The sequence below is a fragment of the Thermosipho sp. (in: thermotogales) genome, from assembly GCF_020054775.1.
Taxonomy (GTDB): domain Bacteria; phylum Thermotogota; class Thermotogae; order Thermotogales; family Fervidobacteriaceae; genus Thermosipho; species Thermosipho africanus.
Map to the genome: position 1 here is coordinate 1 of NZ_JAIHAP010000001.1, position 106,558 is coordinate 106,558.

At 27.9% G+C, this 106,558-nt stretch carries 140 protein-coding genes; 28 read left to right on the forward strand and 112 right to left on the reverse strand.

Annotation, left to right across the window (positions count from 1 at the left end):
- Together JG780_RS00005 and JG780_RS00010 are read right to left on the reverse strand one after the other, a co-directional pair.
- Positions 1–334, reverse strand: a 334-nt coding sequence (locus tag JG780_RS00005) for a hypothetical protein (RefSeq protein WP_287568780.1), incomplete at its 3' end; no start/stop codon positions are given.
- A 91-nt stretch (positions 335–425) separates the two neighbouring features.
- Positions 426–1,175, reverse strand: a complete 750-nt coding sequence (locus JG780_RS00010; RefSeq protein ID WP_287568781.1) for a hypothetical protein — start codon at positions 1,173–1,175, stop codon at positions 426–428.
- 271 nt (positions 1,176–1,446) lie between these two features.
- On the opposite strand from JG780_RS00010, the gene JG780_RS00015 reads away from it, so the two are divergent.
- Genes JG780_RS00015 through JG780_RS00030 form a run of 4 tightly spaced genes read left to right on the forward strand, consistent with a single transcriptional unit; the run spans position 1,447 to position 6,000 of the window.
- A complete protein-coding gene (locus JG780_RS00015; protein ID WP_287568782.1) occupies positions 1,447–1,668 on the forward strand; it encodes a hypothetical protein in 222 nt (73 codons plus the stop codon).
- Between the two features lie 15 nt (positions 1,669–1,683).
- Complete coding sequence (locus JG780_RS00020) at positions 1,684–2,754, forward strand: hypothetical protein (protein ID WP_287568783.1); 1,071 nt, start codon at positions 1,684–1,686, stop codon at positions 2,752–2,754.
- A gap of 14 nt (positions 2,755–2,768) precedes the next feature.
- Positions 2,769–5,195, forward strand: a complete 2,427-nt coding sequence (locus JG780_RS00025; RefSeq protein ID WP_287568784.1) for a type IV secretory system conjugative DNA transfer family protein — start codon at positions 2,769–2,771, stop codon at positions 5,193–5,195.
- On the forward strand, positions 5,188–6,000 hold the full coding sequence (locus JG780_RS00030; protein WP_287568785.1) for a replication-relaxation family protein: 813 nt from the start codon (positions 5,188–5,190) through the stop codon (positions 5,998–6,000). The genes JG780_RS00025 and JG780_RS00030 overlap by 8 nt, the downstream gene beginning before the upstream one ends.
- An 88-nt stretch (positions 6,001–6,088) precedes the next feature.
- On the opposite strand, the gene JG780_RS00035 is transcribed toward JG780_RS00030, so the two are convergent.
- The 52 genes from JG780_RS00035 to JG780_RS00290 form a co-directional block, all read right to left on the reverse strand.
- Positions 6,089–6,376, reverse strand: coding sequence for a hypothetical protein (locus JG780_RS00035; RefSeq protein ID WP_287568786.1), 288 nt, complete (start codon positions 6,374–6,376; stop codon positions 6,089–6,091).
- 67 nt (positions 6,377–6,443) lie between these two features.
- Positions 6,444–7,583 carry an FtsZ/tubulin family protein gene (locus JG780_RS00040; protein WP_287568787.1) on the reverse strand — a complete coding sequence of 380 codons (1,140 nt, stop codon included), beginning with the start codon at positions 7,581–7,583 and terminating at the stop codon, positions 6,444–6,446.
- Entirely contained in the window at positions 7,583–7,873 is a 291-nt protein-coding gene (locus JG780_RS00045) for a hypothetical protein (RefSeq protein ID WP_287568788.1), read from the reverse strand. Before JG780_RS00045 ends, JG780_RS00040 begins: the two co-directional genes overlap by 1 nt.
- 59 nt (positions 7,874–7,932) lie before the next feature.
- Positions 7,933–8,340 (reverse strand): hypothetical protein, encoded by a 408-nt coding sequence (locus JG780_RS00050; protein ID WP_287568789.1) that lies wholly within the window; start codon positions 8,338–8,340, stop codon positions 7,933–7,935.
- A gap of 5 nt (positions 8,341–8,345) precedes the next feature.
- Complete coding sequence (locus tag JG780_RS00055) at positions 8,346–9,419, reverse strand: CHC2 zinc finger domain-containing protein (protein WP_287568790.1); 1,074 nt, start codon at positions 9,417–9,419, stop codon at positions 8,346–8,348.
- On the reverse strand, positions 9,419–10,747 hold the full coding sequence (locus JG780_RS00060) for a DnaB-like helicase C-terminal domain-containing protein (protein ID WP_287568791.1): 1,329 nt from the start codon (positions 10,745–10,747) through the stop codon (positions 9,419–9,421). The genes JG780_RS00055 and JG780_RS00060 overlap by 1 nt, the downstream gene beginning before the upstream one ends.
- 15 nt (positions 10,748–10,762) lie before the next feature.
- Entirely contained in the window at positions 10,763–11,458 is a 696-nt protein-coding gene (thyX, locus tag JG780_RS00065; RefSeq protein ID WP_287568919.1) for an FAD-dependent thymidylate synthase, read from the reverse strand.
- Positions 11,459–11,478: 20 nt separating this feature from the next.
- Positions 11,479–11,790 carry a hypothetical protein gene (locus JG780_RS00070; protein ID WP_287568792.1) on the reverse strand — a complete coding sequence of 104 codons (312 nt, stop codon included), beginning with the start codon at positions 11,788–11,790 and terminating at the stop codon, positions 11,479–11,481.
- A gap of 95 nt (positions 11,791–11,885) precedes the next feature.
- Entirely contained in the window at positions 11,886–12,530 is a 645-nt protein-coding gene (locus JG780_RS00075; protein WP_287568793.1) for a P-loop NTPase family protein, read from the reverse strand.
- Complete coding sequence (locus JG780_RS00080) at positions 12,520–13,098, reverse strand: hypothetical protein (protein WP_287568794.1); 579 nt, start codon at positions 13,096–13,098, stop codon at positions 12,520–12,522. The genes JG780_RS00075 and JG780_RS00080 overlap by 11 nt, the downstream gene beginning before the upstream one ends.
- Before the next feature lie 423 nt (positions 13,099–13,521).
- Positions 13,522–14,940, reverse strand: a complete 1,419-nt coding sequence (locus JG780_RS00085) for a DEAD/DEAH box helicase (protein ID WP_287568795.1) — start codon at positions 14,938–14,940, stop codon at positions 13,522–13,524.
- Positions 14,941–15,168: 228 nt separating this feature from the next.
- Positions 15,169–15,600, reverse strand: coding sequence for a hypothetical protein (locus tag JG780_RS00090; RefSeq protein ID WP_287568796.1), 432 nt, complete (start codon positions 15,598–15,600; stop codon positions 15,169–15,171).
- A 34-nt stretch (positions 15,601–15,634) separates the two neighbouring features.
- Positions 15,635–16,063, reverse strand: a complete 429-nt coding sequence (locus tag JG780_RS00095) for a coiled-coil domain-containing protein (protein WP_287568797.1) — start codon at positions 16,061–16,063, stop codon at positions 15,635–15,637.
- 25 nt (positions 16,064–16,088) lie between these two features.
- Positions 16,089–16,805 (reverse strand): N-acetylmuramoyl-L-alanine amidase family protein, encoded by a 717-nt coding sequence (locus JG780_RS00100; protein ID WP_287568798.1) that lies wholly within the window; start codon positions 16,803–16,805, stop codon positions 16,089–16,091.
- 10 nt (positions 16,806–16,815) lie between these two features.
- Positions 16,816–17,799: a C1 family peptidase gene (locus JG780_RS00105; protein ID WP_287568799.1), complete on the reverse strand. Its 984-nt coding sequence runs from the start codon at positions 17,797–17,799 to the stop codon at positions 16,816–16,818.
- Between the two features lie 33 nt (positions 17,800–17,832).
- The gene (locus JG780_RS00110; RefSeq protein ID WP_287568800.1) at positions 17,833–17,973 is read right to left on the reverse strand and encodes a hypothetical protein; all 141 of its coding nucleotides are present in this window, start codon (positions 17,971–17,973) and stop codon (positions 17,833–17,835) included.
- Complete coding sequence (locus tag JG780_RS00115; protein WP_287568801.1) at positions 17,970–18,119, reverse strand: hypothetical protein; 150 nt, start codon at positions 18,117–18,119, stop codon at positions 17,970–17,972. The genes JG780_RS00110 and JG780_RS00115 overlap by 4 nt, the downstream gene beginning before the upstream one ends.
- A 12-nt stretch (positions 18,120–18,131) precedes the next feature.
- A complete protein-coding gene (locus JG780_RS00120) occupies positions 18,132–19,565 on the reverse strand; it encodes a hypothetical protein (RefSeq protein ID WP_287568802.1) in 1,434 nt (477 codons plus the stop codon).
- 16 nt (positions 19,566–19,581) lie between these two features.
- Entirely contained in the window at positions 19,582–19,788 is a 207-nt protein-coding gene (locus JG780_RS00125; protein ID WP_287568803.1) for a hypothetical protein, read from the reverse strand.
- Between the two features lie 11 nt (positions 19,789–19,799).
- Positions 19,800–21,686: a DUF6519 domain-containing protein gene (locus tag JG780_RS00130; protein WP_287568804.1), complete on the reverse strand. Its 1,887-nt coding sequence runs from the start codon at positions 21,684–21,686 to the stop codon at positions 19,800–19,802.
- 13 nt (positions 21,687–21,699) lie between these two features.
- Complete coding sequence (locus JG780_RS00135; RefSeq protein WP_287568805.1) at positions 21,700–22,686, reverse strand: hypothetical protein; 987 nt, start codon at positions 22,684–22,686, stop codon at positions 21,700–21,702.
- Positions 22,679–24,382, reverse strand: a complete 1,704-nt coding sequence (locus JG780_RS00140) for a baseplate J/gp47 family protein (protein WP_287568806.1) — start codon at positions 24,380–24,382, stop codon at positions 22,679–22,681. Before JG780_RS00140 ends, JG780_RS00135 begins: the two co-directional genes overlap by 8 nt.
- 13 nt (positions 24,383–24,395) lie before the next feature.
- Positions 24,396–24,773: a hypothetical protein gene (locus tag JG780_RS00145; protein ID WP_287568807.1), complete on the reverse strand. Its 378-nt coding sequence runs from the start codon at positions 24,771–24,773 to the stop codon at positions 24,396–24,398.
- Positions 24,774–24,919: 146 nt separating this feature from the next.
- Positions 24,920–27,949, reverse strand: a complete 3,030-nt coding sequence (locus tag JG780_RS00150; protein WP_287568808.1) for a hypothetical protein — start codon at positions 27,947–27,949, stop codon at positions 24,920–24,922.
- 11 nt (positions 27,950–27,960) lie between these two features.
- The gene (locus JG780_RS00155) at positions 27,961–30,522 is read right to left on the reverse strand and encodes a phage baseplate assembly protein V (RefSeq protein ID WP_287568809.1); all 2,562 of its coding nucleotides are present in this window, start codon (positions 30,520–30,522) and stop codon (positions 27,961–27,963) included.
- A complete protein-coding gene (locus JG780_RS00160) occupies positions 30,519–31,730 on the reverse strand; it encodes a hypothetical protein (RefSeq protein ID WP_287568810.1) in 1,212 nt (403 codons plus the stop codon). Before JG780_RS00160 ends, JG780_RS00155 begins: the two co-directional genes overlap by 4 nt.
- Positions 31,727–32,017, reverse strand: a complete 291-nt coding sequence (locus JG780_RS00165; protein WP_287568811.1) for a hypothetical protein — start codon at positions 32,015–32,017, stop codon at positions 31,727–31,729. The genes JG780_RS00160 and JG780_RS00165 overlap by 4 nt, the downstream gene beginning before the upstream one ends.
- Positions 32,018–32,023: 6 nt before the next feature.
- Positions 32,024–32,494, reverse strand: coding sequence for a hypothetical protein (locus JG780_RS00170; protein WP_287568812.1), 471 nt, complete (start codon positions 32,492–32,494; stop codon positions 32,024–32,026).
- 18 nt (positions 32,495–32,512) lie between these two features.
- Entirely contained in the window at positions 32,513–35,920 is a 3,408-nt protein-coding gene (locus tag JG780_RS00175) for a phage tail tape measure protein (protein WP_287568813.1), read from the reverse strand.
- A 21-nt stretch (positions 35,921–35,941) separates the two neighbouring features.
- Positions 35,942–36,109: a hypothetical protein gene (locus JG780_RS00180; protein ID WP_287568814.1), complete on the reverse strand. Its 168-nt coding sequence runs from the start codon at positions 36,107–36,109 to the stop codon at positions 35,942–35,944.
- Positions 36,109–36,807: a T4 family baseplate hub assembly chaperone gene (locus JG780_RS00185; RefSeq protein ID WP_287568815.1), complete on the reverse strand. Its 699-nt coding sequence runs from the start codon at positions 36,805–36,807 to the stop codon at positions 36,109–36,111. The genes JG780_RS00180 and JG780_RS00185 overlap by 1 nt, the downstream gene beginning before the upstream one ends.
- Positions 36,808–36,901: 94 nt before the next feature.
- The gene (locus tag JG780_RS00190; RefSeq protein ID WP_287568816.1) at positions 36,902–37,369 is read right to left on the reverse strand and encodes a phage tail protein; all 468 of its coding nucleotides are present in this window, start codon (positions 37,367–37,369) and stop codon (positions 36,902–36,904) included.
- Positions 37,370–37,452: 83 nt separating this feature from the next.
- Positions 37,453–38,985, reverse strand: a complete 1,533-nt coding sequence (locus JG780_RS00195) for a phage tail sheath N-terminal beta-sandwich domain-containing protein (protein WP_287568817.1) — start codon at positions 38,983–38,985, stop codon at positions 37,453–37,455.
- A 15-nt stretch (positions 38,986–39,000) separates the two neighbouring features.
- Complete coding sequence (locus tag JG780_RS00200; protein WP_287568818.1) at positions 39,001–39,282, reverse strand: hypothetical protein; 282 nt, start codon at positions 39,280–39,282, stop codon at positions 39,001–39,003.
- Positions 39,283–39,307: 25 nt separating this feature from the next.
- Positions 39,308–39,871: a hypothetical protein gene (locus JG780_RS00205; RefSeq protein WP_287568819.1), complete on the reverse strand. Its 564-nt coding sequence runs from the start codon at positions 39,869–39,871 to the stop codon at positions 39,308–39,310.
- Positions 39,872–39,890: 19 nt separating this feature from the next.
- Positions 39,891–41,327: a hypothetical protein gene (locus tag JG780_RS00210; RefSeq protein ID WP_287568820.1), complete on the reverse strand. Its 1,437-nt coding sequence runs from the start codon at positions 41,325–41,327 to the stop codon at positions 39,891–39,893.
- Entirely contained in the window at positions 41,328–41,744 is a 417-nt protein-coding gene (locus JG780_RS00215; RefSeq protein ID WP_287568821.1) for a hypothetical protein, read from the reverse strand.
- A gap of 15 nt (positions 41,745–41,759) precedes the next feature.
- Positions 41,760–42,599, reverse strand: coding sequence for a hypothetical protein (locus JG780_RS00220; RefSeq protein WP_287568822.1), 840 nt, complete (start codon positions 42,597–42,599; stop codon positions 41,760–41,762).
- Positions 42,600–42,669: 70 nt separating this feature from the next.
- Positions 42,670–43,269: a C2H2-type zinc finger protein gene (locus tag JG780_RS00225; protein ID WP_287568823.1), complete on the reverse strand. Its 600-nt coding sequence runs from the start codon at positions 43,267–43,269 to the stop codon at positions 42,670–42,672.
- A gap of 23 nt (positions 43,270–43,292) precedes the next feature.
- Positions 43,293–43,520 carry a hypothetical protein gene (locus JG780_RS00230; protein WP_287568824.1) on the reverse strand — a complete coding sequence of 76 codons (228 nt, stop codon included), beginning with the start codon at positions 43,518–43,520 and terminating at the stop codon, positions 43,293–43,295.
- Positions 43,521–43,534: 14 nt separating this feature from the next.
- On the reverse strand, positions 43,535–44,836 hold the full coding sequence (locus JG780_RS00235; RefSeq protein ID WP_287568825.1) for a phage major capsid family protein: 1,302 nt from the start codon (positions 44,834–44,836) through the stop codon (positions 43,535–43,537).
- A 33-nt stretch (positions 44,837–44,869) separates the two neighbouring features.
- On the reverse strand, positions 44,870–46,471 hold the full coding sequence (locus tag JG780_RS00240; protein WP_287568826.1) for a hypothetical protein: 1,602 nt from the start codon (positions 46,469–46,471) through the stop codon (positions 44,870–44,872).
- A 63-nt stretch (positions 46,472–46,534) separates the two neighbouring features.
- Positions 46,535–46,798 (reverse strand): hypothetical protein, encoded by a 264-nt coding sequence (locus tag JG780_RS00245; protein WP_287568827.1) that lies wholly within the window; start codon positions 46,796–46,798, stop codon positions 46,535–46,537.
- A 20-nt stretch (positions 46,799–46,818) separates the two neighbouring features.
- Positions 46,819–48,495 carry a phage portal protein gene (locus JG780_RS00250; RefSeq protein ID WP_287568828.1) on the reverse strand — a complete coding sequence of 559 codons (1,677 nt, stop codon included), beginning with the start codon at positions 48,493–48,495 and terminating at the stop codon, positions 46,819–46,821.
- Between the two features lie 53 nt (positions 48,496–48,548).
- On the reverse strand, positions 48,549–50,453 hold the full coding sequence (locus tag JG780_RS00255) for a hypothetical protein (RefSeq protein WP_287568829.1): 1,905 nt from the start codon (positions 50,451–50,453) through the stop codon (positions 48,549–48,551).
- Between the two features lie 6 nt (positions 50,454–50,459).
- Positions 50,460–51,086 (reverse strand): dTMP kinase, encoded by a 627-nt coding sequence (tmk, locus tag JG780_RS00260; protein ID WP_287568830.1) that lies wholly within the window; start codon positions 51,084–51,086, stop codon positions 50,460–50,462.
- Positions 51,087–51,110: 24 nt separating this feature from the next.
- Positions 51,111–52,022, reverse strand: a complete 912-nt coding sequence (locus JG780_RS00265; RefSeq protein ID WP_287568831.1) for a hypothetical protein — start codon at positions 52,020–52,022, stop codon at positions 51,111–51,113.
- 22 nt (positions 52,023–52,044) lie between these two features.
- Positions 52,045–52,398 (reverse strand): hypothetical protein, encoded by a 354-nt coding sequence (locus tag JG780_RS00270; protein WP_287568832.1) that lies wholly within the window; start codon positions 52,396–52,398, stop codon positions 52,045–52,047.
- 161 nt (positions 52,399–52,559) lie between these two features.
- Positions 52,560–52,808 (reverse strand): hypothetical protein, encoded by a 249-nt coding sequence (locus tag JG780_RS00275; protein ID WP_287568833.1) that lies wholly within the window; start codon positions 52,806–52,808, stop codon positions 52,560–52,562.
- 79 nt (positions 52,809–52,887) lie between these two features.
- Positions 52,888–53,583 (reverse strand): metallophosphoesterase, encoded by a 696-nt coding sequence (locus tag JG780_RS00280; protein WP_287568834.1) that lies wholly within the window; start codon positions 53,581–53,583, stop codon positions 52,888–52,890.
- Positions 53,580–53,912, reverse strand: coding sequence for a hypothetical protein (locus JG780_RS00285; RefSeq protein ID WP_287568835.1), 333 nt, complete (start codon positions 53,910–53,912; stop codon positions 53,580–53,582). Before JG780_RS00285 ends, JG780_RS00280 begins: the two co-directional genes overlap by 4 nt.
- A complete protein-coding gene (locus JG780_RS00290; protein WP_287568836.1) occupies positions 53,899–54,186 on the reverse strand; it encodes a sporulation transcriptional regulator SpoIIID in 288 nt (95 codons plus the stop codon). The genes JG780_RS00285 and JG780_RS00290 overlap by 14 nt, the downstream gene beginning before the upstream one ends.
- A 470-nt stretch (positions 54,187–54,656) precedes the next feature.
- Here JG780_RS00290 and JG780_RS00295 point away from each other — a divergent pair, with 470 nt between their 5' ends.
- From JG780_RS00295 to JG780_RS00405, 23 genes are all read left to right on the forward strand, one after another.
- Complete coding sequence (locus JG780_RS00295; protein WP_287568837.1) at positions 54,657–55,022, forward strand: hypothetical protein; 366 nt, start codon at positions 54,657–54,659, stop codon at positions 55,020–55,022.
- 54 nt (positions 55,023–55,076) lie between these two features.
- Complete coding sequence (locus JG780_RS00300; RefSeq protein ID WP_287568838.1) at positions 55,077–55,226, forward strand: hypothetical protein; 150 nt, start codon at positions 55,077–55,079, stop codon at positions 55,224–55,226.
- A 473-nt stretch (positions 55,227–55,699) separates the two neighbouring features.
- Positions 55,700–56,095, forward strand: a complete 396-nt coding sequence (locus JG780_RS00305; protein WP_287568839.1) for a hypothetical protein — start codon at positions 55,700–55,702, stop codon at positions 56,093–56,095.
- A gap of 345 nt (positions 56,096–56,440) precedes the next feature.
- Entirely contained in the window at positions 56,441–56,662 is a 222-nt protein-coding gene (locus JG780_RS00310; protein WP_287568840.1) for a hypothetical protein, read from the forward strand.
- A gap of 257 nt (positions 56,663–56,919) precedes the next feature.
- Entirely contained in the window at positions 56,920–57,132 is a 213-nt protein-coding gene (locus tag JG780_RS00315; RefSeq protein ID WP_287568841.1) for a hypothetical protein, read from the forward strand.
- A 419-nt stretch (positions 57,133–57,551) separates the two neighbouring features.
- A complete protein-coding gene (locus JG780_RS00320) occupies positions 57,552–58,025 on the forward strand; it encodes a hypothetical protein (protein WP_287568842.1) in 474 nt (157 codons plus the stop codon).
- A 109-nt stretch (positions 58,026–58,134) separates the two neighbouring features.
- The gene (locus tag JG780_RS00325) at positions 58,135–58,347 is read left to right on the forward strand and encodes a hypothetical protein (protein ID WP_287568843.1); all 213 of its coding nucleotides are present in this window, start codon (positions 58,135–58,137) and stop codon (positions 58,345–58,347) included.
- A 111-nt stretch (positions 58,348–58,458) separates the two neighbouring features.
- Positions 58,459–58,587, forward strand: coding sequence for a hypothetical protein (locus JG780_RS00330; protein ID WP_287568844.1), 129 nt, complete (start codon positions 58,459–58,461; stop codon positions 58,585–58,587).
- 326 nt (positions 58,588–58,913) lie between these two features.
- Positions 58,914–59,273 carry a hypothetical protein gene (locus tag JG780_RS00335; RefSeq protein WP_287568845.1) on the forward strand — a complete coding sequence of 120 codons (360 nt, stop codon included), beginning with the start codon at positions 58,914–58,916 and terminating at the stop codon, positions 59,271–59,273.
- A 282-nt stretch (positions 59,274–59,555) separates the two neighbouring features.
- Positions 59,556–60,161, forward strand: a complete 606-nt coding sequence (locus JG780_RS00340) for a hypothetical protein (protein ID WP_287568846.1) — start codon at positions 59,556–59,558, stop codon at positions 60,159–60,161.
- 143 nt (positions 60,162–60,304) lie between these two features.
- Positions 60,305–60,646 (forward strand): hypothetical protein, encoded by a 342-nt coding sequence (locus JG780_RS00345; protein WP_287568847.1) that lies wholly within the window; start codon positions 60,305–60,307, stop codon positions 60,644–60,646.
- Between the two features lie 50 nt (positions 60,647–60,696).
- A complete protein-coding gene (locus tag JG780_RS00350) occupies positions 60,697–60,993 on the forward strand; it encodes a hypothetical protein (protein WP_287568848.1) in 297 nt (98 codons plus the stop codon).
- Positions 60,994–61,108: 115 nt separating this feature from the next.
- On the forward strand, positions 61,109–61,255 hold the full coding sequence (locus JG780_RS00355) for a hypothetical protein (RefSeq protein ID WP_287568849.1): 147 nt from the start codon (positions 61,109–61,111) through the stop codon (positions 61,253–61,255).
- Entirely contained in the window at positions 61,252–61,554 is a 303-nt protein-coding gene (locus tag JG780_RS00360; RefSeq protein WP_287568850.1) for a hypothetical protein, read from the forward strand. The genes JG780_RS00355 and JG780_RS00360 overlap by 4 nt, the downstream gene beginning before the upstream one ends.
- A gap of 12 nt (positions 61,555–61,566) precedes the next feature.
- A complete protein-coding gene (locus JG780_RS00365) occupies positions 61,567–61,818 on the forward strand; it encodes a hypothetical protein (protein ID WP_287568851.1) in 252 nt (83 codons plus the stop codon).
- A 256-nt stretch (positions 61,819–62,074) separates the two neighbouring features.
- Complete coding sequence (locus tag JG780_RS00370; RefSeq protein WP_287568852.1) at positions 62,075–62,284, forward strand: hypothetical protein; 210 nt, start codon at positions 62,075–62,077, stop codon at positions 62,282–62,284.
- A 1,331-nt stretch (positions 62,285–63,615) separates the two neighbouring features.
- Positions 63,616–63,852: a hypothetical protein gene (locus JG780_RS00375; protein WP_287568853.1), complete on the forward strand. Its 237-nt coding sequence runs from the start codon at positions 63,616–63,618 to the stop codon at positions 63,850–63,852.
- A gap of 3 nt (positions 63,853–63,855) precedes the next feature.
- The gene (locus JG780_RS00380) at positions 63,856–63,996 is read left to right on the forward strand and encodes a hypothetical protein (protein WP_287568854.1); all 141 of its coding nucleotides are present in this window, start codon (positions 63,856–63,858) and stop codon (positions 63,994–63,996) included.
- 162 nt (positions 63,997–64,158) lie between these two features.
- Positions 64,159–64,797 carry a hypothetical protein gene (locus JG780_RS00385; protein ID WP_287568855.1) on the forward strand — a complete coding sequence of 213 codons (639 nt, stop codon included), beginning with the start codon at positions 64,159–64,161 and terminating at the stop codon, positions 64,795–64,797.
- A 61-nt stretch (positions 64,798–64,858) separates the two neighbouring features.
- Positions 64,859–65,254 carry a hypothetical protein gene (locus tag JG780_RS00390; protein WP_287568856.1) on the forward strand — a complete coding sequence of 132 codons (396 nt, stop codon included), beginning with the start codon at positions 64,859–64,861 and terminating at the stop codon, positions 65,252–65,254.
- A gap of 161 nt (positions 65,255–65,415) precedes the next feature.
- Positions 65,416–65,823 (forward strand): hypothetical protein, encoded by a 408-nt coding sequence (locus JG780_RS00395; RefSeq protein WP_287568857.1) that lies wholly within the window; start codon positions 65,416–65,418, stop codon positions 65,821–65,823.
- A gap of 66 nt (positions 65,824–65,889) precedes the next feature.
- Positions 65,890–66,405: a hypothetical protein gene (locus tag JG780_RS00400; protein WP_287568858.1), complete on the forward strand. Its 516-nt coding sequence runs from the start codon at positions 65,890–65,892 to the stop codon at positions 66,403–66,405.
- Positions 66,406–66,445: 40 nt separating this feature from the next.
- The gene (locus tag JG780_RS00405; protein WP_287568859.1) at positions 66,446–66,868 is read left to right on the forward strand and encodes a hypothetical protein; all 423 of its coding nucleotides are present in this window, start codon (positions 66,446–66,448) and stop codon (positions 66,866–66,868) included.
- A gap of 250 nt (positions 66,869–67,118) precedes the next feature.
- On the opposite strand, the gene JG780_RS00410 is transcribed toward JG780_RS00405, so the two are convergent.
- The 18 genes from JG780_RS00410 to JG780_RS00495 form a co-directional block, all read right to left on the reverse strand.
- The gene (locus tag JG780_RS00410; RefSeq protein ID WP_287568860.1) at positions 67,119–67,745 is read right to left on the reverse strand and encodes a hypothetical protein; all 627 of its coding nucleotides are present in this window, start codon (positions 67,743–67,745) and stop codon (positions 67,119–67,121) included.
- A gap of 416 nt (positions 67,746–68,161) precedes the next feature.
- The gene (locus tag JG780_RS00415) at positions 68,162–68,467 is read right to left on the reverse strand and encodes a hypothetical protein (protein ID WP_287568861.1); all 306 of its coding nucleotides are present in this window, start codon (positions 68,465–68,467) and stop codon (positions 68,162–68,164) included.
- Between the two features lie 15 nt (positions 68,468–68,482).
- On the reverse strand, positions 68,483–68,935 hold the full coding sequence (locus JG780_RS00420) for a hypothetical protein (protein WP_287568862.1): 453 nt from the start codon (positions 68,933–68,935) through the stop codon (positions 68,483–68,485).
- 39 nt (positions 68,936–68,974) lie between these two features.
- On the reverse strand, positions 68,975–69,670 hold the full coding sequence (locus tag JG780_RS00425; protein WP_287568863.1) for a DMP19 family protein: 696 nt from the start codon (positions 69,668–69,670) through the stop codon (positions 68,975–68,977).
- A 111-nt stretch (positions 69,671–69,781) separates the two neighbouring features.
- Positions 69,782–70,108, reverse strand: a complete 327-nt coding sequence (locus JG780_RS00430) for a hypothetical protein (protein ID WP_287568864.1) — start codon at positions 70,106–70,108, stop codon at positions 69,782–69,784.
- A 13-nt stretch (positions 70,109–70,121) separates the two neighbouring features.
- A complete protein-coding gene (locus tag JG780_RS00435; protein WP_287568865.1) occupies positions 70,122–70,292 on the reverse strand; it encodes a hypothetical protein in 171 nt (56 codons plus the stop codon).
- A 122-nt stretch (positions 70,293–70,414) separates the two neighbouring features.
- Positions 70,415–70,744 carry a hypothetical protein gene (locus JG780_RS00440; protein WP_287568866.1) on the reverse strand — a complete coding sequence of 110 codons (330 nt, stop codon included), beginning with the start codon at positions 70,742–70,744 and terminating at the stop codon, positions 70,415–70,417.
- A gap of 74 nt (positions 70,745–70,818) precedes the next feature.
- A complete protein-coding gene (locus JG780_RS00445) occupies positions 70,819–71,163 on the reverse strand; it encodes a hypothetical protein (protein ID WP_287568867.1) in 345 nt (114 codons plus the stop codon).
- Between the two features lie 16 nt (positions 71,164–71,179).
- A complete protein-coding gene (locus tag JG780_RS00450) occupies positions 71,180–71,416 on the reverse strand; it encodes a hypothetical protein (protein WP_287568868.1) in 237 nt (78 codons plus the stop codon).
- 292 nt (positions 71,417–71,708) lie between these two features.
- Entirely contained in the window at positions 71,709–72,113 is a 405-nt protein-coding gene (locus JG780_RS00455; protein ID WP_287568869.1) for a hypothetical protein, read from the reverse strand.
- A 2-nt stretch (positions 72,114–72,115) separates the two neighbouring features.
- Positions 72,116–72,274, reverse strand: a complete 159-nt coding sequence (locus JG780_RS00460; RefSeq protein ID WP_287568870.1) for a hypothetical protein — start codon at positions 72,272–72,274, stop codon at positions 72,116–72,118.
- Positions 72,275–72,371: 97 nt separating this feature from the next.
- Positions 72,372–72,815, reverse strand: coding sequence for a hypothetical protein (locus JG780_RS00465; protein WP_287568871.1), 444 nt, complete (start codon positions 72,813–72,815; stop codon positions 72,372–72,374).
- Positions 72,816–73,410: 595 nt separating this feature from the next.
- A complete protein-coding gene (locus JG780_RS00470) occupies positions 73,411–73,962 on the reverse strand; it encodes a hypothetical protein (protein ID WP_287568872.1) in 552 nt (183 codons plus the stop codon).
- On the reverse strand, positions 73,949–74,281 hold the full coding sequence (locus JG780_RS00475; RefSeq protein ID WP_287568873.1) for a hypothetical protein: 333 nt from the start codon (positions 74,279–74,281) through the stop codon (positions 73,949–73,951). Before JG780_RS00475 ends, JG780_RS00470 begins: the two co-directional genes overlap by 14 nt.
- An 11-nt stretch (positions 74,282–74,292) precedes the next feature.
- Positions 74,293–74,637, reverse strand: a complete 345-nt coding sequence (locus JG780_RS00480) for a hypothetical protein (protein ID WP_287568874.1) — start codon at positions 74,635–74,637, stop codon at positions 74,293–74,295.
- Complete coding sequence (locus JG780_RS00485; protein ID WP_287568875.1) at positions 74,634–74,900, reverse strand: hypothetical protein; 267 nt, start codon at positions 74,898–74,900, stop codon at positions 74,634–74,636. Before JG780_RS00485 ends, JG780_RS00480 begins: the two co-directional genes overlap by 4 nt.
- A 1-nt stretch (position 74,901) precedes the next feature.
- Entirely contained in the window at positions 74,902–75,051 is a 150-nt protein-coding gene (locus JG780_RS00490; RefSeq protein WP_287568876.1) for a hypothetical protein, read from the reverse strand.
- A gap of 15 nt (positions 75,052–75,066) precedes the next feature.
- Positions 75,067–75,255, reverse strand: coding sequence for a hypothetical protein (locus JG780_RS00495; RefSeq protein WP_287568877.1), 189 nt, complete (start codon positions 75,253–75,255; stop codon positions 75,067–75,069).
- 213 nt (positions 75,256–75,468) lie between these two features.
- Here JG780_RS00495 and JG780_RS00500 point away from each other — a divergent pair, with 213 nt between their 5' ends.
- Entirely contained in the window at positions 75,469–75,672 is a 204-nt protein-coding gene (locus tag JG780_RS00500) for an alpha/beta-type small acid-soluble spore protein (protein ID WP_287568878.1), read from the forward strand.
- Between the two features lie 31 nt (positions 75,673–75,703).
- Here the strand turns inward: JG780_RS00500 and JG780_RS00505 are convergent, their stop codons facing one another.
- The 40 genes from JG780_RS00505 to JG780_RS00700 all read right to left on the reverse strand — a co-directional run.
- The gene (locus JG780_RS00505; protein WP_287568879.1) at positions 75,704–75,844 is read right to left on the reverse strand and encodes a hypothetical protein; all 141 of its coding nucleotides are present in this window, start codon (positions 75,842–75,844) and stop codon (positions 75,704–75,706) included.
- Positions 75,845–75,889: 45 nt separating this feature from the next.
- Complete coding sequence (locus JG780_RS00510; protein WP_287568880.1) at positions 75,890–78,106, reverse strand: adenosylcobalamin-dependent ribonucleoside-diphosphate reductase; 2,217 nt, start codon at positions 78,104–78,106, stop codon at positions 75,890–75,892.
- A 3-nt stretch (positions 78,107–78,109) separates the two neighbouring features.
- Positions 78,110–78,460 carry a hypothetical protein gene (locus JG780_RS00515; protein WP_287568881.1) on the reverse strand — a complete coding sequence of 117 codons (351 nt, stop codon included), beginning with the start codon at positions 78,458–78,460 and terminating at the stop codon, positions 78,110–78,112.
- A gap of 15 nt (positions 78,461–78,475) precedes the next feature.
- The gene (gene dcd / locus JG780_RS00520; RefSeq protein WP_287568882.1) at positions 78,476–79,093 is read right to left on the reverse strand and encodes a dCTP deaminase; all 618 of its coding nucleotides are present in this window, start codon (positions 79,091–79,093) and stop codon (positions 78,476–78,478) included.
- A gap of 21 nt (positions 79,094–79,114) precedes the next feature.
- Positions 79,115–79,339, reverse strand: a complete 225-nt coding sequence (locus JG780_RS00525) for a DUF6440 family protein (RefSeq protein ID WP_287568883.1) — start codon at positions 79,337–79,339, stop codon at positions 79,115–79,117.
- Positions 79,340–79,365: 26 nt separating this feature from the next.
- Entirely contained in the window at positions 79,366–79,680 is a 315-nt protein-coding gene (locus tag JG780_RS00530; RefSeq protein ID WP_287568884.1) for a hypothetical protein, read from the reverse strand.
- Positions 79,681–79,696: 16 nt separating this feature from the next.
- Positions 79,697–79,879 carry a hypothetical protein gene (locus JG780_RS00535; protein WP_287568885.1) on the reverse strand — a complete coding sequence of 61 codons (183 nt, stop codon included), beginning with the start codon at positions 79,877–79,879 and terminating at the stop codon, positions 79,697–79,699.
- Between the two features lie 13 nt (positions 79,880–79,892).
- Entirely contained in the window at positions 79,893–80,474 is a 582-nt protein-coding gene (locus JG780_RS00540) for a lytic transglycosylase domain-containing protein (protein WP_287568886.1), read from the reverse strand.
- Positions 80,475–80,543: 69 nt separating this feature from the next.
- Positions 80,544–81,161 carry a hypothetical protein gene (locus JG780_RS00545; RefSeq protein WP_287568887.1) on the reverse strand — a complete coding sequence of 206 codons (618 nt, stop codon included), beginning with the start codon at positions 81,159–81,161 and terminating at the stop codon, positions 80,544–80,546.
- Between the two features lie 17 nt (positions 81,162–81,178).
- The gene (locus tag JG780_RS00550; RefSeq protein ID WP_287568888.1) at positions 81,179–81,409 is read right to left on the reverse strand and encodes a hypothetical protein; all 231 of its coding nucleotides are present in this window, start codon (positions 81,407–81,409) and stop codon (positions 81,179–81,181) included.
- Positions 81,406–81,837: a riboflavin biosynthesis intermediates N-glycosidase gene (gene ybiA, locus JG780_RS00555; protein WP_287568889.1), complete on the reverse strand. Its 432-nt coding sequence runs from the start codon at positions 81,835–81,837 to the stop codon at positions 81,406–81,408. The genes JG780_RS00550 and ybiA overlap by 4 nt, the downstream gene beginning before the upstream one ends.
- Positions 81,838–81,848: 11 nt before the next feature.
- Positions 81,849–82,760, reverse strand: a complete 912-nt coding sequence (locus JG780_RS00560) for a 5'-3' exonuclease (RefSeq protein ID WP_287568890.1) — start codon at positions 82,758–82,760, stop codon at positions 81,849–81,851.
- Between the two features lie 93 nt (positions 82,761–82,853).
- Positions 82,854–83,165, reverse strand: coding sequence for an HU family DNA-binding protein (locus tag JG780_RS00565; RefSeq protein WP_287568891.1), 312 nt, complete (start codon positions 83,163–83,165; stop codon positions 82,854–82,856).
- Between the two features lie 138 nt (positions 83,166–83,303).
- Complete coding sequence (gene nusG / locus JG780_RS00570; protein ID WP_287568892.1) at positions 83,304–83,873, reverse strand: transcription termination/antitermination protein NusG; 570 nt, start codon at positions 83,871–83,873, stop codon at positions 83,304–83,306.
- On the reverse strand, positions 83,860–84,522 hold the full coding sequence (locus JG780_RS00575; RefSeq protein WP_287568893.1) for a crossover junction endodeoxyribonuclease RuvC: 663 nt from the start codon (positions 84,520–84,522) through the stop codon (positions 83,860–83,862). Before JG780_RS00575 ends, nusG begins: the two co-directional genes overlap by 14 nt.
- Before the next feature lie 10 nt (positions 84,523–84,532).
- Entirely contained in the window at positions 84,533–86,572 is a 2,040-nt protein-coding gene (locus JG780_RS00580) for an AAA family ATPase (protein WP_287568894.1), read from the reverse strand.
- 3 nt (positions 86,573–86,575) lie between these two features.
- Complete coding sequence (locus JG780_RS00585; RefSeq protein WP_287568895.1) at positions 86,576–86,710, reverse strand: hypothetical protein; 135 nt, start codon at positions 86,708–86,710, stop codon at positions 86,576–86,578.
- A 14-nt stretch (positions 86,711–86,724) separates the two neighbouring features.
- A complete protein-coding gene (locus JG780_RS00590) occupies positions 86,725–87,126 on the reverse strand; it encodes a hypothetical protein (protein ID WP_287568896.1) in 402 nt (133 codons plus the stop codon).
- Positions 87,116–87,898 carry a metallophosphoesterase family protein gene (locus JG780_RS00595; protein WP_287568897.1) on the reverse strand — a complete coding sequence of 261 codons (783 nt, stop codon included), beginning with the start codon at positions 87,896–87,898 and terminating at the stop codon, positions 87,116–87,118. Before JG780_RS00595 ends, JG780_RS00590 begins: the two co-directional genes overlap by 11 nt.
- 63 nt (positions 87,899–87,961) lie before the next feature.
- Positions 87,962–89,134 carry a P-loop NTPase family protein gene (locus JG780_RS00600; protein ID WP_287568898.1) on the reverse strand — a complete coding sequence of 391 codons (1,173 nt, stop codon included), beginning with the start codon at positions 89,132–89,134 and terminating at the stop codon, positions 87,962–87,964.
- A 63-nt stretch (positions 89,135–89,197) separates the two neighbouring features.
- Positions 89,198–90,574 (reverse strand): zinc ribbon domain-containing protein, encoded by a 1,377-nt coding sequence (locus JG780_RS00605; RefSeq protein ID WP_287568899.1) that lies wholly within the window; start codon positions 90,572–90,574, stop codon positions 89,198–89,200.
- An 11-nt stretch (positions 90,575–90,585) separates the two neighbouring features.
- A complete protein-coding gene (locus JG780_RS00610; RefSeq protein WP_287568900.1) occupies positions 90,586–90,825 on the reverse strand; it encodes a hypothetical protein in 240 nt (79 codons plus the stop codon).
- A 12-nt stretch (positions 90,826–90,837) separates the two neighbouring features.
- Positions 90,838–91,125 (reverse strand): hypothetical protein, encoded by a 288-nt coding sequence (locus JG780_RS00615; RefSeq protein ID WP_287568901.1) that lies wholly within the window; start codon positions 91,123–91,125, stop codon positions 90,838–90,840.
- Positions 91,126–91,440, reverse strand: a complete 315-nt coding sequence (locus tag JG780_RS00620; RefSeq protein WP_287568902.1) for a hypothetical protein — start codon at positions 91,438–91,440, stop codon at positions 91,126–91,128.
- An 11-nt stretch (positions 91,441–91,451) separates the two neighbouring features.
- On the reverse strand, positions 91,452–92,006 hold the full coding sequence (locus JG780_RS00625; protein ID WP_287568903.1) for a hypothetical protein: 555 nt from the start codon (positions 92,004–92,006) through the stop codon (positions 91,452–91,454).
- Positions 92,007–92,070: 64 nt separating this feature from the next.
- Positions 92,071–92,532, reverse strand: a complete 462-nt coding sequence (locus JG780_RS00630) for a SprT-like domain-containing protein (RefSeq protein WP_287568904.1) — start codon at positions 92,530–92,532, stop codon at positions 92,071–92,073.
- A 41-nt stretch (positions 92,533–92,573) separates the two neighbouring features.
- Positions 92,574–96,017, reverse strand: coding sequence for a DNA polymerase III subunit alpha (locus JG780_RS00635; RefSeq protein ID WP_287568905.1), 3,444 nt, complete (start codon positions 96,015–96,017; stop codon positions 92,574–92,576).
- Between the two features lie 10 nt (positions 96,018–96,027).
- Entirely contained in the window at positions 96,028–96,564 is a 537-nt protein-coding gene (locus JG780_RS00640) for a hypothetical protein (protein ID WP_287568906.1), read from the reverse strand.
- A gap of 16 nt (positions 96,565–96,580) precedes the next feature.
- Entirely contained in the window at positions 96,581–97,891 is a 1,311-nt protein-coding gene (locus JG780_RS00645; protein ID WP_287568907.1) for a sigma-70 family RNA polymerase sigma factor, read from the reverse strand.
- 74 nt (positions 97,892–97,965) lie between these two features.
- Positions 97,966–98,931 carry an FAD-dependent thymidylate synthase gene (locus JG780_RS00650; protein ID WP_287568908.1) on the reverse strand — a complete coding sequence of 322 codons (966 nt, stop codon included), beginning with the start codon at positions 98,929–98,931 and terminating at the stop codon, positions 97,966–97,968.
- A gap of 12 nt (positions 98,932–98,943) precedes the next feature.
- Positions 98,944–99,969: a radical SAM protein gene (locus JG780_RS00655; protein ID WP_287568909.1), complete on the reverse strand. Its 1,026-nt coding sequence runs from the start codon at positions 99,967–99,969 to the stop codon at positions 98,944–98,946.
- Between the two features lie 16 nt (positions 99,970–99,985).
- Positions 99,986–100,294 (reverse strand): hypothetical protein, encoded by a 309-nt coding sequence (locus tag JG780_RS00660; RefSeq protein WP_287568910.1) that lies wholly within the window; start codon positions 100,292–100,294, stop codon positions 99,986–99,988.
- A gap of 9 nt (positions 100,295–100,303) precedes the next feature.
- Positions 100,304–100,486 carry a hypothetical protein gene (locus tag JG780_RS00665; RefSeq protein WP_287568911.1) on the reverse strand — a complete coding sequence of 61 codons (183 nt, stop codon included), beginning with the start codon at positions 100,484–100,486 and terminating at the stop codon, positions 100,304–100,306.
- Between the two features lies 1 nt (position 100,487).
- The gene (locus JG780_RS00670; RefSeq protein WP_287568912.1) at positions 100,488–101,537 is read right to left on the reverse strand and encodes an aldo/keto reductase; all 1,050 of its coding nucleotides are present in this window, start codon (positions 101,535–101,537) and stop codon (positions 100,488–100,490) included.
- Entirely contained in the window at positions 101,506–101,952 is a 447-nt protein-coding gene (locus JG780_RS00675) for a hypothetical protein (RefSeq protein WP_287568913.1), read from the reverse strand. Before JG780_RS00675 ends, JG780_RS00670 begins: the two co-directional genes overlap by 32 nt.
- Positions 101,953–103,206, reverse strand: coding sequence for an ATP-dependent DNA ligase (locus JG780_RS00680; RefSeq protein ID WP_287568914.1), 1,254 nt, complete (start codon positions 103,204–103,206; stop codon positions 101,953–101,955).
- Between the two features lie 61 nt (positions 103,207–103,267).
- The gene (locus JG780_RS00685; protein WP_287568915.1) at positions 103,268–103,855 is read right to left on the reverse strand and encodes a uracil-DNA glycosylase family protein; all 588 of its coding nucleotides are present in this window, start codon (positions 103,853–103,855) and stop codon (positions 103,268–103,270) included.
- A gap of 54 nt (positions 103,856–103,909) precedes the next feature.
- Positions 103,910–104,866 carry a hypothetical protein gene (locus JG780_RS00690; protein ID WP_287568916.1) on the reverse strand — a complete coding sequence of 319 codons (957 nt, stop codon included), beginning with the start codon at positions 104,864–104,866 and terminating at the stop codon, positions 103,910–103,912.
- Positions 104,841–105,788, reverse strand: coding sequence for a hypothetical protein (locus JG780_RS00695; protein ID WP_287568917.1), 948 nt, complete (start codon positions 105,786–105,788; stop codon positions 104,841–104,843). The genes JG780_RS00690 and JG780_RS00695 overlap by 26 nt, the downstream gene beginning before the upstream one ends.
- Before the next feature lie 126 nt (positions 105,789–105,914).
- The coding region (locus tag JG780_RS00700) for a hypothetical protein (protein ID WP_287568918.1) at positions 105,915–106,558 on the reverse strand (644 nt) is incomplete at its 5' end.

Consider the following 106,558-nt stretch of genomic DNA (forward strand, 5'->3'; position numbering starts at 1 on the left):
CTTCTTCCTCTTCAGTTTCTTCTTCCTCTTCAGTTTCTTCTTCCTCTTCAGTTTCTTCTTCCTCTTCAGCTTCAGTATCTTCTACATCTTCAACAGTTTCTTCATCTTCTTCGTCTTCACCTTCGAGATTTGAACCACAATACGGACAAGTCTCTAAATCAGGTATTGATTTACCACAAAGACCACATTCATACTCTAAATCTTGTTCACCTTCTTTCAAAAACTTGTCAATAGCTTCTTCCATTTGTTGTGCTGTTTTGAACTTTCCCTTAATACCCAACGCTTCAATTCCTTTAGCAAGGGTCTCTTTTGTGATTGGATTATTTTTTGGCATTAAATTTCCTCCTTTTTAATTTGCATTTTATTTATCAAAATATATTATATCATCATTTTTTTTAATTTAAACATCAAAATGCAAAATTTTTCTATTTATTGATTTTATTTGAAAATTTACTGATTATATCTCGTATTTTCCTTGAAACTATAACAGCTGCTGATTGCTTCGTTAAATATATACCTTTTTTATATAAATCTTCAGCTATATCACTTTTTCTATAACCTTTTATATAAGCATTAAAAATATCTTTTGTAATTTCATCCTCGTCTTTAAGCACATCATCAACAAGTACCTTAAACATTATTTCATCTTGAAAATCACTATCCTGTTGTATCAAATATTCTGAATATTCAATTTCACGCTTTGATTTAATATCATCTTCTTCTTCAGGTGAAAATAAATTGATTTGATTAAAACTATGATTACTCATACGTTTTATATTATATTCGTCACGAATTCTGTTTTGTAAATAAACTCCAACATTATATAATACATATTTACTTATAGTTGGATCTGGTTCCAAATATTTCTTATGTTTTTTCTTCATATGTTTTTTGTAGGCTTTTTCTGTTAAAGCCCTTATATGACATATTGGACAAATGAATTTATAATTAATAATAGAACGCCACATTTCTATGTACGCAACAGATAGTAAATCATCACAATCATATAAAGTTGTAGGACAGTTATTAATATTTTTACGAGACATACTCATAAATAATTTTCTAATTTCTCTGTCATTATATAATTCCTCAAATATTTCTTGATTCATTGTTCTTTTAAACTTAAGCATCAGTTTCGTCTTTGAATTCAATTTTCCAATTAAATCATTATTCAAGTTTCTCCTCTCCCTTAAATTTTATTAAATTATAATTTTATTACCACAATTTTTATTTTATTACAACATTACATCTAAATAAATAATTTTATGTCTTTTTTTAAAAATTTTCCCTTATGGTTAATTTTTCCACATCAATAATTATATTTAATAATATCAATTTTTTAACAAAAATTAATAAAAAATATCATGAATTATTAATTTTTATGACACAATAATTATAATATTATATTACCAAAAAAACCAAAAAGCAAAAGAAAGGAGGGATATTATGTCTGAAATAAATAGTATTATTTATAATACAAGATCAATTATTATTCAAATTACAGCAAGTTTTGTGATTTTAGTTCTAACATTTTGCGGTCTATTATTCATTGCAGGACGTGAACATATAGCTTGGAAACAAATCAGTAACACATTAAAAGGAGTAATATTAATTGGTATTGCACCAGCGTTAGCTTCATTATTTTTGATGATAGCAAAAATTAAATAAGAAGGAGGAATAAATATGAAAAAACTTATTATATTCCTCCTAATCATATTTATTTTTAATATTATAATAGTAAATACAACTTTTGCTAATGATAAACCAACAATAATTGATAGAATAAAATGGTTTCTATTTGAAGCTGGTAATAATGACAGTTATTTCGATAACCTAAACAAAAATAATGTAGAAGATGAAATTAAATCAGAAGATAAAAATAATCCAAATTTCATTGAATTTATTAAATGGTTTTTATTTGATGCAGGATCTAAAGAATCTCCAAATGAAAGTATTATAAAATCAATACTTATAGATCAATTATTAGATACACTAGTTAATAAAATAATATATACAGATACTTCATTCCTTACAAACAAAACAATAAGAACTATATACAACACAGGATTAAAAATCATATGTTCATTATTTGTAATACTTTTAACATACCTAGGATTAATAGCACTACTAGGACATCATATAGATTACATTGAATTAATATATAAATTCATAGCAATTAACGTATTATTTTTAATAATACCTAAAATAATAAATATATTAATATCATTTAACAATGTATTAACTAAATTCATAATTTCAAGTACTGTTGGAAAAATTGACGTTTTTAAAAGTATCGGTACTGGAAAAGAAAATTTATTATTCATAGTATTTATCATAATAACTACTGTATTAATAATAAGACTATTAATTTACTACTATATAAGATGGTTTGAAATAATTTTCATATATCTATTCTCACCATATGCTATGTATTTATGGTTAGGAGGAAACCAAAATATTCTTAAGATTTGTCTAAAAGAATTAATAACATTAATATTTACCCCAACAATCCATTCAATACAATTAGCAATTTATATTGCAATATCTCTAGCACCACCTAAAACATTTTCTGGACCATTCGATCAATTATTATTAATGATAGCATCAATGCTAGTAATGTTAAAGACTCCAATTTGGTTAAATAATATAGTTCATCAAATTCCAGACAGTTCAGGATTTATAAGACAACTGATCAATCTTTTGACATTCAGTAGAGAAAGAACATTATTAAGATATATCAGAAACAAATTGTAATAGGAGGTAATTAAATGGATGATAAAATGATTTTACAAATTGTACCATCTTTAGATATTGATAACAGTAATATCGAAAATTTTTGGGGAATATTTACCAAATTAAATGAACCATATATACAAAGAATTTGGGAAAATAGAAAGTTAAGACTTAAAGCTTTATTAACACCACAAAATTCAGTATCTGCAGAAATATTTGGAGATGAAAATAAAATAACATTTAATATTTGTATACCCAAAAAATATAAAGAATTTATCAAAAGTCAGATTTGGGCTATGTGGCCCAATTCTCTTATTAGAGAAGTAAACGACTATATTAATTTTGACACTGAAAAATCAGTATTTACAGAATTATATCTAAAACATCATTTTATTTATCCAATCAAAACAGATATAAAAAATCCATATACTAAACAAATATTATTTCCATTTACAAACTTAAATGAAAATGAAAAAGCAATATTACAAGTTATTATAATACCTATTGATGATAAATGGAAAATAAAAGGAAGAAAAGCATTAGATGATATAAAAAATGGAATAATACCAATTAATGCAAACAATTTCACTTTAGGTGTCATTTCAATATTTGAATTTATTCTCAATTTTGTTACAGTAATTTTAGATAAAATATTTTCAACTATCTTCAATGAAAATAAAATAAATGAAGAAACTGTCAATTATGACATAAAACCAATAAAAAGTAAATTTGATAAATTATCAAAAAAAGGATATGAAACATATATAAGAATAGGTGTTCAAAGTAATAATAAATATCAAGCAAGTGTAAAATTAGATGAATTTGTAGAAACATTAAACAACCTATCAGATGATAATGAATTTTATTCTATAAATTGCACTAATAAGATTTATAATCATATCAAAAATAGAACTGTACCTATTATAAGAATAAATGGAAATATATTAACTAATACTGAATTATCCTTTATAAGACTTCCTGAAGAAAATGATGTAAGTCTTGATAAGTTTGAAAGACTATGCATTAAAAATACGACAGTACCTAAAAAATTATATTCAGGTAAATTACCAATAGGATATCATGTGATACCGAATAAAGAAGATAGATTAGTTTATTGGGATACTGAAAATATTGATACATTAGTAAGACCGATAATTATTATGTCAGACCCTGGCGGTGGTAAAAGTGTTATGGCAGAAAATTTCTGTTTAGATGTAGCAAAATTAGATTATGGATTTTGTTTTATAGATGTGTCAGATGGAAAAGCAGCAGATAGAATAATATCTAAAATACCTAAAGAAAGAGAAAAAGATATTGTAATACTCGATTTTAATGATTTATCAAAACCTATAGGAATCGATTTTTCTGAATGTAACTCATATGACAGATTCCAATCACAATTTGTAACAAAAATGTGGACAGATTTCTTTATAAGTTTCTTCAACATTGAAAGTCATTTTATGAGTAGAAATTTACTAAGAAAAGCAAGTGCAGTCGTGTTTGACGAACCGGGAAATACACTACTTGAAGTAAAATTAATGATTGAAAATGATGAATATAGAACATATCAATTAAACAGAATAAAAAATAAAATATATATGAAACGATATATAGACTTTTGGGAAAGATTTAATGCAATGCCATTCAAAGTTAAACAAGAAACAATAAAACCAATTTTAAACAAAATTGATGCTTTAATTGATGATTCAAGAATAAGAAACATTATATGTCAGAAAAATTCAAAACTTCCAAAATTTAGACAATTAATGGATGAAAGAAAATTAGTAATAATAAAAATCGGAGAAGGAATATTTGGTTATGAATGTTCTTGTATATTAGCATCGTTACTACTAACTAAATGGTGGACTGCTGCACTTAGTAGAGAAAATATAAAGAATGAAGATGAAAGAATACCATTCTTTTTAATAATGGACGAACCACAGAATTATTTAGGGACAACTGATACTTCAAAAGAAATGTTAGCCAAAGCAAGAAAATATAGACTATGTCCAATCATGTTATTTCAAACTCCAAAACAAATAAATTCAAATGATAAAAATTTGCTAAAAACTTTAATAGACTTAAAACCTCATATAATATTCGGAAAACAATCAGAACATACATTTAAAGAATTTTCTGAAGAAATTAAACCACTTACACCTTCTGATGGTTCTCATCTTCCTCCATATCATTTTATAGCAAAAATATATTATAATAAAACTCCACTTGAACCTTTTATATTCAGGTCATTATGGAGACCAGAATTAGAAACATATGACAGAAAATTATTAGTTTATTTATTCAAAAATAGATTCGGCAAACCAGTTGATTTAGTCGAAGAAGATATTAATAACAGAGAAAGTATGAATATGTATAGTAATATTATAAAAGTTGATTTTGAAAATAAACCTATTCAAAAACTAGGAAAAGCAGCACAGTTAGGAGATGACAATGATGACTAACTTAGATACAATATTGAAAGAAAAATGGTTAACAAAAAGAGATAGACAAATAGTTACTGATTTATACTACTGTAAAATCTTGAATTCAGATCAAATAGAAAAAATATATTTCAAATATGATGATTTTGGAAGAATAAACAAATATAGTCGATTGATTGCACTTAGGAGATTAAATAAATTATGTAAAAATGATTTATTAAATAAATTCTGGTTTAGTTATAATAACAGAAGTTCGACACAACATTTTTATCTTGGACCAAATGGAATTGAATTAGTTTCAAGAGAATTGGAAATACCTAAAGCAGAACTAAAATGGATTCCAAAAGGACCACAATCATTTACATTCATTGAAAATACTATAGAAACATTGAATATAAGAGTATTTTTCCATAAACAAAATGTAAGTGTCAAAAAATTTGTAGTTGAACAAATTGGAAGAATATATTATAATAATAAATATCTTGAACCAGATGCAACTATTTATTGTGTTTTAAATAACAAAGAAAGAATATTTTTCATTGAAAGAGATAGAGGAACGATGAATTCAACCTATGTCAAAAATAAAATAAAAAATTATGAATCATGTTATTTTTCCCAGCAATGGTTAGAAAAATTTCAAGAATTTCCAATAACATTATTTGTTACGACAAATGAAAAAAGAACTAAAGAATTATTAAAAATATTTAAAGAAAATTTGAATAGCGATTTAACTTTTCTATTTACAGATTATGAAAAAGCCAAACTAAATATTACTGGAAAGATTTGGCAAAGTCCATTAAATAATAATTTATATAATTTAAAATAATAAAAATAATAATTTAGAGGGCCCTTAGACGGGCTTTTTTATTGCCTTAATATAAAATTAAATATAATAAAAATTAGCTGACATAAAGTCAGCTAAGATTTTCGTAAAATTTTTTGAGTAATACCCTAAAATATTCAATATGGTCATCAATTTTATTACAAAATTCATCTGATAATTCTTCAACTTTAATTCCTTGTTTATCAGCCTCACTTTTCATATAAAGTAAAACCATAATATCATACTTAGTCCATGAACTGTCTGTTACTTCATCTACATATCTCTTGTTTTCGGGATTATTATTTAAATCTTTATACAATTTTACTGCAGTCATTGCTGCATCAGTTAATTCTTCTAGAGTAGTTTTACTAGTAATCATTATTTAACACCCCTATTATATTTATTATGGCAAATATAATTATAACAAATTGTCTCAAATTATTAATTTATTTATATTTAGCCAACTTTTCCTTTAAACTTAAACTGGGTTTTGTAATGTTTTGCTGTGAATCTATAGATTTTTTATTATCATGAACTATATTTATAAATTCAAATGACTTACTCTTAAACTGTTGAGTTTTTACTATCTCAATTGTATTTTTAATTTTATCACGATCATTTTGGAGACTATCATCAATTTCTTTTAAAGTATTAAATGGAAATGTCATTCCAGACAAAATAACCGTTATTGAATTTTTACCAGACAAGTAATATCCTTCAAACAGATCAACAGGGTTTCCTATATTCTTTAAAATTGTTTTGTTGTCAATTAAATTAAATATTTGTTCTTCTACTTCATAAATAATTCCTGCTTTAGTTATAACTTTGTCAAATTGTATATCTGTAAAAATATTAATTTCTAATCCACTTTCAATCATTTGTTGTATAGAAACTTTATTTGGATCGTAATTTTCTGGTAAATTAACTTTTGATATTATTACATTTCCTCTTTCAGACAAAATACTTATAAGATCTTTCATATCAAAATTTCCAAATTTACTAGTATTTTTAGTAACTTCAATAACATATTTAATATTTTCAATTATATTATTATTTGTAAATTCAATTACATTTTTTCTGCTCAATCTCGTAAAATTAGATGTTTTAGCATTATCAATAAAAAATACAGAAGCTAAATTTCTTATTTCTGTCAATTCCTCCATACATTTCAACGTATTTAAATATACTGAAAGTCCCTCATTTTCAAATGGTAAAACAACAATTGAACCCCATCTTTTATGAGGCATTATATCAGACATTAAATCAATTATCATTGGACCAATACCAGAACCTGTACCGCCACCAGAAGAAAATACTACATATATTATTTCAACATCATTATCATTATAATTATTACATATCCATCCAGCAATATTATCAAAATCTTCTTTCACTTTTTCAATTGCTACTGATCTATCTTTGCCAGCACCATATCCGTTTAGATATAATTTTGATTTTACATACTTTAAACATTGTAAATCTTCTTTGCATAAATTAATTGCTCCAGTTAAAAATCCATGTCTTTCAGCTACATCACATATATTTCCTCCACATTGTCCAATCCCAAGAAATGCAACTTTTCCCATTATAACACCTCCTCATTAAGTATTTTTAGTATTTCGATTCCGTTTTCAGTTATATGATATCTGTGAACCTTACCCCATAAAGATCTCTCAACAAAACAACAAGATTCAAGTCTCATTAAACTATTGACAGTTCTAGCTAAAGTTAATTCTGCTAATTGTTGAATTGTTTCTCGACTTAAACTACACTGATTATTAAATGCATTTTTTTCATTCAAAGCAATTAAAACTAAAATATCGTCTCGTCGTAAATTTGTTTTAATTTCTTTTAAACAATTTTTACAAAACACCAATACACCCCCTTGCACATACATTAACCTTTTTATAAATATAATATTAAAACATTGAACATTTAATAACCTCGATTTTTATCTAATACATCCTTAAAAACTTGATTAATAATATTAGTAGTAGTACCATAAGGATCTACTATATATCCTGATAATCTATTAGATATTTGATCAATTAACTTATTTTTAGTCTCATTCACAATTTCATCACGTATAATATAAGCCATATTTTTTAACTTCTTTTTAAATTCTTCATCCTGAAAAGCATTTGTTATTTCTTGTTCTAATTTACTAAGAAATATTCTCTTAGCTATTTCTTCAACTTGTGTATTTCTATTCCAATAATCAATACTTTCATTCGAAATGCGATATAAAACACTTTCAGCGCGTTTCTTTAATTCTTCTTCTGATACTTTAGAAACAACTATTTTAGCAATCTCAGCACAAATAGCCATATCAATATTTTCCATATAAATTACCTCCTTATTCTATAATCTACAATAATTTTAGGTTTTAAAGTCTCATTAATTTTCCTACAATTAATAAAAGCCTTTCTTATATCAACAGGACTTGCACTTGCAGGATCTTCCCCTTCAGGTAAATCTACAACATAAATTTCTTTTTTATATTTCAAATTTTTAAAATATTGCTCTAATACTTCACCACCTGAATCAGCATCAGGTACTACAAAAATCCTTTTGAAATTAGAAACTATATCATATTTATACTTAGTAACTTGATTTCCTAAATTTGCAAGCGTATTTTTATAACCTAATGATTCTAATCTAAGTTTATCAAAAGGACCTTCGCAAACTATACAATAATCAAGATTATAATCTAAATCATCATAACCAAACATTATTCTAGATATAGGAGAACCTGAAGGATATACAACTTTTTGTTTACCTTTGTAACTTCTAAAAATTATCCTTCCACAAAATGAAACAATTATATTATCCATTGTTATCGGAAATATAACTCTATTTACAAACATCCGATACTTCTTATTTTTTGGAATTTTACTACAATACATAACTTTATGTTTTAAAGCTACTTCAAAAGATATTTTTCGATATTTTAAATAATCCCAATATGGTTTTGATTTTAAATCATCTAAAGTCATTATTTCAAATTCATCAGGTATTTCAATTTGTTTAAAACCTTCAAAATCATCTTCATTATCATAAGTCTCTAGCCTTTCATCAATTGTAAATTGGTATAATAAATCTTCATTCACAGAACTTATTTTAAATAATGCTTTTGCAAATTCTATGGCTTCATCAGTATCAATTTCTTTTACAAACTTTATTAAATTTATCCAATCACCTGCTGTCCCACAACCAAAACATTTATATTTACCGAACTTTGTAGAATTTTTATCATTATTTATTGACCACGAAGGAGTTTTCTCATCGTGAAATGGACAACAAGCCCATAATTCATCTCCCTTTTCTTTATAATCGATTCCAAGTTTTTTTAAAAGTAACCTAAAATCTATCCTTCTTTTTATTATATCGTATTTTATTTCTCGAATTAACTGATTTTCCATTAAAATACATCTCCTAGCGGAACATAATCAGTTAGTTCTTTACTTATTGTAGCTATATTTGGATAAAATTCATAAAAATAAGATTTGTTTCTTACACCAAGTCTTTGTTTAGCTATTATTACTTCTAATACATCTTGCCCTAATTCAGGTTTATAATAAAATTCTCGATGTAATAATAAAATCAAGTCAGCAACTTCCTCATATGAACCTGAGTTTTTTAACATTTCTAATGTAGGTCTTTTTTCTTTTGACTTGGGATCAAATCTTCTGATTTGTGCTAAAAGACAAATATGTGTATTTGATTCTTTAGCAATAGACTGTATCTGTTTCAACTGATTTGATAAGATTTTAGGTTCAAAACTAATATCTGAAATTTTTTCAAATAGATCAATTATACATACAGCATAATTTGAATTATTTAAAATCGTCCTTAAATCATTAAGTTTTATTGAAGTATCATCTATAAAATGTAAATATTCATCATCCAGCAATTCAGTTACTTCTTTTTGAATAAGTATCTTCTGATCTCGTGTTAAATCTTTTGTATTTTTAATTATATCATTTAACGGAATTTTTGTTCTTTTTGAAACAACTAAATCTATAAAACTTTCCTTACCCATTTCTAATGGTAAAACTAATGTTGGTACTTTAAACTTTCTTAAGTTATCACAAATATTTGCTGCAAATGTTGATTTTCCCATTGAAGGCCTTGCAGCTATTACTGATACCTTTTTTCTTGCAAAACCTTCAGTTAAATCATCATCAATTGAAAAACCTATTCCTACAAACCTTGATTCTTCTTGTCTTTCAGCTAATACTTTAAAATATTCTTTCTTAAGTTCTTTCCCTTTCGAAATATTCGAAGTTATAAAAACATCTTTTAATTCTTTCTGAATACCATCAACAATATTAAATAATTTATTTGCATCAATACTTGGATCTTCTAAAGCGTCATTTAATTGTTTAACTTTATCTTTTTTTAAGTTTATTTTCTTCGAATCAAGTTTAAGTCTTTGTATATGAAAATCAATATTTTGATTATCAGCAAATACTTCTTCAAGATCATTTAGATATTTGAACCCACCAAAATCTTCTTCATTTGATAATATCTTAAACGTATCATGATTATAATCTAGTCCTCTCGAAACCATTTCTGAGAGGACTCGAAAAATAATTTTATGACGTTTACCAATAAATAGATTTTCGTTTAATTCTCTGCAACAACGTTTACGTATAGCAACATTTTTTATCATTTGAGAAAGTATTATCTGTTCGTTTTCAACATCAAATATTACTGTCTCTTTTTTCTTCGTCCCTTCTTTAGTCACAATATCACGCCCTAATCATATTTCATAAACATTTTCAATATATTCATATGCCTCCTTTATCCACTTAAAATCTTCTTTAGTTAAAAATTGTCTCCATTTACCACAACTTTTTGATTCTGGACAATGTTTCAACCAATAACATTTAGGTTGCATACTTTTAGCAATTATCGGTGAAACTTTAGAAACTTCGTCGCGAATCTTAGATAATAATTCTCTTATTTCCCATTGAGCTTTACTACATAATCTTTCAGAAGCAAAATCAATCAAACATCTGCCATTCATATTAGCTCTTATAACAGTTGTTGCTGCATTTTCAATTACATATCTTGCATCTTCAGCCGGAATACCTATCTCTAACAACTTTTTGTAACTTTCCTCAGACTTTTTATGTGAATCATTAAATATTTTTAATGCCTCTTCATTTGAAGATATTGTATGAGGTATTACAACATCATATCCTTCTTCAAATTTAACATGTCTTTGAGATTGCTGTGCATAACTAATACCAACTCTTTTTCTTACGAATTGATGACTACATGATCTTGAAATACCAGTAATTAAGAAGTCGAAATCAGCAAACTCAAGTACTGAAAAATGTCTAGATTTTAAACAATGTTCTATAATTTTATCATTTGGTTTTGAGTTATAACATACTGCAGCTGCAGAATTTACAGTTTCCTCAGGATTAAACGTATAATTAATTAACTTCACGTACAAAAATATCAACTCCATTACTTTTCTTTCTTAATTTTGACATCCCCAATATAATTTGTGATTATTGTTATGTCGTCAAAAGTTAAACCTAACTCTTCCATTTTAGAATATACTCTAGCATAATATTTTGCTTGTTCAGTGTCATCAGCAACTATTTTCGTATCAATAATAATCTTTCCGTTTTTGTCAACTGCAATAACATTATAAAGATGACTAAAACCACATTTAGTTTTATTATTTGTATCTGCTACAGTATATAAATTTGCACTTAAACTAGAACAACTTGAATTTTGTGATACATCTACAGATGGAACATGTAAAAGATTCATAATAAACCCTCCCAAAAAATATCATCAGCTTTAATTATATCAACTTACGAACATTTTTAAACTGTAAGAAAATTGCAACCTATACATATACTATATCACCTCATCGACTTACCACGAAATTCAATTACTTCACAATTACCTCTTATTATATCATAAATCGGAATTGACAAAACTTTTGATATCAACTTAAATGGAACTTGAATTGTATAAAACGTTGGAAGAACATTCAAATCACGATAGCGAATAATATCATCAAGATAAATTAATTCATTTCCTTTGCCTGTCTCCCCAAATTTTGTTAAATCGTCTATCCATAAACCAGATAAATCTTTGATTGAATTTCTGATATTTAAATCATCTTCATTTAATCCTTGTCTATTTGCTAAATCATATAAACGACTAGCTTGTATGAAATAAAATTTATTTGCTGCATTATTAAGTTCAAAATTATGTCTGTCGAAAATTTTTATTATTTCTTTAGCTAAAATTGTCATAAGCATTGTTTTTCCAACTCCAACTGGACCACAAATTGCTAATCCTCTTCCACATTCTAAATTAACATCTAAATTGTTCATATAATTTTTAAATCTTTTAAAACAAATAGTATTATGTTGCCTAATTTCTGTAGTGTCACCAATAATTTTAAAATCATCTAACGTAGATTTAATAAATTTCTTTGGCAAATTATAAACTGAGTATTTTTTAATTTCACTATCACTTAATGTTTTTTTAGTCCTCATCAATTTCACCACCATAATATTCTTCCCAAGCTTCATCAGTAGAAAAATCATTATCCATTTCAGATCTTTTAAAAACTTTTTTACCTTTCAAATAATCTTTATAAACTTTAAACAAAAATAACTTTTTATTAAACAAATACCAAAAACCAAATGATGTATAAAACGAATTAGGTTGTGTTGCAAATTTAAAACCAAATTGTATATATTTTTTAAACTGTTTTTTATCTCCGTTAAAATATGTCTTTAAAAAATATGCAATTCTATAAATCTCAACTTTTACACTACTTGCTGAAGTTATATTTGAATATACTACATCTTCCTCATTAAAATATTTTTTGTAGTTGTATAAATACCAACCAAAAAAGTCAGTAGCTGTCCACTTTTCGATATCTTTATTTTTCCACTTTTCAAAAGTACTTGTTTTTCGTTTAGAATTTTTTTTAGCTTCTAAAGTTTCTTTTCTAAGTCTTTTAGTATCCATTTCACCATCCTCTACATTTTTTATTATATCTAAAGCACTTAGTTTTTTTGATTTTCTTATCTTCTTTACTTTTCTAACTCCGTTCATATATTAACCTCCAATATTAGCGATTATAATTTTATCAAAAAATTTAAACTTGTTAACAACAATATACTTACGATACTTTAAAAAAAAATTTTAACGCGAATTTATATAATCATTAGAAAAAAATTTGAATAAAATATTTTTGTCGTCAACTACCTAAATTTGCCTCTGAAGCGTTAAAAAAGTGACTTTTGTTGATATAATTAAATTTGAGAGTTTTGGAGGGCTGTGTTATATATATTTAATATATTATAGAGTATAAAGAAGCTTAATATCTCTATATTATATAATATTTACTTCCGCAGAAGCATAGAAAGTTTTGTAGATTATTGAAGATACTTGAAGAATTTCAGAGGCTTTAGAAAGGTAAAAGCTTCATTTAAGAAGCTTTTTATTTTTTATAAATTGATGTGTATATTTATACAATCAATTTATAAATTCGACATTTTCTTTTCCAAAATACTTAATAATCAGTTTATCATGTTTTGGATACATTTTGTAATCCCAAAAATAATATACAATAGCATCTTTTTTGTCTGGATGTTTTCTTTTAAATCTTCCAATTTGTTGTATAATTTTTACTTTGTTACTTGCTGACGGAGTAATTATAAATCCTCTATCCAACCTTGGAATATTTATTCCTTCTGCAGAGGCTTGATTTATTCCGATAATACAATGCAATTTTCCTTCATTGATTTCTTTTTTAGCTAATTCACCTTCTTTTTCATATTCTTTCCCTCCTATCAAAAGCTTTGTATCTATTCCTTTATTAGTCAACCATCTTTTAAAATTATGAGCGTGAATTAGTCTGTCTGTAAGAAGCATACAGAAATGACCTTGATCTATTTCTGGTTTTAAATACTTATAAATAAGTGAATTTCTTTCTATATTCATTGCTAATTTTTTAGACAATACAATTGGATTTACTTGTAATTCTTCTCTTTCATCATTAAAAACTCTATATTCAAATTCTGTTTTAACAACTTTGATTTTTACTTGATGTATCCTATTAACTTCTTTCAAATTTTCATCAGTAATTCTATAAACAACATCTCCAAATACATCCCACATTAAAAACTCTTTTTTGTCTTTTCTATAATCAGTACCAGTACATCCGAACCGATATTTAGCAGGCATATTGTCTATTGAATTAAGAAATGTAGTAGAAGGAGCATGATGACATTCATCTAACATTATACAACCAAATTCATTTTTGATTTTATCAATTTTTTTGTGAATACTTTGAACTAAACCAACTGTAATTGGTTTAATTATAAATTTTCCTCCGCCTATTATTCCGATTTCACTTTTAGGTATGTTAAATGCTTCACTTAAAAAGTTTATCCATTGATTAAGTAATTTAGTAGTATGAAGTATAATCAGAGTCTTTTGCTGAATTTTCTCAATTATTAAAGACATAATAACAGTTTTACCACCTGCAGTTGGAGTCACTAAAACACCTTGTTGTTTAATAACTGCATTTAAAATCTGTTTTTTTTGGAATTTATCAGGTTCTAATAATTTTCCTTCAATTTTCATTTGAAATTTAAGAGGCTTTTCAAGTGGTTTTTCAATTCTTTTATCATCAATAGAATATTCTATGTTATTTTCTTTTAAAATATTTACTAATTTTCTTATCCCACCTCTTGGTAATGTTACTTCATTTTTTTTGACATATATTGTAGATATAACTTCTGGAATTCCTCTTACATTAAATCCCATATTTCTTTTAATAAAATATTCTGGATTTTTATGAAGGAATTGTTCACGTATAAATTTAAAAACTTCATGATCGATTTCATCTTTTTTAAATCTTAGTCTATTATCGATAGAAATTTTTATCATAAATACCACCTCTTTCGTTTATAATTATATCACAAATTCGATAAAAATAAAAACCGAGAAACATTCTCGATCTGAGATGTTTCTCGGTTTTTGTATATAGTTGAGGTGGTGTGCATGTTATATAACCCTGTCTAGAGCTTCTAGTTAGGCTCTATTTTAATTTTTTATCCATTTTAATAATAAAAATATATACCTTAAATTTGAAGGTCTATAGAGTAAATTTAGATTTTAAATTTTATTTGTGTTTTTTCTAGGATATTCAGTTTTAACTTCTTTTACTGTTGTTTCAAGTAAATCTTCAAAATATTTATCTAAATTATCATATACTAATTGCAATGAATTTTTTACATGAGGTTTAATTCTAGATTTTAAAGTAACTAAAGCATTATTTTTTAACATTATCTTATCTTCTTCTGTTAACTTACCATCTGAAGATGCCTTCAATAAATCACTAACAACAGTCTGTTCAAGTCCCATAACTACATCATAAGCTGCATTTTCTGTAATTTGAATTGCTTCTTGTATTTTTTCATTTTGATATTTTTGTTTCATATAAGATGCAAAATATCCAAGAAGCACAGTTAACAAGGTACTTATTAAAGTTCCAACAATAGGCATTACTGACTGAATTAATAACTGTTGAATAGGAGTTAATTCCACTTTCAAACACCTCTTTTATTTTGATTTTATTTAATTAAAATTTTGTAGAAATAAACCAAGTAATTAAAGATGACAATACAATCAATAATATATTAATTGGAAGTGAATCTTTCCAACTATATTGTGCATGTTCTTTTAAAGAATCTTCATTTTTACTAACATCTTTTTGTATATTTTCTGTTTCAACATCTTTTTTAACTTGATTTAATTTAATTTCAATAACTTCATTTTTAAGGGCTTCAAATTTATTAGTAATATCGTTTTTCATATCTTCTATCTTATCATAGATATTTTCTATGTTTTTAGCAATTTTGTCTAAACTGCCATTAGTTCTTCGTCTTTCTTCAATTAACATTTCTCTTGCTTCTTTAAAACCATCTTCAACTGTTTTTTCTAATCTTGAATAATTATTTTTTAAGACTTCAACATCAGTTATTAATGATTGTTCTCTTTCTGGATCCATGAGGCATTACCTCACTTTCAGTAAATTATTTATTTAGCATTTTGTATCTATATAACATAGTTACAATTTCTTCTCTTGTAGGTATTCTTTTAGGTCCTATTCCATCAATAATTCCGTCTTCAATTCCCCATTTCCAAGCTTCTAAAGCCCAAGAACTGACGTCTTGAAAAGTATTTTCATCTATATACTTGATTTTAAGATATTCACATATTCCTTTAGTTATAGAACATGCTAATTTGTCTCTAAATTCGTCTGAACTTAATAATTTTTCTTCAATGGGATTAGTTATAAATGCTGTCTCTACAAGAATTGCAGGCATTAAAGTATATTTAATTACGTAAAAATTAGCAGTTTTTACTCCTCTATTTTTTAACCCAGTAGCTTTTACTAAATTTTCTTGAACTGATTTTGCTAATTTTTCAGCTTCACCACCAAGTTTCCAACAATAAGTTTCTATTCCATTTGCATTACTTTCGACATTTCCATTACAATGTATACTTACGAAAAAGTCTGCTTTTGCCGTATTTGCGATACTTACTCTTTTTGCTAAATTTTCTCTTTCATCTGTAGGAAAATGAGGGTCGTCTTCAACTCTTGTATAATCAATTTTGACTCCACAAACAGATAATTTGCGTCCTAACTTTAATGCTATTGATAAATTTACATCTTTTTCTTTTAGACCCTGGGGGCCAATAGCCCCAGGATCTACACCACCATGTCCTGCATCTATTATAATAAACATTTTATACACCTCATTCAAGATATTCAACTATGATGTCTTTCTCGCCCTCAATTACATGAATTCTACGTCTTTTAGTCGCAGGAAGTATTGCTTCAGCTTCTATCTTTCTTTTTTCATTATACCACCAATTTATTTGCTCAGCATTTTCTGCCTCAAACAAACCTCTAAACGGTATTACAAAATGACCAGGAGGAATTATTAGTGGAGCTATGTTTGCTTCAATCACTCTTCTTTGCATATCTGTTATAGCCCACACCTCTTGAATTCCACGGTAATCATATGGCATATAGCATAATCCATTTTTACCCCATTCTTTGCCCCAAGAGTTTAAGATTATTAAATACACTTTGTTATTTTTAGTAAAAAATCCAACACAGGTAAGAGAGTGATACCCTCTAATACTACCCTTAGTACTTGAAGTAAGAAATCCGTCTTTACCTACTTCATCAAAGTCTTTATATACTGCTATACAAACATTAATTGCACCACATTTCATTATAGCTGTTCTTATTTCATCAGCGTCTTTCCAATTAACTGCTACATAAGAAAGTTTTTTGTAATTTTGTGCTTTCTTCAAAAGCCTGTCTTTATTTTTATAAACAGCTTCATAACATTCAGTAAAAGAACCAATGACAGGTAAATCTTCATATTCGGGAACACCATCTTTACAAAGTTGCGCCCATGCCTCTCGAGGCTCCATACCTTCTCCTAGATACATACCTGAAGTTCTATTGCCGTAAATCCAACCAGGAGATACCCTTCTAAATTTAGATGTCTCTAAGTATTCTTGTTGTTCAGTAATTGATGCACCTGTAAATGCAACACACATAGAAGTATACCCTTGATCATATACAGGTATATCTTCCTCATTTTGATATGGAGGGACTAAATAATAATCTGGAAATGTTTTTTCAATATCAGTAAATTGATTAAGTCTATAATCACGATAATCAGGTCGTGACGGAATAACTCCAAGTGGACGTTGAATATTCAATTTCATAACCTCCTTAAATTTAAAATTAATTTTCTATTGCTTTTTTATTTCATCCTTTTCGTCTTGTGTCAATGTAGGATATTCAGCTAGGATTTCCTCAACAGTCCGACCTTCTTCTGCCACACGATATTGAATTACTCTTACGAAAATATTTTTCTCCCATGCAGGCATCATTGAACTGCACCCCCAAGAATAGCAGCAATAGCCATTTCTAAATCCATTATACGCTGTTGAAGTTCCTCTTTGTGTATACGCTCTTGTTTTTCTTGTTCAGTTTTCTCAAAATAATAAATATCACCGTCTTTTCGTATTTCAGGCATAAAATTACCTCCTTATAACCAATATAAACAGTATCTTTTGATAATTGGTGAGCTTTGCCCAGAAGCATTTAATAATATTTTTAAAATAATTCTATTATCAGTAGTATCAAAAGTAACATTGTATTTACTTTCTGTATAAAAACTGTCGAATGTATCTTGCTGACTTGATTCAAGAGTAGCCGTTTTAAATGTAGTTCCACCATTATTTGAAACTTGAGGAGTAATACTACTTCCGCTTGGTGTATAATAAGTTATATAAAGAACTGCTTTGCTCACAGTAGTATCTAGCGTTTTTTGTACCGTTTGTAAAACAGAACTACTTGGTGTAGCAGTTAAAACTCTAAACTCAGCTAAATACCCAGAGCTTCCTTTATTAATAAAAAATTTGAATTTAACATATCTACTTGTTACTGCATAATCCCAAGTCGTCGATTTCCAACTATAAGTACTATCAAATCTAAAACCATGAATACAACTACCAACAAGCCATAAAGAATTGTTCGGTGATAATGATATATCAGTAATACCTGATGATGTATATGTCCCATATGTTTTTATTCCTTGTAAACACTTTAAACTACCTAAATCTGCTGTTATTATCGCATAACCACTATATCCTGAACTATATGAATTACCAATAGTTGTGCTTGTATTATTATCAATAATATTAGAAACATTTCTAGCAACTATAGCATCATTATAGTTTGTTATAAGAGTCACACTTGAAGGAATTAATTCAGTTGAACCACTTGAAGGGCATACTACAAGTTTATCTGTTGTATTTATTACTGCAGTTGTGCTTGAAGAATTTATATTATTTGTATTTATAAATCCATCAAACAACATTCCTTTAAAATTACTAACATTTATACTTGAAATATATCCAGAATAATACAATTCTAACCTTGTCCTATAAGAATCATAGATTTCACGAGATAAGTTATTTTCAAGTATAGTTATCTTTTCAATTACATCTTCCCCTCTAACATAGTCTGCATCCAACCCACTATTTACACCATCTACAGTTTTAATTTTAGCTAAAATATCAGATGCTGTATATGTTGAAGTTGATACTGCCCCTATTTCAGTTGCTGTTGGAAATACACTTTGTAATATAAAATTAGTACCATTATACCTCAGTGTATATATATTACTAGCTTTCAAATCTCCTACACTTACATCATTACCATTTGGTTTCTTAATCGGTTTTGCCCCCAAACCATTAACATTTAACGTACTTGCCCCAGTGTTGTCAACATTTATTTTTACTGCAACGCAAAGACCTTCAACTAATGAAGTTGGTGCTGGATTTAAAGTTACAGTATAAGCATTTGCTGAACCTGTTGCTGCAGCATATGTGATTGAACCTATGTTAGCAGATGTAAGATTCCCTGTATGAAATGCTACATTACCACCTATAGTCGTGCCAGATTTCAGTTGAGCCATTTACTTAATCACCTCTCTATGCTAATGTTTGGTTTTCTCTTAATAAAGTAGATGTTAATCTGTAATTAGAATCATAATTTAAAGCACTCCCCTCAATAAATTCTTTAACTTGGATATTACCATTTGACATCAATTTTATAATATTTTCTTCTAATTCAATTAATTCTCCTGCAATATCTAATGAGTTGTCACTATTAATTCTAATAATTTTTGTTTCAGCCATATTTATCACCCTTAAGCTATATATGAAATATCAATACTGTTTGATGTTGAGTTGTAAGTAAATTTGAAATGAGAAGTTATTAAAAAATCTCCGTTAATTTGTAAATTTCCATTAATAGTATCTCCAGATTTATTAACAGCATTTAATTGAGTTAAAGTTACATTATGAGGATTATTTGTATTATTTATATGGTTATTAACTGTAACTAAATTTACATCTGGATTAAATTGCCAACTTGTTTTACCAGTAATTGTTTTTATTCTATTAGCTAACCACGATAGTAATGTTGTAAGATTTGAAGTATCAGCTGTAGGATATAAAGTATCATTTATAGTTCTATTACCAATTTTACTATCTATAACAGAATTGTCTGGATGGTCTAATGTAGATGCATTCTTATGATTATTTACTAAAATATCTGCACCAGTCTGAGCTGCAGTAACATTATGTGGGTTGTTAGTATTATTGATATGATTATTAAGATCTGTAGTAGTTGCATGTCCAGTATGTGGTGAAGAAGCATCAATATGTTGTTTCACTGTAGCTAAATTTACATCTGGAACTGTTCTCCAATTTGTTTTACCAGTAATTGACTTTATCATATATGCTAACCAAGAAAATAACGATGTTATTGTTCCTGAATCAGCAGTTGGTGAACTTGTATCAGTTATTAAACGTGCTCCAATTTTTGAATCTGTTACAGAATTGTCTGGATGATCTAAAGTTGTTGCATTTTTATGATTATTTACTAAAATATCGGCACCTACTTGAGCTGCAGTAACATTATGAGGATTGTTTGTATTGTTTATATGGTTATAAACATTAACTAAATTTGTATCTGGACTTGTTTTCCAATCAGTTTTACCTGTTATAGTTTTAATTCTATTTGCTAAATTTGAAAGTAAAATTAATAATTTATTTGTATTACTACTAGGTACTAAAGTATCATCAACTGTTCTATTACCAATTTTGTTGTCAGTTACAGATCCATCTAAATGATCTAAAATGGCTGCATTTTTATGAGTATTAATTAAGTTCTCAGCTCCAGTTTGAGTTGCTGTTACACCATGAGGATTATTTGTATTATTAATATGATTATATACTGCAGCTAAATTTACATCTGGATTAGTTCTCCAATTAGATTTACCTGTAGTAGTTTTTATCATATAAGCTAAATTTGATAAAAGAGTTTGAAGTTGTGCTGTATCAGAAGTTGGTTGTATTGTATCTGTAATTGTTCTACTACCTATTTTAGAATCAGTCACTGATCCGTCAGGATGATCTATTGGATTTGAATATTTATGACTAGAATATGAAGTAAAAACTTCACGTAAATCAATAATATCAGTACTATTTATAGTACTAACATTAGCTTTTCTATTTATTTGTGCTAATGTTACATAAATATGATCTTGTGGAGCAGTTGGTACTGTTCCTCCTTCAATTATTTTTATATCTTTTCTAAGTTTAAGTCTTTGACTTGTTTCAATAGGTAGATTAGGATGTTTAATACTCGTATCTTGCGTACTATCTATAAATTCTTGCCATATATCAAGATAAACATAATCAGTTCTGTCAGCTGTAGGAGTAGTTAATGTTATGCCTAATTCACTTGCCAATTTATCAGATCTATTAAAACAAAACAATCCGTTAATTAATGCTTTACCTGATTTAACTGTAAAGTCGTTAGAAAGTCCAGTTCCAACAACTTTAAATCCATCTGCATCAAATACGTTAATACCAACAATAAATTGAACGGACATTTTTAATAAATATCGTAATATGTCTTGCAGCTCATTATAATCGTAATCTACAAAAGGTCTACCTTGTTCTTGAATAACTTTTATATAATCTTTAGTCTCATCAAAAGAGTCTCTAGAAATATCAGGTATTCCCATTTTAAATCACTCCTTAATATACGATGATATCAAAATTTACACCTAATGGAGAATTTTCTTCTAGTACATCATTTAAAATCGAAATAATATTATCAACTTGACTTTGACTTAAACCTTGGGGTTTTCTGAAATAAATTGTAAATGACTGTGTTAAATTAAACCTACTTGTATCTTTAAAATCATAACAGTAAAAGAGTGGATCTTCTGGAGTTCCAATCAACAAAAAATTATCTGTTTCAAAATCAGGACATCTTGAATTACTAAATGATACTTGTCCATCAATAAATCTAGGTGAAAATAATAATTTACTAGATCCTTCAATAACACCTGTATTATCTGGATATCCAGAGTAAAATTTCACAAGTCTGTCTAGACCTTCTCTAGAACCACTCCATTTATAAAAATATGTTATGTTAGAAACTATATTTCTTTGAATATCTAATGGAAGTCTTGAATCTAATTTCCATCCCATTTGATTTGCAATATTATTTAGTATTTCTAACGGCATTTTATTAATATCAAATAGTAATTCAAGACTTTTAGTCTGCCCATGTATATATTCTAAGATTTTAGCTAAAACTTTTATAAATTTTTTCATGTCACCGTTATCATTATTTTTGATTACATCAGGTTGAATATTCCATAGTATATTTTCATAATCAATTAATTCTGTTACTGGAACATATTGCTGAGTTAGTGAACTTGTATAAAAGACATTATTATATTTTGTTAATACTGAATAATAATAAATAATATTACTTGATATGTCTAAATCATCAATTATCTCTACTTCATTACTATAACCGTAATCATTAAAATTCAATTGTTTGATTAATAATGATTCAGTATCAATTAAATTATTATTGGCATTTTCGTATTTATCTGTTCTTCTATAAATATATATACTATCATAATATTCATTTGGAGTTGTAAACTTTATCTTAACTTTTAATTCTCCTGGTAATTGATCTATAAATAAATTATCAACTAGTTTAGCCACTTATACCACCACTCAGTACTATATTATATATTCCAGGTTTCAATAATTCTTGTTCTAAAACTTTTGTAATATTACCAAGATATTTATTTGTATAGAATAACCAATAATCTCCATCAGAACTTATACCACCATTTGAAGTAATTGTAAATCTTATTTCATTTCCCAAACTTGTAAATTGTGTTCCTATAGAACCAGTTCCTTTATTAATATAACTTGATGTTGTTTCATCATAAAATTCAACTTTAAAATCAGTTGAATTCAACATTGTAACTTTCCATTCTCCAACTAAATTATTATCTTTTAATACTTCTACAGAATCAAAAGTGTGAAGAGGATTAGCACTTTGAGTTTTAGGATAAACAATTGGAGAAGTTGTAAATTTTGTTATTTCAAGACTATCAATTTCATCTAAATCTAAAATTGATTTATATACAACTCCTAATTTTTCTCCTTCTCCAAAATCTTTTGTTTCCATAGATAAGAGTTTATTTAACACTGTTGTTATTGCTGATTGTGCTATACTTTGTAAATATTGAGAATTTACTTCAGCATATATATCTACATTAACTGGTAAAAAGTAAGGATCGTATACATTTATAATAAATGTTATGATTTTTCTATCATTTAAATAATATTTAACTGCATTTTTTAATTCTTCAGTAGGAATTCCATTATTATCTTTAGAAGCAATTCTAACATCAATTATTCCAGCACTTCCAGCAGTTGCTTGTGCCCGTTTAACACCATTGACATTGAGACATAATGATTTAAAATCAGATTTAGTTACAGCTTTTTCTGTATTTTTAAAAAATATAGGAGCATTTATTTTAGCTTCTTCTATAGTTTCTCTTTCAGTACCTCCAATTGCAGGAGTTAAATTCATTATCGATATTATATTGGGTAAATTCCCTCTGTTTTCAGTAACAGTACCAATTCCTACATTTGTATTTTCACCACCGCCTATTCTATAAGTACAATAAATTTCACTTCCAATTGGAGGTATTCTTCCAATTTTTCCATTTCCAAAAATTATATAAGATCTATCAATTTCATCGACTTCAGTAATAAATATATTTTCGTTACCTCTTCCTGCAAATGTATCAACTTCAGTCCAAGTCTTTAATATATTATTTTCATTAACATAAACTGTATATGAACCATCTATAACTTTTCTATTTTCTAATACAAATCTTTGGTTTGCTTTACCATTACTAATACCAATGTTTTCTAGTGATATTGTAATACCTTGAGTAGCTGAAACAATTCCTTCTGTTTGACCTGTAGGTATTATTAAATCACTATCTGTTTCAAATTGAATAAATTCACCGTCACTATTAATTGCTTTTGTACTAACAGGATAACCAGCTGGAATTATATAATCTTGTATTTGTGGTTCGATTGTAAACTTTATTTGTTCTATTGTTGACGGTTTTGCAGAATGCATTCTATATCCTAAAGTTTTACAAAGTAATATTGCATATTTACGTAAAGTAACTGTCGGAAGACATAATTGTTGAATCATTTTGTCTTTATAAAATGATTCAATATCTCCAAGCATAGATAAAAATTTTCCAAATACATTTCCTAAATTATTTTTATTATATTTTGACCAGTTAGGAAATTCTGAAGAAATTAATTCATTAAACATTTCATAAAAAGAATCAAAATCTTGTGAAAGATAATTAATTTGTGGCATCTTCAACCCTCCTTTAATACAATATTTCTAAACTATAATTTAATACTTTTTCTTCGTTTGTTGATTTAATTTCATAAATAATTTCAATATTATATATTTTGTTGTTGTTATCAAAACTTCCTATACAACTTTTAAATCTTACAAAATCTGATGCAAATTCATTTATAGCTTCTTCAATGTATAAACTACTCATAGTATCTAAAATATTTTTATCAGTTTCAAATAAAAGTAAATGAAGTTTACTACATAAATTTGGATCTCCTAAAATTTCATTTTCTCTTATTGAGAATATAAAAGTTAATAATGAATTTATTGCTTCTTCAATATTACTTGTTGTATTTAAAACTCCGATATTGTTTATTGTAAATGGCCATAAAATTGTATCAGACAAATTTAGCACCCCCTAAGACTGTGTTTGACACTCTGAAATAAACACAATATATAAAATATATTTGGGTTAAAATAACTCACTATAATTTAATTTAAGAAATAAAAATACCCTTCATATATTAATTCTATTATTGTATCTATATTTATTTAAATTATTGTTGATATAGTTGATCTATGTCTATCTACAGAATCAGTTTTACTACCATCTTCATAAAGAATTTTTGAACCCTTACCAAAACAACAATAAGTATGTCTATAATTAGTAGTTACAATTTCTGACCAAAGTTTACTACCTAACTGAACCATAGCATTAGTTAAATTAGTATTTGTCCCTATAGCATCATAAGAAGTTAAAGACCAGTATTTATCTGTTATCGATAATGTTAATAAATCATTTGCTAAATTAGTTCTAGCTAAATCGTCTCCATAAACGTCATAAGTAGTTCCTGAAATATAACTCATGTTACTATCAAAAGTATCTAATCTTAAACCTCTTCCTGTAGTATTTACTATATCTACCCCATCAACTCTAACTACTCTATTTCCACCTACATCTAAACCTGAAGTATCTGGAAACGCTGTTCCGAGTAGAAAGATTTTATGCAATATTTTGTCTTCATAAACTTCATTACAATAAAATCTGTCAGATTTTATACCTATTTCTTCATTATTACTATCATTTTCTTCAGAATCTAATGAAACAGGAAGAATTTCTATGTCGTTTACAAACACTCGGGTTCCTATACTATCAGTACTTTGATACCCAAATCCTATTTTCATTTGACGCATACAGTCATAAGTATTACTATCAGTGCCTGTTTGAGTAATATCTGCAGCTGTTATAGTATATATAAATTCAAATTGTTGCCACTCATCAGTATCAAAAGCTGAAATAGATGTTCCTGCTGGAGAATATAAACCAACTCCCATAGAAGTCCATCCAACAGAATAAGCGAAATAAACCTCCATATTATTAGGAGTACTATGACCTCTATACTTAAATCTAAGTTTCCACGTCCCAGGCTTTTTAACACTGTTTGGTAAATTGACTACTATTCCTCCCCAAGTAGTATTACCACAATCAGGATATATAAGATTAGCAGGTCGGTAAATAAAGTATGAATAAGAATGTCCCGGAACATTACTACATTTAGAAGTATAAACCTTTATGTTAGTTTGTTCATATTTTGACCAGTAGCTGTCAATAACTCCTGTAAAATCAATGTATGTTGGTAAATCTCTTTTTAAATAATCTTGCTTTTCTTTTAAGAGACAGGTGTGTAAATCTCCATTACTCCTTAAACTAAAAGATTTAGCACTAGCAAGTTTTAAAATCTCTTCCTCAGATAAAGCTCTGTCATATATACTTAAATCTTTTACTTTCCAACAGAAATCATAATATAATTCTAATTTACTAGGAGAGAAATTAACAACTTCAGGTTTTGTATGCTCTATACTACTTTTAACATAACCATAATCAGTAAAGAAATACTTAGTCCAAGTACTACCACTTTTAGTAAGTGCAAACCAAAATTCTTTTCCACCAGTCATTATGGTATTAACACTATGCCAATGCCATGGATAACCTTCCGTACTCGTATTGAATTCATCAAATCCAATCCAAGGATTACTATAAGTATAAGTCCCTGTTGCATGATAATCGGATTGCCAAATCTTTTTACCTGTATTTTTATCATATAAATACCACATATATTTATTATATGCTGAAGTGTAGTAAGTTGCCCATAAAAAATCTGGAATAAATCTATAAAATATAGTAAAATCTGAACCTAAATTTAAAGGTAGATCTAATAGCCCATTTCCACTTCTAATTCCTTTGCAATAAGAAGTGTTAAATATATTTTTCTCAAAATGTGGAAAAGCTATTTCAACAGTAATACCATTGAAATTACCCATTGATAATCCAAAACCGCCAGTACCATTTACTGCTTCAGTAACAGCTCCTGATGTAAAGGTTAAATATTGCCACTCTCCTGCCATAAAATTTACTGTCTTTACACAAGTAGGGGCTACATTATGCTGACCTCCACTACTTGAATTAACGTAAAAAGTAATTGTTTTCGTTACAGTCTGATCAACTCTCATGTAACAACTAAAAGATAAAACATCTCCTACAGCATAAGAATATGGATAATAATCAAAAATATAAGTACTAATTGAACCTGGTATACCTTTAAAAACTTTACCCCATACAGGATCATCATATTGTGTGCATAAGTTAGGCCAATAAGAAGCACTATTCCAATGACTCCATTTAGACCAATCTTGAGAAGCTCCTCCGCCAACAGTTTCTAATAAATTTTCAGTTGCTATTTCTATTGCTACCCCTTCGGCTGTCTTAGTTGTATAACTATCTAACACTGGATGTATTACATCTTCAATACCCATTAATAACTCTTGTATTGTAGCTATATTTCCATCATCTATTTCAAATCTTGGTCTACACCAGAAATGTTTTTCAGTTGTTGTAGTAGAATAGTATAAATAAGTTCTATGACCACCAACTGTAGCATCTGGAGCCCATTTAAAATCAGTTAAACTATAAGATGTAATTTTAGTTCCATCAAGTCTATAAATTCCAGTTCTAGGATCTGTGCTCCCAGTATAATCATAAGGGTGGATATATGCCACAAATAACAACCAATTATTTGCCAATTCAGGACATTGACTAATAGCAGGATAACCAAAATACGGATTTGAATTTTTAGCACCATCACTTAAATTGCAAACTGTATTACCCTGACATCCGAAATAAGTTCTGCCATTTCCTACATCTTCTCTCCTAATCCATACACTTAATCTATATCTTTTAGTTTTGTCTATTGGAATATTAGTAACATTCCAACCACCATCAGCATTACTAGTAGCATCATTTTGTAATGATGCCCAAATTACATCGGGAACTCCCCAAGGATTTTCTTTAATTATTATCTGATTTTCAGAAGCTGCGCCATTACAAATAAAATTACCTTGAGAACCACTAGTACCTACTTTCCATACAGAAGTATCTAGTAAATTAGACTTTCGTGATATTCCAACAACAGTATTATCAAAAGGATAATGGTAAACTAACCCATTAAGAATTACTGGAAGTCTTTCGTTAATTTCTTTATTTAATAGAAAATCTTTATTTTTGATTCTAGCTTTTACAGCCATACAGTCTCACCCTATACATAAACAAAATCAAGACTATCTTCTGAAGAATTATAAGTTAATTTATATTTACTTTTAACAAGTATATCTCCATTAACGTCAAGTGTAGATGAAGGTGCTGAAGCTTTTCCCAATGCTAATCCAGTAGAATTCATAAAATGATATATAGTAGAACCTACACCTAATCTAATATCGTTTGCTCCATAAATTGCATCTAAGTTATAAATATTACCTTTTATAACACTTCCACCTGCTTCTCCTAAATATAAATTTTCACAACGAACATTGTTAGGAGTTATCACATTACCACTTACATTTAAATCGCCAGTCATAGTATCTCCAGATTTAAGAACAAAGTCAGTTGAAGGATGACCATTAAGTTTTTCAGAATTATCTACAACACCATCATTGTTAGTATCGTATACTGATTTAAGCATATCACCTGTTCCAATACTAACAACAATATCATCAACATATTTTTTAGTAGCAGGATGGTATAAATCAGTAGGTGTATATGCTATAGTATTATTTTTAGTTAAAACATTTGAAACATCTGCTTTAGTATCTAATGAGGTTTGTAAATTCGTCACATCACTTATTAAATGAGTGTGAGCAAAATCAGTAATATTTGATTTCGTATGGTTGTGACTATTGTCAACTACAGTAGTATTTATTGTTATATTTGATGAACCATCAAAAGAAGCTGAACCAGTCACACCACCGGTTAAAGATACAATCCTTGATGTTTGTAATTTAGTTGCTGTAGAAGCGTTTCCATTTAAGGTAGCGGTAATTGTACCTGCACTAAAATTACCAGATGTATCTCTTTTAACTATTGTGTTTGCTGTATTTGAAGAAGTAGCATCTGAGATTTCTGAACTTGTATGAGTGTGTGTAGAAGGCGTGTAAGAAGATGGTTTGTTTATGACATTATTCCAATCAACATTAGCATCAATTTCTCCTTTTGTTCCGCTAAATACTTCTGAAGTATTAGTAGCGTCTGGTATAAATATAAACTTACCAGTAGAATCATCAAATCCAAAAAACCCTTTTTTAGCTACTGAACCATTATGCCATCTAAATTCTATACCTCTATCTTTATTATCGTCGATTACTGGATCTGTATCTCCACCCAAAGTTAAAATAGGATCATCTACTGTAACTGTATTACTATTTACTGTAAATGTAGTTCCATTTACAATAAGATCTCCAGTTACAGAAAGGTTTCCTCCGACTTGAAAATTCCCTGTAGTTGAAGAATGATTATGACTATCATCTGCTACAGTAGTATTTATAGTTATATTTGAACTACCATCAAATGAAGCTGACCCAGAAACATCTCCACTCAAAGTTACAGTTCTAGCTGTTTGCAATTTAGATGCTGTAGCAGCATTACCAGTAAAATTACCTGAATTATCAATTGATGTTTTAGTTGTATTATTAACTTTAAAATCTACAATATTCCCAATTCCGGTAGTATTTACTGTATTTACTGTCGAACTTGTTAGAGTATTATCAGTATTTTGTAAATGTTTCTTAGATACAGCATCAGCTAAATTAGCTTCTGTCTGTGTATAAGTATCTAATAATGATTTATTTGAATGAGTATGTCTTGCAGAAGTATTAGCAACTACATCAACATTACCACTTACTGCAGAATCAAAATTAATTATATCTGTAGTTTGATGGCTGTGACTAAAATCAGTAATATCTGATTTTGTATGTGAATGTGAAAAATCAGTAATATTTGATTTTGTATGATTATGACTATTGTCATTAATAGAAACTACACCATTTGAATCAACTGATATATCTCCACCTGATTTTATTCCACCAATTATTGTAGGTGATGCAATTGGTATAGAACTTAACTTTGAATTCCAATTATCCTTCTCAGATTGTGATACAAACATATTGTTTGTATCAGTAGTTATCATATTAGCTGGATGACTTTCTGGATGAGTATAAACGTTAATTTCAACTCCATCAACTTTAATATTTCCATTAATTAGTGAATCTTCTACTATTGAACCAGCTTTTATTGTATTCCAAGTTTCTTTTTCAGTGTCAGTTACAAACCTGTGTTCTGGATCTTGTACAATTCCATTAGGGTCTAATCCGTCACTTTTAATTATAACTGATTTCCCAGTATTTATATTTCTAACTTCAACATTTCCTGTATCGTCGTCTATTGTTAAAACAACTTTTTTTGTTTTTAAAACTTTGATATACGGTTTACCTTGTGTTTCAGAAGGAAGTTCTGACACTCCATTAGGTTTTGCAAACCAAAATCCTGTCCATATTGGATTAGATATTAATCCATATTGAAATTCTATCCAAACTCCGCTTCCAACTTCTGGTGTAAAAAATTGACCTATATTATTAGACCCTCCATAAGGAACACAAGGTAACGCCCAAGGTGATAATTCGTTACCGTAAAAAAAAGGCTGTCTAACCCTAATTCTACCTCTCTTTTCAGGGTCATTAATATCAGCAACAATTGCTTGATATTTCCCCCAATATCTTGCATCTTGATTAGGCGTTAATATACTTTCAAAATCTGGCACATTAATCACCTGCCTTCATAATGCATTTTTTGTTCTATTTCTTTTCCAGTAAAACCATCTACAATAATTGAAAACTTATCTTTAATAGTATTAAATAATGAGCTATAATTGTTATTTTTATTATCTACATTTTGTATATTACTACTACCACTACCGAGTGAAGTTTTAGTTGGTCTTAAAAGACTAGCATTAACTCTATAACCATTACTATCGATTCTATGACTTATTGATTTTATAAACCACTTACCACTAAATTTTTTACCTACATTTAAAATGTTAATATTTACTCCATTTGTCAATCCAGGGAGACCTAATGTCGATAAAGATGCTTCAATTAATATCTCATTTCCTTGAATTCCTGTACCAGTACTACTAGTTCCAGTTCCAATATTTAACAGCTTTGAAGTATTAGGAAGAACTTTCTGCATTAATTTTTCTCCTTGCTCTGTTATGAATTTTTCTACACCTGTAATACCATCAATTACCCATGTTCCAGCTTTATTTATTTGACTTTGTATATTATCACTCAATCCTAATTTTTGTCCAATATCGCTTACAAATGCTCTGAAAATATCTTTAGAATCTGGATCAATTCCTTCTATTACTGAACCTTCAGCTAAACTTTGAGTCTTATAAGAAGGATCAAAACTAATAATAAGACCATTATCTTGATTTTTATAAATTAGAGTTAATACTGGAGCTTTATTCCAAAGTTCACTAGGAACATAGTTTGCTGGAGGTGTTGAACTACTTCCAGTAGAACTTGTAGCTCCTAAAACAGAGCCAGGATAAGCAGATGATCTATTTGTTCTAATTCTTCCAGTACCACCATAAGGATTATAAACAGAAGAAGAAGTTTTAGTTGAACTTGTTTTTATACCTCGTATTGTATTCTTTGGTTTTTTACCTGAACCTTTATAACCATAAATTGTAAATGTTTCTAAACCTTCATAATCTTTTATAGTAAAATCACCATCATAATCATATAAATTAGCATATCCATAAACTATTGATAAAGTTTTACCATCTTTAATTAGTGGATTGTCGCTGACAAATTGGTCTGAATTTTCAAATGAAATTGTTATCATATCTTGTTTTTCTTCAGCATATTCAATTTCTATTGAAATTATTCTTTGATTAAGTTCATTTGAAATTTGAGCTCCATTTAAAGTCAAATATACATAGGGTGTTAAAACTTGTTCATAACTTGTAATCATAATATTTCTGTCACCACCCTATATAAACTCGGTATATAAATTATTCTTCCAATTTCAATTTCTTCAAAGAAAAACATAATATTATTATATTCAGCAATAATCCACCATAATTTATCATCATTTAAATATTTTTTAGCAAGTAAATCGAGTCTATCACCTTGACTCCAAATATGTTCTATATCATCGTCACTTTTCCTTATTTTTAAAGGATCAGTTCCTCCAATATAATATATATCATTTTCTTTAATAACAACACACCAGCTGTATCTTGACTTGTTTAAAGCCATTACATATCACCTCACCATATCGAAAGACCAAGATTTTTTAATAGCTTCTTTTATTGTAACTTCTAATGACATTAATTTTATTCTACCGTCTGGAAAATGGTCTTCTATTTTTCTGTTTGCATCTGTTATAACTCCTAAAAGTGAAATAGCATTTGGCCATATAAATACAACTTTGTGAGGTGCATTTTGAATAGAAATATTAGATCTCACTGGATAAGTTCTTGCTCTTATCCAGTGAGCGATATACATAGCATTTTTATTATACATAGCATTTAATTGTATTGTAAAATTTACTGATCTTTCTCCACTTGCAACATATTGATAAACTGGATGAGAAATTCCTGGTATAACAATTTCAGTATAATTAACTGATCTTCGATCTTCCCATTCTGGAGGATTATACTGGAATATAATTTTTTCAGATGTATTCCAATCAACTAAATATGCTTTTATAATTTTTGTGTTTCCAGTATACATTAAAATTCACCTCCTATTTTATTTGGGAATGTTATCATATACTCTTCTTCTATTTTGATTATCGACGCGATTTGCAATCGCTTGTGCAACTGTTTTACCATCAAGTTGTACATAAACAACATTTTCACTTCTCATTTGATTTGCTACATTTATATAACGTTGCATATCCTGCAATTGCTGCAATAGATTATCATTTTGTCCAGCTGCATATGGTGCGATAAAATTAATAGGTTCTTCAGTTGGTAATTTAACTCTTTGTCTATTTGTTGTTGGAATTGGAGATGCTCCAGTACCATTTGGTCCACCATAAAATTCACTTCTAGTGTCTAATCCTAAGAATTTTGCAACTGCTTCTAATGCTTTTATAATAGGATCAACTATATGATCTTTAATATATTTTCCAATTTCTATAATTTTTTGTATAAGTGGACTTTTAATTATTCCTTCTTTAAATTCGTTAAATTTTTGCACTACTTTATCCCAGTTTTTCCACAATAAATATACTGCCAAACCTAATGCTATAACAGCTAATGTTATTAACAATACAGGACCAAGAGAAAGTGCCATCGCAATAAATCCAGCAACAGCTTGTCCTAAAGCTATACCTAAATTTACTAATGAAGTTACGGCAGCCATAATTGTTCTTCCAGCAAAAATCGCAAGTTTTACAATTGCAATTCCTATCCATTTTACTAACTGTATAAAATCTTTAATTATAGTTTTTCCTATTTCAAAAGAAAATTTAGCTAAACTTACTATACTTCTCCATATCCACATTCCAAATTGTTTGAATACTGGAATCATAGCTTTTAAAAATACTTTTGCAAAGTTGAATACTGCTTTTATTAAATCTACAAATGCTTTATATAAGTCAATTACAAACCTTTCGATAGCTCTAATTATTCTTTCACTTGCATCAAAAAATCTTACAGTAAATTTCCACAAATTTGAAAACGGAGTAATTAACCATTTTAAAACTTGTTTAGAAAAGTTTTTTAATTTTTGCACGTTAGCAGACTGTATAATATTTTTAATTAAAGTACTTATACCTTTCTGTATTCCAAATTGTTGTATGAATTTTGCAGAGTCTTGAATTCTTTTTGTTGTATTTTGCATAAGTTTTACAATATTAGAAGGTATTGTGAAGATATACCCTATAAAGTTTTGCCAAAAACTTTTTCTTATAGTTTGAGCTGGAACTTTTGTTTTTGTACTCATTTTCTTCATTTGTTCTGCAATTTCAGGGAAGAAATCTTGCAAGTCATATTTTTTAACATGATGATATATTAATGCTTTCATAGAACGTCTTGTAGCTTGTGACATAGTTCTATTTTGCATTTCATCTAACGCCCATAAAACTTCTTTATAAGCTTTTTTAGCTTCTCCTGTTAATTTTTTAATCTTTATTGGAGTTAATACATTAGTTAATATTTTTTGCCAATTTAATCTTTGTGCAGCAAAGAAATTTTGAACTGTTTTAATTGAATTAAAAATCCAACCTATACTTTTAAATGCTACTAAAGGTCCTAATATACTACCAAGTACTTTTCCAAAAAGTCTAAATTTTTCTACATCAGATTCAGTTACTGATTCTCCTAAAAATCCAAATGCGCGACCAGCTAACATAATTAAACTGATTATAGGTTTAAATATTGTATAAATAATATCTATCATTGGAGTAACTATTGCTTTTATTATTTCGAATGTATTTTCTATACTAGTAACAAAATTTGTTAAAAATATTTTAATTCTTACATAACCCATAAATAAATGTTTTACAAAATCCCATAATCCTAAAGATTCTAACATAGATTTGAGTTCAGCACTTATATAGCCATATCTTAAATTATTTAATGAAGTTACTAACTGCCATAAACCTCTTATAACCATAACTGTATTATATGCAAATTGTTTCATTCTATTACCTATTGAATCTAGTATATCTCTAATTCCAGCAAAATTTGATTTATATGCTAAATATAATGCAGAAATTGCTAATATTATAGGTGTAAATGTAGTGAATAACAATTTCATTCCTTGTATCATTTGAAAAGTTCTTTGTATTGCCAAATACATAGTACTACTCATCAATTTTTGAATTCCAATTACAGTCCATATAACACCAGCTAAAAATAGTAAAGCACCTGTTAATGTAACTATAGAAAACGTTAATTTAACTATTGTAGGATTAGTTTTTATGAAATTTTGTGCTAATATCATAAAGCTACTTGCAAAATCTATGACAGCTTTTGCTGGACCCTGTATAGCTTCTGTAATCAATTCAAAGAAATTATGAACTCTTTGTTGAAGAATTTGTAATCTTTCTCCTATACCTTGGTCAATAATATATGCCATTCTTTCAGCAACTGTCATTCCTTGCATCATGCCATTTCTTACTATTTCTTGCATTTCTCTTAATTGATCTGTTCTATTCCATAATAACTGTAATACTGAAAAAGCTTCTCTTGAACCAAATGCTTTTCGTAGAGCATATATATTTTTGACTTGTGCACCACTTGATATTTCTATTGCTTTCATAGCATCTTCAATAGTTTCATATTTAGTAATATCAAAACCTTCTGGTATTTTAACAAAATCTTTTTTAATTCTATCGACTAAATCTGCAATATTTAATAAATGACCTTCAGCATCAGTAATAGGATAATTAAATTCTTGAGCAGCTTCAATAGCACCTTGTACAAATGCTCTTAATCTCGTTCCAGCCCTACTACCAGGCATTGTCTGTTGTAAAAGTCCTAATGCTGCTAATTGTTCTTCCATATTGTATAATACTGCAGAAGCGTCAGCATTTAAATCATTGAATGCTAAAACCATTTGATGACCTTCAGTTTTAAATGCTCTAACAGCTTCAGTTAAACCACCAGCAAACATATTCATGAATTGTTCATCAGACATATCTCTATACAGATCTTTGAATATACCATGAGCAGTAGCAAAAAGATTTGCCATTTCTTCAGTATCAGCTCTTGTAGCTTTAGCAACTATTGTTGCATTTGCAGCAAACTTTGCAACTTCTTCATCACTTAACCAATACATTCCTGATCTAATCCAATATGCTGCTTCCATAAAATTAGCTCTCGTAATACCAGCATATTTGTTTGATATTTCTAACGATTTATCTAAAAGTAAATTTATATCAGTTAAACCTTGAGCTACAACTTGATATAATTTACTTTGCGTTTCAAATGACGAAGCTAAAATTCCGAAAGGCGCTAATAATGCTACAGTACCAGTAGCCATCATATCCATACCTTCTCTAGCTTGGTACATGGCTACAATAAATCTGTAAGAAAATTGTCTTGCTGTTTCATCTAAACCAAGCAATGCCCGCTGTATTCTTCCAGCGGGCATTGAAGCATAATCTCTCATTGTTAATATTAGTCCTAATCCTAATGCGTTTAACATTTTATATTTAATTCACCTCCTCTATCTTCTACTATGTCTAGCTGCAGATTCAATTGCATTTTTTTCTCGTTTCTTTTCTTCTGCTAATCTATTTAAAAACCAATCAATATCATCTACTGACATATTCATAAAATCATTTAGTGTTATCGTTATTAATCCACCGTAACTTGCAAAAAATATTTCTTCCATTATCTCTTCTTTAGACTTTTGGGAAAGAAAAAATTTGAGTCAATAGGTAGTTCACTTTCAAATTCAGCTTCACATTCAGGACATTCAAGGTTAATTGTAGTTTCTATTCCACAATCACATTCATCTACATATTCACGAAATGCATAAATATCATCTGCATCAAGATTTTCAAAAAAATCTTCGTCTACCATTGGCTCTCCTTCAATACTATCTGTTCTTAACATTAATAATGAAGTAATAAGTTTATCAGATTTTTTCTTTAGTATTTCTTGCATCATTTTTTCGTGTTTACCTTTAAGTAAGTGAAAAGTTACTTCTTTTCCACAATTGGGTAATCTAAATTTAAGATTTTCAGTTGGTCTTCCATTTAAATATTTTACATCTAAGTCTTTTAAATTAAACCAGTATTGACTTGTAGTATCGCAATAAGGACATTTTACTCTAAAATCAAATTTACTTCCAAATGTAACAATTCTTATTGCAACCATTGCAAAATATTTATCACCTATTAACCATTCATTTAAATCAGATTCTTGGGCATAAGGTATACATTCTTTTATAACTTCATCAAAAACTGTTCCTTCTTTTACTAATTTTCGATTAGCAAGAGCATTTTGTGCTTTACCAGTCATTTTTTTTACTTCAGATTCAAAACCAGAAGGAAATTTAACAAGTTTACCGATTTGAATATCTAACATACTTTAACCTCCATTTTATTTTATGTTTGAAATTTATTAATAAGGGCCTTCCAACGTGGGTTAAATAGAAGGCCCTTCTAATATGTGTATAATGTTATGGAAGAACAGGTTCAAATCCATCATTAACTATTTCTAGTGTTTCAATATTTTTTTCATTTCCATCTCCAGACCAGTCAGAGTGTTTGTAAGCTCTTGGCCAAGCTCCATAAACTCTCCATTTCTTTAATACTTTTCCAGATCTGTCTTGTTGTTCTATAATAATATTCTTTTTTAATTTACTCATGTCGGCTTCACCTTGTCCTGTTTGAACATCATAACATTTTTTGTACCAGTTATACATATCTAAATTGTCTGTTTCTCCACGCTCTAATGTTATATTATTGTTGCTTACTTTACCAGGAGATTTATGTGCAATTAAATTAGCACCCTCCCAATGTTCAATTACTTCAACTTCAGATTCAAGACCAGATGCACTTGAAAAACCAGCTTTTACAAAACCATCAATCCTTACAAGGAATGCATAATTGTCATAATAATTAGCAGCATATGCTTCTCGAGCCATATTTATTTTACCCTCCTTTTTAAATGTAGACGATGCTAGACTGTGTCTAAGCATCGTCTACTATTTTTTTAATATAAAAATATTTAACTCGAAGTACCACTGTATAGAGACAGTCTTACTTTAATTATCTCCGCAGCTCCCGGAGGTCTTACACCAAAATCAATAATAATATTTCTATTAGCTATTGTTTCTGGAGTGTTATTACCATAATCACATTGGAAGTAATATGCTTCATTAGGATCTCCAGTTCCTCCGTCATCAAACCATCCTTGTGCATATTTATCAGAAAGAACTTTTAATGCATCAATTGTTATCTTGTCAAAAGTGCTACTTATAATCGGTTCAAATGTATATTTAAGAAGATTGTCATAACACCATTGAGTAAACCATTGTACAGTAGTAGTAATTTGAATTTGATCATAATTCGAGTCAGTTGATGTTGTTCTTGCACCCCATAACACAGTTCCAAAATTATCGAAATTAACTATGGGACAAATTCCATTAGAATTCAAATAATCAGCATCTACTGCAGAAGCTACTCCTAAAATACTTAAATTAGAAATATAACCATCTTCTAATCCTGCAGGAGCTTTTGCAACACCTCTTCTATATTGTGTTTTAGAATGATTAGCAGCTATAGCACCTTCTACTGATACAGGACCAAAAACATTTTGAGTCAATATTTTTCCATAACCCCATGGATGATAAATTGAAAGTTCATTATACCACAAACCACCAATGTTATCCGATGAATAAGATCCAGTTCCATTCTTAAAATCTACTGCGACTTTGTCACTTACTCCATAAGGAGCTTGAGCAATACAATATCCAACTTGTCTATTGTAACAATAATCAGCCATTGCTTTTATAACTTTTCTTGATGTTTGACCAGGAGCTATCATTATAAATCTTCTATTCTTTACAAAGTCGAATTTATAAATTCCTGTTTTTGCTGTAGAATTTCCTATCCAGTCATCATCAGTTAAACCTGTAATACCATTATCTCCATTTGTTAAAACATAAGTTCCAATTGCAGGATTTCTACTTGGTATCTGTGTAGTAGAATCTAGATCTGTAACGTTGATATAACTTGAAAATCCATTTATTTTTTTCTCTACATAATCGTCACTTGTAATATCCATCGATAATTCATCAAATGTTTCAACAATACTATTTTTAAGTTTTACTGTTACTTTAAACTTGTTTGCTGAATCTACAGTTGCATTATTAATTATTACACTAATTTGATTACCTAATTCACCTGCATACAATGCTTCAACTTTGAGAGTATCTACAGGTACTGCAGCTCTGTCTTGTATTGTTATAGAAGCTTTTACAGCAGTTATAGTTGAAGGAGTTGTTACATCAGTATAGTGAGCAATTCGATTAAACCAAACTTCTCCTACTCCTCTTTCATCAAAGAACTGCTTAATACCTTGATAAGCCCAACTGGCAGCTATAGGACTTCCGAATTTATTTTCGAAATCATTTACACTTGTAACTATTGTTGGATCGAAAGGGCCCCATTCAGCAGGACCAGAAACAAATATTGCTAAATCATTTGTATTTGATCTTGGAGATCGTTTACTTATTCTCTCAACTATTACACCGGGCATTATAAATCCCTCCTTTTATTTCTTTATCTTTTTATTCTTTTTGTCAGATGAATCTTCAATTATGCTTCCATAAACAATTGCATTTTCTTCAGAATTATCTTCTTTAGAACTATTATATTCAATTTTTGGTATTTCTTTTATAACAATTATATTATTTGCTTTTAATGCTTCGATTTCTTCAGATACAAAATCATTTAACTCAACTTTATTTACTCCTGTTTTTAATAAATACATTCCTCCTTTTTTCTTATTTATTGCTAGACTACAGCCAAGTTTGTTCAGAATTTTAACTTCCAATTGTAATTCACCTCCCTTTATAAACTTACTTTTTAACACTTGGTCTTATAATAATATCAGTTGCAATATAACCAGTAGTACTAGTAGTACTAGTCTCAAGTTCAAGTCCTTCGATTAAAATAGTACAACCTGCTTGTATAAGCTGTGATTCATTGACCATATTATTTATATCAGGATAATCTGGAAGATAAACTCTATGTTGGATATTATTCACTGTAATAGTAACTTCTTTATCGAAAATTGCTATTATATTCAAAACAGCATTCATTACTTCTTGATCATTTTCCCCCAATATAATTAAATTATAAATTACATCTATTATCCGAGGGGATTTTTTTTCAATAAAAGTTTGATTTTGTATATCTTTAATAATTTCAGTAGAATAAAGACCTTGACCTTGGACAAATCTATTGTGAATTAATCTAGGTCCAATAAAAATTAAAGCTGGAAATTTTTCATCTCTTTCTAAAGATATTTCATAGTAATCAGGGTCATTAGTTACTGAAATATTATTAAATCCAACATTTTCAAATATTTTACATAATTCAATAGTAGCATCCTTTAATACAGTAAATTGATTAAGTTCCATAAAAATCAGCTCCGTATAATTATTCTTGTTTTTTATACGGCTTTAATTTATCAAATCTAAACCATAAAGTACTTTCGCTTGTCCAGTCAAAAAGACCCATATCTTTACTGAAGTCAGTAACTGCTTTTAATCCACTTCTAGATATGTGAACTGCATCATAGTCTTTTGACATTCTTTCAAAGTCTATTGTAAATTCATCATTTTTACCAATTCCATATTTTGAAACCATATTCATAAAATCTTCATAATTATTAACCCTAAATATTTTTGCATTAGGGTCAGGTTCTAATAAATATGCTTTAGAACCAGCTTTAAATCTTAAAGCTTCACGTTTCATATATCTTACATAGTCAGACATTGTTTCTTTACCAGTAAATGTTGACGTCCAAAATCCACCTTTAGGCAATGTTCTCCCGGGTCTTGGATTTTTTACTGGAGTAAATTGTGTAGGGTCAGGCTTTGTACCTACAAAAAGCTGAGTTTTAAGTGGTTCTTTATGTTCTTGAGTTTTAATTACATTTTTTACTTTATCAGTTACACTAGTGCGAGTTTTCGTTGTAGTAGTTCTTTTAGCTGCTGCAACAGTTCCTCTAGATTCTTGTTCAGCAGATTCTTTATATTTCATTCCTCTACGTCTTAAGAAATATTTAATTTGTTTTTGTGAAAATCCTTTGACTGTAAATAAAAATTTATTAATTTCATCACGATATATTTTGTAAATTTTTGCTCTATTTGATTTTAAGACTGGTTGTAAAAATGGTCTTGCTGGAATAAAAATATGTGTAGTTGTATCTTTTAATGGAACTCCTTGAGATGCAAACCAAGCAGCTATTTTTGAAGTAACTCTTAAAACCATTCCTCTTTCCATAACATAACCAATCATTGTTAATGGTTGTCCTTCTCTATTTTTAATTCCATTTGGAATTCCAACAAAGAATGATCCTTTTTCTAAAACTTGTCCAGAAATAGATCTATATAAATCACCAGTTCTTAACAAGGGTTTTCTTCCTTTTATATATCCTACTGCTGTAGCACCAACCCAAGTTTTTGCTTTTTCTCCTCTTTCGCCTGCTTTAGTTTTACGAAGTTGAATTGTAGCTGAACTTAAAGGTTTAAATTTTTTATCCCCATATCCTCCGTCTTTTAATCCTTTTTTAATTTCACTAACTAATAATTTTACAGATTTTTTAGCAGCTTCGTTCAGAGCAGCTTCAATTCTATCTTCAAATTGTAACACATCATATGTTTTTATCATACCTTTATAATCATAATAACCTATTCCAAGCCAATCTCTGAATTCTTCCCAATCACCAAAAAGCTGAACTCCAAAATCTTTTGGCTGTGCAAAATCACCATAATTTAAATTTTTACCCAATTTAGTCGGAATTTTACTTGCTTTAGCATTTGCTCCAGTTCTATAACTAACCTGTGATGATCTCCAATTAACCCTAGGCATTTATAATACACCACCGACTTTTGGTTTGTTGTTAACAAAAGCTATTAATACGAATAATGGTGTAGCAAAATCATAAAGACTTAACATTTTTGAATCTTCATTAACTGATACAATTCTATAATCTACATCTGTATTTCCGATTTTTGTAATTATGTCTCCAGGTTTTAATTGTACATTTAAATCATCTAGTTCATCTTTCAATGCAACTAAATATCCTGCAATACCTTGGTCGTCACCAATTCCTAAATATAATCTTCTGTTTATAGCTGCTGTATTAACTTGTGCTTCAATTTGTATTGTATTTTTATATACTTTTGTTCCTGCTTGAACGGGTTCTTTAAAATATTTAGAAGTTACAGTATTTTCATTATCATATTGTTTTATTTCGACTGGAACTGAATTCATATTAAGAGGCATAATATTCACCTCCTATTATACAAATCCAACATATAAAGGTGGTTGATAATTAGATAATATCATGTCTACATTACTAATTCCAGATATTGAAAGTGTTGTTTTTACAGCATATCTATCAGTCTTTTCATATAAAATTCTTCCGCCATAATTATTTTCAAGTTTTGCAGAAGCTTTACAAAGCTGTATAGCACAGTATTCGATATCAGGTATAATACTACCATAGGATACAGCTTTTGTACCACTAGGGACAGTTTTAGAAACTATTACAGGGTCGAAAGTCACAACCTTGTTTATATAATCTACTGTATCGACCAAAAAAGTATATTTATCTATTGTTAGAAAATCTTTAGGACTTATATCGTCTACTGATTCTAATTTTAATGAAGATTTACTACTATCAAAATCTTCTATAATTATAGTTTCAAACGGAATATCTTTTTTGTTAATCCAACCAAATATTCCATCTAAAGTAAATCTAAATCTTGGATAGCTGCTGCCTAAAGCTATTAAAATTTCAGTTTCTATATCATGTATTTGAAATAAATGTTCTAATTCGATATATCTTTCATATTGAATATATTCATTAGGAGACAATATATATTGTATATCACTATTATCGATCTTATATATTATATTATTAATTTTTACAATTGGAATTTTATCAGGAGCTACAATAATTCTACTCCATTCATCTAAAACAATATTACTTATAATTTTTTGTTTTGGATAAAAATATTGACCAGTAATTGAATTTATAAAATTTGAATAATTCTGAATTATTTCAATTATTTTTTTGCTATCAGTAGTTCGTTTAAATCCATTAGCTAAAAGTGTTTGAACAGTAGTGTATCGCATCAAATCACCACCCTATCTATACTCAAAAGGTGGGGACTGAGACTGTCCCCACCCCCATAACGAGTGTTATTCAATCGTCTTCTAAATCATGAATTTCCATATGATCATTAAGTTCTTCTTCTTTTGCAAATTTTTTACCACATTTTTCACATTTAAATTTTCCATTTTTAGTTGATACAGGTATTTTACTCTTTTTAATTGGTTTAGTTTTTACTTCATTTTTCTTTTTAATTCCATCTTCTTCATCATCAACTTCAATTCCCATAGCTAATTTTTGAGCTTCTGTTAATTCACCATTTTTTATCTGCTCAAGTCTTTTCTTAACATCTGGATCATTATCATAATCATATAATTTCGGATTTAGTGCATCTTTTATTGTTTCTTCAGGTTTATCATCATTAAATAGTTTAGGAATTGAATTTGGAACAAAATTATCTCTAGGATTTATTTTTACAAATGATATAGGTTTGTTAGATGCTGCAGTCGTCTGTATAGGATTTCCAAATATATCACATTCAAACAATTCACTTTTACTCCGAAATAACTCAATGTCTTCTTCGCGAACAACAGCAACTGGTTTACCTTTTGAAAAATAATATAAAATACCAGAGCGTCCTCTCGTTGAAAGACTTATAGCATTTCGGAGGCTAAAAAAAGTGCCCACGTTCACTTATAATAACCTCCCTATTAATATTAAGATTTTCTTATTTTAGTTGTAACAGTTGTTGGTGATATAGTATTTGTTGAATCAAGATGAGTTGCTGCTAAATGAGCATTAAATTTAGTTATTAAATTATCAACAGCAACTTTCAAAGAATTAATATCGTCTGCAATGGCTTCAAGTAGTTCTTTATTTTTAGAAGTTAAAACATGTGATCCGCCTTCACCGAAATTTTTAGGAATATATACTTCGTTTGCCAATTATGCCACCTCCATTATATCTCTCTGCGGCGAATATTAACAGCTTTGACGATGGCATCAAGATTTTCTACCTGAACATCCATTTCATTATAAACAACAGTTTCAAGGCGATCATAATCTTTATTAAATTCAGAATAAACTCTAGTACCATTCAAGAAAACATAAATGAAATTCTTCGGATTAGCAAGCCAAATAAAAGTTCCTTCATTTACAGTACCAGTTCCAGAATCTTTACCAGTAATTGTTCCTTCACTAAGACCCAATTCAGCATAAGCATTATTTGCAATAGCTCCAATTGTAATTGATGCAGTCGATCCAGTTGTAGAAGTTTTAAGAATAAGTCTTCCAAAACCATCATCAGAAGCAAGTCCAGTAAGAGAAGCATCAGCAGTATTAATGAAGTTAGCAACTTGAGAAGCAAACCAAGTACCTTGTGGTAATGTTATAGTTACTGCAGAACCACCATTTACAGCAATAGATAATTTATCATTTACACCAGTCAATATCCTGAATCCATCAGCACGAGTTCCAACTACAATTGCAGGAGTTGCGGTTGGAACATTAAGTTCTTTGTCAGACGGAATTAAAGGTATAGGTTCCATAGGAATACCATAAGGAGCCGGAGCATTTCCTTCTAATGCTCTATCACCTTGTGCAGTTCCACGATCAGCAATAAGATCTAACCAATCAACATAAGTTGTTCTAGAAACAATCCAACGCAATCCAGGATCAGCAAGATACTGTTGAGGCATTCTTCTAATCATTTCTGCAAATATACTTCTCTGGATTGTAGCGCCACCACAATCAACGATATGGGCACCTTCAGTCAAAACATCCCATCCATCATCTCTTCTCAAAAGTAAACCTAATGGAGTATTATCAGCAGCATATTTTACAGTATTTCCTTGAATAGCTAATAACTCTAAGTCAGTACCGATTCTCTGAGTCATACCTTCCATTATAGTCTGTTCGAAGTTACCTTTTTCAATGTTTTCAGTTAAAGTTTCTGTAGTAATATTCCAGCTAGATTTCAGTTTCTTTGTGTAAATTTCAATCTGGCTTGTTTTTGCAGTAGCTAGATGAGCTTCATTAGAGTTTTCTTCCACTGCATGAGTTATGGGTTCACCAATGTGTAATCTGTCAATGTGATGTTTCTTTTGATCGACAGTTTCGAATCTTGCGATACTGAACATACCAGGTAAAGTTCTAATAAGTCTGAAGAATTCTCTCTGTTGAGTTGGATTAAGTTGACCACCAGTTAATAAAGATGACGACTCAATTGTTTTTATTATCATTTCTTGAGTATTAGTAGGCATATTTAATTCCTCCTTATTAATTATTAATTATATTTATTCTTGTTTACTTTGCATTTCAGCTTTTTTTGCTAAAACAATATCAACAATACTCTTATTAAATATAGATCCTGCCCAAATATTTGAAGATTCATTAGTAGATTTTACTAATTCATCTTGTCCTTCAATTGATTTACTTCCAGCTATATTATTTTCGATTGATTTAACTTTTTCAGCTAAAGGAGTAATTTGAGTTTTTAAAGTTTCTTCAATAATAGATTTTATAGTATTATTAACTACATTTTGTATTGATTTTTCAATTAAAGATTGAATATCAAGTTCTTGTTTTGCAACAACATCTTCTTTTTTATCTGTTGATTTTGAAACTTCTTCAGTTTTATCTGTTTTTATTTCTTCTTTCGATTTAGATACTTCTTCATTTGGTTTTGTTGTTTCATCTGCTTTAGATTTTTCTTTAGATGTATCTTTTACTTCATCATCAACAGCAACTGTGCTAACTTCTTGTGTAGCTTTTTCTACAGAAGCAGAATCAGTTTTAGTTTCTTCTGTATTTGTCTTTTTTACCTCCTCATTAGGCATTATATTACCCTCCTTATCTTGAGACTTTGAAATAAGTGCTGACCTTAATGCATCTACAAGATCTTTTTTAAGTAACTCAACAGTTGTAGTACTAAATTCAGTTATAGTACCAAATTCAATTTTATTTTTTTCACCTCCATTTTTACTTTTTTCGATGGGTTTTTCAACAAACATTTTAGCTTTAGTTTTATATTTATTGAAATTTTTAATACTATCAAAATTAGTTCTTATAACTTCAAATTTATTGTTTAAATCACATTGTAATGATTTAGAAATAGCAGATAAAAATCCAGTCCTTTCATTAGCAGCATGACCAGCCCTTGTTATAGCAATATGGTCAAGAATAAGATCGTCTAAAACAAAAATCCAATAAGTTTCAGTTGTTTGACTTCCATTAGGAAGTGTAATAGTTGCTTCGACTTTTTCCCAATATGCAGCATCCTCGTTATCTGGATTTAACCAACCTCCAACACTTAATTGTTTTGTAGGACTTCCTTTTTCAACTTCATCATATAATGACATAGCTTCTGGATATTTATCATCTAATTCAATAGTAACTTTTAAAGCAATTAACTTATCAGTTCCTGTATCAGCTGCAGCATCTTTACTATTTTCTATAAACGGATTTCCTTCAATTGCTTCTCCATCAACAGTTTTTCCAATTTCAAATGTATCCCAATGTGTTGGTAAAATAATAACTCCTTTTTTTACTTGTTCAACCATCTTTTTTATTGCATTTTCAGACATACGCTCCATGTAATAATCTATTCCAGTATCTGATGCAATGGCTTCAACATAATATTTTGTAGTTCCATCTTTTTCTTTTTTGTAAGCTTTCATAACTTGTAATGGAAATTCAAATCTTTTTATTATCTCAGTAGTTGCTTGTGGCATCTCTTTAACCTCCTTATTAGTTGTCCGCAATTTGCATTTTTCATTACATTTATCTTCAGTCTCATTTTTTAACCATCCACAATATGCTTCAGGATCATCTTTGTCACTGTTAGCTCTTACACATTCTTCAAAATCTGAATATTCACAGTTAAATCCGAAAGGCATAAAAACACCTTCTTGTATTCTAAATTACTTCTCAATTTATTAGGAAAGTTTTGCATTTGATTATCATAAACTATGTTTAATAATTTGTATTTTTGTAGTACCAGTTGCAGCTATAGCTTGTAAAGTTCCAATTGAAAGCAGCAAAGGAAAATCTGTCTTTGATTTTAGATAAATTCCATTCGTACTTGTAACAGGTTGCGGATTGTCAACTAAAAAATAAAGGTCTGAATCACCAATATTTCTTACATAACAATTGTGATAATCAACTTCAATAGATGTTGCAGTAGTAGAAATATCTTGTGTAATCGGAATTAAATTAGGTAACATTTAATATCCCTCCTTTTTAATTATGATATATTCTCCTTTTCTAAAACTGTGTTAAAAGCATCTATATTTGTCGTTGAATATATTTTATTTATAAAATTTTGTACATTTATTTGCTTCATAACTTCTTTAGTAATCATTTTAATTAATTTACTTTTTTCATCTTTTGTACTATTATCATCTATTTCTGGTAATTTTGATCCCTCATTTGTAGTATCTTCATTTCTAGCTTGATTTTGCGGGTCTTCACCAGCACTTTCAGTGTTTTGACCAACTCCATAAAGACCCATTTGATATTCAATTAAAGCAATTTGTATCGGTTTATCAGCCCATTTTTCTTTAAATTCTGGAAGTCCAAGTTTGTGTCTTATATCGTTCGGTGTTATTCCTCCACCTTGTAAGTATCTTACAAATATTTCCGCATCCTGAACGTCATCTGTAGATTTTGGTCTTATAAATTCAAATTTGATTTTAATATCTTCAGGTTTAATACCTTCATCAGCTAATATTGCTTCAACAATATAAGAATTTATCATATATTCTTTTTCTTCAATATCTGGTAGAAATTCTTGTTCATTAGTAATATTTCTAGCTATTTGTGCAGTAGCTCTATTAGCAGTCAATCCGCTGCCCAAGAATATACTATCAATACCAAAAGATTCTCTTAACTCTTCATCATTAGCTTGTCTATATTTAAGAAAAGAACCATCATCAGTTATTCCTACAGTTAAAGGAGTAACTTCAATTTTTGTATTAGCTTGAGCATCAGGTCCAAGCATCTTTGATTTTGCTTGAATTACCATAACTCGATGTGCATTTTCTGCACCTTTTCCTAAACTTTCTACAAAACTCTTTATTTCTGCTACAGAATCAGGAGTTAATTGACCATTTGATACTGAAATAACTAATCTTGGAGTTGCATCATTTTTAAAGAATGCTAAATTCCTTCTTCCAGCTAATTGATTTCCAGCAATTGCTATCGCAGTACCAGTATATCTTGGAACTCCATAATATGAACTTCTTGGTGAATAAATTAAAAATTGAATCATTTCGTTAGCACGTCTTTTATAAGGAAGTGAATTTAAAGGATATTTGTCTCCAGTTTCAATATCAATATCAAAATCTGCTCCTATAGGTTTAAAATAAACTTTTTTACCGTTTCTAATTTGTACAAATCCTAAACCACCTTTTCTAACTCTAACTGTATGACTTGGTACATGATATAAACCTTTGATTTTATTTGCTTCATTTCTTGCGACTTCTAAATAACCATTTCCTGTAGCCTCTTCATCAATCTTGCATAATTTCATTATTGTACTAAATGGCATTCTTTTATTAGGTTTTTTAAATACTGAATTTACAATTTCAATTTGTCTATTTATTTCTCTCTTTTCTTCCTCAGTAGTATCTTTAGTAAATGGTACAATTGGACTAATTTTATAACCTCTTCCAACTGTATTTTGAGCATAAGTTCTTATTAATTTACTTAATCTTGTATTTTTCTCCATCAATGATGCCCAAAGAATAGGATTATAAGGCGGTTCTACTACACCATTTTCAAGTTCATACATTCCTACAAAATCATCTTCAATTTGTTTTGTATCTGCTATTTCTCTATCAATAGAAAATATTAAAGTATCTAATAAACTTTCATCAGATGGATTTGTAACCTTTTTAATTTTTTTTACTTTTTGAGCCAAATTTTTCACCTCCAATCATTTTAATTTATATTATATAATATGTCATTGTAGTATTATGCAGTAATAACTTGATTTTCTTCAAAATCATCATCAGGAGCCTCCCATTGTGATATTCTTACTAAATCAAAAACAACTCCAGCAACAGCATCAGCACAGTCTTTAGATCCATTTTTAGGATGGTCTATTTTATTTCTCACTCTTTCAACTTTCTTTAATTCATCGATTAATACATCATGATAATAATAATCCACTCTGTCTTCATAAATAGCAGTTTTTAATTCATTATAAGCTCTTGTATCTTTATCAACTGAAAGATATTCAGCTATATAACCTTTCTTAGCAAGTAACTGCATTGTGTCTGCACTTTGAAATCCATCCATAGTAACTAGACCTATCATAAATCCCATCTTAGTCCATTCATAAATCAATTGTCTTACATATTCTATCTGAACTGGCTCTTCTGGAGAACCTTGCAATCTTACAATACAATCTATAAAATGAATTGGACTTCCATTTTCATTAAAGCCTTCATTGTGTCCTAATGCAATTCCACAAGCATTTCCAGTTAATGCTAAGTCGATATGAACAGCATGCCAAGTATGTGAAATCGGTCCAAACCAAGATTTAAATTCTCTTGTAATTTCATCGTAAGGACTAACTCTTGAATAGTTACATCTTTCTTCAATAATTTCAGGATTTTCAAAGAAAGGTGTAATACTATCACTTGGCCAGCCTCCGAGATCGCGCTTCGAACCTTCTGGATTCTTCTTAAAATCATCATAATAAGGCATAGGTATTTCAACAATATTCTTATCAAAAAGATCACTTACAGCTTTAACATTAGTTTCTCCTTTTTTAATAGCTTTATCAATAATTTTTTTCTTATATATATTAAGTTTTTCTACAGTTTCAAAAACTTTAGAATCGCCAATATGGAACCAAAATACAGGTCCCTTCCAATCTGGCATTTTAGCACTCCACTGACTTCTACGTCTGATTAATATTCTATCTTCTTTTTCAGGATTTTCTGCTCTTTCTTTTTCAACAGTTCTTATTCTTCTTTCTAGAAAATCATCATAATACATCGGAGATCCTGCAAGAGCTACAAATCCCATATTTTCTCCTGTTTCAGGATCTGTAAAACGCGAAGTGATACGACGAGTAACTATATTATAAACATCTTCAACATAATCCTTATTTTGAGTATCTCTCCAAAGCGTAGCTTCATCAATAATAACTGCATAAAGGTTATATCCCAATGGAGCCATACCAGAACTTGAACCTGGGATAATGTAAATATTCTTATAAATTTTTCCCGGAATTTCTTTTTTAGGATTATCTGGAGGAACGTCAAATTGAAGTTCTGATTTTACTCTTGGATTTGGTGGATAATAATCTTGAAACCATTTACAACAGTCAATTTTATTTTTAATTTCACCAAAAACAACTCTTCTTGCTTGGTCTGCTGAAACAGACATATTCATAATAGCAATTTTAGACCTTGGTGAAAGTCCGAAAGTTGCTTGTGGATTCCTTAAACAGAGTAATAAATAAGTTAAATATACTGCAATAATAGACATCTTGTAAGATTTCCCAGTCCCAATAGCTTCATCAAATATAGCTTCTTTATATTTTCTGATTATTTTTCTATGATCACCTCTTCCAAATAATTCTTTAAGGTCTTCTAAAACACAAGGGCGAACAAAATCGCCCAAGTTTAAATAATCAGGATTACATACAAAAGTTTCTATATCTACTGGATCATGCTCCCAGATTGATTTTGGAATTTTCTTTCTACCTTTCTTTTTTCTAGAAGAATTTTCGACAAATAAGTCACCCAAATCCAATAAAATATTATCTAAAGATAATATTTTTGGTTGGTCGTCAACAAACTTTTTTGTATCAATTCTTAAATCTGGTAGTATTCTTCTTGTTTTAGGAATCTTTTTTTTAGGCATAACCGATTACTCCTCAATTTTATTGATAATAGTTTCAGCAATAAATTTTGCAATTTCATTTTTATCTAAATCAGAATTGATTTTAATATATCTTGATTTACTCAATTTGTTATACCCTTCGATAACTTTTTTATTAAATTCAACATCTTTGTCATAAAAATCTTTGTTTTCTTTATGTTTGAATTGTCGGCCAGTAAAAATAAATGTCAAATCAGGATAAATTCCAAATACTTTTCCGTAAGTTTTTGGTGTAGAACATACTAGAGAATGTAAACTGTTAATTATTCCTTCATTCCAACCTCTAACATAACTCTGATATATTAAAGTACTGTCAATAAATCTATCACAAAGTACTATATCACCTCTTTCTAAGGATGGAATGATAACTTTGTGAACTATTTCTGCTCTAGCAGCACAAAATAACAATAATTCAGTGATTAATACCATATCTCCAGCATAATTTTTGATAATTTCCCTGATTTTTTGGGCTATTTCAGTCCCTCCAGGATCAAAAGTTTGAGTAATTTTGTACCCTTTTTGGGTCAAAATTTCGCTTACTAGCTGAATTTGGGTCGATTTTCCAGTCATATCTGGACCTTCAAAAGTTACAAAAAATCCGCTTTTTTTCAGCATTTTTACCCCTCTTTTTGATCATTTTTATGATTTTTTAACTTTTTTGACCTTCTTTTTAGCTTTTTCAAAGGATTTTTCGATTTCTAGAGCTGTTTTATTGGGCAAAAATTTGACTTCTTCAGCGTATTCTTCTAAATCATTAGGATCTTCCATTAATTCTCCTTCTTCGTCTATATTTTTCATTTTTAAAGCTATTCCTTGTATTTCTCGACCTATTTTTTTGAGAATATTAACATCAGAAACGTGCTTTTTAACAGCTTCAAATACATATTTCATAAGCATTTGAACTTTTTCTACTCCCAAACTGTAACGTCTTTGTTCAATAATTCTTTCTCTTGCTTCCATATTTTTAAATATAGAATCCAAAGTCCTTTGAAGGAGTTTAAATTTATCAATTGTATCTATCTCATTAGATTCTTCTATCCTCGGAAGAAGTGATTTTAAATAGCCTAATTCAAATTCAAGTTTCTCTAAATCAGGATCGTTTTTAAAAGCCTCAATTTTTTCTTTAATTTCATTTTCAAAGTATTCTAATTTATTCTTTCTTTTTTGCCAAACTTCCATTCTAGTTCCCTCCATGACTCTTTTTTTAGGTGTTACTCCATGAACAGCACAAACAGTAGTTCCATGTACTGCTTCTCTTCTGCATCTCATAAATATTCCATTTTCTTGAAGTTTCTTAAGATGAGGACTTCCACTCCATCTGACAATAGCATTACATTGTCTTTGAATTTTTATATGATTTTTACCTTTACACGGCATCTTTTTGGGATTAACAATTTCTTCTACTTCAACTTTTCTTTTAACTACAGGACAAAAATAATAGAGGTATTTCATTGCTTCACCTCTATCCATATCCCAAGGAACCTGCGATGATAAGTTTTTGCATGTATTGCAGCAAATTTCTGGCCATTCCCAATCTCTTCTTCTACCCAACTTATTTCACCTACCAAGTTATCTATTTATTATCAACAATTTCAAATTTTATAATATCAAATTCACCCCTTTCAAACATTTCTTTACATTTTTGTGTAATATTACCAGTAAATTCAACATTATTACAATTATATTTTATATATACAACTAAAACTTTTCCTACAGTTTCAGATAAAATACCATTGATAAATCCTAAAATATTCAATGTTTTTATATCTTTATTAAATTGACAACAACTTTTATCCATCAAATTGTTGTCAGAGTTATATAAAATATTTTTAAAAACAATTTTTTGATCTAATTTACCAGTCTTAGATTGAATAATTTCAAGAATTGGTCCAGGATCAAAGATAACATTTTTCTTTAAATTTTCCATTATTTTTACCTCCAATTTTAATTTTATGCCTTCTAAAACTGTGTCTAGCAGCTCAAATTAACCTTCCAAATAAAATTATATTAGGTTATTTAATAGTAATTTATAGAATCAGTCTATATTTTTAATCAACAAGTGTCATTTAAAGCCATTTAAACTTAAATCTATATGTTACAGAAAATCGACGCTAATTTAAAAGGCAACCAGAATATTATATCGATTGCAAATTTTATAGTATCTACTAAAGATTGAATAAAAGATGCATTTTTTGATGGTTCAAATTCTAATAAAGTAATTATAAACCCTGTACTAAAATACAAAAAATAAATGAAATTTATAAAACTAATTATTTTTTCTCTTAAAAATTTCCAGTTACATTTTTCATCAGTATCTTCATACTTCTTTTTTTCCATAATATCCAAAATACCTCCTCATTTAACTATGAAGTAAATTTGTTATTGACTATTTTTACTAATTCAATATAAACTAAACTTATCTATTAATTCTCACTTGGTAGACTTTAAGACTGTAACAGTCAACCATTGTAAGATATTTATTTCCTCCAGCACCTGTATCTATTCCAATTGAATTATAACTGACATAAATGTCATTTTTACCATGAATCATCTGAACGGGTACATGTCCAAATATCACCTTCTTTCCACTTTTATAATTCTTATAAAATTCTTCTCTACACCATAACAAATCGTCTCGATTCTGATTACAAAGAGGAATACCTGGTTTTATTCCTGCATGTACAAATATAAAATCTAAAGTTTCATAGTACAAAGGTCTCTGCAAAAGCCATCGAATAAGACTGTGACTAATTATATTTTGTATTTCTTCAAGACTATAATACCTTTCTTTAAAATTAATTCCAAAACTAAGAAATGTACTTTTTCCTCCATTTCTAAAATATAACTTAAAAGGAAATTTTCCTAAAACTGTATCTAAAAACATAATCTCATGATTTCCTAAAATCAATTCACAACAACCATTTCTATTCATCTCCATCAATTTTAATAAAAGTTTCTTTGAATCTGGACCCTTATCTACACAATCACCCAATACAACAAGCTTGTCATATTTTTCATCAAATCTGACTATTTTAAGTAATTTCACAAATTCGTCATAATGACCGTGGATGTCTGAAACTGCAAAAATCCTATACTTCTTAATCTTTTTCATATTTGTAAAGACTTAAATACCTCACGTTTTGTTTCATTCCCAACAGGATGAGCAAGTCCTGTTCCTTTACAGACTGAACATGGGACCCATTCACCGTCATTATGACCTGCTGCAGAAGCCATTGTACTTCCTTTTCTTCCTTCGCAATATTCGCAAACTTCATTCATCTCTCTAAATACTTCTAAAGCTGTTTCGTATTTTTTAATTTGAGTTTCATATTTAGAAGTAATTTTTCTGATTTCTTTGTCCATTTCTTCTTTTAACTGTGAAATTTTATATTTAAGACTTGAAATTTCTTTCGTAAGATCTATTAAGTCACTTCTTTTCATTATTTTTGACTCCTTTCCACTTCAAACTGGTTGAAATTCCACCTCTAAGTTGTCCCAAATGCTGATTGATTTTGAGTTTTTGACAGACTTGAACATAAAGTTCGCTGTCGAACTGAGGAAGTCGATTATGGATGTCATGCCAGATAAGAGTTTTTGAGTAGTTTAGTTCAGAAGCAGTTTGTCTGATTGTATAGCCTTTTTTAAGGATGTAGTCAGCAAATTCTAAGCAACGGTTTTTGTAGCATTCAAGTTTGTCTATTTTGGTTCTTTTCATATTGAAGCCTCCTTTGATATTTTAATTTAAAATTGATTCCCATTTTAAATTATACCAATTTGAAATTGATTCCCATTTTAAATTATACCAATTTGAAACAACAATTTAATAGTTTGTAAGAAGTGTTATAGCCTTTCTGGACATGAAAAGTTTTTGAGAGATGGGAGACAGCCTTTCTGGACATGAAAAGTTTCGAAAGGGTGTGTGAGGGCTGAGAGGGTAGGAAAGCGGTTTTAAAAATATTAATTTATTAATAAAAAAAATAACCCCACCCCTTTTAATTTTTAATTTATTTCTTTTTAAATATATAATATAATATAATTAAATAATAAATAATTTTAAATTTAAAAATTAAAATTTTAAATTTAAAATTAAAATTATAATCGCGCACCTTGATAATTAAATATAAAAATAAATTTTACGCGCAACCCGCGTAAAATATAATAAAAAATAAAAGGAGGCTGGACTAAATGTCCACAAAAACCACCAACAACTATCTGCAAGGGGTAAAAATCATACAAGAGGAGGTGAAATCGATTAAGGCAGAGCCCCAAACACGCACCACCGGCACCACGTGGTTCGTGGCAGGTACTCGAATCGCAAAACTCGTCGCAGTAAAAGACCAAACACTAATCAACCTCGAGGTTAACATCCCAATCCAATACGAAGCAATCAATTACGAACACATCACTCCTCAAACAGCCTATGCAAAACACCTCGGGACAATGTGCGGCAGGTTGAAAACGAGGGACCTGGAAGAACTGCGGAAGGTGGTAAAACTAATCGCCGAGGCCTGGAAACAAGGGAAACGGCCGATCCCGGGAATCAAGGGATAAGGCAAAGGGGGGAGCAATCCCCCCCCTCAATTTAAATTTAAAGGAGGTTTTAATATGGTTAAACAGTTAAAAGAGAGAAAGTTAAAAGAAGTATATAGAGGTTTTCCAGAAGAGTTCAAAAACCAGATACATTATAAAGAGTTCCAGAAGATATACATAACAGCAGTAATCCAGATTACTATTGAAATATATAAGGAGAGGTAATGCCTCTCCTTATATAACACCAGAACAGAGCCCTTTTCTAACATAAAACCGACTAGAACTAACTTCAGAGCCCTTTTACACTATAAGAGTAAAGAAGACTGCATAACAGAGTTCCAGACAAGAGTCTCTACAAGACTACAAACTACAATGAACAAGAATAAGAGCACACTAAAAAGAACACAAAACATTTATAGAGCAGAGCCCTCTGTAAGAGTCTTACTGAAAGAATACAAAATTAGAGTACACTGAAAGAGTACAAAAAAAGAGTAAGCGCAGAGTACACTGTAAGAATAAAAAGACAATGTACAATAAGAGTTAGAAACTTTTTTATTTATTTTTTGAAAACTTTATTTTATAATATAAAAAATAATAAAATTAAATAGACTAAGTCAACTGGAAAGGAGGTGAATAAAATGAACGAAAACTTAATAAAGAGCCCCTTAAATTCTAAAAATGAAAAGGAGGAGATTAACATGTCAAGATGTGTAGGCCCTGAAAACACTGGAAAAACTATGCATAAGATTACAACAAATTATGAAAAAGGAGGAGTTAAAATGAGCAAGAAGCTAAGCGCACATCAACTTTATATGAAAGGAGTAGAATGGTTCGAAAGCCAAGTCATCTTTGGTACTGGATTTTCTGACAGCTTTGAAGAAGATAAGCCATCAATTGAAGATCTGAAAAAACTAATCGATCAATTCGAAGCTCCATACTTTGTAAGCACTTACAAAAATTATCCTGAAAATGAGCTTGATAAAGAATTAAAAGATCTAGATGACCATGAAAAAGCTCAATTCTTTAATGGAGTAAGAAATGCACTAAGAGGATATCTGGTAGAAGAATATCTTGAACATTACGAAATGCAATAAGAATAACAAGGGAAGGGCTAATTTAGCCCTTCCCATTTAACTTAACAGTTAGAAACATTTTTATTTATTTTTTGAAAACTTTATTATATAATAAAAACAAAAAAATATAAATAAAGGAGGTGAACATAACAATGAATCTAAAGCTATTCAGAAATCTCAAAAAAATGTATAAGATGTATTGCGAAGATGTTGAAAATCCTATCTCATTCAGAGAATATGTCAAGCAGTATATCAACTGGCGTAAGAAAATACAGAATTAAAAACTTATCAAAAAATGAAGGAAAAGCAAAATTTTGCTTTTCCTTCACACAAATAAAATAAAGTCTTAAAGGAGGAATTCATACTATGGCAACAGACGGAAAGATAACAGTAAATAAAGGTGATATGTTAACCATAGCAGCCCAAGGTATATTAGTAACAGGACAAGTTTATTCAGCAAATTATTATGGTGAACCTGATGGATGGTACATAGAATTAATCAATGCTAACGTACCAGGCAGATATTCATATTGGAAACAAGGTTTTGATGGTGGAAGAATTGTAGCAGTAAATGGCAAACAGATATAATGAAAGAAGATTGTTGAAAAGTATTACACAATTATAAGTTGAAAAGAGGAGCAAATTTTGCTCCTCTTTGTTATTCACTTAAAATTATCTGAAAGAGTACATGACAGAGCCCAAAATAAGATCTGAAAGAGTACAAAACATAGACAGAGTGCAAACTCATAAACAAGAACAAGAAACATTTTTATTTATTTTTTGAGAACTTTATTATATAATAAAAACAAAAAATAAAAAATTTGAATAGAAAGGAGGTGAACAAAATGACTGAAAACAAAATCTGGCTGTTTATCAAAAATTTGAATCAAGAAGAATTAGTACAAGTTCTAACCGACGCAGAATTTAGACTTAGAACCGACGTATTTAACGCTGGTTGGAAAAACAAAAATCTAAAATCTGAAATCAGAACAATCGCTCAAGGATTACTCGATACTGCAGATGAGAATTTCGAGAAATACGATATGGAGAAAGACTAAGAGATAAAATCAGTTTTACAATTAAGAGGGAATAATTCCCTCTTATTTTTTTCGGTTTTTTAGAGCCCTCTAATGCACAAGTAACAGAACCCTTCTGCAAAGATGAAAGAGCCCTTACTCTGCTCTTCAAGAGCCCAAAAATGTCAGGGTCAGCGTAATAAGGAGCCCTACAACAGACATGTAACGAGTTCTAATAACAGAGCCCAAACTGAAAGAGACAGAGTACATAAACATAAGGACAGAGTACAAAGCATATTCGGAAAGAAACATTTTTATTTACAACAAGAAAGCTTTTTGGTATAATACCTTTGAAAATAAAAAATAATAGAACCTTGAAAATTGAATATGAATTTAAATTTTGAATTTGTGCTAATCCTCCTGCTACTGCCCTAAATAAATTTTTGAAGGAGGAAAACATAATGACAGAAAAAATTCAAAAAGAAAATGGGTTTGATAAGACCCTAAAGGAAATCAAAAATTTAGTAAAGGCAGACAAGAGGATAAGAGAAAAAGCTATCGCAACTGGAAACAGCTTCTTCCTAGATTCAGACAGATTTTGCAAATTAGTCAAAACAAAAAATGATATAATATATCTTGAACTTAATGTAAAACTTTCTGCAGAAACTATTAAAAAGATTGGTCCAAATCTACAAACATTTTCAAAAGTAGAAGCATCTAAGAAACATCTTGGAACTTTAGTTCACATCCTTAAATCAAAAGATGAAAAAGAAGTTTTGATGGCTTTAAAAGAAGCTTGGAAGATTTTCCAAGAACAGCACAAACCATCTAAACCTGATAAGAAGCAAGAAGTTAAACCCAAGGAAGAAGTTAAGCAAGAAGTGGCTGCACAATTGCCAGCCATTATTGAACCAGCTTTAACTCCAGCTCAATAAAATAAATCAAGGGCAGTAGCAGAAGAATTAGTACAAATTTGTCCAGCCTCATTAATATAAAAGAGGCACTAAATGTGCCTCTACTTTTTCTCTGAAAGGAGGTGAAAAGATGACAAAAGATGAATTATATGAAATGTTCATAAAAACCCAAGATGAATATCTTAAAATGAGAGACTTTAAATCAAATGGTTGTTGCGTAAGTATGACATTTCATGAAATCTTGTTATTTGATTTAAAAATGGAAAGATTAAAACAGAAATTACTAGATCTGCAAGAACAAATGTTAAAATCTTATAAAAGTAAAAAGGAGGTGAAAGTATGAATATAGAATATGACCCTTGTCGAGATTGCAAAACTGATATATATGGAAATTGTCCATGTGATTATGGAGTAATTTGTCAGTACATGCCAAACTTTAAAGGAGGAAGACATAATGACAGAAATAGAGAAGAGATTAAGAAAAAATGATTGGTGGACAGAAGCAATTCAAGTAATTAATGAATATACAGCTTTCAACCCAATTACTGGTGAAATTTTTGAAATAGATGAAAAAGATAGATAAAATGAGGGAGGGTTTTCCTCCCTCTTTATTTAAAAATAGAAGAGCCCTTTCTTTTGTACTCTTCTCGCAGAGCCCTCCAACTCACATTCTTAAAAATATAACAGAGCCCTTTCATACCGACTTCTTTCTCACTCCAACCGCCAATGACAATGTAGGTTATTGCAGAGCCCTGAAACATAAAAGAAAAACTCCAACTAGGCTGGATGACAGAGTGCAAAATCCGAGTACAAAACAGAATGTGACGTAGAAACATTTTGTTTTACTTTTTGACAACAGTGTGATATAATTATTTTGAAAATAAAAAATATATGAAAGGAGGTGAAAGTATGAAGATAATAAGAGAAAGAAAATCAGTAGTAGATACTCAATATGTTAGATTCTTTCAAATAAAAGAAGAACTAAGTGTTTGTGGTTATTGTTTTGATTGTGATGAATATGGAAATCTAAAAGATGAAAGTTTAAAAGAAAAATTCGAAGAATGTTTAAAAGATACAGAACAATTCGAAGATAAAGGAGTTATCGAATTAAGAAGCACTTATATAGAACCAGCAATTGGAATATGTGATAGTTGTGGTGCTGAAGTGATTCTTGAAGATTCCTTAACCAATGAATGTGAAGTATGTGGTGCTTTATATAATTTTTTTGGACAGCGGCTTCTTCCTCAAGAACAATGGGAAGAAAATTAAAAGCCCTTTTTAGGGCTTTATTTTTTCTAGTTAAACAGAGCCCCTTCTAAAACTCTGTTAGAGCCCTGTAAAATTGAATTTAAAGGTAAACATATATTGTACTTTAAAAAGTGCTGCATAGCCCAAAACTGATTTAAAAAGAAACATATTTATTTACTTCAAGTATTCTTTGTGATATAATTATTTTGAAAATAAAATAATTTAGCGGCTGGACAGAAAAAGACTGCCAGGGCTAAATTATAAAAAGAACCTTGAAAACTAAAAATCAAAGGAGGAGTCATAATGACTCAAAACCAACAAATTCTAACCACTTCTCAAAAGGAGGAACTGATCAAGTATCTGGTCAAATTCTTGGATCTAAAACTAAAGCAAGATAAGAAGTTAGAACTTGAAGAACTATTTACCGACCCAAATCCATACTACAATAAGGAAAACAAACTCACATTCAAAGACGGTACTACAATTGAAGAAGAACAATATAACTTCTTCTGGTACCACAAACTACTAGCAATCTACGACATAATAATCAATGAACAGCATTACAAGAACATTCTAGAAAGGTTACTAGTAAACAAAGATGATTATAGATATGTATCAAGTAATGATGCTGATAACTTATTAATAGCACTTACAGAAGAAATTGGAGCATTACATGCAGGATTCGGTACACCTTATTCGCATTACGACATCTTACAAACAATAAATGATCATGTTGCAGACCATTCAAAATTCTTATTAGGCTTCGCACTGCAAATCAAATTAGTTTTAGTCGTCTACTACTTAACTTATAAATTCGGAATAGATACTTCAAGATTCAAAAATCTAGAAGAAGCTTTTGAAAATGAAGGATATAACGTAGATGCAACTGGAGAATATGAAGAGGAGTAGAAATACTCCTCTTCATCCGCTTTTCACTGGTAGAGCCCAAAACTAATTCAAAAAGAAACATATTTATTTACTTCATGCAAACTTTATGATAAAATTAAATTATAAAATGGACCTTGAAAAAATAATAGAAGGAGGAAATGATAATGGTAAAAAGAGAAAGTATGTCAGAATGGAAGTTGACAAATTCAATGGTAACTGGATGCCCTATTAAAGTTGAAAGAGGAGCTTTTAGAGGACCATATGAAAGACAAGAAACTATATGCCTTACAGCTCCTAAAGTATTCGTAGAATCAAATCCGACTGAAATGTGGAATGTAACAATTTACGTAGAAAATGCTTTATTAAATAATCCTGAATCTATTAAAATTATAGAAGATCTTTATTTTGCAACTGAAAAAGATGCAATAGATTATGTTAAAAGACATTATCAAGTAGATTTAAGTATTGAAAGATTTAAAGAAGCAGGATTTAATGTAGAGGAGTAGAAATACTCCTCTTCTATCTCTAAAATTAAACTTTTGAGGAGGAACTAAAAATGTTAACCAAAAAATTTAAAGTCAAAGAATATACATCTTTTAATCAAGGTGATGAAAATGCTAGAACATTTATTGTACTAAATAAAGATAATAAAACAACAGGATTCTTTATCTACTATTCCAAAAAAGAATGGGAAGAAAATCAATGGAAAGAAGATGAAGAACCGTATGATGAATTGTTACTTCACTATGAACCATTAGATCTATATTTCACTATATTTAAAGGAAATGTTACATTCGAACAAGTACTTAAATGGCTAAAAGAACAATTTGAAGAAATTGAACTTGAATTTTAGAGGGATTTATTCCCTCTTTTTTATTTTGTAGAGCCCAATCTAGAAACATTTTTATTTACAATAAGCTTACGAAATGGTATAATTAAATTGAAAAATAAAAAAGGAGGAAGTTGTAATGAAAAGAATAACATGGTGGAACATAATTGGACAACAAACTATGATAGGGACTGACGAAGAAATACTAAAAAAAGCTGAAGAACTAGATTCTTGTGACATTCTGTATAATATAAGTATTATAAATGAAAAGGAGGAAAAAAGATGAAAGAAAAGAAATACAGAAGAATAATGGGACATCTTATTTGCGAAAGTCTTGGTTATTTAACTCCTACAGCTGCTAAAGAATGGATAAATTACTACAAAGAAGAAAAAGAATATTACTGTGAATGGGTGTATGACATGCTATTGAAAGGACTTAAAAACCCAACAAAATATGTATTAAAATCTGCAATCAAAAACAGACATTATCATAAAGGTAGTATGAAAAACTACAAAATTGCAAAGCAGCTTGTCGATGATTATTTTGACAAGAACATAAGTCCCCAATTTGCATCTTGGTTTTAAGGAGGTAAAATTATGAATATAAAAGAAATAAAAGCTCTTATAAATGACAAATTTGTTTATCACAAAAGACAAAACCAATATTATAGACTCGGATGCATAACTAAAGAAGAATGCGATGGGTATGATAAATTCATTCAAGACATGGAAGAATTAAAAAGATTTATAGATGAAAAAATTCAATATGCAAAAGAATTAGAAACACATCATTGCGAATTTAATGAAGATAGTTACTGTATCTATTGTGGTTTAGATGGAAGGGCTTAATTACCCTTCTTTTTTTTACATACCACTACAGACAACTACAGTCGATTTTCAAATGTGCACCTCCCTATTATATATAGGAGGAGTCGAACACAATAATTTTTAGAATCTTAAATAATCATTTTCATAAAATCTTACTCAAAATTTGTAATTTTTGCTTCCTCGTTCTTCCTCACTCTTTCACATAACTTTAAGAAACTTTTTTATTTACTTAAAGATAACTTTTTGATATAATAAAAATAAAAAGGAGGTTAATAAAATGACTGGTTCGGAAGCTATTGAAGCTTTCAAAAACGAAATTCAAGATATGAAGAAAAATGAAAAACATATCAGTAGAAAAAAATTAATTGAAATTTGGAAGACAAAATACTTTCCAAAAATTAAAAGTGACATGAACTACATCTATTGCCCAATATGTGGTTGTAGTTTAGATTGGGCTTGGTGTCCTAGTTGTAATGAATATGTATAAATTTCTTTTTTTAACAGAAGAGCGCTACAACCCGCTACAGTCAGTTTTCAAGTCTTCACCTCCCTATTATATATAGGGGTGTTTGAACTCAGCTCTTTTTCGAATCTTACGTAGCAAAATCAGTCTGCACTTTCGAAATTTTTACTAATTCTGCAAAATACTTCTTCCTCACTCTAGAACCATTACTCAATCTCCAACTGACATATTACAAAATAGAAGAGCCCTACAATTGTCTTCAGAGCCCCTTCTGAAGAGCCCTCCAAGCCCTAAAATTCATGAGCCGTGGAATCGCGTGATTAGAAGAGTTTTTCGAGAAAAACCCGCGGAAAAAGGGTACCCGACCCTGTGTAGATGACTGTGGCGAGCTGTCATATGAGAGCACTCAACTTCGCTTCTTAAGCCCTTAAAAGCCTCTGAAAAAGAAGAGCGCAACAGCCAAAAAGAAAAGTACCAAAGTGAATTACAGCATTTCTGATGTGCTCTTCTGTTCTTTCAGAGCCCTTTCGAAGGCATGCACCCTTATATATAGGGAGGATAAAGTGTTGAGTTCTTAAAATTTGCTTCAGAAAAAAAGAGCCCTATTCTGAAGTACTCTTCTGTGCTTCTTCAGACCACTTCAATACCCTAAAGTACTCCAAAGGTATAAGAGTGAGTGAGTTCGAAGGCTGCTTAGAAGCTTCAGAAGTATTCTAAATAACATTCTTTTGTTCATTTTGAATACTTAAGCCAGCTTTCGAGAGACTTGTTACAAACTGGAAAATTTTTGGAGAGTGGAGAAGTGCTCCAAAAGCAAAAAATAGTGGGTAGAAGCGCTCTGGAGGGCCTGTGTAGAGCTCGCGTCCCCCTCCCTCCGCCCTCCATTCCCCTTCCAGCCCTTCTCTCGATTAATATACCCAGTGTAGTTTCATTTCTATCTAGCTTTTTAAGCCTTAGAGCCTTTTATATCCTTTCATTTTTCGTTTTTAGTTCTTAATTTACTTAAAATAATTGTTTCAATTTAATTTTAATGTTTTTAAGTTTATTAGTACTTATATATATAGCCAAAGAAAGAAAGTCTTTTTAAGTTTTTTTAAGAGAGCTTTTTTAAAAAGAAATTCTTTTTATACTTTTACTTATATATACTTGACTTATACTACTTGGAAAATTCTTCCAAGTCTTAAGATTACAATTTAAGTTTTATGTTATGAGTTTAGTTTTTGTTTAATATTTCTTTTTATTTTGCACTAGAGAGGGGAGAAGAGGAAAAAGATAATAAATAGAAACATTTTTATTTACTTTATGAGTACTAAATGGTATAATTAAATTGATAATAAAAAAGGAGGTGAATTTAGATGGTAGAAAAGAAGGAAGAAAGTATAGAAGAAAGATATGACAGAATATATAAAAGATTTATGAATTTGAATGCAGATGGAAAACTATTTTTGATTTCGAATCTTTTAGGATGGCTTAAACATCAAGGAGAAATTGTAGAAAATAGAAGAATTTTAGAACATATAGAAAATTTTATAAAAAGTGAAGAAGAATTGAAATTAGATAAATCAATGTCATTAATAAAGATAGGAGGATAGAAAATGATAAAAGAACTTATAAATCATTGGAGAGAAGCTATTTTGTTTAGTAAAATAATGACAGTGATTTGGTTTTCTTCTCCGTTGTGGGTGGTGGGAGTAGCTTATTTGTTAGACAGATGTTTAGAAGATTATATTGAATGAAATAAGTTTAAAAAAAAGTTTGAAAAAGTCAGTAGAATATATTTACTTTCAGATAACTTTATTTTATAATATATTTGAAAATAAAATGGACCTTGAAAATTTAATAAAGAATTTAAGTGGCTGCTCCGAAAAGAAATTTGAATTTAAAAAGGAGGAGCCAAAATGGCAGAAAATAAAGAAAAGTTTGGGTTTGATAAGACTTTGAAGGAAATCAAGAATTTAGTGAAAGACAGACTTTCAATGAAAGAAAATACCACAGGGAATAGTTTCTTCAGCGGAAGTGATAGGTTTTGCAAATTAGTTAAGACAGGAAAAGAAGGAGTATATTTAGAATTGAACGTGAAATTATCTGATACAACGATTAAAAAACTTGGTCCAAATCTTCAAACATTCTCGAAAGTAGAAGCGTCTAAGAAACACCTTGGAACTTTAGTCCACATTCTGAAGAGCAATGACGAAGCAGAAGTAAAAGAAGCTCTTCATGAGGCTTGGAAGAATTTCCAAGATATGGTAAATCGGAAGGGTGAAGAAAAGAAAGAAGCTTCAACTTCTAAGACTATCCAAAAGTCTGGAAAATCCAAACTCAATAAGAAGAATAAAAAAGCTTCAGTTGCTGCTTCAGAAGTTGTAACAAGAAAGATGACTCAAGAAGATTTAGATCGGCTTAATGAATATAAAAAGAAGAAGGGCAAAATTGAAATTGCAGCCCAAGCTCCTGTAGAAACGTTACCTGTGAAAGTAGAAGATCGTAAAGAAGAAAATCAAACAGAAAATATACAGACAGTAGAAGTTAATCAATAATTGTTTTTAGGAGCAGCCACTTTTATAGTTTCTAAAATTCATCTTGGAAGGAGGTGATGATATGTATAAAGTAAATTCAATTGCAGACGATCGTAGTAAATTTAAAGACGAGTTTAAGTATATTGAAAAATTCAACAACTACAATGAATTACCAGAACCCTTTGAAGAAAGTAATATCAAAAATTTTTGGAGAAAGATTTTTTCATTCTCACCAAAATATATTGATTTTAGACAAGTATATATTAATACTAAAGACCCTTGCAGTAGAATCTATAATACGTGGATATTTTTCTTTTTTGATGTAGCTTACGCTGTAGTAGATATGGGAAATGATGAAATAAAAGTCTTTAAAATTGGATGTAAACATGAATATACTGAAGAAAGTCATGAAAGATTCATACATACTTATACTTGTAAGAAATGTGGATTGACATTTTCTGTTGATTCTTCAGATTAAAGATTAAATATAAAAAAAAATTTTCCTTTCTCTTTTTTTATTTGAAAAATGTTAAAAAAAGAGACACCATTTGTTTTCTACTGTATTTACTTTTAGAATAAATTATGGTAATATATAATCAAAGGAAAAATTAAAATCTAAAGAAAGGAGGTAAGTAAAAGATGCCCGTTAAAAAGATTAAGAAACAGCCTGAAGAAAAGGAGTTTGTCAATGAATTTGATAAGTCTTTAAAAGTTATTCGGTCAATGGTCCTCAAAAACAAAGGTTTTGTAGAAAGACCAATAACGACGGGATATTCTTACTTTAAGGGGAATGTACGTCTTCTTAAATTGGTCTATTCTGCAGGCGAAATTGTCCTTGAAATTAATACTGAACTTCCAGAAGAATTGGCAAAACTTCCAGGGATGAAATATTACACAAGACAAGAAGCTTACAATGAACATTTGGGAACAGTAAGATATAAATATGAAACTCAAACAGCAGACCATATAAAAGATATAGTAAAAGCTTCTTTGGAGAATTTTAAAGAACAAGAAAAAAAGAGGCTATTAGTAAGAGGGGTAATCTAAACCCCTCCATTTTTGTATTATTCGATTTATTGAACCTTGAAAATAAAATAAAAGGAGGATTCAATAATGGCAGAAAATGAAATTATTGACAGAGGTGTTACTTTAAATAATGGAGCAATTGTGATTGATTCAAAAATAGTCGATGACATAACATATATCATAGCTTTAAAACCAAACAATTCTCTCACTCCGTATGTAACTTGGATAATAAGCAGAAATGGAGAACCAATACTCGGACATTACTTTGCAACATTAAATGATGCAGTTAGAGATTTTAGAATGAGACCATCAAAGAAGATTGATAAAATTAATTTTTACAAAGACGAAATTCCAATTGCAATTTTGGAAGATACAGAGTTAGAAAGATATTTAGTAGTTGTTTATGATGAAAATGACGGATTAACAGTTGTAAATGCAAATCAAATTCGTGATAATCTTGAAAACCCATTAAACAATGTAAAAACAGTCGAAGATATTATTGAAGTTTTGAAAAACGAAGCAGAAACTAATAAAATTGATTGTATAGTATATAGCAAAGACTATGATGCAGTAATAACTGGAATAGGGAAGACTAATTTTTAATCTTTCCTATTCCTCTCACTAAAAATTCGGGAGGCTTAAAATGGCTTTCAGATTTGATGCTAAAGATATTGAGAAACTACCAGAACATGTAAAACAAAAAATGATAGAAGCTGATCCAACATTAGTTGAAGAACTTTATCCATATCATTGGACTGGAATTGAACCAACAAGTTATACATCATTTAAAGTTGTTTTGACAGATCATACAATATGTGAATTATCAATATATGAATATATAGAAATAAATCCGAAAATTAAAGAAATATGGAGTAATTATCTTCATTTATGTTATATTTCTGGCGAACAACTAGTAAAAATGCCTAAAGAATGGGAAAAAGAAATATTTAAACTTCTTGGACTAGAAGAAATATGGAAAGAAGAAAGAGAATCCAATAAATATGAAAAATCATTTCCACGTCTTAAAGAATTTCTTAAAGAATGTATAGATGAAGGAATAGTATAAAATGAATAAAGAATATTTTATTAAAGATTAAGCCTATAAGGCTTTCTTTTTTTTATTATTTAATTCTTTTTATGAGCTTCTATTTTAATCTAAAAGTAATCATTTTTATTTATATATATAATTATATTAAAATAACAAAAAGAATTAAATAGAAGCCCGTTAGAGTGTTAAAAAGAAATTACTAAAAAACGTAAAAAATAAAATAATTTATAGTTAAGTACTCTTAAAAATAGTAAAAAAAAGAATAATATTATTCTTTATATATCAATCCATTTGAATAAAATTCATAATCATTATCTTTTATATCTTGTATTATTCTTTCATCACTTAATTCATCATCAATTATTTTATATCCTAAACTTTCAAGTTTTTTACTTACATATTTTACATCGTCTTGAATCACATTTTGTATCTGTTCAAATATGTTAGTTATTCTCTTATAAATATTATTACCGTCATAAATTATTGAATAATGTATACGTAGTCTAACAATCATTGTATTAAAATGGTCATATCGGTAAAAATCTCTGTTTTTCTCAATATCAAAAGTAAAAAATCTTGTTACATTGAAAACTTGAAACAATTTATATTTTTTATAAAGTTCTTCAAGTTTCAACCTTTCTAATATCTTTAAAATATTTTCTTCATATAAATTTCCATAAAATGCTACTCCATCTCCTTGCTGATTATTTAGACTATATCTTAAATCATTAGTTGGATATCCATATTTTTCTAATTCTTCTCTAAGTACATTCGATAATGTTTCATCAATAAAATCATATTTCATATTTCTTACTTCATCTATTGCTTTTTCTTTAGCTTTTGGTTCAAGTTCATCGAACTTATAGATTTTATACACTTTTGTTACTTCTCTCATTTATTATCCTCCATTTCATTGAATTATCCATTTATTTTATCAATTATATTATAACATCAAAATATCAAAAAATAAATAACTTCTAAAAAACAATTTTTCTTTAATAAAAATAATAAATATATAGAATTTAAGATAAATTTTAGATTTTCTAATACGTCTCTATAGCTTCTTAAATTAAATTTTAATATAAAAATATTTATACCATATTTAATAGGCTTAGAATTTAAAATAGAAGCACAATATAGAATTTACTTAAACAAAAAAAATAAGCCCTTACAGGCTTATTTTATTCTAATTAAAGATAGTACTACAGGATACGATCAAGGAACTTTAAATCAAGCTAGTTTATTTTGTATGTATGATACTGTTAATATAGAGAATGTATATTTATAGATATTGGATGGGTAGTAATAATACTATATCGACTCCATTTTATATAAGACAATTTTTTCATTTCCAAAAATATTATCTGTTAAATTTAATTCTAAACGACCTATACTGTGTATTGTTACTGAATCGATTTTGTCGATTAATATCATAATTATATTACTATCATCATGTGAATCTTCGAATATTCTAATTGTAATATGTCTATCTTCAACTCTAATTGAACATTTTGAGAACCTTTTTCCTCCATCAAAACTAACTGCAGTTAGAGCTTCATTATCATTATTAAAAAAATCATTAGCTAATGTATCTAAAACTTTATGCAAGTCAAACATTTCATTATCCCTCCTTTAATATACAAAATATTCCCAAAGTTCAACGTATTCTTTAAGAATATCATTTGTATATCCCATTTTTTCTAAAGCTACATCATAAGTAAAATGTTCTTTTTCAGCCAAAGTCTTAAGTTCTTGGACTTCTAGATTTTTAAGAAGCTCAACAAATCTGTCATATTTCTTGTTATGTTCTTCAATATCTTTTATCAAATCATTTTTAGAATAACAAGATTTACTTATTTGAAATATATAAGTCTTATTAATTATTATTTCTTCTTCTTCTAATTCTATTCGATAAGCTCCTTCGTTAGAGTCTTTATACTTCTTGTTAAAACGTTTTAATACTACAAATTGTTTGTCTTTATTATTCAATACGAAATATACAGATTCAATATCCTCTCGATCATCTATTGTAACACATGAAATATCTACATTTGCATCTGGATATCTTATAGTAACATCAACCATTCTTATAACCTCCTCATCTAAAATTTTAACTTATTTTTATTATAAAATATCGACATATTCAGCAACTAAACAAAGAACTTCCATATAGCTTTTAGCATTTAATGCTTTTTCTTCAAATTCTCCTGCTTTATTCTTTTGACCAGCTTGTTTAAGAGCTTTTGACACCTTACCTATAATATTAAAGACATTCCCATTTTCGCCGATCAATTTTACTTTAGGTTTTATTGTAGATTCAACTTTTATACCAGAAACATCAGTCTTTTCATCGAACCTTTTCAAGAATTCGTCAAACGATTCAATTAATTCAGTCTGATCTATTTCATAATATTTATCATCTAATCTAGACAAACTTTCATATTCTTCTTCACCATCATAATATTCGTCGTCATCCAAAGATTCTCTATTTTCTTCGTGTATTTTCATATTTTCTAAAATCATTTTAACATCTTTTAGTATTTCAAGTAGTTTATCAAAATGTTTAATTTTCATTGCAATTCCTTTTTTACAATATTCAATCAAATCATCAATATCTTCTGAATATCCATTCATATCCCATTGAGACCAACCACCATTCTCAACTTGGTAATTCATATTTCCAAGTTGAACAGCTGCTTTGTGTCTTAGAGTAAAGAATTTAGAAATTACTTCAAGTCTACTCATACCTTTACATTCATTTTTTCTCCATTTATTATAAACTTCATCCATAAGTTGCTGTATTAAGCAATCATCTGACATTTAAAATTCACCTCTTGTTATATAAAGTTTTACGATCAAAAACCATTTTAAAAAATCAGATTTTTTGATTTTAAGTTTTTTAAGTTCTTTGTCGATATCCATTTTATCACCTCACTCTTGAGATTTACAATTCTTACAAATATAAAGTCCTATATCATCGATTGTTAATTCATCTTTTGGATATAACTTATCACAATGGTCGCAATAATCATATTTATCATTGTCAAATTCATAATTCACTTCAACTTTTGTCCAATCAATACCATTTTCTCGTCTAAATTCTGCAAATTCCTCTTCAGCTTCTTCACGAGCTTTATCAATAGCATCTTGTACTGCAGCATCTTGTTCAAAATCTTCTATATCTACAATTAAATCATCTGGAACTTCTATTTCTTTATAATGTTCAAAATGAAATATATGTTTTACTTTAACTATCATATTTATATACCTCCTAATTTAAAATTACATCAATAATATCAGTATTTTCAGAAACTTTAACTGTAAAACTTTGGTTATGAAGTATTAAAAATTCTGATAATGTTTGAAATTCATTATAATTGACACTTATTTTACGTTTTTCTTCCATGATACTCAATAATTCTTCTAAATTTCTTTCTGTCATTATAATTTCCTCCTTTATTTTTATTTTTACAATATAATTATATCATCAAAATATCAAAAAATAAATAAATATGTTAAAAATGTTTATAAAGATTGTGTAAAAATAACAGATTTTAAAATCTGTTATAAATCTTTTTCTATATCGTCAATAAATTTCTGTTCTTCTTCAGACAACTTCTTACCATCAATAAGTTTTTTCATAATTTTTTTATGTTTATCTTCTTCAGTCTCACCACATAATTTAACTGTAATTTTATGTAAATCTTGCTGCATATTATCTAACATTGTTACAATAGCAAATAATGAATAAACTGAAGCTAAAATAAACTTATCTCTGCCAGCAATCGTTGACATGGGAATTCCAACACTCAATTCTTCACAAGCTTCATCAATATAATCTTGTGCAATTTTATCATCTATTAAAGGAGTATTAACTGTAGAACGTTTTCTCATTTTTAATCACCTCCTTAATATTCAGTATATGATACATATAGTAATTGTGTTACAAAATTTATGAATATTGATTGTTAATCTTGAATATAAATTCCTTCATTTTTAAGTCTTTCAATACTTAAATCTAAATTAAAATTATCTTTTATATATTTAACTGCTTCTTCTTCAGTATCAAAAAATAATTCTTTATAAGTTTTGATAATAAAATCTGGAGTATGAAATATATCGTCTATATAATGACTTACCTTATATTGTTTTGAATTATTATATCCATATTCTGGAGCTGTTAAAATGACATATTCTTTCTTATCAATTTCTCCATAATCTCTATAAGCTCCTCTTCTATTATTAGGATCGTGTGTCAACATCATTGTTGACATAACCCATACATTACTTTCTAATCTTTTAACATTTTTCATTTATTTATCTCTCCTTTCATTTAACTGAAAATATAGATAATATTTCATCAATAAGTTTAACATCTTTTATAACTAAATCCTTTAATCCATTCATTCCAATATAGTCGAAGAATTTTTCCTTTGTAGGCCAATATGCTATAGTATTACAATAATTACATTCGTCACAAATTCTACTTCCATCTTTTGAGATTTTAACAACTTTGCAATTTAAACATACAGTAACTTTTCCTTTAATATTTTCAAATTCTTCCATAAAAACCTCCTTTTTATTTTTATAATACCATCATTTTTGCTAAAAATAAATAAAACATATAAAAAAATGACTGACATTTTATATCAGTCACACTTTAAAGGAGAAAACCATAATGACAGAAAATAATTGCAGATTAGATGTAAAACCACCAACAACTACCAAAAATCAGATTTGTCATATAGACAAATCTCAAAAAAATAAAACTTATACAACGATCTTAAGGAAGAGGAGTCACCACCTAACCTGCAATAATAATTATACCAAAATTATTTCAAATATTAAATGGTAAATTTTAACTTATATCTTTAAATCTTTTATATCGGTTATGATTATCTTTGATATTCATATCTGATATTTTATCTAAATGTATATCAATATTCTCAATTACATCAGGATTCATATGCTTTTCAGGAATATTTAATTCTTTTCCTTTTTGTATCAATAAATTCATTGCATCTTTACATGTATTTATTAATTGTCTTATTCCATCAATATGATATAAAATTGTATCTGTATCATTATCTTCCATTTTTACTATATCTTTTGCAACTAAATTTATCATTCGTGGAAGTTCGATATAAGTATCACATACACCATTGTCAAATAAATTATGAAATGTTTCTTCATCAATTAATACATCATCTTCTGATACAATCTTCATTCTTCCATCCATTCCATATCTTGTTTCATGTTCCATATTTAAACCTCCTTTTTAATAAAGTCAGAACAAATTGGCATATCAAAATATACAGTCTCAAACGGTCCATGACATAAACCTATTTCATCTGTTAATTTTTCATATAACTTGCAATTTTCACATATTTCGTATTTTTCTTCACATTCCATTTCTTGTTCCATTTTTTAACCTCCTTTATTTTTATTTTTACAATATAATTATATCATCAGAATTTCCAAAAATAAATAATATTGTTGAATAATTTTATAAATTTGTCTGTTATGTTACTAATTTAATTTCATTTTCTTCTATTTTTTCATCATTTTTCTTCTTATTCTTAAAACTAATATTCATATGTTTATAATTTTCAATAGCTTCTAAAACAAGTTTTTCAATAACTTTAAAATCATTACCAGAATAGATCCATTTTGCAGTTCCCATATGTTTTTCTTTTGCTTCTTCATCAGTTAAAATTTTCATTCCTTCAACAGAACTTACATGAACATTAAATTCAATTTTATATCCACTTTTAGTTTTTACAACTTTTAATAATCGTATCTTATTTGAATCAAATATGCTTGAACCAGATTTATTTTTAACTTCTATAAATTTTATATCTTCTGAATTATCAATTAACTTTAATATTTTTTCAAGAACTTCGTTATATACTTTCTCACCTCCATTTTCAATATTCTTTTCACTAATGCTAATTTCATTTACCATTTTAAAAACCTCCTTTTGATTTTGTTATTTTGCAGTATAATATATTTTATCAAAATCAATTATATAACATTCAATAAAAACTTTTTTCTTAACCTACGCAACCTATGCCATTACACCAAAACGTTTGTAAAAACGGAAAGGTGTTTGTTTTATTAAAAACAAACAATATATTTATAAAGAAAGGTTAAGAAAAGTTTTGATTATATTCAACCTTATATATAGGTAAATACAAGGATGAATATAAGGATTATATAAAAAAAATAGACCTAAATGGTCTATTTTCAAAAAACTAATTTGTATAATATGTTGGAGAATGTAAATATCAAAAATACATCGATGAGAATATTATTATATTTTCTCATCGTTTACACCTCCAAACTATTAAATTTTATTCAATAATAATATATTACCACACGTACCTAAATATAACGTTCAATTTTAATTTTAAACCACATTTAATATTTCTAAAACACTCTATATGACACTAAAAATTTAATTTAAGGTGAAAATATTTAGATATTTTTTTGAAACGTCTATCACTGTCTATTTTATTAACTATTTTATTTATGTATTAATATAAATAAACATTTAAAAGTTATTGTGATTCTTCAAATTTCTGTTGTAAAACGATATTAATATAGTAAGTATTATTCTCTTTTACTGCTAAATCCAATGAAGCAATAAATTCTTTTACTTCAGATCCTTTAAATACACCACTTACATTTATTTTATAATTCTTTGATGATTCAACTTTATAAGAATTATTTTGAGATTCATTTGTAGTATTTTTCAATCCTAATTTATTAATATAATAACTGAGGAAACTTTTCTTTACATTCCATTTCTTTGCAATCTCATTTCTTGTATATTTCTGTAAATAACTTTTAAGATATTCTGCTTTTTTATTATCATCTAATTTCTTAAACTCATCTAATGAAATCAAAATGTCTGACATTTTATAATATCTCACCTTTCCATCATTTTCTAAATTTATATATTTTTTCTTTTCAAGACCTTTCAAATAATCAACAGGAGTCATAACAGTTACTTTCTTTTTACCTGTAGTTACAACCTTTTTACTCCTACACAGTCTTTTCTTTTCTAAAATATCATTTTTGAATAATTCTTCATATTCATTTCTTTCCATTTGATTTTCCCTTATTCTTAATTTCTTTAAGAATATATGTTAAATATGGATGAGCACGTTGAATTTTAAAATTATCTTTTGGATATTTTTGTTGATACTCTTTAATACATTGTTTAGCTAGTTTTATAGGGTCTCCACTATCATGATTGCATTCACAAACTATTTTCCAACCTTCAGGTACATTAGTATCATAATGTATTACTTTTTTAGCAGTATTTAGGCGTGTTAATTCTTGAGATAATTCTACTTTAACTTTCGGTACTTCAACTGGCTTTTCAATTTTTATTTTCTTTTTCTTTACAATCTTTTTCTTTATCAATATAAATCACCTCAAATCATAACATCAATTATCTGTGCTGCTTTATTGACATATTCTTTTGCAACTTGTAAATTTTCTTGTATATTTTTTATTGATTTATTTATTACTGCAATATTTGTTAAAACTATTTTTACATTTTCTACATATTGCTCAAGTTGTTTCTTGATATCATCATCCATTACAAAATCATATTCGTCTTTAATTGTATTATAAAGTCTATTTGCATCTCTGTATAAATCTTTACCATTATATTCCATGTTTAATTCATCAATACTTTTAGATACTTTATTTAAACAAGAAAAAATATCACGAAATTGATTTTGTATTGCTAAAGCTTGTGTTGATCTGTCTTTCATTTTAAATTCACCAGAGCTTTTTTCAATTCATTTAAAGAATGAATTGAATCATCAATCTGTTCAATAACTGATTGTTTATTCGAGTCGACAATAAAATATCCTTTTCCAGGTCTTTCATTTCCATCTTTATCTGTAAAGAATGTTTGTAAAGCTACACAGTATTTTTTATTTACTTTACCTAATAAAGCTTTACATAACTTTGAGCCTTTTTCAAATTCATTTACTACAATAGGGTCATTATCCCAAAATTTTTCCTTTGTCATTTTAACCTTCCTTTCTCATTTCATTATTAATAGCTATAAGATTTTCAATCTGCTTTTTAACAGCTTGAAGTTCTTTTTGACTGAGTTTTGGAAGTAAGACAAATATTCTTTCTAATATAGGTTTGTTATAAGCTCCTTGTGTCCTAGCCATTTTATCAGCACCTTTCTAAATCATATACTTTTTAGTTTTAATATCTTCATAATTAATAAACGGAACTACTTTGACTGTGTAATTATTATTCTTATTTAACATTCTTACTACTGATGGACTTGCAGTAACACATCGAACTTTTAACATAAATTTTTCTTGCACTTTTTCCATTATTACAAATACCACTTTTCCATTTTCATCCAATTATTTTCACCTCCTTTATTTTAAATTATATCACACAAATTTCAAAAATAAAATAAATTTTATTATAAAAGTACTAATATAGTTTAAAATAATATAATTTTAAATAGGAAACTCATTACAAAAGATAAATATTTTATCATGTATAACGTAGAAACAAAAAGGTTATAATAATACTGCAAAAATAAAATTAACAGAGAGAGGAGAGAAAGTTAAATGGCCAATAGAAATAAATTGAATATACCTGAAGCTAGACGAATGCTTGATAAACTTAAAATTGAAACAGCTTCAGAATTAGGAATTACTAACTACGATCAAATTGATAAAGGTCAACTTTCTTCAAGAGACAATGGAAGAGTTGGAGGAAATATGGTTAGAAAAATGATAGAAGCTTATGAGCAGAGATATAAAAATCAATAAATAAATAAGGCCACCTGAAAAGGTGGCCATTTTATTTTAGTATCATCGGACCTTTTTTATAATTTTCAACTATAGGACATTTTTTATTACAATCTGAATTTTTATGAACAATTTCTGTTACTTTAACTAACTTACCATCTTTGTCATACTCATAAATAACTTTTTTTACCATATTTATAATTAACCTCCTCTCAACTTTTTTTAATTTGTTTCCTCCTTAATTACATCTACTATATCCACATGCCGGACAGATAATACAACCTTCAGCATTTCTTAATTTTTTCCCACAATCAGGACAAGTAATATCATATTCACTATCATAAGTTACAATTTCAGTAATCCTTGATTTTTCTATTGTTTCATTTTTTTTAATATATTTTTCAATTAATCTTCCAATTGCATCTGGACAAGATCGTCCTTCCATAAGCGGATCATTTGCTTTTGCTCTCATAAAAGACACACAAGAATCTCCTTGTTTTAACAACTTAACAATATACATCGGATCAACATTACATCTCAATAATGCAGATACTGCCATTGCTAAAGCTTCAGTATTACATTTACATCCTCCATTCTTATTAGTAGTTATAAATACTTCAGTTAATTCTTTATTAGTTTCATCAAATACTAAATCTACAAATAATTTACCACAACCAGTTTTAACTCTTATTGTCCTTGAAGGTGCATCTGTAGCCACTTCTTTTGGAATTATTTTCGCTGGCATATGTTCATATACTATATTTTTTGAAAACTCTTTATTTATAGTTATAGTTTCTTTTGAACTAACAACTGGTTGATCTTTTCTTGATCCATCACGATATACTGTTATTCCTTTGCATCCATGTTCCCAAGCTAACATAAAAATATTATACACATCTTGTTCAGTCGCATTATATGGTAAATTAACAGTTTTAGAAACAGCATTATCAGTATATTTTTGAAATGCAGCTTGCATTAAAACATGATATTCTGGAGAAATTTCATGAGCAACTCTAATAACTTCTTTAAGATCTTGTGGTAAATCTTTAGATGATTTAATATGTTTCAAATTTCGTTCTTCTAATATTTGTTTAACAATTGGATGAAATACCGTTATTTCTTCTCCATTCAAAATTCTTGAAGTTGTTTCAATTTCGTATAATGGTTCTATTCCATAATTAACCCCTGCAATTCTTGAAATAGATCCTGTAGGAGCAATAACAGTTCTTGAAGCATTTCTTAAATATTTAAGTTTGTCTTTATAAATTGACTTCTCGAAATTTGGAAAATTGCCTTTCTCTTCACCTAATGCTTTAGATACATCTAATGCTGTAGAATTAATATATTTCATAATACTTTCAGCTTCATTTAAAGCTTGTTCACTATCATATGGAATTCCAAGTTTTAGTAAAGCATCTGCCCAACCCATTACACCAAGTCCGATTTTTCTATTTCCTAAAAGTAAAGTATAAAACTTATCAATTGGAAACTTTGTTAAATCTACAATATTATCTAAAAACCTTACACCAACTTCAATTGTTTGATCTAATTTTTTATAATTCCATTTTTTATTAACAATCATGTTTGATAAATTTATAGATCCGAGATTACAAGCTTCATAAGGATAGAGCGGAACTTCACCACATGGATTTGTTGATCTTATTGGACCTAGTTCAGGTGTAGGATTATGTCTATTTATTGTATCTAAAAATATAAGTCCAGGTTCTCCACTTTCCCAAGCCCTTTTTACAATCAAATTAAATAATTCTCTTGCATCAACCTCTTTATCAAATTCTTGAAAACCTGGGAAATGAAGTCTATATTTACTTCCATTTAAAATTGCACGTATAAAATCATCCCATACACCTATTGACAAATTGAAATTTTCCATTATACCGGGTTTCGATTTTAAATTTATAAAATCAATAATGTCTGGATGCCATATTTCTAATAAACCTATATTTGCTCCTCTTCTTACGCCTCCTTGTTTTACAGCTTCAGTAGCTGAGTTGTGTATTTTCATAAATTCAATTGGTCCAGATGATTTACCCTTTGTTGTACTAACTAAAGAACCCTTAGGTCTTAATTTTGAATAATTCATTCCAGTCCCAGCACCGGTTTTATGAATTAGCATTATCTCTTTTACAGATTCTCCAATACTTTCCATATTATCATCTATATCAATTACTGTACAAGCACAATATTGTTTATAACGACTATCAATATTTTTGCCAGCATTCATTAGAGTAGGTGAATTTGGCAGAAAATTTAATTCTAACATATGTTCTAAAAATCTATTTTTCCATTTTTTTTGTAATTCTTCATTTTTTTCAGCTTTTGATATCTCATCTGCTACTTTTTCAAATCTTTCTTCAGGAGTTTCGATAATTTCTCCTTTATCATTCTTTTCTAAATACCTTTTTTCTAAGATTTTAATTGCAGCATCTAAAAACATAAATTAATCCTCCTTTATTTCTTCAGCTAATTCAAATGATTCCAAACCTAATTCATTATACACCTTCCTTTTTAACCAAAGTATAAAACTAAATATCATTTTATCAATTATATTCAAATTTCTCATAATTTTAAGTTCTGCTTTTACATTTCTATTTTTTAACCAATCTTCACAAAATATCAAAAATAAAATATTATCGATATGGAATTTTTTAAGATGATAATTAAAAAATTCATTAGTATAAATAACTGAATTATCACCTTCAACAACAAGTTCATATATATTGTCAAGTTCTATTATAACTTTATTTATCTTAATATCAGGTCTAATTATTTCTGTATATACTTGCAGCAAATATATCTCCTCCTTTTAAACTTTTGGAGGAACTGGCTTGTTTTCTTGATTTTGATATTTACCTTTCTTGTCAGCATATGATATTTCACATACTTCGTCACCAGTCAAAAACATTACTTGTGCCAAACCTTCATAAGCATATATTTTTGCTGGTAAAGGAGTAGTATTAGATATTTCTAATGTCGGATATCCCTCCCATTCTGGTTCAAAAGGAGTTACATTAACAATAATTCCACATCTAGCATATGTTGATTTCCCCATGCATATTGTAACTATATTTCTCGGAATTTTAAACCTTTCAACTGAAACAGCTAACGCAAAACTATTGGGAGGAATAATGACAGCTTCATGTGGTTGAACTTTCTTCTCAAATAAAAGTTTTGGATTGAAGTTTTTCGGATCTACTACATAATCATCTAGATTTGTAAATACTTGAAAAACATTTCCAGCTCTAAGATCATAGCCATAACATGAAGTTCCATAAGAAATAACTGGAATAATTTTTGAAAGAGCTTCTCCACATTCTACATTAGAATTAAATATAATTTCTTTTACTTGTTTTGGTTCAAACGGATCAATCATTTTGTACCTCTCAACATATTCTCTTATTTGTCTGTCAGATAAAACTCCCATCAATAAGTCCTCCCTTAAATATCATTTTTCTTCTAATATTAGTAATCCTCCATGACTTATATGAAGATATTTAATACCAGTTAATGTGTCTTCTAAAATATAAATATTTCTAATAGTACCTGGCAATGATTGTCTATAAACTACTTTAAATCTTTCGTCTTGCACACCATCTGCATGAGATTGTGAACATGCTGTCAATAATACAATAATACATAAAATTAAGATAACAATATTAAATATTTTCATTATTAATCTTTCTCCTTCATATTAATTTAAGTTGTAGATTCATAAGGACAATCTAACGTACATTTACTACAATATTCCGAACAAACCAATTCATTGCAAATGTTACATGGACAGTCAAGATTACATTGGTTATTTTTAATTTCTACAGCAGTTATCCCATATTTATTTACAAACGGATCTGATTCAGCAACAAATTCACTTACATTATAATCATCTACAACTGGTTCACCAGTTGTTTCAAACATACGAAATTTATCACCTTTTTTAAGATCTTCAAAATTAATATTTCTCCATTCTCCATCTACAAATTTTTGAACTTTTCTAAAATCTTGATTTTCCATAATATTACCTCCATTATTAATAAGTTATATTAAATAAATCTGGTAAAGAACATATACACATTCCACTTCCACCATTTTTAGAATTATTGGGACAATTACCACAAATATTATTTAGATTATGCTCACTTTCTTTAACAAATATCTTTATTTCTATAGTTTTATCTTTATTAAACTGTAAGATTTGTTTTATATTATCCATTTTTATCCTCCTTTCATTTGTATTCTTTCATACCCTTCAATACGCGTTCTGAATATTTACTTCTTGAAACTACTTTTGAAGGCCCACGATTGTAAGCAGTTAATGCTTTATGATAGTCATTATTAAATCTTTTAAGCAAATAAGATATGTAGTAAGCACCAAGTTTTATATTTTTATGAGGGTCAAAAAGTTTATCTTTTTTATACGTTTCATTTGGAAAAATTTTTGACCATAACCATTTTGCAGTTGAATCTTTATAATTGATTTGACATAAACCAGCAGCAATTCCATTATCTGCAAGATATTCAAAATTACTTTCTACTTCAATTAAACTTAATAATAGATTTGGATTGATATTATATTTGTTTGCTTCTTCAAAAATTGTAACTACAACTGAATAAGGTAAATTAGTCTTATTTGATATATTTTCATATTGTGAATTAGTCGTTTCTTTTTCTTCAATTTTTGTTTCTTCTGTTTTAATACATATTTCTTTTTCAACAATATCAGTTTCATTGATATCTGTTACCATAATAAAATTTACAATTACCATTATAAATAGCAACAACAAAACAGTCTTTTTAATTACATTCAATTTAATCCTCCTTTTATATTATTTCAATTATAATTATATCATAATGAAACAATTTTTTAAAAACATAATCTATATAATACATCTATTATTTTTTATATTAAAATCACTAAGCTTCTTAAACTTTCTAATGTTAACAAGAAATTCATAGTAACTATGACAAGGTTCTGGAAGTTTGCTTAATCTGTCTAATATATCTTTGATTAACATGTAAGCTTTTGCATAATGATAATGTAATTCATCTTTAACTTCATGTATTGTATAACGTTGCTCTAATAACTGAATAACATATTTTTCAAACGGTGTAAAATTCTTATTAAGAATTTTGTTTAATTCTTTAAAGTCCAAACACTCATAATCATAGTATAGTCTTATTATCTTAAATACTCTTTCAACATTATTACTAGTAGTCCTCCAATCATCAAATCCAACAATTGACATAACTTCTGATATTTTCTTATTTAGATGTATTATACAATAGTATATCAATCTTTCTTTATTAGTTAAATAATGATCTACAACATATTCAACAATATCAAATATCTTTCTTTGTCTTTCGATTTCTTCAATATCATAATCATTATAAACAATTACATCTTCAAGTATTTCATCTAAAGATAATTTTCCAAATGCAGAAAGTCTGAGTCTCCAAGATACATCAGAAGTATTTTCATTTAAATTAACATACATAATATCACTTCCAAATATTATTTTAGTTCCCAATATGTCTTCAAACCAACTTTTTTACATTTTTCACAAAAACAATCATAACATAATACATCACCATATTTTATGAATGGTTTTACTTTTATCCATATTTCATCTGAAACTATAAAATCATGATTATATCTACCACATTCTTTACAAAATGAATTAATTAAAAAATAACGTTTTAAAAAAAGCTTTACATGAACTCTTATAAAATAAAATAACTTCATTCCAACACCTCTTTCAATTCTTCTCTAATTTTCATAAGTATTTTACCAAGTTTATTTTGTCCTTTACCATTACAAACTCCCCAATACATATCATCCCAATAATTTCCTTCAATTAATTCAGCATCTCCTGTTTCTAATAATTTTTTTCTTAACCGTTCATTTCTCATAAACTTATTTCTAACTAATTCTTCCATTATCTCATCTTTAACTTGTTCCCAATCAGACCTTAAAGGTATTGAATGTCCTAACTTCTTCGCTTCAAGTGCAGACAAATTAACAAACTTTAATCTAGTATTTATATCTAAAGTTTTTGCAGCCTGAAAAGCTGCTTCAACACTTCTATATGTTATTCCCTCGTAATAAACTTTACATGTATAAAAATTACTCAAAAATGAATATGGTCCTCTGAATGAAGTTATCTTATTCATATATTACCACCTCATAACTCTTCAATGATTTTCCATACATTTGGTCTTAAAAAACTATTGAAACTTAAAAGTTCAAACAAATATTCAATTTTTTCAACATCCTTTTTACATCTAATATAAGTTAACTTTTCTATGTTATCATAAATTTTAACTAATTTTGAAGCTAATTTAATTATATCAATATTATTTTTGACCTTTTCTAAGACTGTTTTAGAGCCTTGCAAATTTTTATTTAATATATTATCATTTAAAATATTTTCAATTAAATCTGGATTATCTCTAATTAACTTAAGAGCTGTCTTTTCACCTATGCCCCTTACACCTGGTACATTATCTCCTTTACATCCAGTTAAACACATTACATAATAATACTGACAGGGTTCAATTTCAAATTCTTTTTTAAACGATTTAATGTCATATAATGTTATATTATTACCACCTTTATGTGATAATAAATTTATATTTTCAGTAATCAATTGATAGTAATCATGATCAGAACTTAAAATTAAAACATTTTGACCTAACTTTGATTTTATATTTGCTAACGTACTTATTACGTCATCAGCTTCCCAACCTTTTGAATATACTTGATCTATTCCCAAATGAATAAGTAATCTTTGTAATATAGCTCTTTGAGTTAAAAAATTTTTTAATTCTCTTTTTGATTCTTCATCGTTTTTTTGTCTATTCATCTTATATTCAGGATAAATTGATTTTCTATATTCACAGTTTCTGTCCCAAGCCACATAAAATCTACCTTTATCATTTAAATATTCTTTCTTCAAATGTATTAAAGAATTTATAAAACCGTAACAGACACCAGTATATACAATTTTATCATCTATTTCAGTTGAAAAATTCTTATGAATAAAAAAACTTTTATACGCTAAGTTATTCCCATCAACAATAATTGTATCATACATATTTTCACCCCTTAAATAATTCAAAAGAGGCTATTATTTATTTTTGTAATAAAGCCTCTTTTGAAAACAGAATAGTTAATTGTTTAACTTATTTTATTTAGATTTCTTTTTAGATTTAGACTTGCTAAGAGCTTCATTAACCTGATTCTTAAAATTGTAGTTGAATCTGAACTTAGGAACCTTCTTTGCAGGAATTTGAACTGTCTCTCCAGTTTTGGGATTCCTCGCAGTATGTGCAGCTTTGTCAGCAATAGAATAAGTTCCAAAATTTTGAATTGTAATCTTCTCTCCAGCCATTAACAACTTGCGAATACCTTCAAATACTGCCGCAACCTGATCGTAATTGACCTTTACTCCTTCCTTATAAGTATTAGCTTCTCTCTGAATGTCTCCTAAACCCGCCATGTAAAACACTCCTTTTTATTATAATTTATTTTCGGGAATTTTATATTCCCATATAGGATTATATCACATTGCAACCAATTTTAAACGTATTTTTTACATTTTTTTGATTAAAATTAATTATAAATAAACAACCTTTAATTAATCATATAATTCTATCATCTCTAGACTTATTTCAACTTCTCTTATTAATGTATTAATCAAATTCAATTCAACTTTTGCACAATTTTTCTTTTTGTTAATTGATTTACAATAACCAACAAAACCTGCAAAAGGACCGTCAGTAATAATTACTTTATTTTTAACTAGATATTTATAATCTTGGACTACAACTTTATCTGAATATTGTTTAATTCTTTCAATTTCATCATCAGTAAGAGGAATTGGTTCTTGTGTTTCTTCGTCTTTTAAAAACCCAAATACTGGAGTTAGTCGAACAATCTTCATCCATATTTTTGAATGTACTGGAAATTTGAATAATATATATCCTGGATATAAAGGGTCAACATTTCTTACCTTTTTATTTTTCTTTACTGTAATAACATAACGTGAAGGATACCACATCTCAACATTTTTAAATACATTTTTGAATTTTTTAAAACAAGTTTCTAATTTTTTATAATAATTCGGAGAGAAATAAGCTACAAACCACTTTTTTTTAACTTTCTTCTTTGCAATTTTACGTTTCTTTTTAACTTTAACTGCTGTCACAATCAGAATTCCCTCCTCTTATTATAAATTCTCTATCAATTAAACACTCCTTATCATGTTTGTTTTTTGTTAAAAATATATGTTTTTCAACTTCGGTTAGTTTATCCTTTAATTTAGAATCTTGTTTGAGTTTGAGTTCTAATATAAGTAACTTATTAATAGAATAAGCATCTACTATATTGTTTGAATATTGACCTGCATCACTAAAATCAATTCCCCATTTTTTATAAGCACTTAATGCCATAGCTGGTTTATCAGAATTACCTTTTCCAGTAACAAATTGTTTTACTCTCAACGGATCATATAATCTTAAAGGAATTCTTCTTCTGTAAATTTCCATCTTAATACCTTCAACATATCCACCTATATGAAAAACTCTTCCTTGAGCCCTGAATGCATAATCTTCAATAGCAATATAATCTGGTTTTGATTTATCAATTATTTCAATAACTTTTTCGATTCCCCATATAAGCTTTTCAATCTGATTTTCAAACTTTGGCTGATAAATACCATGTTTATTATTTCTACATATAGATTTTACTTCTGAAAAAAACCAATAATCTTCAAATTCATCTCCATTAAATTTTGTTACTGCAGTACCAGTTATACTTGGGTCTATTCCAATAGTGATTAACTTTTTAAATTTCATTTAATCACTCCTAAAGCCAACTGAAAGTACTGTATTTATCGTGTCTAGTAATTAAAATTATATCATCAATATAGTCTGATATTTCAGTATGGCTTATAATAAAGACCTGATCGATATTTAACTCCTTAATAACAAAATCTCTTATTAATTCTAACATAGATTTTCGATATACTTGATCTAACATACCAAATATTTCATCTAATACTACAAATTTGATTTTAGAATTTGATTTTCTTATTAACAATCTCATTAAAGCTAACCTAATTGCTACACTTATAAGAACTTTCCCACCACCCGAATCTTGTTCAAAATTTGTTTCTTTATCACCTTCATATATTTTTAATATTAATTCATCTTTAGTCTTCTTTTGTCTTTTTGAATTGCATTCAGGGCATTCCATTTCACGTGATTTAAAAAGTCTCCCACAAACTAAACATCTATCTTCCCAAGATTTAAGCTGTTTAAAATTTGTAAATTCTATTCTTATAGTAGCCCCAAGTTTCTCCAATATAATATTTGTCTCATCTTGTACTACTTGAAGTGATTCTTCAATTATTAATGAAGGAATTCCATTTTTACTAAACATATATGTTATAAACTTCCAATAAGATTCAATTTTCTTAAAATTTGTAATTTCTTTTTTGATCTTTTCAATTTCTTTATTATTCTTTTTTCCATTATTTATTTGTTCTTTTTTCGAACCAATTAATAATATTGTATTTGATAATTGCTTTTTGACACGATCTATTTCATCTATTTTATCTTCTAGCCTACTCTTTAATTGGTCGTAATAATTATTATGGATTTTATTTTTTAAGTCCTCTATTTCGCCCTCTTTTTTAACGATATTTTCTTTAAGTATTTTTATCTCATGTTCTACTTCTTTGTTATTTAAGTACGATTTAATTTGTTTTAATTCACTTATTTTATTTTTAATTTCAACAATTTTATTTGAACTTTCATTTACTTTTTGATTTAAAATCTTCAATTCATTAGATAATTGTTTTACTTCTTTTTCAGAACTTATTTTGTTGCAACTCGAATGTGTAATTGGACATACACCTTTAAATTTTTTGATATTATTGATTTTTGAATTAATATCATTTATTTTATATCTATATTCTGTTATTAAATTTTCAATTTTTATTCTATTCTCTTGAAGTTTATTTATTAAGTTATCAATATTTTCTTTTTTATATTGTTTTGATTTTTCTTTTATATCATCATCAAAATTTTCTATTTTATCTAATTTTATTTCTAATAATTCTTTAAAATCTTCAACTTCTTTTTTAAGACGTTTTAATTCAATTTTCAAATCTAAAGGATTATCCAACTTCGATAATTGTGATTGAATATCATCTTTTTCTTTTTCTAATTTTTTGATTTTGTTAGATAATAATTTTTCATTTGATTCTAATTTTTCTAATTCATTTTTAAGTTCTTCAATGTCAACATATTCTATATTTTCAAGATAACTTTCATCTGCTTTGATTTTAGCTGTTATTTTATTTAATCTTTCTTTTGCAGCATTTTCAAGTTCTTTCCAATAGTCTTTTTCAAGCCATTTAACAATATATTCTTTTTTAGAAGAACTATTTGATTCCATAAATGAATGAATATCATTTTGTAAAAAGAAATATGTCATTATAAAGTCTTTATATTCTATACCTAATAACTTATTAATTTCGTTTTGTATATCAGTTTTATTTAAACCTTCAAAACCTGTTACATTTAATACTGAAGTTGAATCTGTATTTTTACCTCTTTCAATTACTATTTCTTTTCCATCGTCTTCTAAAACTATTTTAACTAACATATCTTTGTCATAATTAAAATTAATTAAATCAGATTCGTTTCTTGTCCTACCTCTTCCAAATAAAGCATATAGAATCATTTCAACAAAAGTACTTTTACCAGACCTATTAGATTTATTTGGATTATCATCATATTGACCAACAATTCCTATAATATTTTTATTTTTCGGAAATTCAATTTCATTCCAACTACCAAATCTTTGAAAATACTGGCATCCTATCGACTTAATATACATAAATTATTCCTCTTTATTTCTATATTTATTTTCTAAATCCCAACAACATGCTGCACTTTCTACGTGTGATTTACTTAAACGTCTTAATTCATCTACTGCAACCTCAATAGAATGTGATAAAACATTTTTATCACTCATTGCAAAACCTCCTTTTATAATTCCAATTTTATATCCTTTATGAGTTTTTCAGTTAAGGCTAAGACGCTGTTAGAACCTTTCGGATGTTTTTCCTTAATAAATAACCTTATGGCATCCATTAAAGGAGTTTCTAAATTAATTCTAGATTTCGTTATTTTATTTTGTTTTACTATACTTGGTACTATTTCCTTACAATAAAAACATTTTGAAGTTAATTGTTTGATTTTTTCAATATCAATTTTATGATTATCTTCTAAAGATACTTTAATATCAATATGAACTACTGAATTTTCAATATCTCCCAATAATTCTTCTAAATCTTTTTCAAAAAGTTCAGGATGATTATAATAATCAATTACAATTTTTACAAATTTAAGAGGCTTTGTATCATAGAATTTTATTCCCTTAAATTTCATCTAAATCAACCTCTATAAAATATTTGTTATCTCCAATTTCATCAAATCTTCTCCTTTGAATACTACCAGGGATAATTATTGGTACTTCATCTTTATTTTTTATTACTTGACTTGAATGAATATGACCACAGAATATATATTTTATTTTATCTGATTTTCTGAATAACATCGGTACATTTAATTTATTAGCTTTATAAGTATTATTATTAGGCCCTATAACAGCACCATCCACATTCAAATGACAAAATACTAAATTTAACTTATTATCAGTAATATTATTTAACGTAAACTTACAAAAATTCCTAATAAATTCATCTTCGATCTCAACAGATTTATATTTTTTATTTTTTTTAGTTTTTTTAACTATAGTTGAAACATGTTTCATAGCTAATTGTTTATTAACATGAGGAATAAAAATAAATCTATATTTATCCTTTTCTATAACTGTTGGTTCATCAATTACTTTAACATATTCTAGATTCATTTCTTTTATGAACGATAATGAATGTATTAAAGATTTGCCATCGTGATTACCTAATAACAAATAACTTTCAATTTGATTTTCTTCAAGCATCATTACCCATTTTGTAACTTGTGCAATTGATTCTGGATCTGGTTTTTCATTATCAAAAATATCTCCTAAGTTTATATAATAATCTTGGTTTGTTTTAATTGCATAATTTATTATCTTTAATTGAACATCATCAATTAATTTATTCAAATTTGGTATTTCAGATTTTGTACCATAATGAGGATCACTAGATATTAACAATATAATTCCTCCCAAGATATATTATATCTACATACAAAAATTTATTAACAATAAAATTAAAATTTATTCATCTAAACTTTCTTCTAAATCATCACTATTAAAATTGTATGAAACTTCACCATTTAATACCATTTCCTGATGAACTTGTCTAATTTTATTCATAATTTTTGGATTTTCCATTAAATATTTTATTAGTTTCTTTTCCTGCATTTTAATGTCAAACATTTTACTCGAAATAAAATTTCCTTCTTTTGTAAATATACCAGCTAATAAACATTCATCAATTGCCTCACGATAAAAATCAATTCCCAATGGAACTATTCCTTTACCATTTGAAGTATAAAAATATCCTTCTGAATCTGGAAAACCTACTTTATTTTTTTCAACTACAATTTTATGTTTTTTACCAACTTTTTCTTCTCCTTCTTTAACCTTACCAGCAAATGATACTCTCATTCTTACAGTAGCATCATATTGCAGAGCTTCACCACAAGTACTATAATATTGAGGTTCCCAAGGTTTTGCACCTATGTTCTTCCTTTCTTGATTTATAAATAATATTGAAACGCAAGGTTGTTCGTTTTCTTTAGGACCAACTAGAGTTGTCAAAGATTTTAACCATAAACTAAACATTCTCGCTTGTAGACCCATACTAGTCTTCTTAAGACCATTTTTAATCATTTCATCTGGAACTAATTTTGTTGCAGAATCGACCAAAATAAACATTAATAACTTTTCATCAACTTTTTTCTTAGCTTTAGCTTCTTTGAAATTATTTATCATTTTATTAATTCTTTCAGAAGCATCTTCAATATTATCTGGGACAAAATATATACATTTAGAAAGATCTAATCCTAATCCTTGACTTATCCATTTTTTATCTGCAGCAGCTCTTTCAGCATCACAAAAAACACCAATATGTCCTAATTCTATGAAAGATTGAAGAAGTTCAATTCCTATGATTGTCTTCCCTGCAGCATTAGGTCCATGAGCCTCACCAATAGTCCCCATAGGCCAACCACCTAAAACACTGGCCCTATTAAATGACATAAGTCTTGTAGGGACAAAAATTAATTCCTCCTTTTTATCAAAAGTACCCATATTTTGTTTAATATCGTTAGTTATATATTCTAACGCCTTTTCTCTTTCGCTAGAATCTACAGATTCAACTTTAATTATTTTCTGATATGTTGATTCTTCAACAACATTCTCTACTTTTTTCTTTTTCTTTGTCAATTTAAATCCTCCTTGAGCAAAAAAATTTTTTTTAAAAGACCCCCGATTAAGGGGGTCTTTTAATTAAAATGGAACTATCTTTTCACCACAATGTGGACATTTATCAGCAGTTATAGGAACTTCTTCACCACATTCAGGACATTCAATTGTATCACCATCTTCAAATTCAGCTCCACAATGCGGACAGCTTGTAGCATCTGCTTTTACCTTTTTACCACACGAAGGACATACATCAGTTGTTTCTTCTTTTCCTTTACTATTCTTTGATTTTTCTTTACTTACATTCTTTTTTAACGATTTTTTAGATTTATTATCTTTATCTTTTGTCTTTTTTGTTTCTTTTATATCTTTAACTTTTGATTTTTTAGTTTTAGGACTTTCATCTTCATCTTCTTCTTCATTATCTTCATCTTCTTCTTCATTATCTTCATCTTCTTCTTCGTCGTCATCATCTTCTTCAGCGTCTTCTTCGTCTTCTTCATCTTTTATTTTTTTATTAGAATTAGATTTAGACGATTTCTTTGATTTTACTTCCTCTTCGTCATCTTCTTCATCTTCTTCCACATGTTTTTTAGAAGATTTTTTACTATTTAACTTTTTATCCTTTGATTTTTTCGGTTTTATGTCTTCCTCATCTTCTTCATCATCACTATAATCCATCAAATCATCTAAATCAATTCCATCATAAACTAAACTTTCTTTTATTAATTTCAATATTTCCTTGGGATTCGACGGGTTTGATAGACTGTCTAAATCTACACCTTCTTCATCAAGTAGTTCCTGAATTTCATCTGTAAGTTTAGCTTTACCTTTTGAAGCACTATACATCTTAGCAGGCTGTTCATCAGGATCATAAGTTAACTTAAATGGATAGGGATTTTTGAACGGATCTCCATCATCTTCGCCTTCGTCTTCAATTTCATTTTGGATAACTTTCTTAATTTCTTTTCCAAGTGAATGAGGAGCTATTAACACCTTTACTTTTGTAACATCATCAACATCAACTACACCAAACAAATATTCTTTCCTGTAAGCTAAATTCTTCCTCCAATCATATCCTTCTTCTGCTAATATATCACCTTTTGTATATTGTTCATCACCAATTTCAAGTATTACTTCATCATTATCGATATCATCATTGTCCCTTAAAAATTTTCTTAAATTACATATGGGACATTTATTCGGATTTTCTTTTGTATTAGGACATACTACTAATACATTCTTAACAACTTCTTTTTTCTTCTTTTTCTTTTTACTTTTACTATCTTCATCATCTTCTTCAGCAATAGTGGGAAACCAATGTGTATTTCTTCTACGAATTCCAGAACCGGGATGTAAAAATACTTGAATCTTTCCTTTTTCTTTCCAGTCTAAAATATCACCTTGTTTTTTGGGATCGACATCATTGAGAAATTCATCTACTGATAATTCCTTTGACATTAAATAACCTCCTATTTACTAAATTTTTTAATTAATTCATCATAAATAGCTTGAGCAGTCTTTGAAGCTTGTAAAGGATTATCATCATAAATCTTTATTGAAAATCTGACACCTTTGTCTCCTTGTGTTATTTCAACACTACTTTGTGATTTAACCCTTACAATATCAGGAGGAACTTCTTTAAATGTTGGTTCATTATTCATTTTAGTTACTACAGCATCTATTGCTTTTGATATTTTCTTTGCTGACATTTTTATCCTCCTCTATTTACCTATTAATAAAACATTATTTAGACTTGTATAATACACATTACCATTATTATCTATTATCTGTATAGCTCTATCATTATAATCTTTCCACGACTTAACATCTACTTCAAAACATTTACCATTTAAATTAATAACCGCTTTATGGAATGCCCATTTCGTATCAATTATTTGCATATTACAACCAGTTAATAGAATGATAATAGCTATAATCAAAATTAAAATTATCATTTTCTTCATTAAATCACCTCTTACTACTGATTTTGATATTTTCTTTGTAGACATTCAACAAGCCTCCATTTTTCTTATTCCTAATGCAATTTCTAAAACCTGAATATAATAATCATCCCAATTTTTATCAGGTAACAAATAATCAGACAAATTAGCATCTTTTCTTAACATATTTCTTATAGTCATTCCACTTCTAAAATGTTCAAGTAAAAACCAATCAATTAAATGTTTATTTTTATTATACATTTCAATATAATACTCTTTAGCATCATTTGGTATATTATCTTTTAAAAATTTAACTGCTTTTTCTAATACATTTTTTGGAATTTCTTTAAGTTTCTTCTCAAAATATTCTTCTTCAATATCCATTCAATCACCTCCTAATCATCATCTGTTGTTAATATAACATTTCTTTTTTCAGCCATTTTACCTTGAGATTGTAAAAGTGTTTTCCTACTTTCCCATTGATCTTTTAATATTCCTAAAATCCTTTCTGACCTCTGAAGATTTTTTAGTTTGTCGTTAAGTTCATTATATTCTTTAGTTTTATTTTTAATAATCCAATTTTTGATTTTTGTTTCAGATATTTGACCAGTTATTTTCTTTGCCTTTTTTAATTTTTCTAATTCTTCAGTAGCTTCCTCAACTAATTCAGCCCATTTAATTGCATATTCACCATCTTCATATCTCTCTCGTAAATCTCTTGCTGCTGCCCAAAGCATTGCTGCGGATCTAGCATTTTCAGCAGCAAAATCAATTGCTTCTGCTAATGCCTCAAAATTAAGCCTTCTTGGACCTAACATTAATGATTTTTTAAGTCTTAAATATTCACTCTTAATATCTAAATCTTCAAGTTCACGTTTTAAAAAAGAATATTTATCAAAAGAATATTTATCATCTGTTGTATTTTTGGAAGAATTTTTTAATTTTTTCATAATATTCCTCCACAATTTAACCTTGCTACAATATTAATTATAACAATTTTTATTCAAATTTAAACTAAACACTTTTATTAACTTTAATCATTTTTAATTTTGATTTGCACTGCCCGCAATGATAATTGTCTAAATTTTTCAATTTTTTCCTCAATTTATATTGAAAACCACAATTTACACATTCATAAATATAATTTACTACTGCAGCTTCCTTTGAATGTAGTGTAACATGACCACCTAACATATTTATTTTATTCATCCAATACTTGAATAAATCGTTATGTTTTCCACTAATTAAATGAATCATTTCATGAGTCAATGTATTAATAATTTCATCTGGAAATTTTTCATGATATGGTACACTTAATCTTATAATTTTACGTTTTACATAACAACCACCCGCTGCAACTACTAATCGTTTTGACCATTCAATTTTAACTTCATCTACATCAGGTACTTCATCTCCAAAATATTTATCTTTAATTTCTTTATAATATTTCTTCAAAGTTGATTCAGATGGTAGCATAAAATCACCTCTTTTTTAAGTTATTTCACACCTTATATAAATTATTTTATATCACTTAATTCTGAAATTAACTTTTTTCCGTCATTTTTATCATAAAGTACAAATGAATCTTTATATTTATCATTACCTGAATTTCGTTTAACTTTCATTACTACACAATTTCCTTCCTTCAAAATCTTCTTATAAAGTCTCCAATATTCTGGCCATATAGTAACAGATATTTTACCATCATGAGTATCAGATAATTCTATAAAAGCCATTTTTTCACCGAATTTAGTTTTTATTGTTTTAATATTACTTATAAAACCTGCAACTTTAGCTTTTTTAGTCTTCACTGTTATTTCATAAGGTAAAATAAATTCATGTTCTTCAATAACTTTTTTATATTTATCAAATGGATGCTGTCCAAAATAAAATCCATATAACTCATATTCAATTTTTAATTTTTCTTCATTTGTAAAATCATCTTTAACTAATTCTTCAGCTTGTTTTAAATATTTTCTTATATATTTAATTTTATCATGAATATTATTAACTCCTTGTTTATTTTTAGTATTATTCCACAATTCAAAGAATTTTAATAAACGTTTCCGATGTGGATATAAATTATCAAAAGCTCCAACTTTAATTAAGCTTTCAATAACTTTTTTATTAACTCTTCTCCAATCAACTTTTGTAGATGAAAAAAATTCTTCTATTGATTTAATTGGTTGAGCTTTTAAAATAGATTCTGCTGCTTTTTCACCACAACTTTTTATCATTGTTAAACCAGCTCTAATTGATTTATCTTCAATTTCAAAATTAGGTTTTGATTTATCAATTAATGGAGGTAAAACTTCAATTCCAGATTCCCTTGCAATTCTTATATAAATTTCTAATAGATTTTTATCTCTATCTTTTCTACCTTTTAAATCCTTTCTGACTGCATTCTTAGTACTTTGTAAAAGTCCAGTAAAGTATTCAAGAGGATAATAAACCTTTAAATACATACCCTGTACTGCTGCTGTAGCATATGAACATGAATGTGATTTATTAAAACTATAATCGATAAATTTTGCTAAAGTTTGAGTTAATTCTTCAATTTGTTTATCCGAAAATCCTCTTTTACTCCACGCTTTTTGCAATTTATTTAATGTAACTTGAAATTCTTTATATGATTTACTGTTCGGATCATATTTACCTTTGTTTAGATATTTTAAAGTTTTTCTAGCTTTATCAGCTTCAGCTGCAGTAAATCCTGCAGTATCCATTAATATTCTCATAAACTGTTCTTGATATATTAATGCACCGTATGTTTCTTCCAATGCTGGTCTCATAGATTCGTGTAAATATTCAATTTCATCTAGATCTTTATGTTTATTACACGCTAATACATCAGTTGCTCCAGACATAATAACAGCAGGTCTCCACCCAGCATTAATAGCTACTAAATCATTAAATGTCAAAGTAACTCCTTCAACTGTAGCTTTTTTCGGATCAACATCACTTCCAGCCACTCGTTTAATAAATTCTCTCATTGGTTTTGATGAATACTGAAAAATGTCTTCAGTATTTCCTTTTGCAAATTCTGCCATTAATTTAGGATCGTCATAATCTATTGTCCATATTTTATCCCAAAGATCTATTCCATGTCTTTCTTTAATAAGCTCTATACCACGCCTTAATATTGTACACCAATTTAATCCTAATATATCTAATTTCAAAATTCCCATATCTGAACATTCACGAATATCTGCTCCTTCTTGTATCCCAGTTACAATTTTTCCTTCTATTTTCATTATAGGAATATATTCTTCTAATGGCCCTGGAGTTACCACAGTACCACTCGCATGTTGTGAATATTGTCTTACCATACCTTCAAGCTTACTACAATATTCAAAAAATTCAGGTTCATTTTGAATAAATTCAATAATATCTTTTTCAATACCTTCGTTTAAAATTCTTTCAATATTTGATTTTACGTCTGAAAAATTATCAAAAGATTTTGCAACTTTATCTATTATTACAAAATCTTTTTCTAAAACTCTGCCTACATCCCTTACTACACCTTTAGCACCATAAGTACCAAATGATATTATATGTGCAATATGATCTTCACCATATTGTTGAATTAAATATTGCTCAATTAAATCTTTTCTTTCAGAATCAAAATCTTCATCTATATCAGGTGGATCTGCTCTATCCTCATTTAAAAATCTTTCAAATATAAGTCCATTTTTAATAGGGTCTATTTCTGTTATACCAATTAGCCATGAAATTAAAGAACCTGCTGCACTTCCACGACCTGCTCCATGAAAAATTTTATTTTTATTACAGAAATCTATATAACCTGAAACAATTAACATATAATCTGAATAACCTTTTCTTATAATAACATCTAATTCGTGTCTTGCTCTTTCTTTGTATTCATTAATTTTTGATTTAGGTATTTGCTTGTTCATAAGTCTTCTCTTAAATCCCTGATTAACCTTTTGTGTTAAATATGCAGCTGCATCAAAATTTTCATCTATATTTTTCGGATCTGGATAATATTTAGGAAATTTTATATCATATAATGGTACCTCGATATTCTTACATTTTTCGGCTACCTCTAAAGTCCGGTCTAAGCCTTCCAAAATTTCCTTTTTGGTAATATTATATTGCCATTTTTTAGCTGACTCTAACAGTTCATATGGAGTTTTTAAATATAATTCTCTAACCTTGAATATTACATCATCAAGATTATCACTTATTTTCTTTTTCCTATATATCATTTTATGAATATCTTGTAACTTATCATCACCTTTATTTACATAATGAATATCATTTGTAATTATATAAGGTATTTTAAGTTGCTTTGAAAATTCCAATAACTTTTCATTTATTAAATGTTGTTCATTAGATTCAAGAAATTGTAATTCTAAATAAAAATCATCTTTAAATACTTCTTTCATTTCTAGTAAAAATCTTTTACATTCATTAAATTTTCCTTCTCTAATTAAAACTCCTACTTTACCTCCCATACAAGCTGTAGTAACAATTATATTTTTTCCTAATTCTTTAATGATATTGTGTGTAGTTCTTGGTTTGTAATAAAATCCATTTCTTACACCATCAGCATGAATTTTCATTATAGATTTAAAACCTTCCCAATTTTTTGCTAAAACAATTAAATGATTATTTGGACTTATTTTCTTTGTTTCTAATTGTTCTTCAACATCTTTCTCTTTAGACTTTCTTTTTATATTATTTTCTTGTATTTCTTCCCTATCATCATTTACATACAATTCTTCACCTAAAATTGGATTAATCCCTAAATCTTTTGCTGTTTTATAAAATTTCAAAAATCCAGACAACGAACCATGATCAGTTATAGCAATTGAATCCATTCCTAATTCTTTTGTTTTAGAAATTAAATCACTGATTTTACAACATCCATCTCCTACTGAATAATCAGTATGCACATGTAAATGACACATATTAATATTTTTCTTTAACTTTTTCATTTTAACACCTCTAAATTTTAGTAATATCTTCAATTACAATTATATGAGCCGAATCAATATTTACATTAACAAAAACATTTTTTATATTCAACTTTTCTTGAAGTTTCCTCACTAATTCTAATATTAATCGCATATCTGAAATTAATAACTTAACTACGTCTGAACTTCTTAATTTTACAAAACAATGTAGTATATTATTTCTTACTATAAAATGTATCATTGAAATACACCACGGAGATACCCAAATTGCTTGTCTTGTATTAATATCTTCGTCAAATTTCTTAAATGTTTCTACAACACCTTCAGTAATTTTTGCATATTCATCTTTTTCAAGTTTTAATATTTCTTCATAATTTATATTATTTTCTTTATAATATTCTAACATATCAATATAATTTTCTTCAGTATTTATAAAATCGTCGTCAAGATAATTAAAACTATAATTTAGAATCTCTATAGTACCTTGTTTATTTACTATCACTGGAACTCCATTTCTCCTTACAATTTCAATTTGTTCTTCAATTATATTTTTCAATTTTCCCATCATTTATCAACTCCTAATTTTATTTTATAGAATTATCTGTTAACTTTAACTTAAGATTAAGATTTACAATTTTTTCTGTCTTCAATAATAAATTAATTACTTGAAATATTAATTCTAAATCTTCATGTGTTATATTTTCCTTATTTACAAAAATTGTTTTATCATCACTTACATTTATTAATGATTTTCTAATTGATTCCATTTGTTTATTATCCTTATTATATTCAGTTTTAACTTTTTCAGTATATTCATTATTAATCTTTATTCTGTTACTGTATTTTCTTTCATAATTAATTTTAATATTTTTAATATCAAAACCTTGACTTTCTAAAATTTTTAAAACCTTACTTCTTAAATATATAAAAGCCTGCCTTTGTATAGGTTCTAAACCTTTATCTTCAAAAATTTTATTCATATTTTTATATTCAGGTACTTCAAATGAAGTCTTAATATAACTAATTAGAAATTCAATATGTTTTGAATATTTGTCTCTTCCCATTTTATTCCCTCCCATAGCACTAAATGATAAATAAATATCAACAATTTGACGTATTTTTATTAAATTTCTACTAACATCAGGCTGATTAATATTTAAAACTTTACAAATTTCTAACTGGTTTAAACCTTTTAAAACAGACAACTTAAATATTTCTTTTTGTTTTTCAGTAAAATACATAAAAACTTCATCTTTTAAATTTTCTAAAAATACATTATTTAATACTTCTTCTTCAATATCTTTTTTATCTGGTATAAAATCTTCATAATGTGTTTCCTTTCCATTTTTATCAATAAATGTAAGATCTTCAACTGATATAACCTCTTGCATTAAAGCATTTTTTGCATTTTCAATATCGTTTTTACTAAACTTTAATTTACCATCTTTGTCTTTAATATTACTTATTATATCAAAAGCATCATCTAAAGAAATATCTTCATTTTTTGACTTTATTAAATAAAATTGATAAAGTACATCTAATACAGTCCTCGATTTTCTTATAAATGAACTATGATCACGTTTAAATTTCTTTAATTCGCCAATTATTAATGGATATGCATACGTAGAAAACTCACAACCTTTTGAAGCATCAAAATACTTTACAGCTTTATAAAACCCAACAGAACCAATTGCAAAAAGATCATCAATTTCTATATTACATGATAAACACGCATCTCTTACAGAGCCAAAAACTTTATTTATACATGATACTATAATACCCTTATTTTTCTTAAAAAATTCATTGAAATAAAACTCATCATTTTTAGCTTTAATAACATCTTCAGCTCTACAAATAACCCCCATAACAAACTCTCCCCATAATTTTATATCCATATAATATTATATCAACTTTTTATCATAAATAAAAATAGCCGGATTTATCCAGCCTTATTTTTAAATAAAAATTATTAAAGTGCAGCAAAATATTCATAATCTTTTACATCTATCTCATAATTTTCTGGCAAATCTTCATTTGAATTCGGAATTTTAAATCCTAATTGTTCTTCTAATACATCTTTAACAGTACAAGCCCTATTAAATGTCGCATATACATAAGGTGAGTTATCTGAATTTCTTCCACATGATTTAAACAGACATCCAAACATTTCAGATAAAGAATATGATTCATGATATTGGCAACGTTTTGTTCTATCACAACTGGGTCTTAAATAAATTGCCAAAAGAGGAAATTTATCTTTAAGTGCCTCTCGAACAGACCAAAATAAACCTACTGTATCTTCCTGTTCACAGAATTTAAGACGTCTACTGCACTGTCCCATTAATGCAAGATATGTCATTGAAAATTCAAAAGGATGATTCATACCCATAGGTAAAATACATCTTGCAGACTGCCAACTACCTTGACCTTTGCTTATAATTTTTTCATAAAGATCTTTTCCCATTTTTACATATTCTTCTATATCTTTTCTTAATTCTCTATTATCATAAAGTTCAGTTGGCATTATAAAACTTGCATCTAATTTATTATTGTCTCTTACACCACTTGAAAAAAATGTAGCTCCTACTCTAGCTCTAGCAGCTTGATCAAAAGCTGATCTAGATACTCCATTAACCCTAAATTGAAATGTAATAGATTCTAATGCTTGGGGCAATGTTTTACCTTCTAATGAAGCTCTAACAACCTTTATTCTGTTTTCAACCGAAACCTTTGGCCATTTATATTCATAATCATCGTCGCCCCAAGTTGCAGTTGCAGCTTCAAAAATTTGTTTATACGGATTCAATGGATAACCAATTAACTCAACTTTGATTCTCGAACATCCTCGTATAAATTCTGTTTTCTTTTTTGGCTGCATAGATGGTAAAGTTCCCATTACTTCTCTCATTTTATCAATTTCTTTACTTCTCTCCATTTATTATCCTCCTTATATAAATATTTGTTTATCTTTAAGTTCGTCATAAGCTTCATTAATTGGCATATATCTTGAAAAACAAAGTTTACATTTATCTGAAGCAAATTCTTTATGATAATTTTCTTCCCAAATATCTATAAAACTCTCATTATAAACATTACCAAGTATTAAACTATTTTCTCTATATTGAATATCAGTATCGTCAACTTGAGTTTCACAGGGATATACATTCCCTTTTGCATCAATAGCTAAATGTATTTTATTAATTATACAAGGTACTTCTGAATGAGGCTTTTTAAATTTAATTTTTCCACACAACCAGTCATGTAAAAATTGTAAATTATTTTCTGGTATTAAAAGATTAACTCTTCTTGTGTCTATCATAAAATTTAACAAATTAGCTAATAATAACTTATCATGATGAGTTAATTCTAATCCTTCAGCATGATGAACTGGATATAATATAAGTCTTTTTAATTTATTTTTTACAACTAATTCTATGATATCTACTACTTCACTTATATTTAATTTTTGAATTGTAAAGTTTATTCCAACGTTCTCATTATATTTTAACGTAGAATATAGATTATTAAGAATTTCATCTAAATTATTTCTCCCTCTTATTACATGGTATTTTTCACTATCTAATGAATCTAACGAGAATCTTATAAAATCAAGATCAGATATTAAACTGTAATCAAATCCTTTTTTGAAATTTCCTGAAGTTATTATCCCAAGTTTAAAACTTCTTTTTAACTTTAACAAATCTTCAAACCTTGAATATAATACTGGGTCTCCACCTGTTAAACAAATAGATTCTACTCCATAATCATTTGACTCTTGCCAAATTTTTTTAATAACTTCAAAATCTAATTCAGATTTATCTTGAGTTTTCCAATGACTACACATATTACATTTATTAACACAATGATCTGTTAATAAAATATGAAGACTTATTGGAGCATTCAAACCATTATGTTTTATAGCTTTAATATATGGAACTATCTTATTTATGGACTTACTTAATACTACATCCATATTCTACTCTCCCTTTTTAATAATACTCTTCTTTTGTAGTATTTAAATCTGATTTAATTTGTTCAAGTTCCTGTTCTTTTTTTAAAAGTTCTTCAAGACGTTCTTTATTTATTAATGTTATTTCAAGAGAATAATTTTTATACATTCTTGATGAATCATCCATTACAACTTTTTTAACTGGTAATTTATCAATATCTTCAACTATAAGTTCAGCTATTTTTTTAGCAAAATTATATCTTATCATTCTTTCTACATCACAATTTGAAAATTCTAGAATTTCATATGATACTGACTGAATAAAACCTATTGTTTGATATTCAACCACAATTCACCCCTACCTTAAATATATTTTGATTTTCCTATACAAAATTATAACAAAATAAATACAGCAAACAACAACAAAAATAATTAATTGTAAAATAAATCTTATACCTACAATTAAAAGTGTAATAAGTAATTTGAAAATCCCATCAAGTATTAAAAATAATTGTTTAATTATCATTCTTAATTTTTTCATTTTATTCACCCATTAAAGTATTTGCATTATACATCCACTGAACTATATCAATAAATTGCGGACATTCGTTAAAACAATTATAACATCCAGCATCAGCACAGTCTTTTATATTCAATTTTATTTTTTTATATTCTTCTTTAGCTTCTTTCAAATGGAACCTTGTATAATATGTCAATAATTTTAATATTCTCGGTTGACTCATTTCCCATCCAAATTTTTCACACGGTCTACATTTATGACAACTAACACAAACTTTACCCAATTTCATTTTCAAATATCTTTCAAGTAAATCATAATCTGTACCATCATCTTCTTCTTTAAATAATTTTACAATCTGTCTCAATTGTTCTACTGATCTTACTGAAGGAATAATTATATCAGAAAAATCATTCATAATTTCAAAATTCATTAAATCTTTTATCATTTCTACACCAAATCTATTTTCAGGTCCGCCGATTAAAATTCCACTTGCAAAATTTTTGAAAGTAACAACACCAATTGAATTGAATTTTGCAACTTTTATAAGATCTTCAAAATCTCTGTATAAAATATTATGTGGTACCATAATAGCGTCTACAAGGTTATCCTTAATTGCAGCTTCAGCAGCTTTATAATCATGGCCAGAAATTCCTATATATTTTACATTTAATAAATCCTTTAAATATAAAACATTATCTTTAAACATCTTATACTGTACTGAAGAATCAATTCCTGAATGCAACCATAAAATATCAATATAATCAGTATTCAATTGTCTACAACTTTCAGAAATACTTTTATTAATCCCATCAACAGAAATATCTTTTGTTTTTGTAGAAATATAAATTTTAGATCTATCTATAACATTGTTTTTTATCAAATTTCCGATATAAACTTCACTTTTATACACAGGAGCAGTATCAAAATATCTTACTCCCATTTCATATGCTACTTTAATTATTTCTTCAGGATCATCTTTAGGATTATCGAAACAACAACCCAAACCTAATCCATTTGTTCTTATATATGTCTTACCTAACCTAATTGAGGTTGGTTTTTTTACACGTTTCATTAAAACTAACCTCCTCTAAAATTTTACTTACACATTTATCTATAGGAAAACCAGTAAAAACATAAATTTTCGGTATTGGAGAATACATAAAATAAGTTAAATAATAATCAAGTGTTTCATAAATTTTATCAATTAGAAATTGAGATTCATTACATAATTTCATTCTATCTTTAATATCACTTAAACGTGAATAAGTATAGACGTAAAATACAGGATAAGCATTACTAATTGATTTTTCAAGTTTATATAATTCATTTATATCAGGAGTATCAGGTTTATTATATAACTGTCCATAAACCCATTGTGAAGCGGGACCTCTATCCCAACATATATGTTTATTTGTAACTTTTAAAACTTCATTTTTTAAAGTTGTTTTTCCAGTCTTATCTAATCCTTCAAATATCAATAAAGCCATTTATTTATCCTCCCTAAATCTTACAAATACTGGAAATCTTACAGAATGTGTACCCCTCTTATTTTCAGTTACTTCTTGACCTTTAAATTCTATTGTTTTATTAAGATATTTTTTCCTATTTTTCCAAATTTCATTTCTTTGCTCAACTGAAAAACCACTTCCAACTTTTACTATATTTCCTTTAAATTCTACCAAAATTGCACCTAATGTTCCTTCAAACATACCAGTACCTTCTTGGAATCCTTTAACTTTACCATCATATGTTTCTTCTGGTTTTAACTTCAACCATTTATTTGTTCTTTTACATTCATATTCAGAATCATAACCTTTGAGCATTATCCCTTCAAATCCTCGAGATAATGCATCTTCAAAATAAAAATCTAATTTCTTTTTATCTTCTGGATCAATAGGATCTGAAAATTTAACTATCTTTAATATATCTGTTTCTTTAACAGTTTTAATAAGATTTTTCTTACGCTTTAAAATTGGAGTTTCATCAATTCCTTCTTTAAATGATGTTACATCAATCATATCAAATATATTATATATAGCTTCTTTACCTCTAACTTTTTTTCCTCTTGCTGCCGATGTATCATTGAAATTTTTACCAGATATTAATTCACCATCTAAAACTATTTCATCTTCAGGTATCTTCTTAATTTCTTCAATTAGATAATCAAATCCAAAAAGTTCTTTTCCGTTCCTTGAATATAATATAATATCATCTCTTGAATATTTTACTGCTATGCATCTTATACCATCTATTTTATCTTCTATAATAACTTTTGATGGAATTGATACAGCTTTTTTAAATGGTTCTGCTAATGCTACATTAAACTGTGGAATTAAATCTTTAAATACCTTATTTACTGTTTTATCTCCAATTCCGACATTTAAATCTTTTGAAATTACTTGACTGTACCAATAATATTCTTCTGCACTACAATTTGATAAAAACTTTTCAACAGCATTTCTAGCAGCATTACCTGTTAATTCCCTATTAGCTAACCTTGTCAACATATCAGATAATTCATCAAACTTTTTCGCTGATATTTTACTACTTTTTACTGTACATTCTGGTAATTTCTTAATTCCAAATGTTAAGTACGGATCCAAAGATAATTTTAGCATTTGTTTTAAATATTCATTAGATTTATATGACCTTAAAATTTCAGCTTTCACTTTAGTACTGTTTGTTTTTCCTAGTTCTTCTAAAGCATTAAAAGCTTCTTTTATTAAATCATCTTTAACCATTTTTATACCTCCTTTTTTTAATAATTATAACATCTATTTATCAATTTTTAAATATAAAATATCAACTTTTTTCTTCATAAGCTATTTTATAAATTTTCTTTAGCATAAAAATATAATCTTTAAGTTTATTTCTTTTATACGATAAAATAAAATTAGGATGATATATTGAAAATACTTTATAATTTTTAAAGTTAGTTAATTTGCCAATAGTTCCATTAAAATAACTAACTGAACATTGTCCCATAGGTACAATTATTTCAGGTTTTATTATTTCTAACTCACTTAGCAGATATTCTTCGCAATTATTTATAATGTTTAAATCAGGCTTTGAATTATTTAATGTACTACATTTAACTATATTTGTTATAAAAATATGTTCTTTAATACCGACTTCATCTAATAACTTTCTAAAATCATCACCAAACCCACCAGAAAATGCACAATTTGTATTTTCAAATCTTCTATAAGAAGGATTTTGTCCAACAAACATTACCTTACAATTTATACTATCTCCACCACCTCTTAAAGGTCCATTACTTTTACCATCATAAATATTACAACTCATTTTAATAAGATCTTTACATTTCTTACATCTATACATTTTTGCATACAGAAGACTCAATTTTGGATTTTTAATTATTTTTGCCATTTATTTAAAAATCCTACCTTTCTAAAACCATGTTAGACAGACTTTTTATAACCCTTAAATATTTTTATATATATACGAAATAATTTCGTCAAAATCATATACAACTTTTACATTATTATGAATATAAAGATCATTAATACTATCATATTCATCCGGGTTATATAACCAAAATACTTCATAACCTTGTTCAGCAATTGAATTAACTTGATTCAAATCATCATCAATAAAAAATTTAATGTTAGGACATGTTTTGATGATTTTTAAACATTTCTCTTTACTCCAAAAAATAGCATCTAATTCTATATTGTGACTTTTAAGACATTTCAAAGTATCTGAATAAATTCTTGAATATTTTTCATAAGGTCTTGAAGTCAAACCAATAACTTGATAACCATTTAACTTTAAAAACTTTATAAATTCATCAACATTCTTTTTTATAGGTAATTGTGCTTTATAACCTGATTGTCTATATGCATCTTTGATTTTTTCATAAGTTTCAAGTCCGACACTAGATTTCAATTGTTTTAAATTTTTATAATATGGTAAAGGTAAACTGAAATTTTTAATCGCCCAGTCAAGAAAACACCTCGGATAATCAAAAATAACTCCATCTAAATCAATACCACATATTAACTTATTTTTACTTAAAAGATCTAATTCATGTTCTTGTTTATATCTTTGTTCAACTACAGCAGTTTTCATATCAAATGCTTTTAAATAATCTTCATAAGTAAATCCCCATAATTGATATAATCCTAATGTAAACTTTTGAATGTCTGTTATTTCTTCTAATATATTTGAAAGTATAATTTCTTTATTTTCTACTCTATGCATTTTGAAATTTATTTCATCTAATACTTCAGATAATTCTTTTACTAAATGTAATAAAAACTTTTGAGTCCATTCTTGTTTTTCATTAATATCTAAACTTGTCATACTTTTGTTTAAATAATCTTTAAAAAATTTTTGATTAAATTCAAGCTGTCTATTCCATCTGTCTTCTGTTATCATTATTTTCATCCCCTTTATTATTCCTAAATTCAATTGATTTTTTTACTATATCTTGTGTTTTGATTTTATGATTCCATTCAGCATATCTACCAAGAAACATTATTTTATCTGGTTCTTGAATAACACCTCCCTGTATCTGACCAATATCAATATATTCATAACCTTTTATATCACTAAAAATTGGAGCCTTATTTTTTTTCACATTTGTAAATTCAACAACAGCTAATTGATCATTTACTTTAGTAATTCTATTATAAGGTTGTTTGTTTTCTGGAAAATATACATAATCAAAATCACCTAGTTCTTCAGCAACATATTTCTTATCTACTAATACAAATTGTTTATTTAAAAATCTCAATTGTCTTCTTATATCAATATATTTTTTGACTTCTTTTATATCATTACCATATATCATACAGAATGTTGGAGCAGGTATAGTCGAAACTATATGTTCATATTTAATCCTAGTTGAAACATCAAAGAATGAAATTACATCATGTTTTATTTGTTTAACAGTTAAATGACATATTTTTATATTTGATAAAATCTTTTGTATAATATCTTTAAAATTTACATCATAATATAGAATTTCATTTTTACCTTCCGACATTACAGATTCAGGAATTTCATTTATATTTGCTAAACATCTAGACTTCATATAATATAAAATTCTATATTCATCTGGACAAAAATCATGTAATTTACCTTTAAAAAAATAACCTATTCTAGCTTTCTTTATATTGCATTCGATTCCCAAATCTTTTAATAATCTTTCATTCCACTCATTTACTTGTAAAATTCTCGGTCCCAAAGGAATTTTATTTGTCATTTGCCCTCCAACATTACTAGAAACTATTTTATATTCTGGATTATAAAATTTGAAAATTAATCCAGATATTCCACCACCAATTATAATTTTCATATTTATATCACCTCGCAAATAAAATTATATCAATAATATTCAATTTATAAAAACTAAAAGACAGGCAATTAAATTGCCTGTCTTTATTTAAACAGGAGAGTGAAAAAGTGATTTTACATTTATATTTTATTTTTTACCTTTACCTTTTTGTTTTACTTTAGATTTTTCATCACTTTTTCCATCTCCTGACTTTCCAGCAGATTTAAAACCTACTGGCTTAGGAGCTTTTTCAGGATCAAAATTTTTAGAAGCTTCTTTTATAAGTTTTTCAATAATCTTTAAATCTCCACCAGCATATATAGCTCTACAAGCTCCCAAATGTTTAGACTTAGCTTCTTCAGGCGTAAATGTTTGTAAACCATCAATATCCTTGCTACTAACAGGTACATTTATTTCAACATTACCAGTCGAAGTTACCTTACAAAATCTCGAATTATTTTTCGTAAATACAACACCTGTAGTACGTTCATTCTTATCCCAACCTTTTCCTAATGCTTTTTCCACTACATCTATAATACTATTCACATCAACCTTTGGTTTAGATTGTCGTTTCTCTTTGCCAGCTTTGCTGCTTTTATCAACTTTATTATCTTTTTCAGTTTTACCATTTGTTTTGTTATTCGCCTTAGACTTTCCTTTGGGTTTTTCTTCTTCATCCTCTTCAACTTCATCTTCGGAATCAGCTTCGTCTTCTTCGTCTGCTTCTTCCTCTTCAGTTTCTTCTTCCTCTTCAGTTTCTTCTTCCTCTTCAGTTTCTTCTTCCTCTTCAG

Coding starts and splice junctions, on each gene's coding strand:
- JG780_RS00580 (WP_287568894.1), bottom strand. CDS start 86,572: ATGTATATTAAGTCGATAGGATGCCAGTATTTTCAAAGATTTGGTAGT.
- JG780_RS00150 (WP_287568808.1), bottom strand. CDS start 27,949: ATGGCTGTAAAAGCTAGAATCAAAAATAAAGATTTTCTATTAAATAAA.
- JG780_RS00505 (WP_287568879.1), bottom strand. CDS start 75,844: ATGGTAAAAAAAGTTATTTATGAGTATGACAAAGATGGTAAGTTAGTT.
- JG780_RS00360 (WP_287568850.1), top strand. CDS start 61,252: ATGAAAGAAAAGAAATACAGAAGAATAATGGGACATCTTATTTGCGAA.
- JG780_RS00335 (WP_287568845.1), top strand. CDS start 58,914: ATGAAGATAATAAGAGAAAGAAAATCAGTAGTAGATACTCAATATGTT.
- ybiA (WP_287568889.1), bottom strand. CDS start 81,837: ATGAATAAGATAACTTCATTCAGAGGACCATATTCATTTTTGAGTAAT.
- JG780_RS00440 (WP_287568866.1), bottom strand. CDS start 70,744: ATGAGAAAACGTTCTACAGTTAATACTCCTTTAATAGATGATAAAATT.
- JG780_RS00300 (WP_287568838.1), top strand. CDS start 55,077: ATGGTTAAACAGTTAAAAGAGAGAAAGTTAAAAGAAGTATATAGAGGT.
- JG780_RS00115 (WP_287568801.1), bottom strand. CDS start 18,119: ATGCCTGAAATACGAAAAGACGGTGATATTTATTATTTTGAGAAAACT.
- dcd (WP_287568882.1), bottom strand. CDS start 79,093: ATGGGAGTTTTATCTGACAGACAAATAAGAGAATATGTTGAGAGGTAC.
- JG780_RS00485 (WP_287568875.1), bottom strand. CDS start 74,900: ATGACAAAGGAAAAATTTTGGGATAATGACCCTATTGTAGTAAATGAA.
- JG780_RS00180 (WP_287568814.1), bottom strand. CDS start 36,109: ATGGAAGAAATATTTTTTGCAAGTTACGGTGGATTAATAACGATAACA.
- JG780_RS00675 (WP_287568913.1), bottom strand. CDS start 101,952: ATGGCTTTATTGATATTTGAAGGATTAGATAAGACTGGAAAAACAACT.
- JG780_RS00575 (WP_287568893.1), bottom strand. CDS start 84,522: ATGAAATTTAAAAAGTTAATCACTATTGGAATAGACCCAAGTATAACT.
- JG780_RS00320 (WP_287568842.1), top strand. CDS start 57,552: ATGACAGAAAAAATTCAAAAAGAAAATGGGTTTGATAAGACCCTAAAG.
- JG780_RS00640 (WP_287568906.1), bottom strand. CDS start 96,564: ATGATGGGAAAATTGAAAAATATAATTGAAGAACAAATTGAAATTGTA.
- JG780_RS00680 (WP_287568914.1), bottom strand. CDS start 103,206: ATGGTTAAAGATGATTTAATAAAAGAAGCTTTTAATGCTTTAGAAGAA.
- JG780_RS00075 (WP_287568793.1), bottom strand. CDS start 12,530: ATGAGGACTAAAAAAACATTAAGTGATAGTGAAATTAAAAAATACTCA.
- JG780_RS00550 (WP_287568888.1), bottom strand. CDS start 81,409: ATGAAGTTATTTTATTTTATAAGAGTTCATGTAAAGCTTTTTTTAAAA.
- JG780_RS00635 (WP_287568905.1), bottom strand. CDS start 96,017: ATGAAAAAGTTAAAGAAAAATATTAATATGTGTCATTTACATGTGCAT.
- JG780_RS00645 (WP_287568907.1), bottom strand. CDS start 97,891: ATGGATATAAAATTATGGGGAGAGTTTGTTATGGGGGTTATTTGTAGA.
- JG780_RS00510 (WP_287568880.1), bottom strand. CDS start 78,106: ATGTTTTTAGATGCTGCAATTAAAATCTTAGAAAAAAGGTATTTAGAA.
- JG780_RS00315 (WP_287568841.1), top strand. CDS start 56,920: ATGACTGAAAACAAAATCTGGCTGTTTATCAAAAATTTGAATCAAGAA.
- JG780_RS00400 (WP_287568858.1), top strand. CDS start 65,890: ATGGCAGAAAATGAAATTATTGACAGAGGTGTTACTTTAAATAATGGA.
- JG780_RS00245 (WP_287568827.1), bottom strand. CDS start 46,798: ATGTTACCTAATTTAATTCCGATTACACAAGATATTTCTACTACTGCA.
- JG780_RS00370 (WP_287568852.1), top strand. CDS start 62,075: ATGACTGGTTCGGAAGCTATTGAAGCTTTCAAAAACGAAATTCAAGAT.
- JG780_RS00125 (WP_287568803.1), bottom strand. CDS start 19,788: ATGGCTGAAACAAAAATTATTAGAATTAATAGTGACAACTCATTAGAT.
- JG780_RS00625 (WP_287568903.1), bottom strand. CDS start 92,006: ATGAAAAAATTAAAAAATTCTTCCAAAAATACAACAGATGATAAATAT.
- JG780_RS00405 (WP_287568859.1), top strand. CDS start 66,446: ATGGCTTTCAGATTTGATGCTAAAGATATTGAGAAACTACCAGAACAT.
- JG780_RS00295 (WP_287568837.1), top strand. CDS start 54,657: ATGTCCACAAAAACCACCAACAACTATCTGCAAGGGGTAAAAATCATA.
- JG780_RS00665 (WP_287568911.1), bottom strand. CDS start 100,486: ATGAAAAAATTAAGAATGATAATTAAACAATTATTTTTAATACTTGAT.
- JG780_RS00280 (WP_287568834.1), bottom strand. CDS start 53,583: ATGAAAAAGATTAAGAAGTATAGGATTTTTGCAGTTTCAGACATCCAC.
- JG780_RS00585 (WP_287568895.1), bottom strand. CDS start 86,710: ATGAGTGATAAAAATGTTTTATCACATTCTATTGAGGTTGCAGTAGAT.
- JG780_RS00345 (WP_287568847.1), top strand. CDS start 60,305: ATGGTAAAAAGAGAAAGTATGTCAGAATGGAAGTTGACAAATTCAATG.
- JG780_RS00500 (WP_287568878.1), top strand. CDS start 75,469: ATGGCCAATAGAAATAAATTGAATATACCTGAAGCTAGACGAATGCTT.
- JG780_RS00650 (WP_287568908.1), bottom strand. CDS start 98,931: ATGGAGAGAAGTAAAGAAATTGATAAAATGAGAGAAGTAATGGGAACT.
- JG780_RS00465 (WP_287568871.1), bottom strand. CDS start 72,815: ATGGTAAATGAAATTAGCATTAGTGAAAAGAATATTGAAAATGGAGGT.
- JG780_RS00140 (WP_287568806.1), bottom strand. CDS start 24,382: ATGCCACAAATTAATTATCTTTCACAAGATTTTGATTCTTTTTATGAA.
- JG780_RS00590 (WP_287568896.1), bottom strand. CDS start 87,126: ATGAAATTTAAGGGAATAAAATTCTATGATACAAAGCCTCTTAAATTT.
- JG780_RS00205 (WP_287568819.1), bottom strand. CDS start 39,871: ATGGAACTTAATCAATTTACTGTATTAAAGGATGCTACTATTGAATTA.
- JG780_RS00450 (WP_287568868.1), bottom strand. CDS start 71,416: ATGGAAGAATTTGAAAATATTAAAGGAAAAGTTACTGTATGTTTAAAT.
- JG780_RS00100 (WP_287568798.1), bottom strand. CDS start 16,805: ATGTTTATTATAATAGATGCAGGACATGGTGGTGTAGATCCTGGGGCT.
- JG780_RS00480 (WP_287568874.1), bottom strand. CDS start 74,637: ATGAAAGACAGATCAACACAAGCTTTAGCAATACAAAATCAATTTCGT.
- JG780_RS00610 (WP_287568900.1), bottom strand. CDS start 90,825: ATGTCAGCAAAGAAAATATCAAAAGCAATAGATGCTGTAGTAACTAAA.
- JG780_RS00375 (WP_287568853.1), top strand. CDS start 63,616: ATGGTAGAAAAGAAGGAAGAAAGTATAGAAGAAAGATATGACAGAATA.
- JG780_RS00050 (WP_287568789.1), bottom strand. CDS start 8,340: ATGGAAAATATTGATATGGCTATTTGTGCTGAGATTGCTAAAATAGTT.
- JG780_RS00340 (WP_287568846.1), top strand. CDS start 59,556: ATGACTCAAAACCAACAAATTCTAACCACTTCTCAAAAGGAGGAACTG.
- JG780_RS00210 (WP_287568820.1), bottom strand. CDS start 41,327: ATGCCTAGGGTTAATTGGAGATCATCACAGGTTAGTTATAGAACTGGA.
- JG780_RS00445 (WP_287568867.1), bottom strand. CDS start 71,163: ATGAAAAATGTTAAAAGATTAGAAAGTAATGTATGGGTTATGTCAACA.
- JG780_RS00085 (WP_287568795.1), bottom strand. CDS start 14,940: ATGATAAAAATTTCTATCGATAATAGACTAAGATTTAAAAAAGATGAA.
- JG780_RS00110 (WP_287568800.1), bottom strand. CDS start 17,973: ATGATGCCTGCATGGGAGAAAAATATTTTCGTAAGAGTAATTCAATAT.
- JG780_RS00435 (WP_287568865.1), bottom strand. CDS start 70,292: ATGACAGAAAGAAATTTAGAAGAATTATTGAGTATCATGGAAGAAAAA.
- JG780_RS00025 (WP_287568784.1), top strand. CDS start 2,769: ATGGATGATAAAATGATTTTACAAATTGTACCATCTTTAGATATTGAT.
- JG780_RS00235 (WP_287568825.1), bottom strand. CDS start 44,836: ATGCCTACTAATACTCAAGAAATGATAATAAAAACAATTGAGTCGTCA.
- JG780_RS00655 (WP_287568909.1), bottom strand. CDS start 99,969: ATGGATGTAGTATTAAGTAAGTCCATAAATAAGATAGTTCCATATATT.
- JG780_RS00275 (WP_287568833.1), bottom strand. CDS start 52,808: ATGGAAAAAAAGAAGTATGAAGATACTGATGAAAAATGTAACTGGAAA.
- JG780_RS00080 (WP_287568794.1), bottom strand. CDS start 13,098: ATGAACGGAGTTAGAAAAGTAAAGAAGATAAGAAAATCAAAAAAACTA.
- JG780_RS00330 (WP_287568844.1), top strand. CDS start 58,459: ATGACAGAAATAGAGAAGAGATTAAGAAAAAATGATTGGTGGACAGAA.
- JG780_RS00415 (WP_287568861.1), bottom strand. CDS start 68,467: ATGTTTGACTTGCATAAAGTTTTAGATACATTAGCTAATGATTTTTTT.
- JG780_RS00460 (WP_287568870.1), bottom strand. CDS start 72,274: ATGGAACAAGAAATGGAATGTGAAGAAAAATACGAAATATGTGAAAAT.
- JG780_RS00390 (WP_287568856.1), top strand. CDS start 64,859: ATGTATAAAGTAAATTCAATTGCAGACGATCGTAGTAAATTTAAAGAC.
- JG780_RS00605 (WP_287568899.1), bottom strand. CDS start 90,574: ATGTCAAAGGAATTATCAGTAGATGAATTTCTCAATGATGTCGATCCC.
- JG780_RS00130 (WP_287568804.1), bottom strand. CDS start 21,686: ATGGGAATACCTGATATTTCTAGAGACTCTTTTGATGAGACTAAAGAT.
- JG780_RS00380 (WP_287568854.1), top strand. CDS start 63,856: ATGATAAAAGAACTTATAAATCATTGGAGAGAAGCTATTTTGTTTAGT.
- JG780_RS00220 (WP_287568822.1), bottom strand. CDS start 42,599: ATGCGATACACTACTGTTCAAACACTTTTAGCTAATGGATTTAAACGA.
- JG780_RS00530 (WP_287568884.1), bottom strand. CDS start 79,680: ATGGAAAATCAAGATTTTAGAAAAGTTCAAAAATTTGTAGATGGAGAA.
- JG780_RS00165 (WP_287568811.1), bottom strand. CDS start 32,017: ATGGCTTTAAACAAGTCAAGATACAGCTGGTGTGTTGTTATTAAAGAA.
- JG780_RS00285 (WP_287568835.1), bottom strand. CDS start 53,912: ATGAAAAGAAGTGACTTAATAGATCTTACGAAAGAAATTTCAAGTCTT.
- JG780_RS00255 (WP_287568829.1), bottom strand. CDS start 50,453: ATGCCTAAAAAAAAGATTCCTAAAACAAGAAGAATACTACCAGATTTA.
- JG780_RS00185 (WP_287568815.1), bottom strand. CDS start 36,807: ATGTTAGATATTCAAATCGGTAAACTTGTTAAATTTCCTTCTGGTTTT.
- JG780_RS00490 (WP_287568876.1), bottom strand. CDS start 75,051: ATGGCTAGGACACAAGGAGCTTATAACAAACCTATATTAGAAAGAATA.
- JG780_RS00015 (WP_287568782.1), top strand. CDS start 1,447: ATGTCTGAAATAAATAGTATTATTTATAATACAAGATCAATTATTATT.
- JG780_RS00350 (WP_287568848.1), top strand. CDS start 60,697: ATGTTAACCAAAAAATTTAAAGTCAAAGAATATACATCTTTTAATCAA.
- JG780_RS00410 (WP_287568860.1), bottom strand. CDS start 67,745: ATGAGAGAAGTAACAAAAGTGTATAAAATCTATAAGTTCGATGAACTT.
- tmk (WP_287568830.1), bottom strand. CDS start 51,086: ATGCTGAAAAAAAGCGGATTTTTTGTAACTTTTGAAGGTCCAGATATG.
- JG780_RS00545 (WP_287568887.1), bottom strand. CDS start 81,161: ATGTATGTTAATTTAAATGAAAATACTTCTGATGTATCTTGGAGACTC.
- JG780_RS00670 (WP_287568912.1), bottom strand. CDS start 101,537: ATGAAACGTGTAAAAAAACCAACCTCAATTAGGTTAGGTAAGACATAT.
- JG780_RS00535 (WP_287568885.1), bottom strand. CDS start 79,879: ATGGATAATATAAAACAAATCTTACAGTTTAATAAAGATAAAACTATA.
- JG780_RS00305 (WP_287568839.1), top strand. CDS start 55,700: ATGTCAAGATGTGTAGGCCCTGAAAACACTGGAAAAACTATGCATAAG.
- JG780_RS00695 (WP_287568917.1), bottom strand. CDS start 105,788: ATGAAAATTATAATTGGTGGTGGAATATCTGGATTAATTTTCAAATTT.
- JG780_RS00190 (WP_287568816.1), bottom strand. CDS start 37,369: ATGGCTCGAGAAGCATATGCTGCTAATTATTATGACAATTATGCATTC.
- JG780_RS00290 (WP_287568836.1), bottom strand. CDS start 54,186: ATGAAAAGAACCAAAATAGACAAACTTGAATGCTACAAAAACCGTTGC.
- JG780_RS00095 (WP_287568797.1), bottom strand. CDS start 16,063: ATGGATCCAGAAAGAGAACAATCATTAATAACTGATGTTGAAGTCTTA.
- JG780_RS00620 (WP_287568902.1), bottom strand. CDS start 91,440: ATGGATATTGAAGAAGAATATTTTGAGAAGAAACTTAAAGAAATTCCA.
- JG780_RS00685 (WP_287568915.1), bottom strand. CDS start 103,855: ATGGCAAAAATAATTAAAAATCCAAAATTGAGTCTTCTGTATGCAAAA.
- JG780_RS00385 (WP_287568855.1), top strand. CDS start 64,159: ATGGCAGAAAATAAAGAAAAGTTTGGGTTTGATAAGACTTTGAAGGAA.
- JG780_RS00425 (WP_287568863.1), bottom strand. CDS start 69,670: ATGTCAGATGATTGCTTAATACAGCAACTTATGGATGAAGTTTATAAT.
- JG780_RS00565 (WP_287568891.1), bottom strand. CDS start 83,165: ATGGCGGGTTTAGGAGACATTCAGAGAGAAGCTAATACTTATAAGGAA.
- JG780_RS00215 (WP_287568821.1), bottom strand. CDS start 41,744: ATGCCTCTTAATATGAATTCAGTTCCAGTCGAAATAAAACAATATGAT.
- JG780_RS00195 (WP_287568817.1), bottom strand. CDS start 38,985: ATGCCCGGTGTAATAGTTGAGAGAATAAGTAAACGATCTCCAAGATCA.
- JG780_RS00455 (WP_287568869.1), bottom strand. CDS start 72,113: ATGGAACATGAAACAAGATATGGAATGGATGGAAGAATGAAGATTGTA.
- JG780_RS00420 (WP_287568862.1), bottom strand. CDS start 68,935: ATGGTTGATGTTACTATAAGATATCCAGATGCAAATGTAGATATTTCA.
- JG780_RS00355 (WP_287568849.1), top strand. CDS start 61,109: ATGAAAAGAATAACATGGTGGAACATAATTGGACAACAAACTATGATA.
- JG780_RS00430 (WP_287568864.1), bottom strand. CDS start 70,108: ATGATAGTTAAAGTAAAACATATATTTCATTTTGAACATTATAAAGAA.
- JG780_RS00365 (WP_287568851.1), top strand. CDS start 61,567: ATGAATATAAAAGAAATAAAAGCTCTTATAAATGACAAATTTGTTTAT.
- JG780_RS00525 (WP_287568883.1), bottom strand. CDS start 79,339: ATGAAAATATTTAATATTGTTATCTTAATTTTATGTATTATTGTATTA.
- JG780_RS00170 (WP_287568812.1), bottom strand. CDS start 32,494: ATGTATACTGGAAACACAAAAATTATAAAAGCATATTTAGTTGATTGG.
- JG780_RS00690 (WP_287568916.1), bottom strand. CDS start 104,866: ATGATAACAGAAGACAGATGGAATAGACAGCTTGAATTTAATCAAAAA.
- JG780_RS00630 (WP_287568904.1), bottom strand. CDS start 92,532: ATGCTACCATCTGAATCAACTTTGAAGAAATATTATAAAGAAATTAAA.
- JG780_RS00325 (WP_287568843.1), top strand. CDS start 58,135: ATGACAAAAGATGAATTATATGAAATGTTCATAAAAACCCAAGATGAA.
- JG780_RS00310 (WP_287568840.1), top strand. CDS start 56,441: ATGGCAACAGACGGAAAGATAACAGTAAATAAAGGTGATATGTTAACC.
- JG780_RS00615 (WP_287568901.1), bottom strand. CDS start 91,125: ATGTCTACAAAGAAAATATCAAAATCAGTAGTAAGAGGTGATTTAATG.
- JG780_RS00020 (WP_287568783.1), top strand. CDS start 1,684: ATGAAAAAACTTATTATATTCCTCCTAATCATATTTATTTTTAATATT.
- JG780_RS00470 (WP_287568872.1), bottom strand. CDS start 73,962: ATGGAAAGAAATGAATATGAAGAATTATTCAAAAATGATATTTTAGAA.
- JG780_RS00070 (WP_287568792.1), bottom strand. CDS start 11,790: ATGAATCTTTTACATGTTCCATCTGTAGATGTATCACAAAATTCAAGT.
- JG780_RS00270 (WP_287568832.1), bottom strand. CDS start 52,398: ATGGAAAATTTAAAGAAAAATGTTATCTTTGATCCTGGACCAATTCTT.
- JG780_RS00560 (WP_287568890.1), bottom strand. CDS start 82,760: ATGTATGATACAATTATTGTTGATGGGAATAACTTAGCGTATAAAAGT.
- JG780_RS00035 (WP_287568786.1), bottom strand. CDS start 6,376: ATGATTACTAGTAAAACTACTCTAGAAGAATTAACTGATGCAGCAATG.
- JG780_RS00030 (WP_287568785.1), top strand. CDS start 5,188: ATGACTAACTTAGATACAATATTGAAAGAAAAATGGTTAACAAAAAGA.
- JG780_RS00240 (WP_287568826.1), bottom strand. CDS start 46,471: ATGCCTTTCGGATTTAACTGTGAATATTCAGATTTTGAAGAATGTGTA.
- JG780_RS00120 (WP_287568802.1), bottom strand. CDS start 19,565: ATGGCTCAACTGAAATCTGGCACGACTATAGGTGGTAATGTAGCATTT.
- JG780_RS00040 (WP_287568787.1), bottom strand. CDS start 7,583: ATGGGAAAAGTTGCATTTCTTGGGATTGGACAATGTGGAGGAAATATA.
- JG780_RS00160 (WP_287568810.1), bottom strand. CDS start 31,730: ATGATTACAAGTTATGAACAAGTTTTAACACCCTATGTATATTTGACT.
- JG780_RS00175 (WP_287568813.1), bottom strand. CDS start 35,920: ATGTTAAACGCATTAGGATTAGGACTAATATTAACAATGAGAGATTAT.
- JG780_RS00055 (WP_287568790.1), bottom strand. CDS start 9,419: ATGGAAAATCAGTTAATTCGAGAAATAAAATACGATATAATAAAAAGA.
- JG780_RS00395 (WP_287568857.1), top strand. CDS start 65,416: ATGCCCGTTAAAAAGATTAAGAAACAGCCTGAAGAAAAGGAGTTTGTC.